119 protein-coding genes (1 of these 119 running past the window's edge) are annotated in these 112425 nt (G+C 58.5%); 38 read left to right on the top strand and 81 right to left on the bottom strand.

What is annotated here, in order from left to right; genetic code table 11:
• The 3 genes in view from I6L46_RS20165 to I6L46_RS20155 are tightly spaced (at most 27 nt apart) and all read right to left on the bottom strand, a layout consistent with a single transcriptional unit that may run on beyond the window.
• Positions 1-692, bottom strand: partial view of a pitrilysin family protein gene (locus I6L46_RS20165; protein WP_216976903.1) — the 5' end (the start) only. Its footprint begins 2122 nt before the window's first position; only the first 692 of its 2814 coding nucleotides appear in the window; it begins with the start codon at positions 690-692; the stop codon falls past the left edge of the window.
• Positions 693-719: 27 nt separating this feature from the next.
• Positions 720-1157 (bottom strand): YqaA family protein, encoded by a 438-nt coding sequence (locus I6L46_RS20160; protein WP_058058683.1) that lies wholly within the window; start codon positions 1155-1157, stop codon positions 720-722.
• Complete coding sequence (locus I6L46_RS20155; protein ID WP_216976901.1) at positions 1154-2131, bottom strand: NADP-dependent oxidoreductase; 978 nt, start codon at positions 2129-2131, stop codon at positions 1154-1156. Before I6L46_RS20155 ends, I6L46_RS20160 begins: the two co-directional genes overlap by 4 nt.
• A gap of 56 nt (positions 2132-2187) precedes the next feature.
• On the opposite strand from I6L46_RS20155, the gene I6L46_RS20150 reads away from it, so the two are divergent.
• A complete protein-coding gene (locus I6L46_RS20150; protein ID WP_005308905.1) occupies positions 2188-2355 on the top strand; it encodes a hypothetical protein in 168 nt (55 codons plus the stop codon).
• A gap of 54 nt (positions 2356-2409) precedes the next feature.
• On the opposite strand, the gene I6L46_RS20145 is transcribed toward I6L46_RS20150, so the two are convergent.
• Positions 2410-3420 carry a Preprotein translocase subunit SecY gene (locus tag I6L46_RS20145; protein WP_216976899.1) on the bottom strand — a complete coding sequence of 337 codons (1011 nt, stop codon included), beginning with the start codon at positions 3418-3420 and terminating at the stop codon, positions 2410-2412.
• A 255-nt stretch (positions 3421-3675) separates the two neighbouring features.
• On the opposite strand from I6L46_RS20145, the gene I6L46_RS20140 reads away from it, so the two are divergent.
• Both I6L46_RS20140 and I6L46_RS20135 read left to right on the top strand, forming a co-directional pair.
• The gene (locus I6L46_RS20140; protein WP_005348982.1) at positions 3676-3972 is read left to right on the top strand and encodes a hypothetical protein; all 297 of its coding nucleotides are present in this window, start codon (positions 3676-3678) and stop codon (positions 3970-3972) included.
• A 19-nt stretch (positions 3973-3991) separates the two neighbouring features.
• Entirely contained in the window at positions 3992-4342 is a 351-nt protein-coding gene (locus I6L46_RS20135; protein WP_160880914.1) for a hypothetical protein, read from the top strand.
• A gap of 49 nt (positions 4343-4391) precedes the next feature.
• On the opposite strand, the gene I6L46_RS20130 is transcribed toward I6L46_RS20135, so the two are convergent.
• The 4 genes from I6L46_RS20130 to rpsF form a co-directional block, all read right to left on the bottom strand.
• The gene (locus I6L46_RS20130; RefSeq protein ID WP_139410280.1) at positions 4392-5132 is read right to left on the bottom strand and encodes a ferredoxin--NADP reductase; all 741 of its coding nucleotides are present in this window, start codon (positions 5130-5132) and stop codon (positions 4392-4394) included.
• Positions 5133-5233: 101 nt separating this feature from the next.
• Positions 5234-5680 (bottom strand): 50S ribosomal protein L9, encoded by a 447-nt coding sequence (rplI, locus tag I6L46_RS20125; RefSeq protein ID WP_005340490.1) that lies wholly within the window; start codon positions 5678-5680, stop codon positions 5234-5236.
• Between the two features lie 52 nt (positions 5681-5732).
• Positions 5733-5963, bottom strand: coding sequence for a 30S ribosomal protein S18 (rpsR, locus tag I6L46_RS20120; RefSeq protein ID WP_005308890.1), 231 nt, complete (start codon positions 5961-5963; stop codon positions 5733-5735).
• A 30-nt stretch (positions 5964-5993) separates the two neighbouring features.
• Positions 5994-6380 (bottom strand): 30S ribosomal protein S6, encoded by a 387-nt coding sequence (gene rpsF / locus I6L46_RS20115; RefSeq protein ID WP_005308887.1) that lies wholly within the window; start codon positions 6378-6380, stop codon positions 5994-5996.
• Between the two features lie 237 nt (positions 6381-6617).
• Between rpsF and I6L46_RS20110 the strand changes: the two genes are divergently transcribed.
• From I6L46_RS20110 to I6L46_RS20100, 3 genes are all read left to right on the top strand, one after another.
• On the top strand, positions 6618-7841 hold the full coding sequence (locus tag I6L46_RS20110; protein ID WP_005358049.1) for an Nramp family divalent metal transporter: 1224 nt from the start codon (positions 6618-6620) through the stop codon (positions 7839-7841).
• Positions 7842-7952: 111 nt separating this feature from the next.
• Positions 7953-8810 (top strand): hypothetical protein, encoded by an 858-nt coding sequence (locus I6L46_RS20105; protein ID WP_216976897.1) that lies wholly within the window; start codon positions 7953-7955, stop codon positions 8808-8810.
• A 164-nt stretch (positions 8811-8974) separates the two neighbouring features.
• The gene (locus tag I6L46_RS20100; RefSeq protein ID WP_005358045.1) at positions 8975-9418 is read left to right on the top strand and encodes a PACE efflux transporter; all 444 of its coding nucleotides are present in this window, start codon (positions 8975-8977) and stop codon (positions 9416-9418) included.
• A 127-nt stretch (positions 9419-9545) separates the two neighbouring features.
• Here the strand turns inward: I6L46_RS20100 and hupA are convergent, their stop codons facing one another.
• Positions 9546-9818, bottom strand: a complete 273-nt coding sequence (hupA, locus tag I6L46_RS20095) for a nucleoid-associated protein HU-alpha (protein ID WP_005340484.1) — start codon at positions 9816-9818, stop codon at positions 9546-9548.
• 337 nt (positions 9819-10155) lie between these two features.
• Here hupA and I6L46_RS20090 point away from each other — a divergent pair, with 337 nt between their 5' ends.
• Both I6L46_RS20090 and I6L46_RS20085 read left to right on the top strand, forming a co-directional pair.
• Positions 10156-10638 carry an Rsd/AlgQ family anti-sigma factor gene (locus tag I6L46_RS20090; protein ID WP_005348975.1) on the top strand — a complete coding sequence of 161 codons (483 nt, stop codon included), beginning with the start codon at positions 10156-10158 and terminating at the stop codon, positions 10636-10638.
• 100 nt (positions 10639-10738) lie between these two features.
• Positions 10739-11119: a PilZ domain-containing protein gene (locus I6L46_RS20085; RefSeq protein ID WP_005340482.1), complete on the top strand. Its 381-nt coding sequence runs from the start codon at positions 10739-10741 to the stop codon at positions 11117-11119.
• Between the two features lie 81 nt (positions 11120-11200).
• On the opposite strand, the gene radA is transcribed toward I6L46_RS20085, so the two are convergent.
• The gene (gene radA / locus I6L46_RS20080; RefSeq protein ID WP_005340481.1) at positions 11201-12568 is read right to left on the bottom strand and encodes a DNA repair protein RadA; all 1368 of its coding nucleotides are present in this window, start codon (positions 12566-12568) and stop codon (positions 11201-11203) included.
• 100 nt (positions 12569-12668) lie between these two features.
• On the opposite strand from radA, the gene I6L46_RS20075 reads away from it, so the two are divergent.
• Positions 12669-15047 carry a PilZ domain-containing protein gene (locus I6L46_RS20075; RefSeq protein WP_058056750.1) on the top strand — a complete coding sequence of 793 codons (2379 nt, stop codon included), beginning with the start codon at positions 12669-12671 and terminating at the stop codon, positions 15045-15047.
• Positions 15048-15101: 54 nt separating this feature from the next.
• Here the strand turns inward: I6L46_RS20075 and I6L46_RS20070 are convergent, their stop codons facing one another.
• Both I6L46_RS20070 and serB read right to left on the bottom strand, forming a co-directional pair.
• On the bottom strand, positions 15102-16007 hold the full coding sequence (locus tag I6L46_RS20070; RefSeq protein ID WP_139461336.1) for an alpha/beta fold hydrolase: 906 nt from the start codon (positions 16005-16007) through the stop codon (positions 15102-15104).
• 29 nt (positions 16008-16036) lie between these two features.
• Complete coding sequence (gene serB, locus I6L46_RS20065) at positions 16037-17047, bottom strand: phosphoserine phosphatase SerB (protein ID WP_216976895.1); 1011 nt, start codon at positions 17045-17047, stop codon at positions 16037-16039.
• Between the two features lie 119 nt (positions 17048-17166).
• Between serB and I6L46_RS20060 the strand changes: the two genes are divergently transcribed.
• Positions 17167-17787, top strand: a complete 621-nt coding sequence (locus tag I6L46_RS20060; RefSeq protein WP_005340472.1) for an AhpA/YtjB family protein — start codon at positions 17167-17169, stop codon at positions 17785-17787.
• 67 nt (positions 17788-17854) lie between these two features.
• Here the strand turns inward: I6L46_RS20060 and deoD are convergent, their stop codons facing one another.
• From deoD to I6L46_RS20025, 7 genes are all read right to left on the bottom strand, one after another.
• Complete coding sequence (gene deoD / locus I6L46_RS20055) at positions 17855-18571, bottom strand: purine-nucleoside phosphorylase (RefSeq protein ID WP_005340471.1); 717 nt, start codon at positions 18569-18571, stop codon at positions 17855-17857.
• Between the two features lie 76 nt (positions 18572-18647).
• On the bottom strand, positions 18648-19856 hold the full coding sequence (locus tag I6L46_RS20050) for a phosphopentomutase (RefSeq protein ID WP_021230981.1): 1209 nt from the start codon (positions 19854-19856) through the stop codon (positions 18648-18650).
• A gap of 14 nt (positions 19857-19870) precedes the next feature.
• Complete coding sequence (gene deoA, locus I6L46_RS20045; protein ID WP_005340469.1) at positions 19871-21202, bottom strand: thymidine phosphorylase; 1332 nt, start codon at positions 21200-21202, stop codon at positions 19871-19873.
• Between the two features lie 109 nt (positions 21203-21311).
• Entirely contained in the window at positions 21312-22085 is a 774-nt protein-coding gene (deoC, locus tag I6L46_RS20040; protein ID WP_005340468.1) for a deoxyribose-phosphate aldolase, read from the bottom strand.
• A gap of 424 nt (positions 22086-22509) precedes the next feature.
• On the bottom strand, positions 22510-22680 hold the full coding sequence (locus I6L46_RS20035; RefSeq protein WP_005340467.1) for a XapX domain-containing protein: 171 nt from the start codon (positions 22678-22680) through the stop codon (positions 22510-22512).
• 125 nt (positions 22681-22805) lie between these two features.
• Positions 22806-24080: a NupC/NupG family nucleoside CNT transporter gene (locus I6L46_RS20030; protein WP_005340466.1), complete on the bottom strand. Its 1275-nt coding sequence runs from the start codon at positions 24078-24080 to the stop codon at positions 22806-22808.
• A 222-nt stretch (positions 24081-24302) separates the two neighbouring features.
• Positions 24303-25076: a TatD family hydrolase gene (locus I6L46_RS20025; RefSeq protein ID WP_216976893.1), complete on the bottom strand. Its 774-nt coding sequence runs from the start codon at positions 25074-25076 to the stop codon at positions 24303-24305.
• Positions 25077-25117: 41 nt separating this feature from the next.
• Here I6L46_RS20025 and I6L46_RS20020 point away from each other — a divergent pair, with 41 nt between their 5' ends.
• Positions 25118-25735: a type II secretion system protein gene (locus tag I6L46_RS20020; RefSeq protein ID WP_302054278.1), complete on the top strand. Its 618-nt coding sequence runs from the start codon at positions 25118-25120 to the stop codon at positions 25733-25735.
• Positions 25736-26060: 325 nt separating this feature from the next.
• On the opposite strand, the gene luxS is transcribed toward I6L46_RS20020, so the two are convergent.
• From luxS to I6L46_RS20000, 4 genes are read right to left on the bottom strand one after another with little or no spacing between them, the layout of a single operon-like run.
• Entirely contained in the window at positions 26061-26570 is a 510-nt protein-coding gene (luxS, locus tag I6L46_RS20015; RefSeq protein ID WP_005340462.1) for an S-ribosylhomocysteine lyase, read from the bottom strand.
• An 18-nt stretch (positions 26571-26588) separates the two neighbouring features.
• Positions 26589-27182 (bottom strand): hypothetical protein, encoded by a 594-nt coding sequence (locus tag I6L46_RS20010; RefSeq protein WP_272951253.1) that lies wholly within the window; start codon positions 27180-27182, stop codon positions 26589-26591.
• 59 nt (positions 27183-27241) lie between these two features.
• Complete coding sequence (gene glnB / locus I6L46_RS20005) at positions 27242-27580, bottom strand: nitrogen regulatory protein P-II (protein WP_005308848.1); 339 nt, start codon at positions 27578-27580, stop codon at positions 27242-27244.
• Positions 27581-27589: 9 nt separating this feature from the next.
• Positions 27590-29212, bottom strand: a complete 1623-nt coding sequence (locus I6L46_RS20000) for an NAD+ synthase (protein WP_042053351.1) — start codon at positions 29210-29212, stop codon at positions 27590-27592.
• Positions 29213-29358: 146 nt separating this feature from the next.
• Here I6L46_RS20000 and I6L46_RS19995 point away from each other — a divergent pair, with 146 nt between their 5' ends.
• Together I6L46_RS19995 and I6L46_RS19990 are read left to right on the top strand one after the other, a co-directional pair.
• Positions 29359-29877 carry a GspH/FimT family pseudopilin gene (locus I6L46_RS19995; protein WP_108612714.1) on the top strand — a complete coding sequence of 173 codons (519 nt, stop codon included), beginning with the start codon at positions 29359-29361 and terminating at the stop codon, positions 29875-29877.
• Between the two features lie 99 nt (positions 29878-29976).
• On the top strand, positions 29977-30504 hold the full coding sequence (locus I6L46_RS19990) for a GspH/FimT family protein (protein WP_042053349.1): 528 nt from the start codon (positions 29977-29979) through the stop codon (positions 30502-30504).
• Between the two features lie 27 nt (positions 30505-30531).
• Here I6L46_RS19990 and tapY2 read toward each other — a convergent pair whose 3' ends face one another.
• The 12 genes from tapY2 to murJ all read right to left on the bottom strand — a co-directional run bounded on the left by tapY2 (position 30532) and on the right by murJ (position 44427).
• The gene (tapY2, locus tag I6L46_RS19985; RefSeq protein WP_042053348.1) at positions 30532-30813 is read right to left on the bottom strand and encodes a type IVa secretion system protein TapY2; all 282 of its coding nucleotides are present in this window, start codon (positions 30811-30813) and stop codon (positions 30532-30534) included.
• Complete coding sequence (locus tag I6L46_RS19980; protein ID WP_216976891.1) at positions 30810-34472, bottom strand: pilus assembly protein; 3663 nt, start codon at positions 34470-34472, stop codon at positions 30810-30812. The genes tapY2 and I6L46_RS19980 overlap by 4 nt, the downstream gene beginning before the upstream one ends.
• Positions 34473-34482: 10 nt before the next feature.
• Positions 34483-34920, bottom strand: a complete 438-nt coding sequence (gene tppD, locus I6L46_RS19975) for a type IVa pilus pseudopilin TppD (RefSeq protein WP_216976889.1) — start codon at positions 34918-34920, stop codon at positions 34483-34485.
• Positions 34917-35912: a PilW family protein gene (locus I6L46_RS19970; protein ID WP_216976887.1), complete on the bottom strand. Its 996-nt coding sequence runs from the start codon at positions 35910-35912 to the stop codon at positions 34917-34919. Before I6L46_RS19970 ends, tppD begins: the two co-directional genes overlap by 4 nt.
• Positions 35909-36475: a type IV pilus modification protein PilV gene (gene pilV, locus I6L46_RS19965; protein ID WP_216976885.1), complete on the bottom strand. Its 567-nt coding sequence runs from the start codon at positions 36473-36475 to the stop codon at positions 35909-35911. Before pilV ends, I6L46_RS19970 begins: the two co-directional genes overlap by 4 nt.
• A 2-nt stretch (positions 36476-36477) precedes the next feature.
• Positions 36478-36882, bottom strand: a complete 405-nt coding sequence (locus I6L46_RS19960; protein ID WP_021230967.1) for a type IV pilin protein — start codon at positions 36880-36882, stop codon at positions 36478-36480.
• Positions 36883-36992: 110 nt separating this feature from the next.
• Positions 36993-37928 carry a 4-hydroxy-3-methylbut-2-enyl diphosphate reductase gene (gene ispH / locus I6L46_RS19955; RefSeq protein ID WP_058057986.1) on the bottom strand — a complete coding sequence of 312 codons (936 nt, stop codon included), beginning with the start codon at positions 37926-37928 and terminating at the stop codon, positions 36993-36995.
• Positions 37928-38380 carry an FKBP-type peptidyl-prolyl cis-trans isomerase gene (gene fkpB / locus I6L46_RS19950; RefSeq protein ID WP_005340448.1) on the bottom strand — a complete coding sequence of 151 codons (453 nt, stop codon included), beginning with the start codon at positions 38378-38380 and terminating at the stop codon, positions 37928-37930. The genes ispH and fkpB overlap by 1 nt, the downstream gene beginning before the upstream one ends.
• Complete coding sequence (lspA, locus tag I6L46_RS19945) at positions 38377-38874, bottom strand: signal peptidase II (protein ID WP_005340447.1); 498 nt, start codon at positions 38872-38874, stop codon at positions 38377-38379. The genes fkpB and lspA overlap by 4 nt, the downstream gene beginning before the upstream one ends.
• The gene (gene ileS / locus I6L46_RS19940) at positions 38874-41735 is read right to left on the bottom strand and encodes an isoleucine--tRNA ligase (RefSeq protein WP_216976883.1); all 2862 of its coding nucleotides are present in this window, start codon (positions 41733-41735) and stop codon (positions 38874-38876) included. The genes lspA and ileS overlap by 1 nt, the downstream gene beginning before the upstream one ends.
• Complete coding sequence (gene ribF / locus I6L46_RS19935; RefSeq protein ID WP_216978076.1) at positions 41735-42709, bottom strand: bifunctional riboflavin kinase/FAD synthetase; 975 nt, start codon at positions 42707-42709, stop codon at positions 41735-41737. Before ribF ends, ileS begins: the two co-directional genes overlap by 1 nt.
• 158 nt (positions 42710-42867) lie before the next feature.
• Positions 42868-44427 carry a murein biosynthesis integral membrane protein MurJ gene (murJ, locus tag I6L46_RS19930; protein ID WP_216976881.1) on the bottom strand — a complete coding sequence of 520 codons (1560 nt, stop codon included), beginning with the start codon at positions 44425-44427 and terminating at the stop codon, positions 42868-42870.
• Between the two features lie 191 nt (positions 44428-44618).
• Here murJ and rpsT point away from each other — a divergent pair, with 191 nt between their 5' ends.
• A complete protein-coding gene (gene rpsT / locus I6L46_RS19925; protein WP_005308808.1) occupies positions 44619-44882 on the top strand; it encodes a 30S ribosomal protein S20 in 264 nt (87 codons plus the stop codon).
• A gap of 49 nt (positions 44883-44931) precedes the next feature.
• On the opposite strand, the gene I6L46_RS19920 is transcribed toward rpsT, so the two are convergent.
• From I6L46_RS19920 to rppH, 8 genes are all read right to left on the bottom strand, one after another.
• Positions 44932-45234 carry a metalloregulator ArsR/SmtB family transcription factor gene (locus I6L46_RS19920; protein WP_013724128.1) on the bottom strand — a complete coding sequence of 101 codons (303 nt, stop codon included), beginning with the start codon at positions 45232-45234 and terminating at the stop codon, positions 44932-44934.
• Positions 45235-45285: 51 nt separating this feature from the next.
• Positions 45286-46218: a transcriptional activator NhaR gene (nhaR, locus tag I6L46_RS19915; RefSeq protein WP_005340434.1), complete on the bottom strand. Its 933-nt coding sequence runs from the start codon at positions 46216-46218 to the stop codon at positions 45286-45288.
• Positions 46205-46612, bottom strand: coding sequence for a hypothetical protein (locus I6L46_RS19910; protein WP_005348920.1), 408 nt, complete (start codon positions 46610-46612; stop codon positions 46205-46207). Before I6L46_RS19910 ends, nhaR begins: the two co-directional genes overlap by 14 nt.
• Positions 46609-47799, bottom strand: a complete 1191-nt coding sequence (gene nhaA / locus I6L46_RS19905) for a Na+/H+ antiporter NhaA (protein ID WP_151286214.1) — start codon at positions 47797-47799, stop codon at positions 46609-46611. The genes I6L46_RS19910 and nhaA overlap by 4 nt, the downstream gene beginning before the upstream one ends.
• 223 nt (positions 47800-48022) lie before the next feature.
• On the bottom strand, positions 48023-48817 hold the full coding sequence (gene thyA / locus I6L46_RS19900) for a thymidylate synthase (protein WP_005340427.1): 795 nt from the start codon (positions 48815-48817) through the stop codon (positions 48023-48025).
• Positions 48817-49641 carry a prolipoprotein diacylglyceryl transferase gene (gene lgt, locus I6L46_RS19895; RefSeq protein ID WP_031227775.1) on the bottom strand — a complete coding sequence of 275 codons (825 nt, stop codon included), beginning with the start codon at positions 49639-49641 and terminating at the stop codon, positions 48817-48819. The genes thyA and lgt overlap by 1 nt, the downstream gene beginning before the upstream one ends.
• Positions 49642-49708: 67 nt before the next feature.
• Positions 49709-51988: a phosphoenolpyruvate--protein phosphotransferase gene (ptsP, locus tag I6L46_RS19890; protein ID WP_157161488.1), complete on the bottom strand. Its 2280-nt coding sequence runs from the start codon at positions 51986-51988 to the stop codon at positions 49709-49711.
• Positions 51989-52002: 14 nt separating this feature from the next.
• Positions 52003-52530, bottom strand: a complete 528-nt coding sequence (rppH, locus tag I6L46_RS19885; RefSeq protein ID WP_005340421.1) for an RNA pyrophosphohydrolase — start codon at positions 52528-52530, stop codon at positions 52003-52005.
• A 733-nt stretch (positions 52531-53263) separates the two neighbouring features.
• Between rppH and mutH the strand changes: the two genes are divergently transcribed.
• Both mutH and I6L46_RS19875 read left to right on the top strand, forming a co-directional pair.
• The gene (gene mutH / locus I6L46_RS19880; RefSeq protein WP_216976879.1) at positions 53264-53938 is read left to right on the top strand and encodes a DNA mismatch repair endonuclease MutH; all 675 of its coding nucleotides are present in this window, start codon (positions 53264-53266) and stop codon (positions 53936-53938) included.
• Between the two features lie 80 nt (positions 53939-54018).
• Positions 54019-54342, top strand: coding sequence for an isoamylase early set domain-containing protein (locus I6L46_RS19875; RefSeq protein ID WP_005348910.1), 324 nt, complete (start codon positions 54019-54021; stop codon positions 54340-54342).
• Positions 54343-54450: 108 nt separating this feature from the next.
• Here the strand turns inward: I6L46_RS19875 and rplS are convergent, their stop codons facing one another.
• From rplS to ffh, 5 genes are all read right to left on the bottom strand, one after another.
• Positions 54451-54798, bottom strand: a complete 348-nt coding sequence (rplS, locus tag I6L46_RS19870) for a 50S ribosomal protein L19 (RefSeq protein ID WP_005313505.1) — start codon at positions 54796-54798, stop codon at positions 54451-54453.
• A gap of 32 nt (positions 54799-54830) precedes the next feature.
• Positions 54831-55580 (bottom strand): tRNA (guanosine(37)-N1)-methyltransferase TrmD, encoded by a 750-nt coding sequence (trmD, locus tag I6L46_RS19865; protein ID WP_005340400.1) that lies wholly within the window; start codon positions 55578-55580, stop codon positions 54831-54833.
• A gap of 34 nt (positions 55581-55614) precedes the next feature.
• On the bottom strand, positions 55615-56136 hold the full coding sequence (gene rimM / locus I6L46_RS19860) for a ribosome maturation factor RimM (protein WP_005340394.1): 522 nt from the start codon (positions 56134-56136) through the stop codon (positions 55615-55617).
• Between the two features lie 24 nt (positions 56137-56160).
• On the bottom strand, positions 56161-56409 hold the full coding sequence (gene rpsP / locus I6L46_RS19855) for a 30S ribosomal protein S16 (protein WP_216976877.1): 249 nt from the start codon (positions 56407-56409) through the stop codon (positions 56161-56163).
• Positions 56410-56586: 177 nt separating this feature from the next.
• Positions 56587-57963: a signal recognition particle protein gene (gene ffh, locus I6L46_RS19850; protein WP_005357987.1), complete on the bottom strand. Its 1377-nt coding sequence runs from the start codon at positions 57961-57963 to the stop codon at positions 56587-56589.
• A gap of 202 nt (positions 57964-58165) precedes the next feature.
• Here ffh and ccsA point away from each other — a divergent pair, with 202 nt between their 5' ends.
• Together ccsA and I6L46_RS19840 are read left to right on the top strand one after the other, a co-directional pair.
• Positions 58166-58954 (top strand): inner membrane protein YpjD, encoded by a 789-nt coding sequence (gene ccsA, locus I6L46_RS19845; protein ID WP_005340390.1) that lies wholly within the window; start codon positions 58166-58168, stop codon positions 58952-58954.
• Positions 58955-58996: 42 nt separating this feature from the next.
• The gene (locus I6L46_RS19840; RefSeq protein ID WP_058058355.1) at positions 58997-60277 is read left to right on the top strand and encodes an HlyC/CorC family transporter; all 1281 of its coding nucleotides are present in this window, start codon (positions 58997-58999) and stop codon (positions 60275-60277) included.
• A 43-nt stretch (positions 60278-60320) separates the two neighbouring features.
• Here I6L46_RS19840 and I6L46_RS19835 read toward each other — a convergent pair whose 3' ends face one another.
• Positions 60321-60788, bottom strand: coding sequence for an Rrf2 family transcriptional regulator (locus I6L46_RS19835; RefSeq protein ID WP_216976874.1), 468 nt, complete (start codon positions 60786-60788; stop codon positions 60321-60323).
• A gap of 111 nt (positions 60789-60899) precedes the next feature.
• Between I6L46_RS19835 and hmpA the strand changes: the two genes are divergently transcribed.
• Positions 60900-62093 (top strand): NO-inducible flavohemoprotein, encoded by a 1194-nt coding sequence (hmpA, locus tag I6L46_RS19830; protein WP_216976872.1) that lies wholly within the window; start codon positions 60900-60902, stop codon positions 62091-62093.
• Positions 62094-62192: 99 nt separating this feature from the next.
• On the opposite strand, the gene I6L46_RS19825 is transcribed toward hmpA, so the two are convergent.
• The 6 genes from I6L46_RS19825 to I6L46_RS19800 form a co-directional block, all read right to left on the bottom strand.
• Positions 62193-62777 carry a tetratricopeptide repeat protein gene (locus I6L46_RS19825; RefSeq protein WP_204481277.1) on the bottom strand — a complete coding sequence of 195 codons (585 nt, stop codon included), beginning with the start codon at positions 62775-62777 and terminating at the stop codon, positions 62193-62195.
• A 395-nt stretch (positions 62778-63172) separates the two neighbouring features.
• Positions 63173-64108, bottom strand: coding sequence for a malate dehydrogenase (gene mdh / locus I6L46_RS19820; RefSeq protein WP_005340384.1), 936 nt, complete (start codon positions 64106-64108; stop codon positions 63173-63175).
• Between the two features lie 221 nt (positions 64109-64329).
• Positions 64330-64992: an arginine ABC transporter permease ArtM gene (gene artM, locus I6L46_RS19815; RefSeq protein WP_005348902.1), complete on the bottom strand. Its 663-nt coding sequence runs from the start codon at positions 64990-64992 to the stop codon at positions 64330-64332.
• Positions 64993-64995: 3 nt separating this feature from the next.
• Positions 64996-65646 (bottom strand): arginine ABC transporter permease ArtQ, encoded by a 651-nt coding sequence (gene artQ / locus I6L46_RS19810; RefSeq protein ID WP_064337352.1) that lies wholly within the window; start codon positions 65644-65646, stop codon positions 64996-64998.
• Between the two features lie 3 nt (positions 65647-65649).
• Complete coding sequence (locus I6L46_RS19805; RefSeq protein WP_019445594.1) at positions 65650-66387, bottom strand: transporter substrate-binding domain-containing protein; 738 nt, start codon at positions 66385-66387, stop codon at positions 65650-65652.
• 24 nt (positions 66388-66411) lie between these two features.
• Positions 66412-67152: an ATP-binding cassette domain-containing protein gene (locus I6L46_RS19800; RefSeq protein ID WP_128816452.1), complete on the bottom strand. Its 741-nt coding sequence runs from the start codon at positions 67150-67152 to the stop codon at positions 66412-66414.
• 201 nt (positions 67153-67353) lie between these two features.
• On the opposite strand from I6L46_RS19800, the gene argR reads away from it, so the two are divergent.
• Positions 67354-67824: a transcriptional regulator ArgR gene (gene argR / locus I6L46_RS19795; protein WP_005340378.1), complete on the top strand. Its 471-nt coding sequence runs from the start codon at positions 67354-67356 to the stop codon at positions 67822-67824.
• Positions 67825-67914: 90 nt separating this feature from the next.
• Here argR and I6L46_RS19790 read toward each other — a convergent pair whose 3' ends face one another.
• The 5 genes from I6L46_RS19790 to glnK form a co-directional block, all read right to left on the bottom strand.
• Positions 67915-68820, bottom strand: a complete 906-nt coding sequence (locus I6L46_RS19790; protein WP_216976871.1) for a Dyp-type peroxidase — start codon at positions 68818-68820, stop codon at positions 67915-67917.
• A 103-nt stretch (positions 68821-68923) separates the two neighbouring features.
• Entirely contained in the window at positions 68924-69958 is a 1035-nt protein-coding gene (locus tag I6L46_RS19785) for an ABC transporter ATP-binding protein (RefSeq protein WP_216976869.1), read from the bottom strand.
• 82 nt (positions 69959-70040) lie between these two features.
• A complete protein-coding gene (locus tag I6L46_RS19780; RefSeq protein WP_216976867.1) occupies positions 70041-71666 on the bottom strand; it encodes an iron ABC transporter permease in 1626 nt (541 codons plus the stop codon).
• Between the two features lie 39 nt (positions 71667-71705).
• Positions 71706-72713 (bottom strand): Fe(3+) ABC transporter substrate-binding protein, encoded by a 1008-nt coding sequence (locus I6L46_RS19775; RefSeq protein WP_005340374.1) that lies wholly within the window; start codon positions 72711-72713, stop codon positions 71706-71708.
• 258 nt (positions 72714-72971) lie between these two features.
• Positions 72972-73310, bottom strand: a complete 339-nt coding sequence (gene glnK, locus I6L46_RS19770; protein ID WP_005341406.1) for a P-II family nitrogen regulator — start codon at positions 73308-73310, stop codon at positions 72972-72974.
• A gap of 201 nt (positions 73311-73511) precedes the next feature.
• On the opposite strand from glnK, the gene arfB reads away from it, so the two are divergent.
• Positions 73512-73928 carry an alternative ribosome rescue aminoacyl-tRNA hydrolase ArfB gene (gene arfB, locus I6L46_RS19765; RefSeq protein ID WP_021230947.1) on the top strand — a complete coding sequence of 139 codons (417 nt, stop codon included), beginning with the start codon at positions 73512-73514 and terminating at the stop codon, positions 73926-73928.
• A gap of 41 nt (positions 73929-73969) precedes the next feature.
• Entirely contained in the window at positions 73970-74461 is a 492-nt protein-coding gene (locus I6L46_RS19760; protein WP_216976865.1) for a methylated-DNA--[protein]-cysteine S-methyltransferase, read from the top strand.
• Between the two features lie 359 nt (positions 74462-74820).
• On the opposite strand, the gene I6L46_RS19755 is transcribed toward I6L46_RS19760, so the two are convergent.
• The 4 genes from I6L46_RS19755 to tapT form a co-directional block, all read right to left on the bottom strand.
• Positions 74821-75246 (bottom strand): hypothetical protein, encoded by a 426-nt coding sequence (locus tag I6L46_RS19755; RefSeq protein WP_005340360.1) that lies wholly within the window; start codon positions 75244-75246, stop codon positions 74821-74823.
• Positions 75247-75440: 194 nt separating this feature from the next.
• Positions 75441-76214: a peroxide stress protein YaaA gene (yaaA, locus tag I6L46_RS19750; RefSeq protein WP_064338818.1), complete on the bottom strand. Its 774-nt coding sequence runs from the start codon at positions 76212-76214 to the stop codon at positions 75441-75443.
• Positions 76215-76261: 47 nt separating this feature from the next.
• Positions 76262-77371, bottom strand: coding sequence for a type IVa pilus ATPase TapU (gene tapU / locus I6L46_RS19745; protein ID WP_005340356.1), 1110 nt, complete (start codon positions 77369-77371; stop codon positions 76262-76264).
• Between the two features lie 28 nt (positions 77372-77399).
• Positions 77400-78434: a type IVa pilus ATPase TapT gene (tapT, locus tag I6L46_RS19740; RefSeq protein WP_005340354.1), complete on the bottom strand. Its 1035-nt coding sequence runs from the start codon at positions 78432-78434 to the stop codon at positions 77400-77402.
• A gap of 39 nt (positions 78435-78473) precedes the next feature.
• On the opposite strand from tapT, the gene I6L46_RS19735 reads away from it, so the two are divergent.
• The 5 genes from I6L46_RS19735 (at position 78474) to I6L46_RS19715 (ending at position 81470) form a co-directional block, all read left to right on the top strand.
• The gene (locus I6L46_RS19735; RefSeq protein ID WP_100654584.1) at positions 78474-79175 is read left to right on the top strand and encodes a YggS family pyridoxal phosphate-dependent enzyme; all 702 of its coding nucleotides are present in this window, start codon (positions 78474-78476) and stop codon (positions 79173-79175) included.
• Positions 79176-79317: 142 nt separating this feature from the next.
• Entirely contained in the window at positions 79318-80142 is an 825-nt protein-coding gene (gene proC / locus I6L46_RS19730) for a pyrroline-5-carboxylate reductase (RefSeq protein WP_216976863.1), read from the top strand.
• 11 nt (positions 80143-80153) lie between these two features.
• Positions 80154-80705, top strand: coding sequence for a YggT family protein (locus I6L46_RS19725; protein ID WP_005341416.1), 552 nt, complete (start codon positions 80154-80156; stop codon positions 80703-80705).
• On the top strand, positions 80705-81007 hold the full coding sequence (gene yggU / locus I6L46_RS19720; protein ID WP_005340341.1) for a DUF167 family protein YggU: 303 nt from the start codon (positions 80705-80707) through the stop codon (positions 81005-81007). The genes I6L46_RS19725 and yggU overlap by 1 nt, the downstream gene beginning before the upstream one ends.
• Positions 81008-81050: 43 nt before the next feature.
• On the top strand, positions 81051-81470 hold the full coding sequence (locus tag I6L46_RS19715; protein WP_005340339.1) for a DUF4426 domain-containing protein: 420 nt from the start codon (positions 81051-81053) through the stop codon (positions 81468-81470).
• Positions 81471-81571: 101 nt separating this feature from the next.
• On the opposite strand, the gene I6L46_RS19710 is transcribed toward I6L46_RS19715, so the two are convergent.
• The 7 genes from I6L46_RS19710 to I6L46_RS19680 all read right to left on the bottom strand — a co-directional run bounded on the left by I6L46_RS19710 (position 81572) and on the right by I6L46_RS19680 (position 88999).
• On the bottom strand, positions 81572-82768 hold the full coding sequence (locus tag I6L46_RS19710) for a NupC/NupG family nucleoside CNT transporter (RefSeq protein WP_005348874.1): 1197 nt from the start codon (positions 82766-82768) through the stop codon (positions 81572-81574).
• 182 nt (positions 82769-82950) lie between these two features.
• Positions 82951-83886, bottom strand: a complete 936-nt coding sequence (locus tag I6L46_RS19705) for a LysR family transcriptional regulator (RefSeq protein WP_216976861.1) — start codon at positions 83884-83886, stop codon at positions 82951-82953.
• Positions 83887-83968: 82 nt separating this feature from the next.
• Complete coding sequence (locus I6L46_RS19700; protein WP_216976859.1) at positions 83969-84505, bottom strand: glutathione peroxidase; 537 nt, start codon at positions 84503-84505, stop codon at positions 83969-83971.
• A 58-nt stretch (positions 84506-84563) separates the two neighbouring features.
• Positions 84564-85127 carry an NnrU family protein gene (locus I6L46_RS19695; RefSeq protein ID WP_216976857.1) on the bottom strand — a complete coding sequence of 188 codons (564 nt, stop codon included), beginning with the start codon at positions 85125-85127 and terminating at the stop codon, positions 84564-84566.
• Positions 85128-85359: 232 nt separating this feature from the next.
• A complete protein-coding gene (locus I6L46_RS19690) occupies positions 85360-86493 on the bottom strand; it encodes a glycerate kinase (protein WP_216976855.1) in 1134 nt (377 codons plus the stop codon).
• 9 nt (positions 86494-86502) lie between these two features.
• Entirely contained in the window at positions 86503-87765 is a 1263-nt protein-coding gene (locus tag I6L46_RS19685) for a GntP family permease (protein WP_005340326.1), read from the bottom strand.
• A gap of 118 nt (positions 87766-87883) precedes the next feature.
• Positions 87884-88999 carry a sugar diacid recognition domain-containing protein gene (locus I6L46_RS19680; protein WP_216976853.1) on the bottom strand — a complete coding sequence of 372 codons (1116 nt, stop codon included), beginning with the start codon at positions 88997-88999 and terminating at the stop codon, positions 87884-87886.
• Positions 89000-89208: 209 nt separating this feature from the next.
• Here I6L46_RS19680 and I6L46_RS19675 point away from each other — a divergent pair, with 209 nt between their 5' ends.
• Together I6L46_RS19675 and I6L46_RS19670 are read left to right on the top strand one after the other, a co-directional pair.
• Positions 89209-89583, top strand: a complete 375-nt coding sequence (locus I6L46_RS19675) for a YacL family protein (protein WP_026034971.1) — start codon at positions 89209-89211, stop codon at positions 89581-89583.
• Positions 89584-89649: 66 nt separating this feature from the next.
• Positions 89650-89946, top strand: coding sequence for a hypothetical protein (locus I6L46_RS19670; RefSeq protein ID WP_201994757.1), 297 nt, complete (start codon positions 89650-89652; stop codon positions 89944-89946).
• Positions 89947-90014: 68 nt separating this feature from the next.
• On the opposite strand, the gene I6L46_RS19665 is transcribed toward I6L46_RS19670, so the two are convergent.
• On the bottom strand, positions 90015-90752 hold the full coding sequence (locus tag I6L46_RS19665; RefSeq protein ID WP_202002978.1) for an ABC transporter substrate-binding protein: 738 nt from the start codon (positions 90750-90752) through the stop codon (positions 90015-90017).
• 120 nt (positions 90753-90872) lie between these two features.
• Here I6L46_RS19665 and I6L46_RS19660 point away from each other — a divergent pair, with 120 nt between their 5' ends.
• The 3 genes from I6L46_RS19660 (at position 90873) to I6L46_RS19650 (ending at position 94005) form a co-directional block, all read left to right on the top strand.
• Positions 90873-91703 (top strand): CPBP family intramembrane glutamic endopeptidase, encoded by an 831-nt coding sequence (locus I6L46_RS19660; protein WP_204382215.1) that lies wholly within the window; start codon positions 90873-90875, stop codon positions 91701-91703.
• 203 nt (positions 91704-91906) lie between these two features.
• Positions 91907-93223, top strand: coding sequence for a sphingomyelin phosphodiesterase (locus tag I6L46_RS19655; RefSeq protein WP_216976850.1), 1317 nt, complete (start codon positions 91907-91909; stop codon positions 93221-93223).
• The gene (locus I6L46_RS19650; RefSeq protein WP_216976848.1) at positions 93220-94005 is read left to right on the top strand and encodes a hypothetical protein; all 786 of its coding nucleotides are present in this window, start codon (positions 93220-93222) and stop codon (positions 94003-94005) included. The genes I6L46_RS19655 and I6L46_RS19650 overlap by 4 nt, the downstream gene beginning before the upstream one ends.
• A 2-nt stretch (positions 94006-94007) precedes the next feature.
• On the opposite strand, the gene I6L46_RS19645 is transcribed toward I6L46_RS19650, so the two are convergent.
• Complete coding sequence (locus tag I6L46_RS19645; RefSeq protein ID WP_216976846.1) at positions 94008-95228, bottom strand: DEAD/DEAH box helicase; 1221 nt, start codon at positions 95226-95228, stop codon at positions 94008-94010.
• Positions 95229-95372: 144 nt separating this feature from the next.
• Between I6L46_RS19645 and I6L46_RS19640 the strand changes: the two genes are divergently transcribed.
• The gene (locus I6L46_RS19640) at positions 95373-96200 is read left to right on the top strand and encodes a transporter substrate-binding domain-containing protein (RefSeq protein WP_136502304.1); all 828 of its coding nucleotides are present in this window, start codon (positions 95373-95375) and stop codon (positions 96198-96200) included.
• A 58-nt stretch (positions 96201-96258) separates the two neighbouring features.
• Here I6L46_RS19640 and tpx read toward each other — a convergent pair whose 3' ends face one another.
• Positions 96259-96759 (bottom strand): thiol peroxidase, encoded by a 501-nt coding sequence (tpx, locus tag I6L46_RS19635; protein WP_216976844.1) that lies wholly within the window; start codon positions 96757-96759, stop codon positions 96259-96261.
• Positions 96760-96943: 184 nt separating this feature from the next.
• Here tpx and I6L46_RS19630 point away from each other — a divergent pair, with 184 nt between their 5' ends.
• Complete coding sequence (locus tag I6L46_RS19630) at positions 96944-99433, top strand: zinc/cadmium/mercury/lead-transporting ATPase (protein ID WP_216976842.1); 2490 nt, start codon at positions 96944-96946, stop codon at positions 99431-99433.
• A gap of 195 nt (positions 99434-99628) precedes the next feature.
• Here I6L46_RS19630 and pulA read toward each other — a convergent pair whose 3' ends face one another.
• On the bottom strand, positions 99629-103693 hold the full coding sequence (gene pulA, locus I6L46_RS19625; protein ID WP_216976840.1) for a pullulanase-type alpha-1,6-glucosidase: 4065 nt from the start codon (positions 103691-103693) through the stop codon (positions 99629-99631).
• A 262-nt stretch (positions 103694-103955) separates the two neighbouring features.
• Here pulA and I6L46_RS19620 point away from each other — a divergent pair, with 262 nt between their 5' ends.
• The gene (locus tag I6L46_RS19620) at positions 103956-104369 is read left to right on the top strand and encodes a hypothetical protein (protein ID WP_005348835.1); all 414 of its coding nucleotides are present in this window, start codon (positions 103956-103958) and stop codon (positions 104367-104369) included.
• Positions 104370-104416: 47 nt separating this feature from the next.
• On the opposite strand, the gene dmeF is transcribed toward I6L46_RS19620, so the two are convergent.
• Positions 104417-105388: a CDF family Co(II)/Ni(II) efflux transporter DmeF gene (gene dmeF, locus I6L46_RS19615; RefSeq protein WP_216976838.1), complete on the bottom strand. Its 972-nt coding sequence runs from the start codon at positions 105386-105388 to the stop codon at positions 104417-104419.
• 71 nt (positions 105389-105459) lie between these two features.
• Between dmeF and I6L46_RS19610 the strand changes: the two genes are divergently transcribed.
• The 3 genes from I6L46_RS19610 to I6L46_RS19600 all read left to right on the top strand — a co-directional run bounded on the left by I6L46_RS19610 (position 105460) and on the right by I6L46_RS19600 (position 108211).
• Positions 105460-105735, top strand: a complete 276-nt coding sequence (locus tag I6L46_RS19610; protein ID WP_005343089.1) for a metal/formaldehyde-sensitive transcriptional repressor — start codon at positions 105460-105462, stop codon at positions 105733-105735.
• Between the two features lie 170 nt (positions 105736-105905).
• Entirely contained in the window at positions 105906-107102 is a 1197-nt protein-coding gene (locus I6L46_RS19605; RefSeq protein ID WP_043820546.1) for an amino acid aminotransferase, read from the top strand.
• 176 nt (positions 107103-107278) lie between these two features.
• Positions 107279-108211 carry a LysR family transcriptional regulator gene (locus I6L46_RS19600; protein WP_201953666.1) on the top strand — a complete coding sequence of 311 codons (933 nt, stop codon included), beginning with the start codon at positions 107279-107281 and terminating at the stop codon, positions 108209-108211.
• Between the two features lie 63 nt (positions 108212-108274).
• On the opposite strand, the gene I6L46_RS19595 is transcribed toward I6L46_RS19600, so the two are convergent.
• The 5 genes from I6L46_RS19595 to I6L46_RS19575 form a co-directional block, all read right to left on the bottom strand.
• The gene (locus I6L46_RS19595; protein WP_005340296.1) at positions 108275-108598 is read right to left on the bottom strand and encodes a DUF1820 family protein; all 324 of its coding nucleotides are present in this window, start codon (positions 108596-108598) and stop codon (positions 108275-108277) included.
• Between the two features lie 138 nt (positions 108599-108736).
• Positions 108737-109624 (bottom strand): YjjW family glycine radical enzyme activase, encoded by an 888-nt coding sequence (locus I6L46_RS19590; RefSeq protein WP_216976837.1) that lies wholly within the window; start codon positions 109622-109624, stop codon positions 108737-108739.
• Between the two features lie 10 nt (positions 109625-109634).
• The gene (locus tag I6L46_RS19585; protein ID WP_216976835.1) at positions 109635-111161 is read right to left on the bottom strand and encodes a YjjI family glycine radical enzyme; all 1527 of its coding nucleotides are present in this window, start codon (positions 111159-111161) and stop codon (positions 109635-109637) included.
• A gap of 122 nt (positions 111162-111283) precedes the next feature.
• Positions 111284-111619, bottom strand: a complete 336-nt coding sequence (locus tag I6L46_RS19580; protein WP_005340292.1) for an AzlD domain-containing protein — start codon at positions 111617-111619, stop codon at positions 111284-111286.
• Between the two features lies 1 nt (position 111620).
• The gene (locus I6L46_RS19575; RefSeq protein WP_216976833.1) at positions 111621-112328 is read right to left on the bottom strand and encodes an AzlC family ABC transporter permease; all 708 of its coding nucleotides are present in this window, start codon (positions 112326-112328) and stop codon (positions 111621-111623) included.
• Positions 112329-112425 lie beyond the last annotated feature (97 nt).

Genomic DNA, 112425 nt, shown 5'->3' with positions numbered 1-112425 from the left:
TCGCCGCCCAGAGTCAGGGTGGCGTTGTTGGGGCCATACCAGCGCAGGAAGAACTGCTTGAGGTCGTTCACATCGACCCGGTCGAGATCTTCCACGTAACCGATAGGCTGCCAGGAGTAGGGGTGAGTACGTGGATAGAGCGCCTCCCCCACCTTCTCGCTCACCAGCCCGTACGGCTGGTTGTCGACCCGCTGGGCCCGCTCGTTCTTGACGGTGGCGCGCTGGATCTCGAACTTCTTCTGGCTCACCGCATCGAGCAGAAAGCCCATTCGATCCGCCTCCAGCCAGAGCACTTTTTCCAGCTGGTTGGCAGGCACAGTCTCGTAGTAGTTGGTGCGGTCCTTGTTGGTGGTGCCATTCATGTCACCACCGGCCTCGTTGATGATCCGCATATGCTCCTGATCACCGACGTGTTTCGAGCCCTGGAACATCATGTGCTCGAAGAAGTGGGCGAAACCGGACTTGCCGACCGTCTCGCGGGATGAACCGACGTGATAGGTCACATCGAGGTGCACCAGCGGATCGGAGCGGTCGGGGGCCAGGATCACGGTCAGGCCGTTGTCCATCTTGTACATCTGGTAGGGGATGGCGAGCTTGCCCTCCTCCTTGCCCTGTTCGGCGATCAGGGTCGGTGCCGCCAGCACCGGCAGGGTGAAGCCCAGCAGAATCGTTAAAGGTATGACTTTGTTCACGGTAACCTCGTGAGTGACAAAAACAGGCTAGAAAATGTGACTGGCCAGTAGAAAAACCAGGGCATAACGGAACAATTTGCCGAGCCCGATCAGAATGAGAGAGCGCCAGAAGGAGAGGCGCAGCCAACCGGCCAACAGACAGAGACCATCACCGACCACCGGCGTCCAGGCAAGCAGCAGACACCAGTGACCATGTTGTTTGAGCCAGCCTAAGGCTTTTTGTTCCCCACGGCCTTGAAAATCTTCCGGTTTTTTCTTGAAGGTGGCGAGCCAGCCGAGCCACCAGGTGGTCATGGAGCCGAGGGTATTGCCCAGCGTCGCCCACAGCAGCAGGCTCGCCATGCTCCACTCTCCCTTGGCCGCCATGGCCCCCAGCAGCACTTCGGAGCTGCCGGGTAGCAGGGTGGCGGAGGTGAATGCGCTTAAAAAGAGCCACCCCAGCCCCATATCCATCATCTCGCTCATCCGGGATAGCCGTCGGCCGCAGACATCCACAGCAGCAGCTTGCCGCGCACATGGCCCCCTTCGATGGCCTGATGGGCCAGCGCCCCCTCGGCCAAGGGGAATTCACCGGCGAGGGTGACCTTCACCTCCCCCTGACGCAGCAGCATCAACATCTGACCCAGCTGTTTCTGGTCAGGGTGAACCAGCATGCCGACCACCTCGATACCCGCCGCAGCCCCAGCATCCTTGATCTGCTGGGCGGTGATGGTGGGAACCGTCACCAAGCGGCCACCCGGCTTGACACAGGCGAGCGCCGCCTTGCCGCTCTCGCCGCCTACCAGATCCAGCACCAGATCGACCTGGCCGACCTCTGCCACCACCCGTGCTGGCCAGTTCGCGTCGTGGTAATCCACCATCCAGCGCGCCCCCAGAGCATGCAGGAAGCCATGGTTGTCCGGGCTTGCGGTAGCCACCACCTCGGCGCCATAGGCGCTGGCAAACTGCACCGCCAGATGGCCGACACCACCGGCACCGGCGAGGATCAAGACCCGCTGACCGCTCTGGAGGCCGCCGTGCTCAAGCAGCCCCTGCCAGGCGGTGAGACCGGCCAGTGGCAGCGCCGCCCCCTGCTGCAGGCTCACTCCGTCGAGCTTGACCAGCTCGCCTTCGCTTGCCACCACAGACTCCCCGTAGCCACCTGCGGTAAGGGGAAAACCGACCATGCCGCACACCCGATCCCCCTCGACCAGCGAGGTCACGCCGGGGCCCACCTTCTCCACCACGCCGGAGATATCATAACCCGGTGTCCAGGGCAGCTTGTCCTTGTTCTGGGCCGCCGCCCAGCCAAGACCGGCGCGAGTTTTGGCATCGATGGGGTTAACCCCCGCAAAGCAGATGCGCACCCGCACTTCGCCATCGGCTGGCACCTTATCGAGGGAAGGGTTGAGCTTGAGTACCGAGGGGTCACCGAATGCGGTAATCTGTAGTTGCGTCATTGCACAATCCATCCTGTTGATTGATCAAGGGTCAACAGAATAACAGCGAGGGCACCATGGCTCGAATGTTTCTTATTCCTCTGTTGCTGGCACTGGGGTGGTGGGCGTTTCTGCTCTACTTCCGCATCCCGCTCAAACAGGGGGCCAAGGGGTTTTACTGGATCATCGGCATCGGTGGCGGACTGGCCGCCTTCCTCAGCCTGATGATGGTGCTGACTCACTGAGTGCAACAGCCACTCGATAACGAAAAAGGCCACCGAGTTTCGGTGGCCTTCTCACTATCCGGGTTGCTGCTCCAGCGCAGGATTGAGGTAGTAGTGGCGATTGCTCCCCTGCCCCAGCACCCCTTGCGACAGCAGATGGTGGAACACCCGATCCACCTCCTCCAGCGAGAGTGACAGCGCCTGCGCCACCGAGCGCTTGCTGCACTTGAGCTCACCGCTCACCAGTGCACCGCGCACCTGCGCCAGCACTTCGGGGGCCGGCTCTGGGGGCATGATGGGCTCGGGCTGCGCCGCCAGCGCCAACGCCTCCTGCGCCTCTCTGCGAGCTTGCTCTTGCTGCCAGCGCCACATCCGGCGAAAGCGGTTCTCCTCGCCGATCAGGCTGACGAAGAAGGCACCGAACACGTCGAGCAGCACCGAGAGGAAGCAGACCAGCAGGAACTGCACCTGACTGATGCTCATCCCCACCCCGTCCGCCAGACTGCTCATCAGCCCCAGCATGGAGGATTGTTCGTTGACCGGCTTGGCATCGCGCTGCTGACGCAGCTCATCCTGCTGCAAGCGCAGCTTGGTGTTGGCGTGCTGCAACGAGGAAACGCCGCTGGAGATGCGCTCCAGCTCGATATATTTGCGGGCCGCCTCCTCGTTGAGCTGGATCTGCCGCTCGATGCTGGCGATCTGCTCGTCAAAACGGGCCAGTTCCCGCTCGTGGCGCGCCTGCTGGTTCAACACCGTATTGGTGGCGCTGTTGATGCCACCGATACTGCCGCCGATGGAGATGGCCGCCAGCACGCTGTAGAACAACAGCGACCAGAAAGCACCACTCAAATCCCGCCGCGCCTTGCGCTCGCCGTACTCGTACCAGACGTAAAACTTGCCCAGCTCGAAGATGATGGCCAAGCCGCCGAACAGCCACTTCATCAGCGGGTTGTCATCGATGGAGAGGAACAGCAGCAGGGAGAAGATAATGGAAGCCAGAATGGCCAACCCGGTGAAACTGTATACCGTCGTCAGAGCAAACCACCCCTTGGGGTAGCGCAATGTAGAGGAGTCCTGTGTGGTCATGATGAAGGGGTGTGCTGTGCAGGAAAAGTTGGCTGCCGATTATAGTCGCCAGACTCGCCCAGAGAAGGGCAAATGACTGAATTCCTTCAGATTGGCAACCAGCTGCCCAGAGTGCGACCAAAACGGACAAATCGGCAGCAGAAAAGCGATACAATCCCTCCCTGACTTGATCATGTAGTGAGATGGGGAACAGTTCCGCCCGGGTTCAGCTCCGGTCTGTACACTCATCCACCGTTGCAATTATCCGAGGCCATCATGAACAGTAAGACCACTTTGCTACTCTCCCTTCTCCTGGTTACCGGCAGCGCCGCAGCGACCCAGCAATATCAAGAGAGCAGTGGCTCCGAATTCTCCGTCGATGAGCTTAAATTCAATCTGGACTGGGATGACAAGCAGTTCGGCTGGACCCAGAACGACTGCCTCGACTTGGGGGTCGGCGAAACCGCCCCGGCCGACTGCAGGGCGGTCAAATTCAATCTGGAAGATGAAGAGAATCGCAACCAGCCACCGCAAACCAACCAGCTCCCAGCCAACTCGCAGAGTGGCCAATAACGACAGGAGTACCCTTGCAATGACCCAAGCCAAACACAACCCCGTTATCCAGCGCGGCGCCCTGCTGCTTTCCCTGCTGATGGCACATGGCATCGCGGTTGCGGCTCCGCCAGGCAAAAATAGCGATGGCATCAAGATCTCCGGTGATGACATCAAGATCAATCTCGACTGGGATGACAAAGAGTACGACTGGTGGCAGGACAACTGTCTGGATCTTGGCATTGGCGACAGCCGGATCAAACTCAACTGCGACAAGATGGATGGCAAGTATCGGGATCACTACAACCGCAGCATCCACAGTGGCAATAATCCCGGACAAGGTCACGACAAACAGAAAGATAAAAACAAGGGCAACGGCAAGAAGAACTGAATGCCCTCTCCTGATGCAACAGGGGCCTGGCGCCCCTGTGCTGATTTTTTTACCAATAATTCTCCGCACTGATATTGCCCGGCGCCCGCCGCAGATTCTTGGCCAACCCCAGCGCCAGCAAGGTCTGCTGGGTCTCTTTCACCATCTCCGGATTGCCGCAGATCAGCACCTGACTCAGCTCGGGTGAAAACTCCAACCCCACTCTAGCCTGCAGCTGACCATTGGCAATCGCCGCCGGGATCCGCCCTGCCATTGCATCGGGCCAAGGCTCGCGGCTGACAAAGGGGACATAGCAAAAACGCTCGCCATATTGCTCGGCAAAGCTGGCAATCAAACCCTGATAGCTCAGCTCTGCGCCTTTACGCACCCCGTGTACCAGCACCAGATTCTCGAAACGGTTGAAGGCCTCACCCTCGGCCAACATGGAGAGGAAGGGGCCGATGGCAGTGCCGGTCGAGAGCAGCCAGAGATCGCGCCCAGCGGGCACCTCATCCAGCGTCAGAAAGCCGGTCGCCTGGGATTGCACCAGCAGGGTATCGCCTGCTTGCAGCGAGCCGAGGGACGGAGTCAGCTCACCGCTCGGGATCTCGACCAGATAGAACTCGTGGTATGGCGCAGAGGGGGGATTGACGAAAGAGTAGGCGCGCTGAATGCGGCGATCGCCCTGCTCGAGGGCCAGCTTGGTGAATTGGCCTGCCTTGTAGGGGGCCAGCTCGGCCGCTACCCGCAGGGAGAACAGGGTGGGTGTCCATTCGATGCGTTCGATGACGCGACCTTCGACCCAAGCCATAGGGATCTCCTCCAGTGGAACAGAGCTTCACTCTACCCCCGGGCCGAAAAATAAAAAACCCGCGCAAAAGCGCGGGTTTTCTCTGCAAAAGCGAATCGCTATTACAGGGCAACAACCTGGATCTGTACGGTTGCTTTAACGTCAGCGTGCAGCTGAACAGCAACTTCGTAGTCACCGGTGTTACGCAGAACGTTGCCCATGCGGACTTCGCTCTTGGCAACGGCTACGCCGGCAGCAGTGATGGCTTCAGCCACGTCACGGGTACCGATGGAACCGAACAGCTTGCCTTCGTCGCCAGACTTGGAAGCGATAACCACGGTAGCCAGTTCGGCCAGCTTGGCAGCACGCTCTTCAGCAGCAGCTTTGTTGGCAGCCAGTTTGGCTTCCAGCTCAGCGCGACGAGCACCGAAAGCTTCGATGTTGGCCTTGGTGGCCATAACAGCTTTGCCTTGCGGGATCAGGTAGTTACGGGCATAACCAGATTTCACGGAAACTTGGTCACCCAGACCGCCCAGTTTGGCGATTTTGTCGAGCAGGATAACTTGCATTACCTTTCCTCTATAAATTTCGTTGAGTTAGGCTTAAGTGCCGGGCCGATTCTTACTTGTTGTGCAGATCGGTGTACGGCAGCAGAGCCAGGTAACGAGCACGCTTGATGGCGCGTGCCAGCTGACGCTGATACTTGGCGCGGGTACCGGTGATACGGCTCGGTACGATCTTGCCAGATTCAGTGATGTAGTTTTTCAGAGTAACGATATCTTTGTAGTCGATCTCGGTAACGTTCTCGGCGGTGAAGCGGCAGAACTTACGACGACGGAAATAACGTGCCATGGCCTTTATCCTCTAGTCAGTGATCCAGAATTACTCTTCGGAAGCAGCTTCAGTAGCTTCTTCGCGGCGCTCGTCGTCACGACGGGTGAAGCGCTCTTCTTTGGCCTTGGCCATCGGAGAAACTTCAGTCACGGCGTGCTTGGTGCGCATGATCATGTTGCGGATAACGGCATCGTTGAAGCGGAAGTTGGTTTCCAGCTCATCGATAACGGCTTGCTCTGCTTCTACGTTCATCAGAACGTAGTGGGCTTTGTGCAGTTTGTCGATCGGGTAAGCCAGCTGACGACGGCCCCAATCTTCCAGGCGATGAATGGTACCACCGGAGGTGGTGATGGCGCCGGTGTAACGCTCGATCATGCCGGGAACTTGCTCGCTCTGGTCCGGATGAACCATGAAGACGATTTCGTAATGACGCATTTTAGCTCCTTACGGATTAATTCAGCCTCCGCCCAGGTGCAGCCAGACCTCGGAGGCAAGGAACATAAAGGTGTTTAGTCGCTGCTTTTCTAGGGCGGCGTATTGTACGAAATCACATCCCTCACTGCAACTGACCGCCTTAAATGTTTTTCCCGATGGAAATCATCAGAAACAACAATTGATAATGATTATCACTTAGATCTATTCTCTCTCCATATCCTTATGGAGGGTGATGCCATGCAACCCGCACTGACGACTACGATTCCAGCCCGCAAATTCAAACTGACCCTGCTCGGGCCTGCCTTTATCGCCGCCATCGGCTATATCGACCCGGGCAATTTCGCCACCAATATTCAGGCGGGCTCTACCTTTGGCTACCAGTTGCTCTGGGTGGTGGTATGGGCCAACTTGATGGCCATGCTGGTGCAAACCCTCTCGGCCAAACTCGGTATCGTCACCGGCAAGAATCTGGCGGAGCACATCCGCGACCGACTGCCAAAACCGGCGGTCTGGGCCTACTGGGTGCAGGCAGAGATCATCGCCATGGCCACCGATCTCGCCGAATTTATCGGCGCCGCAGTCGGTTTCAAGCTGCTGCTTGGCGTGACCTTGCTTGAAGGGGCCTGCATCACCGCCGTGGTGACCTGGGGGATCCTGATGTTGCAATCCCGCGGCCAGAAACCGCTGGAGTTCGTGGTCGGTGGCCTGTTGCTGTTTGTCGCGGCGGCCTACATCGTCGAGCTGATCTTCTCCCGCCCCCATCTGCCCAGCCTGCTGGAAGGGGCTCTCTTCCCTGGTCTGCCCAACAGCGATGCCGTCTATCTGGCCGCCGGTGTGCTCGGTGCAACCGTGATGCCCCACGTTATCTATCTGCACTCGGCACTGACCCAGCACACGCAGGATCAGGGTTCAGTCAGCCAGCGGCTGCACACCACCCGGGTCGATGTGGCGATTGCCATGACTATCGCCGGCTTCGTCAATCTGGCGATGATGGCGATGGCGGCCGCCGCGTTCCACAGCTCGGGCCACCAGCAGGTAGCGGAGCTGGAATCCGCCTACCAGACCCTCACTCCGCTGCTGGGTCAGGCAGCAGCCACCCTGTTTGGCCTCTCGCTGGTCGCCTCCGGCATCAGCTCTACCGTGGTGGGTACCCTGGCCGGGCAAGTAGTAATGCAGGGGTTTGTCCGCTTTACCATCCCGCTCTGGCTGCGTCGCGCCATCACCATGGCTCCCGCCTTCGTAGTGATCGCCATGGGGCTCAACACCACCGAAATTCTGGTGTTGAGTCAGGTGATCCTGAGCTTTGGCATCGCGCTGGCCCTGATCCCGCTGTTGATGCTGACCGGCGATCGGGCGCTGATGGGGCAACATCGCAACCATCCGGTCACACAAGCCATCGGCCGCCTTATCGTTGCGCTGGTGATCGGGCTCAATGCCTATCTGTTGGTCGCCATGATCTAGCGAACCGTCAAACCGAGAGGAGGGGCTCATTAACTCTGGTTAATGAGCCTCTTCGCACTTTGGCGTATGCTGCCGCTTTCTCTTCTCATTTATCGTTGCGGGAGCCTTGCCATGGAACATACCCGAGCCAGCTTCGTACTGGGCCATCATCAGGAGCAGGCCAGCGTGGTCTGCTGCCAGCGCGGTGATACCACACTACTGGTCACCGACCTCACCCCCTTTCATCCCCAGAGCCACCTCTGGCCCGATCAGCCGGGGGATGTGGGCCATGCTCGCTGGGAAGGGGGCGAAGCCGCCATTGGCCCTTGCCGGATGGGGGCCATCAGCCCGGATGGCGAGCTGTTCGTCGATACTGCCATTCCGGTCAAACGGGGCGCTGAGGGGTGGCGTTTCGTGGTGGTCCATCCGCTGACCGGTGACCATGCGCTGACCGTTGGCAGCCAGGTCGAATTGCAAGTGGATAGCGCTGCCCGCCACGCCCTGAGTCTGGGTCATAGTGGCTGCCATCTGGCGGCGCTGGCGCTCAATCGAGTACTCACCCCCTACTGGCGCAAGGAGGTAAGCGAGTGCGATGCACTGGGCCAGCCCGACTTCGATCGTCTTGCTATTCAAAGCTCGCGGGTCGAGCCTTGCGGCTCACGGGAGCAGTACCGCATCGGCAAGAGCCTGCGCAAGAAAGGGGTCAACAGCGAGGCACTGCTGGCAGATCTGGCGCTGATTGAAGAGAAGGTAAACCAGCAGCTGGCCGACTGGATCGCAACCGGGAGCGAGATACGCCGCAGCCGCGCTGGCGAGGCGATCATCGATTCCCGTTACTGGCACTGCATGCTGGAAGGCCAGGAGGTGACCATTCCCTGTGGTGGCACCCATGTTGCCTCGCTCGCCGAGTTGGGGGAGGTCAAGGTAGAGCTCACACAAGTGGAAGAGGGCTTTGCCATGCTGACCCGGGTCACACCAACCGGCGCCTGAGTCGCAGACTTGACCACTCAGGGCTAACGCCCAAATTGGCAATAGAGAAGTATCGCAAATGAGGGGGCATCATCATGCCCCTCAACGCCCGTCATGACGGGCCGATGCTTCTCTTTTAACCACACTCTGATTAGAATGCGCCTCCCACAGGAGGCACATCACCCATGAGTAGTACCCAACTACGCACCACCCCGGATCGACTTCGTTATCTGGTTCTCTACGAAGGCATCGGGCTGGCACTGGTCGCACCGCTGATCAGCCAGCTGTTCGGTCAGGGCGTCGCCGAGGTCGGTTCGCTGGCCATCTTCTTCTCCATCGTCGCCACTGCCTGGACCTACGGCTGGAATCTGTTGTTCGACAAGGGGTTGCTCAAACTGTGCGGACGCACCAACAAGCGACCACTGGACCGCTTCCTGCACGCGTTTGGCTATGAGGCGAGCTTTATGATGCTCTCCCTCCCCTGCGTCATGTTCTGGCTCGATTTGGGAGTGTGGGACGCCCTGATGCTGGATCTCGGTTTCGTTGCCTTCTACCTCGTCTACATCATGGTCTTTACTTGGGCCTATGAGCGGATCTGGCCGCTGCCATCCAACCCGCAAACGGCATAAGGCCTCAGCCGCAACGAGGCTGACAGAAGGAACAGTCAGGAAGGACTAATCGGAAGGATGGGAGAATCCCATAAAAACAATGCCAGTCAGCAAGCTGACTGGCATTGGACAAAACAGACTTTCGGACTTACTTGACGGCGTCTTTCAGAGCCTTGCCAGCCACGAATGAAGGCACGTTGGCAGCAGCAATCTGGATCTCTTTACCAGTTTGCGGGTTACGACCGGTGCGGCCTGCGCGGTGGGTGACCTTGAAGGTGCCAAAACCGACCAGTTGCACAGCATCGCCTTCTTTCAAGCTCTGGGTAATACCATTGATGATCTCTTCCAGAGCCACTTTGGCCTGAGCTTTGCTCAGATCTGCTTTGGCGGCAATCGCATCGACAAGTTGAGCTTTGTTCATAACATTTCCTTTATGATCGGGCATTTAGCGCTGGGTCACTCTATGCAAAAAAAAACGCACAGGCAAAGCCTTTATCGAGCCGAACGCGTCAAACGCTGGGGTTTTCATCAAGATCTGCGGAAATAGTCACATTCCACACGCGAAAAACCGTGAGCAGGCCTGAAACCTGCTAGCACGCAGACACAATCCACTGACTATTTCTTCGCCACTTAACATTATCCCCCCATGGCTATTGACGCTTGCCCAGATTTTCCCTAGTTATAGGTTGTGTCACTGCTCAAACGGCTCGGAATACCGAACAATCGGCCAGCCTTTGCCCCACGGAGGGATAGGGATTATGTTGACGAAACTGGAACAGACCAAGCAGGCGCTGGCAGGCAAGCATAAGGCTATCGACGACTGGCTGGATGCAAGGCAAGCGTTGCTGGTCGGATACATGCAGCTGGCAGGCCTCACTCCGGCGCGGACCAAGCAACGCAGCCTGCCCAAAACAGAAGAGCTGCATCAGTTTTGCGACCGCCTGGTCGACTATGTCAGTGCAGGCCATTTCGAGATCTACCACCACGTCGTCACCGCCTTCGAGCAAGCCAGCGGCGAAACACTGGAGCTGGCCAAGCGCATCTATCCCCATATTCGTAACAGCACTGAATTCGCCCTCGAGTTCAACGATAAATACAGTGATGCCGACGAGGCCCAATTGCTGCTACTGGATGATGATCTCAATGAGTTGGGTCCGGTTCTGGAAGAGCGGTTCAAACAGGAAGATCGCCTGGTCAAGGCGCTTCATGTAGTGGAATCCTTGAGTACCCAGCAAGCCTGAATGCCATTTTCGGAGCAAGTTCAAGATACTGGCAACCAAGGTGGATTACACTCAGAGCAATGACCCTAGCGTCCACACTTATTGCATACAGGAGATGAGCATGTCTGAGCGCCGCCGTTTTGCACGGATCCTCTACTTGACCATGGCAGAACTCACCCAGGGGGAACAGAAGTGGCAGACCCAGCTTGTCGACGTCTCCTTGCAGGGAGCCCTGCTGATCCGCCCCGACGACTGGGAGAGCCGTGACAACAAGGAGTACCAGCTCAGCTTTATCCTGAGCGGTAGCGATATCGAGATCAAAATGCAGGTCGAGCTGACCCACGAAGCCAGCAAGAAGCTGGGGTTCTACTGCCACCACATCGATATCGACAGCGCCACCCACCTCAAGCGGATGATCGAGCTTAACGTCGGTGACGAAGAGCTGCTCCACCGCGAGCTGGAACAACTGCTGAGCGAACATCTGGAACATAGCCAGCCCTGATGGCAGGTTCCAGCCCATAAAAAAGAGCGCCGAGGCGCTCTTTTTCCGTTGTGCTGTTGTCTCGATTGCAATGCTGAGAAATTACAGCGCCTCGAGTGCCTCAGACAGCTTCTTGACCGGCACCACTTCCATCCCTTCGATGGGGTGCTTGGGGGCATTGGCGTGCGGCACGATGGCACGGCGGAAACCGTGCTTGGCCGCCTCCTGCAAACGCTCCTGGCCGGACGGCACCGGGCGAATTTCACCGGAAAGACCCACTTCGCCGAACACCACCAGATCCTTGGGCAGCGCCTGATCCCGGAAGCTGGAGACCATCGCCAGCAGCAGCGCCAGATCCGCACTAGTCTCCTCGACCTTGACCCCGCCAACCACGTTGATGAAGACATCCTGATCCGCCATCTGCAACCCGCCGTGACGGTGCAGCACCGCCAGCAACATGGCGAGCCGGTTGTGATCCATCCCCACCGCCACCCGCCGCGGGTTGGAGAGCTGGGAGTAGTCCACCAGTGCCTGCAACTCCACCAGCAGCGGTCGGGTACCCTCCCAGATCACCATGACGATGGAACCGGGCGCCTGCTCCTGCCCCCGGCTGAGGAAGATGGCGGAGGGGTTGCTCACCTCGCGCATCCCCTGTTCGGTCATGGCAAAGACCCCCAGCTCGTTGACCGCACCGAAGCGGTTCTTGTGGGAACGCAGAGTCCGAAAACGGGAGTCATGGCCACCATCGAGCAGCACAGAGCAGTCGATGCAGTGCTCCAGCACCTTGGGACCAGCCAGACTGCCATCCTTGGTCACATGACCCACCATAAAGATGGCCACATGATTCTGTTTGGCGTAGCGGGTCAGTAGCGCCGCCGCTTCACGCACCTGAGAGACAGAACCGGGGGACGATTGCACATCCGCCACATGCATCACCTGAATGGAGTCGATCACCATGATCTGCGGCTGCTCCTGCTGGGCAATCAGGCAGATCTGCTCGACGCTGGTCTCGGAAAGCATCCGCAGCTTGTCGGTGGGCAGCCCAAGGCGGTTGGCCCGCATCGCGACTTGCTGGAGCGACTCCTCACCAGTGACATAGAGGGTTTTCATCCGTTCAGCAAGACCACACATGGTCTGCAGCAACAGGGTCGACTTGCCCGCCCCTGGGTTGCCGCCGATCAGAATGGCCGAGCCTGGCACCACACCACCACCAAGCACCCGATCCAGCTCCTTGAAACCTGAGGTAAAACGGGGAATTTCGGTGGTGGCAATCTCTGCCAGTGTCTGTACCTGACTGCCGACCGCGCCGGCATAACCGGTGTAACGGGCACTCTTGCCAGCGGGGCTCACCGAGCCGAGGCGCACCTCGGTGATGGTATTCCACTCCTTGCACTCGCTGCATTGACCTTGCCAGCGTGTGAAGTCGGCACCACATTCGGAACAAACATAAGCAGTTTTATTTTTGGCCATTGATAACTCGGGGACAGGATGAATTCCTGCTTGATATACTTGTTTGCGACCGACAGATCAAACCCAGAATCGGAAAAGTGACTTTCCGTGGCAGGAACAAATGGATTCAGAACACCAGCAACATCTGATTGAACAACTCGTCCCCTTGCTGCGGGAGAAAGATTTCGAGGAGATCTTCAACCGCATGACTCAGGAGGAAAACAGCAACAGCCGTTTTCTGATCAAGATGGAGCTCAAGCGCAAGTGCTCCCCCTGCCGCAGGGTCATCGACATGCGCGATGAGCTGGAGGATGAGTGCCTGGTGCATGAGTTCGACGGCATCACTCACTTCATGCCCGCCGATGCGATTGCCCTGTTCCAGTCCCAGTGCTATCTCTACCGCGATATCTATACCCTCGGCGTCTACGAGGCGCTGCAACAGTGGCAAAAACAGCACCACAACGCCCGCGTGGATGGTCAGCTGTCGCCGCCTGCCAGCCCCTTCCGGCAATATGATGTCAACACCATTGCCTTTGCCAGCTACTACGGCCGCCGTCAGGAGCGGATGCACTTCAGCTCGCCGGTGCTGATCAAGTTTCAGGACGGAGAGAAGTTGTTCGCCAAGAGTTCCGATCTCTCGCTGGGTGGCATGAGAGTCTCGGTACCCTATCTGCCTAACTATCACACCGGCGCCCAGGTGGAGGTCTTCTTTACCGGACTGGAGCGGGACACCCCCAATCCGGTGCTGCACCAGCCGGTCGGCTATCAGATCCTCGGCGAAGAGAGCAAAGAGGGGAAATACTGGCTGCGGCTGGTGCGCTCCGGCGAACAGCCAGCCTTTGATGCCTTCCTCAGCGACTTTATCGATGCCAACAAGATCCGCTATCGGGTCAGCGTCGACTATCTGCTCTCCGCCGCCATCATCAAGGGGTATGAGCAGTTCTACCTGCCGCGGATGACCGGCATGCCGCTCTTCTTCGGCACCGGCGACAGCCCCAATCTCGAGATAGCCCTGCGTACGGAAAACAACCAGCACCTGCTGGAGTATTGGCGCGATGAGAAAAACCGCGATGCCCTCGCGGGCCTTTTCAGCGCAGAGCGGATGAAACGGCTCTGCCCGGCCCCCGGCACCACCACCGAGACCATCATCTACTGCTTTACCCACACGGTGCGCAGCCACATCTACTTCTTCTCCGCCACCGCCGAGGAGCTGCGCCAGAGTGGCCTCACCGCCCTCTTCTTCCAAGTGGGCTCACGCCGCCCCAGCTGGCGTGTCTACAAGTTCACGCTGGAGGCATGCGATCTGATCGAGGCGGATGTGGGGCAACTGCAGGGGCAGGACAACCCGCAGTTACAAGACATCCTGCTGCTCGAGCGACTCAAACAGATCGGCTACTGCGGTCTGCTGCAGGAGATCGGCCTGGAGTCACAGCGGGAAGAGTTCCATCAGGAAGGGGTCAGCAACAACGCCAACGAGCTGCAACGCTTTGGTCACGAGCAGGGGGTTGCCCCGTTCGAGATCGAGACTCTGCACTATGTTCAGCTGCGCAAGGAGTCGCGCTACATCCACAAGACCGCGGTCGCCATCCATCACAACGGCAAATCCTGGATCGGCTGGACCCGCGACATCTCGACTCACGGCCTGCAAATCGAGCTGGAAGATGCCTTTATCGGCGAGAAGAACGATGTGGTGACCATCGCCCTGCCCCGCTTGCAGGAGCTCTCCAAGAGCATGGATCTGCAGCGCCTCTCCTACCGGCTGGTCAGCCTCAACATGACCCGCACCGTGCTGCACCTCTGCATCGAAGGGGATTCGGATCGCCATACCGGCCGCCAGTTCTTCAGTCTGCTGATCGAGAGCAACCAGAACAAGCTCAAGGCAGCGCAGGAGCAGCGTCGCTATCGCGGGCTGGCGCGGGCACTGCGCAACATCTACACCCACCACCTGTTCAACTCGCCGGTCTACGTCAACAAGCTGAAAGGCGCGCCCAAACCGGCCTCCATCGGCAAGTCTCTGCAACCGCGCAGTCTGCAGCGGCTGCTGCAAGCCTGTGCCGAGCTGCCGGAGCAGGAGAACCTCTACCCGCTGTTTCAGGGGGAGCTGCTCAAGGAGCTGCTGATGAACCCGTTGCGTGCCATCGAGCGGGAGGACAAACCGAGAGAGGACGAGGTCTATATCGCCAGCATCCAGACCAAGGCCGGCCTGCCCATCTTCAGCAGCCGGCTGGCCAGCAGCTTTGCCAACGTCAAAGAGAAGCGTCAGTTCATCGAGCTGGCGCAGCAACAGGGGGAGTTCTACTCGGTGCTGGTCGGTATCTCCCGTACCGGACGGCCCGACACCAACTTCATCGCCAACGAGCTGGACTACATCGCCAAGTTCGCCATCCACAAGGCACGCAAGCTGGAAGAGGAGCTCTGGAGCGTGGTGGGGGTAGGCGAACTGACCGATACCACCCAGGCCACCCTGTTCCGCTTTGGTATCACGCCGCCGCTGAACTGAAGATCCGGAAACAGACAGAAATGAAACAGGGCGCTCGAGGCGCCCTGTTTTTTGTCATGCCGCCTGCGGGTTGAGCAGCCAATCGAGGATCTGGGGGAAGTGATCCTCCTGCGCCTGCGGAGCGGTCAGCATGTTGATGTGGTCATAATCGAGGCGGTTGCCATTGTCCCGCCCCAATCGGGTGTGACGCGTGGCCGAACCCATCTCGTCGCTGAAGCGGCGCACATCGGTCGGGTGACCCAGCACCTTGTCCGCTTTGGCCGAAATCATCCAGAGCGGTGGCCAGTTGACCCGTGCCGCAGCCTCATCATAGGCAAAACCGTCGTGAGGATCCTGCCAGGGGCCGCACTTGACCCAGGGGATGGTCTCCTGCAGATAGCGCAGCGGCTCGTCGTCAGCACCGATCTTCAGAGTGCGAGCCGCCAGAAAACCACGGCGGCGAGCCAGCCAGGGGGCCAGCCGATTCCAGATCAGATCCACCTTCAGCCAGCGCTCGGGATTGTGCACCGACACACCGCGCTTGGTGCCAAAAAACAGCAGGCTGGCCACCTGATCCGCCAGCTCGGGGAAGCGCACCAGGGTCGAGGCCATGATGACCCCCCCCCAGGAGTGGGCCACCCAATGCACTTTGAAGCCATGATGGCGCTCTGCAATCCAGCGCTGCAGGGCGGGCAGATCCTCGGTGATCAGCTCATGCTGACCGTGCTCTGCCTGCTCGGCTATAGCCGGAGTGCTGAGCCCCCGCCCCCGCAAATCAGCCACATAGACCTGATAGCCGTGACGGGCCAGAAAGCAGGCCAGCCCCTTGCCCGATTCGGTATAGAAGATCCGCCCGTTCTCGATGGCGCCATGCACCATCAGGATCGGCTCGCCATGCACGGCGACCCGGGGTTTGATGTGGCGCACATGCAATTGATGGCTACCACAGGGGATAAACAGAGACTGCTGCAACAATTCCATTTTTTATTGGTTTCCTCCTTGAAACACTGTTAGCGCTTGTCCCAGCGTTGCTCGCTGCAGGCCCGCGCCGCCAGCAGGCAAATCACCCCCTCCAGATCGTGATGATTGAGGGTGGCCGCCGCCTGCGCCCGCACCAGCGGCTTGGCGTGAATGGCAATGCCAAGGCCCGCGACCCCCATCATTTTGAGATCGTTGGCACCATCGCCGATGGCCACGGTCTGGGCGGCAGCAATGCCGTACTCCTGAGCAAGCTGCTGCAACACCTCGGCCTTGACGCTGGCATCGACGATGCGCCCACTCACCTTGCCGGTCAGCTGGCCCCCCTCCACCGCCAGCTCGTTGGCGAAGATGGCATCGAGCCCCAGCTCACGCTGCAACTGGCCAGCAAAACGGGTAAAACCACCGGAGGCGATGGCCACCTTCCAACCCGCCCCTTTGAGGGTATCGACCATCAGCTGCAAGCCCGGCATCCAGGGCATCCATGCCGCCACCTCGTCGAGGATGGCGACCGGCGCCCCTGCCAGCAGGGCCACCCGATTACGCAGACTGTCGGCAAACTCCAGCTTGCCCTGCATCGCCGCGGCCGTCACTGCCGCTACCTGCTCGCCAACCCCGGCAAGCCGGGCAATCTCGTCGATGCACTCGATGCGGATCGCGGTGGAGTCCATGTCCATCACCAGCAGGCCGGGCTCGTTCAGGGTCGGTAGCGCGGGCAGATGGCAGAGATCGATCTCCCACTCACCGCTCTTGAGCTCGGCCACCAGCTCGGCAGAGAAGCGATCGCAGCCAAGCAGCAGCAACGGCACGCCCGCCACCTCGGTGGGAGGATAGAAGGTGGCCGCCAACCCCTGTGCAGCCAACAGTGGCGACAGACGCGCCAGATGGGAGGCACCCAGCCCCTTGCCAAACAGCACCAGCCAGCCGCCCGCCTGCGGGGTCTCTGTCGGTTGCAACGTATCTGCGTGGAGCTGCCAACAAGGTGAGCCTGACAACAACGCGGGCCAATCGGATAACAGAGGGGGGAGCCGGGACAACAACATAAGGGATACGCCTTCCTTGGTGATCAGGGGGTTAACAATGCTGGCCCAGAGTAGCGTATTGCTTTTTGTACAGGCAAGCGCCAAGATCCCGCCACTCCTTGTTACCAGAGGTCTCACGCTTGCAGCGTCATCTTCCCATCAAACGTGTTCTCAGCCTGGGTGCCGGTATCCTGCTCGGATGCTGGGTGCTCGGTGTGCTTATTCATATGCAGGGTGAAAGCCAGGCCTCGCTGCACAGCGAAGCGCGCAACCGGGCGCAGGCGCTGGTCGCCTATGCCGCCCGCGACATGAAACGCTGGATCAAGGAGGAGAAGAGCAGCGAACTGGAGCGGCTGGCGCGGGATCTGGCAGCCGAGCCGGAGATCCTCGATGCCACCCTCTACGATGGACGCGGCATTCCCCTCGCCCAGTCTGAGCAGGCGGTGCCGCTGGAGAGCCTGCTGCCCATCGGCAGCGATAACAAGTCACTGCCGGAGCAGGGCAAGGGGCGGATCCAGTTCGTACAGGAGATCCGGGATGGCGAGCAGACCATCGGCTTCCTGCGCATCACCCTGGAAGAGCAGCAGATGCTGGCAGACAAGGACACCCGGCTCAAGGTGGTGCAGGAGAAACAGCGCCTGATGCTGCTGGTCGCCCTGCTGGCCGGAGTGCTCATCTCCTACGGCGTGCGCCGCAACTACATGCGGGTGCGCAAGCACAAGAAAAAGAGTACGCCCCCCTCGCCACCTCCGGAAAACTGATGGCGCAACCAGAAAGCAGATACAAAAACGGCGGCCAGAAGGCCGCCGTTTCTCATTCGCAAGGGGATTACTTGTCGCCCAGCAGGACGGAATCCAGTGCGATTTCGATCATGTCGTTGAAGGTCAGCTGACGCTCTTCAGAGGTGGTCTGCTCGCCGGTACGGATATGGTCGGAGACGGTGCAGATGGTCAGTGCCTTGGCACCGTACTCTGCGGCTACGCCGTAGATACCGGCGGCTTCCATCTCGACACCCAGGATGCCGTATTTTTCCATGACGTCGAACATGGAGGGGTCCGGAGTGTAGAACAGGTCGGCGGAGAAGATGTTACCGACGCGCACGGCAACGCCCTTGTTCTTGGCGGCCTGCACGGCATTGGCAACCAGGTCGAAGTCGGCGATGGCAGCGAAGTCATGATCCTTGAAGCGCAGACGGTTTACTTTGGAGTCGGTGCAAGCACCCATACCGATCACCACATCACGCAGTTTCACGTCTTCACGCACGGCGCCACAGGAGCCCACACGGATCAGGGTCTTCACACCGTAATCGGTGATCAACTCTTTTGCGTAGATGGAGCAGGACGGGATACCCATGCCGTGACCCATGACGGAGATACGACGGCCCTTGTAGGTACCGGTAAAGCCGAACATGTTGCGCACGTCGCAGATCTGCTCGACGTTCTCCAGGAAAGTTTCAGCGATGTACTTGGCGCGCAGGGGGTCGCCCGGCATCAGCACGGTATCAGCAAAGGCGCCATCTTTCGCATTGATATGAGGAGTTGCCATTCTCTTGATTCCTTCACACTAGGTTGAGTTTTATTGTTTTATAAATTGCCCGCCGCCGAAGTGGCGGGCGGGTAAATTACAGGAAGCTGGTACCGTACGCCAGTTTCGGCAGGCCATGGTAAGCCGCGATGCTCTGGCCGATATCGGCAAAGGTCTCGCGACGACCGACGGAGCCGGCCTTGACCGGCTTGCCGAAGAACAGCACGGGAATGTATTCGCGGGTGTGGTCGGTCCCACCCCAGGTCGGGTCGCAGCCGTGGTCGGCAGTCAGCACCACCACGTCACCATCCTGCAGCAGCTCAAACAGCTCTGGCAGGCGGGAATCGAAATACTCCAGCGCACCGGCATAACCGGCAACGTCACGGCGGTGGCCGTAGGAGGAGTCGAAGTCGACGAAGTTGGTGAAGACGATGGTGTTGTCACCGGCCGCTTTCACCTCTTCCAGCGTGCGATCCCACAACTCGGTCAGACCGGTCCCTTTCACCTGCTTGGTGATGCCCTGTTGGGCATAGATGTCGGCAATCTTGCCGATGGAGACCACCTGACCGCCCGCATCTTTCATGTAATCCAGCACAGTCGGCGCCGGCGGCAGCACTGAGTAGTCGTGACGGTTGCCGGTACGCTTGAAGTTGCCCTTGCCAGTACCTACGAACGGACGCGCAATCACGCGGCCGATGTTGTAGGGCTCCAGCAGCTCGCGCACGATGTGGCACAGTTCATAGAGCTTCTCGAGGCCGTAGGTCTCTTCGTGGCAGGCAATCTGGAACACGGAGTCGGCAGAGGTGTAGAGGATCGGCTTGCCGGTCTTCATGTGCTCTTCGCCCAGATCGTCCAGCACCTGGGTACCGGAAGCGTGGCAGTTACCCAGATATCCCGGCAGACCAGCCTTCTCGACGATGGCGTCCAGCAGCTCCTGCGGGAAGCTGTTGTGGTGATCCTTGAAGTAGCCCCACTCGAACAGCACGGGCACACCGGCGATCTCCCAGTGACCGGACGGGGTGTCCTTGCCGGAGGAGAGCTCCTGAGCAAAGCCGTAGGCACCGACCACCTCGATATCTTTTTTCAGCCCTTCCGGGAAGTAGCCGGAAGCCTGCTCGCAAGCGTGGCCCAGGCCCAGCTTGTTGAGGTTGGGTAGATTGAGGGCGCCACGGCCTTCAATTTCACCTGCCGCACACGCCTTGGCGATATGGCCAAGGGTGTTGGCACCCACATCTCCGAACTTGTCGGCGTCGGCAGCAGCGCCAATACCGAAAGAGTCCATCATCAGAATAAAGGTACGTTTCATGGGTCTTCCCCTTGTTACAAATCGGCCAGGGTGATACGGCGGTACACTTCAGGCAGTGCCTCCGGCCGCTCGCCACCAATCCGGACAGCCGCCTGCACCATGCTGGCAGCCTGAGCATATTGCTCTTCAGTCTGAGCGTGGATCATCGCGATCGGCTTGTCAGCATCGACGCTTTGACCCAGGCGGATAAAGTCGGTCAGACCGACTGCATAATCAAGTTTGTCACCGGCAGCGCGGCGACCGCCGCCCATGGCGACCACAGCCAGACCCAGCTCGCGGGTATCCATGGCGGTCACGAAGCCACTGTTGGCCGCGAAAACCGGGCGCACGATGGCAGCCTTGGGCAGGTAAGCGTCGTAACGCTCCATAAAATCGGCCGGGCCACCGAGACCTGTCACCATGCGACCGAAGATCTCGGCCGCCTTGCCGTTATCCAGCACCGCCTGCAGCTTGGCACGGGCATCGCGCTCGTCGCTGGCCAAGCCTGCAGAGATCAGCATCTCGGCGCACAGCGCCATGGTCACTTCGTGAATCCGCGGGTTACGGTATTCACCGGTCAGGTAGCGCACCGCTTCGCGCACTTCCACCGCGTTACCGGCGCTGGAGGCCAGCACCTGGTTCATATCGGTCAAGAGCGCAGAGGTGCGGCAGCCGGCGCCGTTGGCCACGGCCACAATGCTCTTGGCCAGCTCTTCGGAGGCTTCAAAAGTCGGCATAAAGGCGCCGGAGCCCACTTTCACATCCATCACCAGCGCTTCGAGCCCGGAGGCGAGCTTCTTGGAGAGGATGGAGCCGGTGATCATCGCGACAGATTCGACGGTGGCGGTGATGTCCCGTACTGCATAGATACGCTTGTCAGCGGGGGCGAGATCGCCGGTCTGGCCGATGATGGCGACACCCGCCTCTTTCACCACTTTCAGGAAACGATCGTTGTCGACCGAGGTCTGGTAGCCGGGAATGGCGTCCAGCTTGTCGAGGGTACCACCGGTGTGGCCCAGGCCACGGCCGGAGATCATCGGCACGAAACCGCCGCACGCAGCGACCATCGGGCCAAGCATCAGGGAGACAACGTCCCCCACCCCGCCGGTGGAGTGCTTGTCGACAATCGGGCCACCCAGATTGAGGTGATCCCAGGTCAGCACCATGCCGGAGTCGCGCATGGCGCAGGTCAGGGCAACCCGCTCATCCATGGTCATGTCTTTGAAGTAGACCGCCATCGCCAGCGCCGCAATCTGCCCCTCGCCGATGGTGTTGTTGGTAATGCCCTGAACGAAGAATTGAATTTCTTGGGTACTGAGCGCTTCACCGTTGCGCTTCTTGCGAATAATTTCTTGAGGCAAAAACATCTTTCATTCCCTCCGCCATTGCTGGCGTTACACAAGCCTGAATCCTTGCCCGCACACCGCATGGTGGGGGCTAACAGGGCGGACAGCAGTCCGCCCTCTCATCAACCTATTAGTAACCGCTGGTGTTGGCTGGCTTGTCGCCATGCCCCAGAGTGGCCAGCAGACTAGCCAGCAGGCTGGATGCACCAAAGCGGAAGGTACGGGCGGACACCCAGTCGTTGCCGAGGATCTCTTCGGCCATGGCCAGATACTGACCGGCAACGGCGGCATCTTTCACGCCACCGGCAGGCTTGAAGCCGACTTTCGGATTCTTGGCCTTGATCACTTCCATCATGATCCGCGCCGCTTCCGGGGTCGCATTGACCGGCACCTTGCCGGTGGAGGTCTTGATGAAGTCGGCACCGGCATCGATACAGATTTCGGAAGCACGACGGATCAGCGCCTCTTCTTTCAGCTCGCCGGTTTCGATGATCACTTTCAGCAGCACGTTGGCACCGCAGGCCTCTTTACAGGCTTTGACCAGATCAAAACCGATCTGTTCATTACCGGCCATGAAGGCGCGGTACGGGAACACCACGTCCACTTCGTCAGCACCGTAGGCGACAGCGGCACGGGTCTCGGCCACGGCGATCTCGATGTCGTCGTTGCCGTGCGGGAAGTTGGTCACGGTCGCAATGCGTACGTCGGCAGCGCCGATCTCACGCAGTGTCTTGCGAGCGATAGGGATAAAACGGGGGTAGATGCAGACGGCGGCGGTCAGGCCAGCCGGTGACTTGGCCTTATGGCACAGGTCGATCACCTTCTGATCGGTGTCGTCGTCGTTCAGGGTGGTCAGGTCCATCAGGTTCAGGGCGCGCTGAGCGGCCACTTTCAGATCAGTCATTCTGTTCTCCAAAGTCTCGATTTAATCCAGATAACCGGGCACCACCATACCATCCAGCGATGGATGCACAGGCAGTAATCCCCAGCTATACGGGAATGGAATTACAGTGCGAAGGCACCGGCACTATCGGGATGCTATTCAAAACACCCTGCAGGCACTGCGACTGTAAATAAGGCAAGAGCCCTGTCACTTTCTTACAAAAGTGCGGACTTGGTTCCATGAAGACTTGAGAAAGGCCGACAACATCTGACCCGACTTCCCAATCAATTCCATTTGACCGCCAACACCCGATTTCATCGAGTATTAGTCATTGCCAGCACCCTGCTGGCAACGCCTATTTCAGCCGAGATACCCCCTGTTTGCAAGCCGGATTTGCCAATTTCAGAGGTACCTCACATCTGACAAATCCAGGTCTAAAAAAGCCTTACGAAAAGAAACGGGTCAGGATCCAGGAGTAGGCCAATCCCCCCAGATAGACCCCGACGATCCCCATTACCCCGGATAAAACGGGAGGCGCCGGGATCGGCAATTTGAGGAAAGAAAACAACAAACCAACTATAAAGCCGGCCACCATCGCCAGTAGCACTTCATTCATATAACCTCCGATTTGACTCATTTTATTATTAGTTTAGATAGGAAAACGGTTGTCACCGCTCCATACGCGAACGCCACGGCAGATGCCGTGGCGTTCGTGTTTATACCCTGTCAGTCAGGCGGCGATTACATGCCGGACAGTGCCAGGAAGAAGCCTGCGATAGTGGCAGACATCAGGTTGGACAGAGAGCCAGCCAGTACGGCTTTCAGACCAAAGCGTGCAATGGTGCCGCGGCGGTTCGGCGCCATGGACCCCAGACCACCCAGCAGGATGGCAACAGAGGAGAGGTTGGCAAAACCACACAGTGCGAAGGAGATAATCGCCTTGGTGTGATCGGACATGGCCACACCGTTGATCAGCACTTCGTCTTTCAGGTACGGAGCGAAGTTCAGGTAAGCCACGAACTCGTTCACTACCAGCTTCTGACCGATGAAGGAACCGGCAACCACTGCTTCATTCCAGGGCACACCGATCAGGAAGGCCAGCGGGGAGAAGATCCAGCCCAGCAGCAGTTCCAGAGAGAGTTGCGGATAACCGAACCAGCCACCCACACCGGAGAAGATGCCGTTGATCATGGCAATCAGACCGATGAAGGCCAGCAGCATGGCGCCGACGTTCAGGGCCAGTTGCATACCGGCAGAAGCGCCAGCAGCAGCAGCGTCAATGACGTTGGCAGGCTTGTCATCCAGCTCGGCATCGGCAGAACTTTCGTCGTAGTTCGGGGTCTCGGTTTCGGGAACCAGCAGCTTGGCGAACAGCAGACCACCCGGTGCAGCCATGAAGGAGGCAGCAATCAGGTACTCCATCTTCACGCCCATGGAGGCGTAACCTGCCAGTACGGAACCGGCAACGGAAGCCAGACCACCACACATGACGGCGAACAGCTCGGAGTCAGTCATCTTGGCGATGTAGGGACGAACCACCAGCGGCGCTTCGGTCTGACCGACGAAGATGTTGGCAGTTGCGGAGAGGGATTCGGTGCGGGAAGTACCCAGTACTTTCTGCAGGCCGCCGCCCAGCAACTTGATGACCATCTGCATGATGCCCAGGTAGTAGAGCACTGCAATCAGGGAAGAGAAGAAGATGATGACTGGCAGAACACGGAAGGCAAAGACAAAGCCGCCGCCACCGAACACTTCAAACATCTTGTTGCTGACCAGACCGCCAAACAGGAAGTCGATCCCGTTCTGGCCGTAGCTGATCACGCTGGATACCGCGTCGGACACGCCGACCAGGATATCGCGACCAACCGGAACATAGAGAACAAACGCCCCCAGACCGGCTTGAATTGCGAACGCACCGACAACGGTACGGACGTTGATTGCCTTGCGATTGCTGGAGAACAGCACCGCGATAAGGACGAGCGTCGCCATCCCTACCAGACCCATGAACAAATTCATTATTATCTTCCTCTAGTAGCACCTGGCTTGTTAGCGAGTTGTTATTAAACCCAACTAATCAAGGGGTGCGCATTATACTAATTAAAGTCCGATAAAATAGAATGCTGGTCACATTTTATCGTTATCAAAATGTCCAAGTGTCACAAAATTAGACAGCAAACGATTTTTACGCTCATTTTTTTTCCTGACAACTAAATCAGGTGTTGCGAATTTGTTTCATGGCTATTGGTCGTGATGGAAAATATGTTGGGCAGTTTCAAATAACACCTTGGCAACATCTGCCGATGGTTCATCCCGCAATGTCATCAATATTTCCGCTATTTTCGGCAGAGCTTCCGGTGTATTTCGGGAGCCTTGTACGCCTTGCAACGGCATATCTGGCGAATCGGTTTCCAGCACCAGGGCCTCGAGCGGCATAGCCCGAAATACCTCTCGCGTCTTGTTCGCCCGTTCAAAACTGATTACCCCGCCCACCCCGAGTCGAAAGCCCAGTTGCCAGAAAGCCTCCGCCTGCTGCAACGAACCGCTGAAAGCATGGATCACCCCACCACGAGGCGGCTTGAAGCGGCGCAACAGCTTGGCCACAGTGTCATTGGCGCGCACCGAGTGGATCATCAGGGGGAGCCCGGCATCTGCAGCCAGCCGGATCTGAGCCTCAAACAGCGCAAGCTGCCCCTCCTGCGGCACGTGAGAACGGAGGTCCAGCCCACACTCACCGATAGCCACCAGCCTAGCAGGTTGGCTCATCACCAGCGCTCGCAGCCGTTCCATCACCCTCTCACGCTGCTCACCGGCATACCAGGGATGAATGCCCAGACCATAAAAGAGGCCGTCATGCTGATCTGCCAGTGCCATCACACGAGTCCAGTTATCCTCTGCGATGGCAGGAATGATATACTCCGTCACCCCTAATGCCCGACAACGGGCCAGCAGCGCCTCCCTGTCTTGGTCGAACACCGGAAAGTCGAGATGGCAATGGGTATCTATCAGCTGCATATCACTCACACCTGTTTGCGGTATTTAATGGGTCATTGAACATGATGAACAACAGAAACAACGGCTTTACCCTGATTGAACTGGTGCTGGTGATCATAGTGCTGGGTATCCTGGCCGTCACCGCCCTGCCCCGCTTTATCAATATCAAGGATGATGCCCTGAAAAGCACGGTCTCGGCGACCGCTGGCAGCTTTGCCAGTGCAGTTCAGCTGGCTCATGCTGGCTGGGCGGTGAAAGTGCAGGGGCAAGACCTGGCACTGTATAACTTCAGTGGAATGGGCAATAAAGATTTGGATATCAACCACTATGGCTGGCCGGTTGGAACAGAAGAAGATCCGGCTCTTAAAGAAACTGATGTCATTTTCACCGGAGGCAGTAGTAACCAGATATCCGTCAGCAGCATTAACGACTGCGAACTACTATTCAAGGCCATCCTCGATACAGACCAGACAGTCTCAAAACAATTAGAGGAAAAGGCTGATTATTACTCGCAAATAATTGAAATCCGCAGCCAAGTCGAAAATGGACTAAGCCACGATAACTGCCGCTATATCTTGCGCGATTCGATGGGCCGCTTCCAGACTGGCTCGGAGTATGAAAACGGCCTCGGCTTCGAATACAACAGCGTCACCGGTGTCGTGAGCCGCAATTTTGATTGAACTCGGCCTCTTCTGCACACACACGCTCTTTGCTTGAATCATCATCATAACGAACCGGCGTGCAACAGCGCCGGTTTTCCCGGGTGAGCCCCCACTCCTCGCACCACGCGTCATAACGGGCCAGCCAACGCAGCAATACCCCTTTCATCGTCACACCTCCGCCAACAGGTTCAGGTCAAAAACCATCCTAATCAGAGTCAGCAAGAGGAGCAAGTCATCCCCATAACCGCGATCGGGCTGAATAAAATAGAGCCGGTCAGCATGGCTGACCGGCTCTTTTAACATATCCTGAAAAGGTTATCTGATGAGCGGCAGCTCATCAGCCTCACAGACTCTTCAGCTTCTCTTCCGGCAGGGCCAGCTCGTCGTTGTGGTTGACGCCGATACCGCGCTCCAGCACATGACGGGCGATGGCGTGCGCCTCTTCCAGCGAGTGCATGCTGTAGGTGCCGCACTGATACTCGTTCAGCTCGGGGATCTTGGCCTGATCCTGCACGGTCAGCACGTCGCTCATGGCTGCCTGCCAGGCTGCGCCAACACGGGCTTCGTCCGGCGCGCCGATCAGGCTCATGTAGAAGCCGGTACGGCAACCCATGGGGGAGATATCGATGATCTCCACGCCATTGCCGTTCAGGTGATCACGCATAAAACCGGCGAACAGGTGCTCCAGCGTATGGATACCGCGCTCGGAGAGGATCTCCTGATTCGGTACGCAGAAACGCAGGTCGAACACAGTAATGGTGTCCTTGTTCGGGGTCTGCATGGTCTTGGCCACACGCACCGCTGGCGCTTCCATACGGGTGTGGTCAACGGTAAAACTGTCCAATAACGGCATTTCTGACTCCTGATTTGGTTACCAGAACCAGCCCCCACGGGAGAGCTGATCCTTGCATTGACGGTACTGGGCGCCGTAGCGCTGGGCGCGAGCTTCCACTTTGCGAGAGGTCTTCATCAACCACCCCTTGCTGCGATAGCTGCCACGCCGGTAGCCACCCCACCCTTCGTGATAGTTGAGGTACTGGCCATAGGCATCCCACTTGGAGGTGCCATTTAGCCGCTGGGCCTTGTTAGTGTACCAACCCATAAAATCGATGGCGTCGGCAAAGTCATCGCGGTCACTCCAGCTGTTGCCGGTTTCCCGCTGGTAATCCGCCCAGGTTTCATCTTTGACCTGAGCATAACCATAAGCCGAACTGGCCCGCCCGGTCGGGATGAAGAGGAAATACTGCATCGGCGGCTGGGCATCATGTACGTAAGAGGACTCCTGATACATCATGGCCATCACCACATGGATCGGCGTCCCCCACTTCTCGTTCATCTTGAGCGCGGCCTTGTGCCAGTCAGGCTTCTCGCGAAAGATCTGGCACAGATTCTCCGGCTGAGCCGGTGGACGGGTACTACAGGCGGTCAGGCCCGCCAACAGGCTGGCGACCACAGCAAAACGCATCCACCCCATCAAATGAGGTCGCGCTTCACGCCGCTGGTCAGGTAAAGAGATAGCCAAGGTCAGATCGCGTCTTCGTTCTCTTCGCCGGTACGGATACGAATGACACGCTCCACCTCGCAGACGAAGATCTTGCCATCACCAATCTTGCCAGTACGGGCGGTGTTCTGGATCGCTTCCAGACAGGCATCGAGATCCTCGTCCTGCACCACCAGCTCCACCTTCACTTTCGGCAGGAAGTCGACCATATATTCGGCGCCGCGATAGAGCTCGGTATGGCCCTTCTGGCGGCCGAAGCCTTTGACTTCGGATACGGTCATGCCGTTGATGCCGATCTCGGCCAGGGCCTCGCGCACATCGTCCAGCTTGAACGGTTTGATGATGGCTTCAATCTTCTTCATGGTGACTCCTTACCAGTTCTGTTTGCCGAACCCGGATGTAATGGGGTAACGGCGATCCTTACCAAAATTGCGAGCCGTAATGCGGGGCCCGACCGCCGCCTGACGGCGCTTGTATTCGTTGAGGTCCACGAGGCGGATCACCTTGCGCACCACCGCCTCCTCGAAGCCCTCTGCCACCATGTCGGCGACCGAGGCATCCTCTTCCACGTAACGTTTGAGGATGGCATCGAGGATGTCGTATGGCGGCAGGCTGTCCTGATCCACCTGATCCGGCGCCAATTCTGCCGAAGGGGGGCGGTCGATAACCCGCTGCGGGATCACGTAGTCAACCGAGTTGCGATATTCGCACAGCTTGAAAACCAGCGTCTTGGGCACATCTTTCAGCACGTCGAAACCGCCCGCCATGTCACCGTACAGCGTGGCATAACCGACTGCCATTTCGCTCTTGTTGCCAGTGGTCAGCACGATACGACGACGTTTGTTGGAGAGCGCCATCAGCAGCACGCCGCGGCAGCGGGCCTGCAGGTTCTCTTCGGTCGTATCGCGGGCGGTGCCTTCAAAAAGCGGCGCCAGCTGGGTCATAAATCCTTCGAACATCGGCTCGATGGAGATGATGTTGAACTCAACCCCCATCCGCTCGGCCTGCTCCTTGGCATCTTCCACACTCATCTGTGCTGTGTAGCGGAACGGCATCATCACCGCCTGCACCTTGTCGGCCCCGATGGCATCGGCCGCGATGGCCAGCGTCAGCGCCGAGTCGATCCCACCGGAGAGACCCAGCACAGCGCCGTGGAAGCCGTTCTTGGTAACGTAGTCGCGCACTGCCAGCACCAGCGCCTGATAGGTCTCTGCCAACGGCTCAAGCGGCGCAGCCGGTTCACACTCTTTCACCGGCTGGCCATCAGCAAAACGTACCAGCGCCAGCTCTTCGGCAAACGGGGCCAGCTTGTGAGTCAACTCGCCCTGGCTACTGAACACCTTGGAGCAGCCGTCGAAAATCAGCTCATCCTGACCGCACACCTGATTGAGGTAGACCAGCGGCAGACCGGTCTGATCGCAGCGCTCCGCCATCAGCTCGCGGCGGATCCAGGGTTTCTCCTGATCATAGGGCGACGCATTGATGGTGAGCAGCAGCTCGGCACCCGCCGCCTTGGCGGCCAGCGCCGGGCCCGGCTGCCACAGATCTTCACAGATGAGCAGCCCCAGCTGGTGACCACGGAACGGCACCACGCAGGTCTCGGTTGCCGCGGTGAAGTAGCGCTTCTCATCAAACACGCCGTAGTTGGGCAAGTCCTGCTTGAAGTAACGGGCAATCAGCTTGCCCTGCTCATAGAGTGACGCCGCGTTGTAGAGCGCCTCCCCTTCACGCCAGGGATGCCCCACCAAAATGGCACAGTTGCCCTGCCATTCGGCAACACGAGCCAACGCGGCTTCGACCCGCATCATCAGATCGGCGCGCAGCAGCAGATCTTCCGGTGGATAACCGGTCAGGGCCAGCTCGGAGCAGACGAGCAGATCGGCACCTTGCTGTTCGGCCTGAGCCGCAGCAGCGAGCACTTTGTCAGTGTTATCTTCGATGGCGCCTACCGTCAGATTCAACTGGGCAAGCATCAGAGAGAGGGCTTTTGCCATGGCGATGCATCTTGAATTCGAAAATGATGGGGAATGATAAAGAAAAGGGGGGCAATCTGCCAGTTCAAGACAGGCGTAACCGTGTGACAGCAACCTGCGGGAAGGATAAGCTGTAGATAGTCACGGAACGACAGGCCTTCGCAGATATGAAAAACGCCGGATTTACCCTGATGGAGTTGATGATAGCCATTGCGCTGGGCGTCATTCTGTTGGGGATTGGTATTCCTTCCCTCTCTAACCTGCTTGGCAGCAATAATTTGGCGACCCAGGAAAAAAGCCTTCTCAACCACTTAAACTATGCCAGACAACAGGCTATCTCTAACCAGCAAACGGTTACTCTCTGCCTGACCACTATCAATAATTCTGTAGAAGAGTGCGTTACTGCCAATCAAAATGGAGCGACCCGGCAGATCGCTTTTATCGATACTAATAGCGATCAGAAGCTCAATGGCAGCGAAACAACTCTGACGGCAAGTCCAGAGTTTCCTGCAGAACTGGCCATTTCTGCAGATGCACAGGCGCTGCGCTTCACCCCAGATGGCACCATTACGTCTGACAGCGAGGTCATCTTTTCACTCTGTGTAAGCGGCGAAAAGGGCGTTCAGATTGAAGTTATGCCTGCCGGGCGTGCCCATAGCCAGGCAAGTGGTGCAGTATGTCCATGACCAGCATTAACTACCGCGAAACACACACGAGCACAAAAAGGATCCATTTCAATCCAATAGCTATGCTTAGAGTCTCCTTTGAATAAGGACTCATACGCTATGGCACGAAATGGATTTACCCTGCTTGAGTTTTTGATATCGGCAAGCCTGACAACCATCCTGCTGACATTAGGACTGCCGTCATTGGCAAATCTGCTGACATCTACCGACAGCGACATCTACACAAGAAACCTGCAGGACCACCTGATCTTCGGCCAACGACAAGCCATCACACAGCAGCAACCCGTCACGGCATGTCTTGCCATGCCTGTCAGGAACTCCACAAAAGAAAGCTGCGTACTCGCAAATCAAGCTGGCGCCCAGCGCATGCTTGTCTTTCTCGACATCAATCAGGATCGCCAGTTCGATATTGCAAATGGCGATATCTTGTTATCAGCAACAGAACCCTTTCTTGAAAAACATACCGTGACGGCCAATCGACAATTTGTGCGATTCAGTCCAGATGGCACTGCGATTGGCACCAACATGACACTCCGGTTTTGTATCGACCAGGCACCTCGAGTCGATATCATCGTTTCCCCATCCGGCAGAAGCAGAAGCGAAAAAAAGGGGCTGAGTTGTTCTTAGCCCCTTTACCCTACTCAATAACCAACGTTATCTGGGTTGGATTTCATCTTGTTTTTTTGCATCAGCCAGCGAAAAGGTAGCCGCCAAAGGAACGCACTCGATTACCTCTGTGACAAGATGTACCACCCCATCAATCTCATAACCTTTCTGTTTAAACACCCTGACCAGATTTGCCTTGCTCGTATCAGTTACCGGTTGCTGCAACACCATCTGCACGCCACCTTCCAGAGTGACATAACATTTTATGTCTTCCGTTTGGGCATGAACCAACAAGGGCAAGCTCACACACCAGAGCAGCATGCGTTTCATCCCTGTTCTCCTTCATACAGATAGATTTTCTTGGGAGACATATCCATTTTTGCCTCTTCCGCACCTTGTGAGCATTCTCCTTCACCGGTACAGCGCTCAGGCTCTCCCTTCCCATCATCTTTGAGGATGACCTCCTTGCCCGGAGCACCACCTATAATCCTGATCCGGCCATCATCCCCACCATGAATAACCAGATCATCAGCAACCTTATTTTGCACCTCTACGTAACGCTGAATAACTTCCTGATTGTTGTTATCCAGTACATATTTGAAAGAAGTGCCATAGTGCATATCAATCATATATTGGCGCATGGCACCGATCGATTGAATCGTACATTGTTGGAAGTCCTGTACCTGAGGCAAGAAGGAGGTGAAATAGAGCTTGCCTTGCAACACCAAACCAGCCCCCATTGATTTTTCACCGCTTTCATTGAGCCAGAATTTCCATCCCAACTTGCTGGTCAACGCCTTGGTGGTGTTTACAATCTGCTCTTCATTCAAACCCGTAAAGGGATCGCTGGTCACATCGTAGAGATCGTTCAGTGTGATACTTGATGGCACAGCTGGTTCAGACGTTGCCCCAAACAAGGTTGGATTAACATTGTAGTCACGTAGCATCACATACACATTTTGGGTTGTCGCCTCCGAGGAGGGGCGGTTTCTATCACCACTGCCTATCAATACGGCATCAAACGGACGCTCACTGTAAAGATAATTTGTACCATCATACTTCCAACCTTTATTAATGGTGCGCACCAATACGGGCTGGGTAAAGAAACGGCGATCATCTTCCAGCTTCTTGGTAGTTCCACTTAAATGTGCATTTCCCAAACTGGCAAACTTGATGGCAGTCCATTTGGATTTTTCTGTCCCCTTCATGTCGATGCGCCAGATCTGGCCGCCGGTATCACCCGCATAAACCCGATCAGATACACCATCTCCATCGCTGTCCAGCACAGAAACAGCGCCAGGCATACTATAAACCATGCCTGCAACCTGTTTGTTGGTTGCACTAGCCGCATCCGGGGTAAAGCTGAACAACAGCGTGCCGACCTCAGCATCCACGATATAAATACCCAACCCTTCACTGTCTTCAGCCCCCTGGCCCAAATAGCTCTTGGCCTGATCATAACCTCCAGAGAATATCAGGACTGGCTTATAAGTTTTTTTACCATTGGTTTCTGTGTAATAACCGGGAATAAACGCAACCTCGGGGATCGACCAGGTCTCGCCTAGTTTGCTGAAACCGGCGCTGTTTTTATCCAACCGCCACATCAGCGAAGGGGAGTCCGGATTGGATATATTCAACGCATAATAGGCCTTGCCACCACCCCGCAGCCCAGTGAATAACCACACCTTGTCACCTTGTGACGACTTGATATGACCATCTTTTACTTGCTCATTGACCAGCACTGTCGGCGATGCATCCACACCATAGAGATGCACTGATGAGTCCAGGTTCTCTCGCAGCGCTTTCTGATTCGCGATAAATTGATAGGGCATAACGGCCCAGCTTTCATCAACCGTGGTGCCGCTGTCTTTAAACATATGCAAGAAGCCGGCATTACTTCCCATCACGATGCGCAAGTCAGGTGTACATGTAGTCTGTCCTGTCGACCTTGTACAACCGTAGTTGATCACTAATGGCCGTGAATGCAAAGGGTCACCAAGAATATGCTCCCGATTATCTGTTCTATCACCATCCTGATTCTCATCAAACGCATCAATCCCCTTGGTCCAATTAAGCAGGTCATCCATGCTATCCGCACTATCAAGCTTCATGACAGTGCGTAGCTGCGTCGCCCCGCCTGCCATGCCCTCAAGAATAGACTTGCTAAAGGGAGTTAATGTATTAGTGGAAGGGGGAATAATATAAAGATTGCGATTGGTTTTAGCCGCCAGTATCTCTTGTACCCCACCCTCGGCAACCTTGTTACCATCACTGGTGGATGACCAATAGGTTTTTGCTGATTCAAGAATTGTTCCATCACTGGATATCGCAGGTAAGCCACTCTGATCGACTACATAACCCTTATCTGGATTCAGAACCAGCTTTTTAAGATTTCCCTTCCATCGTGGACCAGAACCAGGCTCAAACATTGCATAATAAATATTATTCAGACTGCGAGTACGGTCAAAGTTATTAGTGGCAATGGCGGGAGAGACCAGCGAGGTATTCATTTTCAAGATAGCTAATAATGATGATTTTAATGCTTCGTTAAGTTGGGTTGCATCGGTTGCCGGATAGTATTTACCCCCACCACGACGAGCGGTCTCTGCCAATAATGCACCGGCCCCCTTAATTGCTTCATCTCCAAAACCCACGGTGAATGTTGTGACTGTTTGTTTGCCAATAGCCGAGGTGTTTACATCATTGTTTTTCATATATCCGGCAAGTGCAGCAAGATAGCTTTTTTCACCAGAAGACCCATAACTAACCAAGCCGCCATAAGCAACCTTATCCTCTGTAGATAACGTGCTGATCAGGTTAGCGACAAGGGAATCTGCTGCTTTATCATTGGTTGGTTCACCATCTGTCATATAGATGATATAACCATTATTGGAGCATTTATCATAGGGGGTTTTATATATACCTGATGTTACTTCAGCATTGCTATCCCGCTTGGGAGTACGATTTACATCATCGTCACCAAAGTACACCCCCAAACCGCCAAAGTATCTATATGATTCATATAGTGTTTCACACAAGGGAGTCCAAGTGTCAGAGCTCAAACTATTTACCTTGTCAATCAAATCCTGCGCACCGCTTTTACCAGAGGTGAGGATGGCATCGTTACCTACAATATTGCGGATTATTCTTCCGCCATTTCTACTGCCTGGTTCATTGCCATCATTGTAGTTAAAAACTGCCAGACCAAAATCGACAGCTGGCGTAGCCAAAACCAGTTCTTTGACTGCATCCTGAGCAACTTTTAATCGAGTTTGTGTTGACACACCTGTACTACCGTAATACCAACGGACATAATTTGCCGTAAATAATGAGATCTGGGTAGAACTACCACTATCAAGAGCATTGGCTACATTTGATGTGTAAAACCAGCTTCCCGTTGTGCGATTTGGCTTGTCAACGGGATAACCATCAACAATATATGTTGAATATGGGCCTGAATATTGATTGTTTGCGTTTTGCTCATCAATATCTTGCTGGCAATCTGCAATTATTATACTGTAAATATCAAAATCATTTAGAGAACGCCAACGCCCCTTTCTATTTCTATCATATATTTCATATCCCCAAACTCGTGACTGAAATCGGCCCACATTATTTAGAGGGCCTTTAGATGTCGCACATGCATTTAAATTCTCACTAAAACGTTTGGTACTGTTGATAGTGGGAACTTTTCCATCAGTGGAGAAATAGATGAAACGATTGCTATTATTAACATCTGGATCATTAGCCAACGATGGATAACTTATCGATGAGTCATAAGGCTCTTTAGCAACTTCGGTTGTATTTTTCATACTCCCCGAGTTATCGAAAATAAAGAGCACCTTAGGGCGAAAGTCCCCCGCCTTGGCAAAGTCATAAATAAACAACTCGGTATCATCTGAATAACCAGTACCTACCGCCAAAGATCCCCCTGATATTCCGCAACACAATACCAGCAAGCTTGTTAATAAACAGTTCCTTATGTTCATAACTGGCTCCCTAATTGGCACTGAGCAAGGGTTGTTCTACCCCGGCAGTAAAGGTCATTTGGCTATTCACCTTGCCATAAGTACTGGATGTGGTGGCTTCAGCATAACGACAAGCTGGTGTTACATTCTGGCTACTGGCTTCAAATTTGCGTTTGCATACACTTTCTGTATTGACTGTCAGGGTTGCAGTTGGAGTTGTAGTGCCTATTGCAGCTGAAACCCCAATAGCCTGTGTAGCAATTTGTGTTGAGAGAGAAGTATCGCTCAATGCAGACTCCAGAGTGCCTTCAACTTCGTGCTCCGCCCGTTGCAAACTGGCACTAGAACCCGCCATCTTCAGACTCATACCACTGGATTGCATTACGACTACCGCAATCAGAGTCAAGGGAACCAGAATAACCAGTGCAACGATCAATGCTACACCCTGGTTTTTTTTAACCAATCTCATGTTCCACCTCGGGTGGTTATTTGTTGATTGCGTAATGCAATACTGCTTTCCAAGAGCAGACGGCGATAACCATCACCACCACCATTAACCGTAATATTACCAAGTTGATAGCTATTGTTATTCTTATAGCGACTTGATTCCCGAGTGGCTCTAATCAGCAAGAAAAGCCTAGCCCCCAATACTCGCCCCTCATTCCAGCGCTGTGTTGTCATTTGGTCCGTTGACATATATCTGTCTATGCGTCCATCAGGGATCAAGGAGTCATCAACACCATACATCAACACCATATGTTCAACCCCTTCAGCCATGGCGCCACCAATAAGAGAAGAACCACCATTGACGGTCAAATAGCGCTTGCGCAAAACAGGAATGCCATCTTCTTGCGACAAGTAATAAATGTAGTGTTGGTATTCCCAGATCTGGCTCTCATTATTGGCACCAAAGAGTGGTCGGGTTTCACCCCCCTTGATGACTCTCGCCTCCTGACTATTGGTTGCCATATAAAAGCGGTTTGTATCCAATCCCTCTGATGCTGGTATAGGACGCCCTACCAGTCGCTTGATACTGATTACATCGGAGTTTGCCACTCGATCGTTGGCATCAATACAAGTAAAACCACTCAATCCTTTGCTTGCGGAGACCCGTGAAACCCAAAGCCCGCGAATTGGCCCAAGAGGTGATGGCAAACTACCGACAGAGCGCTCATCCAGACAATCACTGGCTGATAAAATGGTACTGCCAGTGCTGAGCGACAGTGAGGAGCCAACCTGGGTTGATTGGCCGGTATAGGCGCCAAAAAAACCGGCCCATTTGATATCCTGACTAATCAGCCGAATGGCCAATCGACCATTTTCCTGTAATTCACTTTGATCAAAGGCATCTTCAGAGCTGGAACGAGACATCACAAAAACTGTGAATACCCCCGCCAACAAAAATAGACCGAGCAGCATAGCGACTAGCCACTCTACCAGCGTGAAACCGCGAGAATTCATAAAGTCGTCGTCAGAATAAACTGGCGCCTCGAAAGATTATTTGCTGTCGAGAGTTGACACTCATTGATCAGCGTTGCTGCGGCGGCAGCCCCCCCATCAGATATCTCTTGCTTGCCAGCCCAGAATATCCCGACAGCCAATACATTATTGGCCCGCCGCACCACGCAGCCTATCGGTGAATTCAGGGAGGATGCAGCCCCCGAAACACTGGCCCCAAGCAGGGCTTGTTGCCAGTAGTGAAGGTCGGCATTACGTAAATCTGCAGCACTGCACGCGCTGATTGTGCCATCAGCAGCGGCGCATGTAGGGCGTGGCAAGTTGGCGGCAAGATTGACGGTCACTGCACCGGATGCAGTCCAGCTATCGCGATTTATCCGTACTCGTTCAACCATATCGTTAGCCAACCAACTGGCGATAGTACGCTGACGAGCTTCATAACTGGCAAATTTGGAATGGGTTTGCAAAGCAACCAGACCAAGCAGCCCCAGCGACAGGATGACAGCGGTGATCATCACCTCCAGCAGGCTGAATCCTCTCTCATGTGATGAAACATGAATGGCCATGGTTATTCCCAACAGCTATTGCTAGCTGCACCAGAGGCACTTTTGACACCCAACTGATTAATGGAAAACACCGTGCAATCGGTATCTTTGGCTTGGGCTGTCGTCGAGCCAGCACTGGCTGACAAGGTGTAGGTGTTGCCTGATACGGCAATGGATAATTGATACAGACCATTCTCAGATGCACTACTGATACCAAGAGCAGCAGCAGAGGATGCATACTGATTGAAATCCATAAAATAGGTTTCTTGCCGATTGGCCGCATTCAACAGCATGCTCTTGGCTTCGACACGATGACTGGTCAGCACATATTGCTGATAGGCGGGATAAGCGATGGTGCCAAGAATCGCCACGATGGCGATGACAATCATCAACTCAATAAGAGAAAAGCCACGAAAGTATCCAATCATATCCCATCCTTGGTGACAGACTGCTTCATAAGTTTAACGCCGAGCCTGTCTCTTGAACAAACCCGGCGTCATTATCAACACACTTTATTCTTAAGCCTTCCTGGCTGCACTCAAATTATTCTAAGTTCGGGAGGAACCTCAAAGACTACATTCTCTTCACGGCCAGGATGCTCGGCAACCACCTTGCCACCCAGCTCCCGCAGGCGCGCAATCACGTTTTGCACCAGCACCTCGGGGGCGGATGCGCCAGCAGTGACGCCGATCGCCTTCACGCCTTCCAGCCAGCTCGCCTCGATCATCGACGCATCGTCGATAAGATAGGCCCTGGCGCCCACCTTCTCGGCCAGCTCCCGCAGCCGGTTGGAGTTGGAGGAGTTGCGAGACCCCACCACCAGCATGGCGTCCACCAGCCCCGCCATCTCCCGCACCGCATCCTGACGGTTCTGGGTGGCGTAGCAGATATCGTCCTTGCGCGGCCCCTGGATCTTGGGGAAGTGCTTGCGCAGCGCATCGATGACGTCAGAGGTCTCATCCACGCTCAGAGTGGTCTGGGTGACGAAGCAGAGGTCATCCGGATTCTTCACCTTGAGCTTGGCCACATCTTCCGGCGTCTCCACCAGATACATGCCACCCTCACGGTTCTCGTACTGACCCATGGTGCCGATCACCTCGGGGTGGCCGGCATGACCGATAAGCACGGCTTCGGAGCCCTTGCGGCTGGCGCGATGCACCTCCATATGAACCTTGGTCACCAGCGGACAGGTGGCATCGAATACTTTGAGGGCGCGGGACTTGGCCATCTCGCGCACTGTCTTGGCCACGCCATGGGCAGAGAAGATGACGATGCTGTCATCCGGCACCTCGTCCAGCTCCTCGACGAAGACTGCGCCCGCCTCTTTCAGCTTGTTCACCACATACCGGTTATGCACCACTTCGTGGCGGACATAGATGGGGGCCCCGAACTTCTCCAGCGCGCTCTCGACAATGCTGATGGCGCGATCGACACCGGCGCAAAAACCGCGAGGGTTAGCGAGCAGAATATCCATTAATGCACCTTCTCCTCATCATCAACGCCCAGGATCTCCACCTCGAAGGTGACGGTATGACCGGCCAGCGGATGGTTGAAATCGACCGTCACCGACATTCCTGCTACCGCCCGGATGATGCCCGGCAGCTCGCTGCCATTGGGCTGATCGAACAGGATGATGGTGCCGACTTTTGGCTCCACTTCGGCGCCAAACTTGGCACGGTCGAGATGGTAGATATTGTCGGGATTGGAGAGACCAAAGGCCTCTTCCGGCGCCAGAGTAAAACTCTTGCTCTCCCCTTCGCACAGGCCCAGCAGACACTGCTCGAAGGTGGGGGTCAGGCTGCCATCGCCCATCCGCAGGCGGGCAGGTTTGCCGTGCAGCGCCGTGCTGTCGGCAACCGAGCCATCTTCCAGCTTGATGGAGAAGTGGAACAGCACGCTGCTGTTAGCGGTGATCTGCTGGCTCATGCCTGCTCCTTTTTCTCACCACGGAAACCGTCCAGCACGATCATGGCGGCCCCGATAAAGATAAAGCTGTCGGCCAGATTGAATGCCGGCCAGTGCGCACGCTGCCAGTAGAAGTCGAGGAAATCGACCACATGGCCCAACACCAGTCGATCAAAGACGTTGCCGAGGGCGCCGCCGATGATGAGTGAATAGGCGATACCGCTCCAACGCTGGGTCACCGACTGCTTGCGCAGCCAGTGGATCAGCAATCCACAGATGGCAAAAGCCAGCACCGCGAAGAACCAGCGCTGCCAGCCCCCCTGATCAGCCAGGAAGCTGAATGCGGCGCCCTTGTTGTAGACGTGAACCAGATTGAAGAAGGGGGTGATCTCCACCCCCGGGTAACCAAATGGCAGCAACTTGACCACGGCGAGCTTGCTCGCCTGGTCCAGTACAAAGGCCAGCACTGCCAGCCACAGCCAACGCAGGCCGCTTTTATGTTGAGTCATGTTCATCAGGCAAATTGACGCGTTTCGCCGTCACCCTCAACGTTGGTCACACAGCGACCACAGATCTCTTCGTGACCCGCGATGGTGCCCACATCTTCTACATGGTGCCAGCAGCGGTCGCACTTGGCGGCAGCAGACTGGGCCACGCTCAACCACAGGTCATCACGCTCGGTCGCCACAGAGCCTTCCGGCGCAGTGTCAGCCTCCACAACCTTGGCTTTGGAGGTGAGCAGCACGAAGCGCAGCTCATCAGCCAGGGCGTTCAGGCGTGCAGCCAGCTCCGGCTTGGCGAACAGGGTCAGTTCGGCCTGTAGGGAACCGCCGATACGCTTCTCGCCACGGGCCACTTCCAGCGCCTTGTTCACTTCACCACGCACGGTGAGGATCTCGGCCCAGAAATCGTCGTTGAGAGATTCACCCGCTTCCAGACCGAACAGGCCGTCGTACCACTCCTCGGTGAAGACGAACTCGCCGCGCTCGCCCGGCAGCAGGGCCCAGATTTCATCAGCGGTGAAGCTCATGATCGGCGCCATCCAGCGCACCATGGCCTCGGCAATGTGATAGAGGGCAGTCTGGCAGGAGCGACGGGCCAGGCTGTCAGCCTTGGCGGTGTACTGGCGATCCTTGATGACATCCAGATAGAAGGAGCCCATCTCGATGGAGCAGAACTGCATCAGCTTCTGAGTTACGCCGTGGAAGTTGTACTCGTCGAATGCAGCCATGATCTCGGCCTGTACCGCTTTGGCACGACCCACAGCCCAGCGATCCACCACTACCATGTCGGCAGGTGCCACCATGTCGGTCGCCGGATTGAAGCCGTTCAGGTTGGCCAGCAGGAAGCGGGCAGTATTGCGAATACGACGATAAGCGTCGGCAGAGCGCTTGAGGATCTCGTCGGAGACAGTCATCTCGCCGGTGTAGTCAGTGCTCGCTACCCACAGACGCAGGATGTCGGCACCCAGCTTGTTCATTACGTCTTGCGGGCTGACCACGTTGCCGATGGACTTGGACATCTTGCGACCCTGACCATCCACAGTGAAGCCGTGAGTCAGTACCTGGTTGTAGGGAGCCTTGTCTTTCATGGCCACGCCGATCATCAGGGAGGACATGAACCAGCCACGGTGCTGGTCAGAACCTTCCAGATACATGTCGGCCGGCTTGCCGTTGAACTCGGGACGGGCATCAACCACGGAAGCGTGGGTAGAACCGGAGTCAAACCAGACGTCGAGGGTGTCAGGCACCTTGTCGTACATGTCGGCATCGGCACCCAGCAGCTCCGCCTTGTCCAGATCCCACCATGCCTGAATGCCGGACTGCTCGACACGCTTGGCTACTTCGTGCATCAGGCGCACGGATTCCGGATGCAGTTCCTGGGTCTCTTTATGGACGAACAGAGAGATGGGCACCCCCCAGGTGCGCTGACGGGAGATACACCAGTCAGGACGGTTCTCGACCATCGCCTGAATGCGGTTTTTACCCCAGGCCGGTACCCAGCCGCTCTGGCCTTGCTGGGCAATACCGTCCTTCTCGATGCGCTCGATCTCTTCCAGTGCGCGCTTGCGCAGACCCTTCTGCTCCATGCTGATGAACCACTGTGGAGTAGCACGGAAGATGATAGGGGTCTTATGACGCCAGCAGTGCGGATAGGAGTGGTTGAACACCTTGTGATGCAACAGGGCGCCGCGCTCGGTCAGCACTTCGATCACGGAGGCGTTGGCCTTGAACACATGCTGACCGGCAAACAGTTCGGTATCCGGCAGGTAAACACCGTTGCTGCCAACCGGGTTGGCCACTTCCAGACCGTACTTCTGACCGACCACGAAGTCTTCCTGACCGTGGCCAGGGGCGGTGTGTACAGCGCCGGTACCGGCATCCAGGGTGACGTGGTCACCCAGTACCACCGGCACGTCGAAGCTGTAGAAGGGGTGGTTGAAGCGCAGCAGCTCGAGCGCGGCGCCCTTGGCGTAACCCAGATTGTGGAACTTCTCGATACCGGCGCGATCCATCACATCCTTGACCAGCTCGGCGGCCAGGATCAGACGCTCGGGATGCTCACCTTCAACCTGCACCAGTGCGTAATCCAGGTCGGCGTGCATGGCGATGGCGCGGTTGGCTGGCAGGGTCCACGGAGTGGTGGTCCAGATCACCGCAGAGATCGGGCCCTTGCCGGTGTGGCCTTCGGCGCAGTCAAACTTGGCGGCAACGGTCGCCTCATCAACGGCCTTGAAGCGCACATCGATGGAGGGAGAGTTCTTGTCGTAGTACTCCACTTCGGCTTCAGCCAGCGCGGAGCCGCAATCGGTACACCAGTGCACCGGCTTGGAACCTTTGTGCAGGTGACCGTTTTCAACGATCTTGGCCATGGAGCGGATGATGTTGGCTTCGGTGCCAAAATCCATGGTCAGGTAGGGGTGTTCCCAGTCACCCAGCACACCCAGACGGATGAAGTCGGTCTTCTGCGCTTCGATCTGGGTCTTGGCGTATTTGCGGCACTCGGCGCGGAATTCGGCAGCGGAAACCTTCTCGCCCGGCTTGCCGACCATGCCTTCCACTTTCAGTTCGATAGGCAGACCGTGGCAATCCCAACCCGGCACATAGGGGGAATCAAAACCGGAGAGGCCCTTGGACTTGATGATGATGTCTTTGAGGATCTTGTTGACCGAGTGACCGATGTGAATATTGCCGTTCGCATAGGGGGGGCCATCATGCAGAATGAAAGAAGGCTTGCCCGCTTTGGCGCGGCGAATAGCGCCGTAGAGATCCTGATCGTACCAACGTTTCAGCATGTTGGGTTCGCGCTTGGCCAGATCGCCACGCATCGGAAACTCGGTTTCCGGAAGATTCAGGGTGTGTTTATAGTCGCTCATCAGTCCTGGGTTCCCTTCTTTTCTAAAAGAGTGCTGGGTAAATTGAATTGTGGCAGCCCGAACCAGGCTCGGGCCGCCAGGGCATCTCGTTCGATCTGCTCTTTCAAGGCAGTGAAAGAGGCAAACTTCTGCTCTTCGCGCAGCTTGTGGCGAAGCAGCACCTTGACCTGCTGACCATATAGATCACCAGAAAAATCAAATAGATGTACTTCCAATCTGGCTTGTGTACCGCTCAAGGTCGGCCGTACACCCACATTGGCTACACCGGGGAAGGTCTTGCCGGAACATATCACTTCCACCGCAAACACGCCACCGACCGGGATCACCTGACGCTTGAGGGCCAGATTGGCGGTGGGAAAACCTATGGTGCGCCCCAGCTTGTCGCCGTGGGCCACCCGGCCGCTGATGGTGTAGGGGCGGCCGAGCATCAGCTCCACCTCCGCCATGCGGCCCGCCTTGAGGGCTTCACGCACCAAGGTGCTGCTGACCCGCTGCCGTTCGAGCTGGAAGCTCTGGGTACTGATCACCTCGAAGCCGAAGCGATGGCCCGCCTCCTCCAGCAGGTGGAAGTCCCCTTCCCGCCCCTTGCCGAAGCGAAAATCGTCGCCGACCACCAGATAGCGCACTCCGAGCTTCTCGACCAGCAGCCGCTCGATGAAGGTCGAGGCCGCCTGCTCGGCAAAGCGGTGGCTGAAGCGCACACAGAGCATGCGGTCGATATGCAGCCCCTGCAGCGCTTCGTACTTCTCCCGCAACCGGCTCAGCCGGGCGGGCGCAGCCGTGCCGGCAAACAGCTCCAGCGGCTGCGGCTCAAACAGCATGACGCAGGCGGGCAATCCCAGCTGGGCCGCTTTCTCCTTGAGACGTGCCAATACCGCATGGTGACCCTGATGAACCCCATCAAAGTTGCCAATGGTTAATACACATCCCCGGTGACGGGGCTTGAGATTGTGAATGCCGCGAATAAGCTCCATCAGTGCCTTGTGCGTTGCTGCCATGGAAATCGGCGGATTATATATCAGGCAGCAGGCAGGGTCAGCCCTCATAGCCTGATTTCAACTATCCGGGCCCAATCACGCTCCTTGGCGGCGCCATGAGGCACTATCCCCATGGCGCTGCAGGATCACGACTACTACTGCCCCGATTTAAGGTGACGCGGCCGAATGCCCAGCAGTAGCAACACCACGGCATAGACCGCAGCCCCCAGCGACAGCAGCATGGTCAGCTGCAAACTGGCCTTGCCCATGCTCCATGCACCCCACTGGGCCAGATCCGGCGACAGATAGGCGAGCACGCCTCCCATCAGCACGCTGGCGACCAGCAGCTTGAGGCAGAACACACCGGTATGGCGGGAGGGACGATAGACGCTCTGCTGGTACAACCCCTTGAACAGCAAGGCCGCATTCAGAGTACCCGAGCAGGCGGTCGAGAGCGCCAACCCCACGTAACCGAGCGGGTAGATGAAAATGAGGTTGCAAACCATGTTGGCAATCATCGACATCACCCCGATCCGCACCGGCGTCTTGGTGTCCTGACGGGCATAGTAACCGGGCGCCAGCACCTTGATCAGCATCAGGGAGAGCAGACCGGTAGTGGAGGCCAGCAGGCTCGCGCTCGACATGCTCACTTCATGCAGGCCGAACTCGCCGCGCATGAACAGCACTCGCAAAATGGGCTCGCGCATCACCGCAATGCCTATCATGGCGGGCAGGCCGAGCAGCATTACCATCCGCACCCCCCAATCCATGGTGCGGGAGAAGTCGGCCGGATCGGCATCCACATGCTTCTTCGCCAGCGCAGGCAGGATCACGGTACTGATGGCCACAGCAAACAGACCGAGGGGGAACTCCAGCAGGCGATCAGAGTAGTAGAGATAACTGATGGCACCGGTCGCCAAAAACGAAGCCAGCATGGTGTTGACCAGCAGGTTGATCTGGCTGACCGATACCCCGAACAGGGCGGGGATCATTAGGGTGCGGATCTTCACCACCCCAGGGTGATTCCATCCCCACTTGGGCCATACCAGCATGTTGATTTGGCGCAAAAAGGGATACTGGAACAAAAACTGCACCAAACCGCCCAAAAAGACACCAATCGCCAGCGAGATCTCAGGTTTGTCCATCAGTGGCGCAATCCACCAGGCCGCCGCAATCATGGTGACGTTGAGAAACACCGGCGTAAACGACGAGACCGCAAAGCGGCCGAAGGTATTGAGGATGGCCCCCGCCATGGCGGTAAAGGTGATGAACCAGAGGTAGGGGAAGGTGATTTTGAGCATCAGACTGGCGAGCTCGAACTTCTCGGCCGCGGGGCCACCGTGCAGCCAATCCCAGAACCAGCCCCAGCCAAACAGCGCGGTCAGCACACCCGACCCCAGCACCCCGAGCAGGGTGACCACAGTCACTATCCCCCCCAGCGTGCCCGCAACCGCCGCCAGCAATTCACGCACTTCCCCCTCGTCGCCATTTTTCTTGTACTCCGTCATCACGGGAACAAAGGCCTGGTTGAAGGCACCTTCGGCGAACAGGCGACGCAGAAAGTTGGGAATGCGATTGGCAAAAAAGAAGACGTCGGCGGCCACCCCGGCACCGAGCAGATTTGCGATGACCACATCGCGAACCAAGCCCATTACGCGGGATGCCAGCGTCATTCCGGACACTATCATGCCGGATTTGATCAATTTCTTACTCAAGACGAGGCCTCTGGAACTGTCAGAATGAAAAGAATGCTGCTAGAATCGGCCGACAGTTTAACCGTCTCCCTACTGACACACCACCGGGAGGCGGTGTTTATTTGCACAAATCATTTGACAATATGTGGTTGGAAGGGCATATTTCCGGGCCTTTTCAATACACTCGCTAAGACAGTTTTAGGAGTTTTACCTTGGCTAACATCAAATCTGCTAAGAAGCGCGCTCTTCAGTCAGAAAAACGCCGTCAGCACAACGCCAGCCGTCGTTCCATGACCCGTACCTACCTGAAGAAAGTCATTGCTGCTATCGCCTCTGGCGACAAAGCTGCTGCGACTGCCGCTTTCGCTGTTGCTCAGCCGATCATGGATCGTATGGCGACCAAAGGCCTGATCCACAAGAACAAAGCTGCTCGTCACAAGAGCCGCCTGTCTGCCCAGATCAAAGCTATGGCTTAATCAGCTTCTGCTGATCAAAGCTGAAAAAACCGGCCTTAGTGCCGGTTTTTTATTTATCTGCGCTGCAATAAAGTCGATGCAGCAAACTGATCATTTCACGCACCTCATGGCTGCGCAGCGAATAGTAGACCGTCTGAGCCTCTTTGCGCGTCGTCACCAGCTCATCCCGCCGCAGCAGCGCCAGATGCTGTGACAAGGCCGACTGACTCAATCCCAACCGCTCGTTGAGCTCCCCCACTGACAGTTCGCGCTCCAGCAACTGGCACAGAATAAACAGCCGCCGCTCGTTGGCCAGCGCCTTGAGCAAGGCCACCGCTTTACTCGCATTGGCTTCCATCTCTTCAAGTTGCATCACATCTCTCCTCTACCACTCATCGCCGATGATACGTGGTGACGGGTCGTTTTAAAACGACAGGGTGGCCGGCTGGATGGCGGAGAAGTTCTCCTGGCCGGAAAAGAGAAAGGTAAAATCGCTCTCACAGACCCGCTTCACCGCCGGATGCTGGATCATCCGCTCGGCGAAGATGACGTAATACTCCTCCATCAGATCCTGGGTCTCTCCGATCAGCATCACCCCCTCCCCCTCGAGGATCTCCTCCCGATAGATGGTAGGAGCCATGAAGATGCCCTGATTGAAGAAGCCAAACGCCTTCATCAAAGCGGCATCATCAAACTCGCCAAGAATGCTGGGGGAGACACCCTGCTGCTCGAACCACTGGGTCAGCTGACGCCCCATGGCAGTACGGCGACCGGGGATCAGTAGCTTGCGCTCTTCCAGACAGGCGGGAAAGGGCTTTTCGGGCAGCGGCGCCTTGCAGAAGAAGCTGACGCCACAGCCTCCCAGCCGTTTGGAGAGCAGGCCCGCATGCTGGCTGGAGTCCACCGGACAGTCGGAGAGGATCATGTCGAGCTTGTGCTCGCTCAGCTGCTCCAGCAGCAGTTCATGGGTCGATTCGAAACAGCGCAGATGGATGGAACCATCATTGGGGATGACAGAGAGAAGCACGCGGCTGGCAAGGCGCTTGGAGAGGGCATCGGCGATGCCGACGTCGAACAGGATCTGGCTCTCCTTGCGGTAGTTGACGATATCGAGCATCTCGTAGGAGAGGCTGAACATCTTGTCGGCATAGCGAAACACCAGCTGGCCCAGCTCGGTCGCCTCAAGAGAGCGCCCCTTGCGTTTGAGCAGCTTGCCCCCGAGGCGCTGCTCCAGCAGCTTGATCTGACCGGTGACGGTTTGCGGGGTCAAAAAAAGGGCTTCCGCTGCCTGGGTAACGGAGCCCTTCTTCTGAGTCATCCAGAAATAGTAGAGATGGTTGTAGTTAAGGTGTGACATCCGATGGGGTTCCCGCTTGACGCGGACTCCGGTAGCAGCTGAGTTCAACCGCCAGAATGTCATACATGTCGCTAACCGAGTCAACCTTGTTCGCGCCAAACTGCTCCATCAGACTGGCCTTGAGGCGTGCCTTGTCCGGCATCCGGTCAGCGCAATAACGCTTGTTGGAACGCTTGACCATCTCGCCAGCCCGGCTGCTCAGCGCCCGCTCGGAGAAGGTCTCGCCAAAGCGCGCCTTGGCCTGCTTGTCCCCCAGCAGCAGGGCGCTGTCTACCACCCCGTTGAGATAGGCAGAGCAGTTCGCCGAAGTGGCGTCCTGCTTGCAATCCTCCAGCCCGCCGGCCCATGCCGCGGGGCTCAACAACAGCATCAACAACCCTGTATGCAGCTTCATAGTCCCTCCGTACTCTGTTCCCCTTCACCCTTGGGAAGGGCCATGCGCAAGGCCAGATAGCCGACTACCGCCGCCATGGTGGAGCCCACCAGGATCCCGAGGCGAGAGTAGCTGCCGTAATCCAGCCCACCGTGCTCGAAGGCGAGAGACGCGATAAACATCGACATGGTGAACCCGATGCCACAGAGGATGCTGACCGCAAAAATCTGCTTGAAGTTGACCCCGGGCGGCAACTGGGCGATGCCCAGCTTGACCGACAGCCAGCTGATGGTGAACACCCCGAGCGGCTTGCCGATAAACAGCCCCAGCATGATCCCCATAGGCACCGGACTCAGCAGGGAGGAGAGACCAATCCCTTCCAGCGATACCCCGGCGTTGGCAAAGGCAAACAGCGGCAGGATCAGATAGGCACTCCAGGGGTGCAACTTGTGCTCCAGATACTTGAGCGGCGAGGCGTAACGCTTGCCGTTAAGCGGGACCATAAAACCGACTACCACACCGGCCAGGGTCGCATGAACGCCAGACTTGAGCACCGCAACCCAGAGCACCAGGCCAACCAGCATGTAGAGGCTGATCCTGTCCTCACCACGGCGATTCATCCAAAGCAGGGTGAGGGTTGCCAGAATACCGATGGCCAGCGCCTCCAGCGACAGCTGCTGGGTATAGAAAAGCGCGATGATGATGATAACACCCAAGTCATCCATGATGGCCAGCGCCAACAGGAATACCTTGAGGCTCACCGGCACCCGCTTGCCGAGCAGCGCCATCACCCCGAGGGCAAAGGCGATGTCGGTCGCAGCCGGGATCGCCCAGCCAGCGCGCGCCACTTCATCCGAATAGTTGAAAAAGGCGTAGATCAAGGCCGGAGCCAGCATGCCGCCCACCGCCGCGATGGCCGGGAAGGTCGCCTGAACCCTGGTCGAGAGCGCCCCTTCCAGCATCTCTCGTTTCACTTCCAAGCCAACCAGCAGGAAGAAGATCGCCATGAAGCCATCGTTGATCCAGAGCAGCAGCGGCTTGTTGATGTCGAGGGCCGCAATGCGCACTTGCACCGGGGTGTCGAGAAACGCCTGATACCCGCCAGCCAGCGCGGTATTGGCTAAAATCATTGCCAGCATGGCAGCCATGATCAGAATAATTCCGGAGGCGGCCTCCAGCTTCAGGAACTTTTTGATTACGTCACTCATGGTTAATTTTTCCACAAAATTACTTGAATTTAAGTCTATAGCCTGCAACAACCAATGGAAAATCGTTTCTTGCAGCCAAAAACCTCGGAAAAATCGAAAGCAAAATAGAACTGGCCTACCTAGAACAGATTTTGCCTGCGTCATATTCACAACTAAGTTAGCCAATAATGAGATTTTTAAATGTTTTTATATATAAAAAAAGGCGCCTCATGGCGCCTTTCTGTCAGATGGCGACGGGCGCCTTGATGCCGGGGTGGGGGTCATAACCCTCGATCTCGAAATCCTCGAACTTGTAGTCGAAGATGGAGTCAGGTTTGCGCTTGATCACCAGGGTCGGCAGCGGGCGCGGCTCGCGGGAGAGCTGCAGAGCTGTCTGCTCCATGTGGTTGGAGTAGAGGTGCACATCACCGCCAGTCCAGACGAAGTCACCCACTTCCAGATTGCACTGCTGGGCCATCATGTGGGTCAGCAGGGCGTAGCTGGCGATGTTGAACGGCAAGCCGAGGAACACATCGCAACTGCGCTGGTAGAGCTGGCAGGAGAGCTTGCCGTCCGCCACATAGAACTGGAAGAAGGCGTGGCAGGGAGCCAGCGCCATCTTGTCCAGTTCGCCCACGTTCCAGGCGGATACGATGATGCGGCGCGAATCAGGGTTGTGCTTGATGTCATCCACCGCCTTCTGGATCTGGTCGATGACAGACCCGTCGGCCGCAGGCCAGGAGCGCCACTGCGCGCCGTAAACCGGCCCCAGATCGCCATTCTCGTCGGCCCACTCATCCCAGATGCTGACGCCATTTTCCTTCAGATAGGCGGTATTGGTATCGCCATTGAGGAACCAGAGCAGCTCGTGAATGATGGAGCGCAGGTGGCACTTCTTGGTGGTTACCAGCGGGAACCCCTCCGCCAGATTGAAGCGCATCTGATGGCCGAACAGGGAGACAGTACCGGTGCCGGTACGGTCAGACTTGACGGTCCCCTCATCGAGGATTTTCTGCATCAGGTCGAGATAAGCTCGCATTATTTCGCCTCCTTCACGGCATTACCGAACAACTGCGGACGCTTGTAGGCGGCCCAGATCATCAGGGCTCCGGCGATAATCATCGGGGTGGAGAGGATCTGGCCCATGCTGATCTCCTGGAAGTAGAGACCGAGCTGGCTGTCCGGTTGGCGCACAAACTCCACCAGGAAGCGGAACAGGCCGTAGAACAGCAGGAACATGCCGGAGATGGCACCGCGCGGCGGATTCTTGCGCCAGAACAGGTTGAGGATGATGAACAGCACCACCCCTTCCAGTGCGAACTGGTAGAGCTGGGAGGGATGACGCGGCTCGGGGCCGGCCTCCGGGAAGATGATGGCCCAGGGCACATCGGTGACCCGGCCCCACAGCTCGCCGTTGAGGAAGTTGCCGATCCGGCCGACGCCGAGACCAAACGGAATGAGCGGTGCCACAAAGTCGGCCACGGTGAAGAAGTGGCGCTTGGTCTTGTGGGCAAACCAGATCATCGCGGTGATCACCCCGATCAGACCACCGTGGAACGACATACCGCCGGTCCAGATCTTGAACAGGTAGGTGGGATCCGCGAGGAAGAGATCGAAGTTGTAGAACAGCACGTAACCGACACGGCCACCGAGGATCACCCCGAGGAAACCGTAAAACAGCAGATCCGACACTTCGTTGCGGGTCCAGCCGCTGTTCGGTGCATCGGCGCGACGGCCAGCCAGCCACATGGCAAAAGCGAAACCGAACAGGTACATGAGACCATACCAGCGTACCGATAGTGGTCCCAAACTGAATGCTACGGGATCAATCTGCGAGAAAACCCAATATCCATCGTGCTGCATATGCGGCCCCAGTCAAAATAAAAGCCGCATTTTCCGATCATTCGTCAGCAGGGACAAGGCATGATTATCAATCACTCTGTTTCGATTTATGACCGGCTCGCAGCAAACCGCCCAAACCATGCTCCTCCAGATAGCGGGCAAACAGGCCGCGCAGTACATGGGGGTTGTCATGTTTGAGGCCATCGGCCATCAGTTCGGTCAACTCGCTCAGGGTGGATTGACGCAGCACGTACTTAATCCGGGCGATGTTGTGGGTGTTCATACTGAAGCGGCGATAGCCCATGGCCAGCAGCAGCAATACACCGACCGGATCACCTGCCAGCTCGCCACACACCGACACCGGCTTCTGGTAGCGGTGGGAGGCATCAACCAGCTGTTGCAGGGCGCGGATCACCGCAGGATGGAAGGCATCGTAGATATTGGCAACCCGGGAATTGTTGCGATCTACCGCCAGCAGGTACTGGGTCAGGTCATTGCTGCCCACCGACCAGAAGTCGATGAGCGGCGCCATCTCCGGCAAGATAAAGAGGGCTGAGGGCACCTCGATCATCACCCCGAGGCTGGGGTAGCGGATCACCGCATCGCGGCTCGCCGCCTCTTCCGACACCTCTCGCCACGCCTGATCCAGCAGACGACGGGAGGCTTTGATTTCGCTGACGCTGCTGATCATCGGCAGCATGATGGCCAGATTGTCCAGCCCTTCACTAGCCCTCAGCATCGCTTTGAGCTGCACCAGAAACAGTTCGGGGTGATCCAGGGTGATCCGGATCCCCCGCCAGCCAAGGAAGGGGTTTTCCTCGACGATGGGGAAATAGGGTAACGGCTTGTCGCCGCCCACATCCAGCGTCCGCATGCAGACCGGCCGGTTGCGGTAGGTCTCCAGAATGCCGCGATAGCGGGCAGTTTGTTCCCACTCCGAGGGGAAGCTCTCCTGCAGCATAAAGGGGATCTCGGTGCGATAGAGACCGACCCCGTCCGCCAGCTGATTGAGGGAGATCTCGGTATCGGCGCTGAGACCGGCGTTGAGCAGCAGGGAGACCTTGGTGCCGTCGGCCGTCTCGGATGGCAGGTTGTCGGCACTGCGCACCAGGGTATCGAGTGCCCGCTCTTCATTGAGCAACTGACGATACTCGGTCAGGATCACCTGATTGGGTTCGATGAAGAGATCGCCGCTGTAGCCATCGACGACCAGCATGCGACCGCCGATGTCGCCAAGAGGCAGATCCACCCCCATGATGGCGGCAACCCCCATGGCACGGGCCAGAATAGCCGCGTGGGAGTTGGTCCCCCCCTTGAGCGATACCACCCCGGTCAGATACTCGCGAGGTACTTCTGCCAGAATGGTGGCGGTCACCTCATCGGCAACCAGCACCACCGGCTCACCGATGGAGATATGTTCCGGTTCATTCTGCACCAGTCGGCTGATCAGCCGCTGGGCAATATCCTTCACGTCGGTGGAGCGCTCCTGCAGGTAGGGATCCTTCATCCCCTTGAACTGCTCGATCAAGCGATCGCTGATCAGCTTGACCGCAGATACCGCAGTCCAGTGCTCCTTGCTCACCTTGTTGCGAATGGGCTTGATATAGCCTGGATCGTTCAGCAGATGGAGGTAGATATCGAAAATCGCCACCGAATCCTGGCTGTAGCTCTCGCGAAAACGCAGCGCCAGACTCTCCAAGTCGTGACGCACTTCCTCAACCGCCAGCTCCAGCCGCGCCAGCTGGCTGGCATGGTCTTCATCCTTGCGCGGGGTAATGGACGAGAGCGCCTTGCGGGGCCGCCACACCCAGGCCTTAGCCATGGCAATGCCGCTGGCACCGGCAATACCGCGCAGCGGCTTGCTCCAGTCGGTCTTCTGCAACCACCCCTTGGCTTGCGCCTGAGCGATCCGCGCCGCCAGCTGGGCCGCCAGGGTGACCATGAAGGACTCTTCCCCCTCATCAAAGCGGCGGCTCTCCTTCTGCTGCACCACCAGAATGCCGACCACCTGACGCTGATGCATGATGGGTGCGCCTAGGAAGGAGCGAAATGCCTCTTCGGCCACATCGGGCAGGAATTTGAAACTGGGATGCGCGGGGGCATCAGCCAGGTTGATCAGCTCTTCCCGCTGACCCACCAGACCGACGATGCCCTGCTCGTAGGGCAGGGTCACCTTGCCGACTGCGGACGGGGCCAAGCCGTCGGTAGCCGCCAGGCGATAGCGGCGCACCTCGGGTTCCGAGACATAGACGGAGCAGCAGTCCACTGCCATGGCGTGCCGGGTCTGGCTCACCAATGCTTGCAAGGCCTGCTCGAGGGTATTGGCCTCGGCCATGCTCTCGACGATACGTCTCAGTTCCGTTAACAACTAATCTGTGCTCCTTAACGGGCGCGATTGCGTCGCCCATCCTTCTTGTTGACCTGCACTGCCGGCACTGGCATCGCCAGCGGGGCAAACTCTTTCATGACCCGGCGGTAAACCTCCCGCTTGAATGAGACGACCTGACGCACCGGGTACCAGAAGCTGACCCAACGCCAGTCGTCAAATTCGGGATGGCCATGACAGCCGAACTGGATCCGCGACTCCTTGCCCGAATTCAGCTGTAACAGGAACCATTTTTGTTTTTGGCCAATACAGACCGGTGAACTGTCCCAGCGGACAAGACGTTTGGGTAAACGGTACTTTAGCCAGTTACGACTGGTGGCCATGATGGTCACATCTTCGGGCTTGAGGCCAATCTCCTCATACAGCTCGCGATACATGGCCTGCTCTGGCGTTTCACCATCATCAACCCCCCCCTGCGGAAACTGCCAGGAGTGCTGCCCATAGCGTTTAGCCCACAACACTTGTCCTTCACGGTTACAGATCACGATACCGACATTGGGACGAAATCCGTCGCCATCAATCACGTGATCACCTTATAAAGGCTGAATCTATAAGGAGATTGTTCCACATTCACTCCGTGGCAGCAAACAAGGAGTGAATCCCCTGTTTCATGAATAACTTTCAATTTCAAACATACTTATAAACAAATACAAGGATCCGCGCCCCCAAGTTGCCCACCCAGGCTGTGCATAAAGCTGTTAGCAAACGGGTATATACAGTACTTTTTAACTGTACGCGAAAAGTGCCCCTCCGTATCACCACGTGACATAAAATATAAAAAATCATTATTTTTTATAAACTTGAGATAAAACAACTGGATCTAGATCCATGTTCCCCCAAGAGCCAGATCCATGATCCGGATTGTGAACAAGTTCAACTGCTCAAAGATCCACCGAGGCGAAATTATCCACAGGAGTGGCACAATATCTACCCCGTTTAGCCTGTAAAAATGGGGTGGCATTCACAATTTTTTGTAACATATCAGCGACTCCACCCACTTTCATCCACTTATCCAAGATTTCTGTGGATAACTGTGTGTAACATCATGCACAAACCCTTGGACAACTATTTAGAGGTCAAACCAGACCTGGCTTACTGCTCGATAAAACAGACAAAATCCTTTAAAATCATAATGATGAACTGATAGCCCCCAAATTCTCTGCATTTGATCTTATCCACTCAGGATCGGTTATAAAAACAGCGATCCTTCTCGGGATCCTCCCCTGTTAGAATATGGCGAGCAAGATGGAGCCAACTATGCCAAGCAATCCCCAATCCGAGCAGGAGTTATTGAGCCGCGCCTATTCCATGGCCGGCTTCACGCTGGCGCAGCTGGCCGCCGAGGCTGGCGTTGCGGTGCCCAAAGACCTGCGCCGTGACAAGGGGTGGGTCGGTCAGTTGATCGAGCTGCAACTGGGGGCCAGCGCAGGGAGCAAGCCGGAGCAGGACTTCCCGGAGCTGGGGATCGAACTCAAGACGATCCCCGTGGATCCTCAAGGCAAACCGCTGGAGACCACCTTCGTCTGCGTCGCCCCGCTGATCGGCGTCAGCGGCCAGCGCTGGGAGGAGTCCAACGTGCGCAACAAGCTCTCCCGAGTGCTCTGGATCCCGGTGGAAGGCAGTCGGGAGATCCCGGTTGGCGAGCGGCGGGTCGGCATGCCGCTGATGTGGAGCCCGAATGAAGAGGAAGATCGGCTACTGCGTCAGGACTGGGAGGAGCTAATGGACATGATAGTGCTGGGAGAAGTGGAGCAGATCAGCGCACGCCACGGCCAGGTGATGCAACTGCGGCCCAAGGCGGCCAACAACAAGGCGCTGACTCGCGCCATCGGCCGCGATGGTCAACCCATCATGACCCTGCCGCGCGGCTTCTATCTCAAGATCGACTTCACCCACAGTCTACTACAACGCTATTTTGCCTTGCCGACTTGATCTGCCTTATCAACATCTTTGTCATATGGTGGTATAAAAATAGACAGGAGCCATTTTTAACTCACAGACAAGGAGGCGTCATGCCACTGATCAAACAGTTTTTGAAGTCCAAGCCCGAGGTCAAGGTGACCTTTGCCGTAGAGAAAGAGGCGGCTGCAGGGGCAGAACAGGTGATGCTGATCGGCGAGTTCACCCAGTGGCAACCGGTCGAGCTGAAACGCATGAAGAGCGGCGAGTTCAAAGCCACCCTCAATCTGCCGACCGACGGCCCGGGCTACTTTGAATATTGCTACCAGCTCATCACACCGGCAGGGGAAACCCTCTACGAGAATGACTGGGCAGCGGATGACTATGTGCCAGGCCCCTTCGGGCGAGACAACTCGGTAGTTCGGGTCATCCAGTAACGGCAACCAGAGAGCCAATAGACGGATACAAAAAAGGCTCGCCATTGGCGAGCCTTTTCACTACCTGTCGAGCTATTTACCGACATACCGACACCAATTCGAATCGAATTAGTTGAGCTTCTCTTTGATACGAGCAGCTTTGCCGGACAGGTTGCGCAGGTAGTACAGTTTAGCGCGGCGAACATCACCACGACGCTTCAGTTCTACACTGTGGATCAGCGGAGAGTGAGTCTGGAATACACGCTCAACACCTTCGCCGTTGGAGATCTTGCGAACGGTGAAAGCAGAGTGCAGACCGCGGTTACGCTTGGCAATAACGATGCCTTCGAAAGCCTGCAGACGCTCTTTACCACCTTCTTTAACACGAACTTGAACACGTACAGTGTCGCCCTGGGCAAAAGCCGGGATGTCGGTACGCAGTTGCTCTTGTTCAAGCTGCTGAATAATCTTGCTCATTGTCTTTCCTTACCTAGGATAAACTGAAAACTCTACTTAACGCTGTCACGCACTTCGCGGACATACTCGGCAAGAAGTGATTCTTGCTCGTCAGTCAGAGCTAGGTTGTTAATAAGTTCCGGCCTTCTTTGCCAGGTTCGTCCGAGCGACTGCTTGAGACGCCAGCGTCGAATCACTTCGTGATTGCCGCTTGTCAGCGCCTCGGGCACCGCCAATCCATCCAACACCTCCGGCCGAGTGTAGTGGGGATGATCCAGCAAGCCATCCGTAAAGGAGTCTTGCTCGGCACTGGCCTGATCGCCCAAAACCCCCGGGACCAGACGCGAAACCGCATCGATCAGGGTCATGGCAGGCAACTCGCCACCACTTAACACGTAATCCCCGATAGACCACTCTTCGTCGACTTCGGTTTGTATCACGCGTTCATCGATACCTTCGTATCGACCGGCTACCAGAATCAGTTTCTGATTCGTCGCCAACTCGGTTACGCCCGCTTGAGTCAGCTTGCGTCCCTGAGGAGAGAGATAGATGACTTTCGCCCCGTCTCCCGCCGCTTGCTTGGCTGCATGAATCGCGTCACGCAGCGGCTGAACCATCATTAACATGCCGGGCCCACCACCATAAGGACGATCATCGACCGTACGGTGTTTGTCGTGGGTAAACTCCCGGGGGTTCCAGCACTCAATCTGCAGCAGGCCACTCTTGACGGCCCGACCCGTTACCCCGTGCTCGGTAATGGCTCGGAACATTTCAGGGAAGAGGCTAATGACCCCAATCCACATAAGAAACCTCCGGCACCCGTGTTAGCGCGGGAAACTAGAAACCAGGATCCCAATCAACTTCGATTGTTCGAGCAGTCAGATCAATATTCTTGATCACCTGCTCTTCCAGGAACGGAATCAACCGCTCCTTTGCACCAAAGGCATCTTTTACATTGGCCTCAACCACCAACACATCGTTGGAGCCGGTTTCCATCAATTCGGTCACCTTGCCCAGGTCGTATCCCTTGGTGGTCACCACGGAGCAACCAATCAGGTCACGCCAGTAGAACTCACCTTCAGGCAACGCAGGCAACAGATCGGCGGGTACGCCAATCTCGACATTGGTCAATGCCAGGGCATCTTCGCGCACATCGATACCATCGAGTTTGCAGATCAGACCCTTATTGTGACGTTTCCAGGATGAAACCCGAATTTCACGCCACGCCCCGTTCTGATTAATCAGCCAGGGGTTGTAATCGAAAATCGCTTCGGCAACATCGGTGAAGGAGTTCACTTTAAGCCAGCCCTTGATGCCATAAACGGTACCCAGGGTGCCCAGAACTACAGGTTTTTCCACCTTAACTCCTTACCGTTGGGCTGATTAAGCAGCTTTTTTAGCGTCTTTGATCAGCTTGGCAACGCGCTCAGAAACAGCGGCACCAGTAGCAACCCAATGCTCGATACGAGCCAGGTCCAGGTTCAGCTTTTCAGCTTGACCAGCAGCAACCGGGTTGAAGAAACCAACGCGCTCGATGAAGCGACCGTCACGGGCGCAACGGCTGTCAGAAACTACTACCTGGTAGAACGGACGCTTTTTCGCGCCACCACGTTGTAAACGAATGGTTACCATATCGTCCTCATTAACATCTAATGAACAAGGCCCGCAAACACGCGGACCCTAGCTTAAAATAAGCCGCGTAATTCTACTTGGATTCGTAATAATTGCAACCAAGCCAGCCACTTTTTGCGCAGAGCGGCAATGAAAAGGGGCCTGCCGCAGCAGACCCCCATCAACACGCAGGCCGGATCAGAACGGGCCGCGACCGCCACCGAAACCGGGGGGCATCATGTTCTTCATCTGGCTCATCATCTTGCGCATGCCGCCTTTACCGGACATTTTCTTCATCATGCGCTGCATCTCGGTGAACTGCTTGAGCAGCTTGTTCACGTCCTGCACCTGCATGCCGGAACCTGCGGCGATACGGCGTTTACGGGACCCCTTGATGAGATCGGGATGGGCGCGCTCCTTGGGCGTCATGGAGCTGATGATCGCCTCCATTCGCACAGTGAGCTTGTCATCCATCTGATCTTTAACGTTATCCGGCAGCCCGGACATGCCGGGCAGCTTGTCGAGCATCCCCATCATGCCGCCCATGTTGCGCATCTGGGCCAGCTGCTCGCGGAAATCTTCCAGATCGAAACCCTTGCCACTCTTGACCTTGCTGGCCAACTTGGCCGCTTTCTCTTTATCGACGTTGCGCTCGACCTCTTCGATAAGAGAGAGCACATCGCCCATACCGAGGATGCGGGAGGCGAGACGATCCGGGTGGAACGGCTCCAGCGCATCGGTCTTCTCACCCATACCGATAAACTTGACCGGCTTGCCGGTGATGTGGCGCACCGACAGGGCGGCACCACCACGGGCGTCACCATCCGCCTTGGTGAGGATCACACCGGTAAGCGGCAGCGCTTCGTTGAACGCCTTGGCGGTGTTGGCGGCATCCTGACCGGTCATGGCATCGACCACGAACAGGGTCTCGACCGGCTTGATGGTGGCATGCAGATCCTGGATCTCGGCCATCATCTCGCTATCAACGTGCAGACGACCGGCAGTATCGACGATCACCACGTCATAGAATTTCTTGCGCGCCTGATCGATGGCGGCGGTGGCGATATCGACCGGCTTCTGGCTGGCATCGCTTGGGAAGAAGTCGACACCGATGTCATTGGCCAAGGTTTCCAGCTGTTTGATCGCCGCCGGACGATAGACGTCGGCACTGACTACCAGCACCTTCTTCTTGCTACGCTCTTTGAGCAGCTTGGCCAGTTTGCCAACCGTGGTGGTCTTACCGGCCCCCTGCAGACCGGCCATCAGGATGATCGCAGGCGGCTGGGCAGCCAGGTTGAGCTGTTCGTTGGCCTCCCCCATTACGGTGACCAGTTCACCGTGCACAATCTTGATGAATGCCTGGCCCGGGCTCAGGGATTTGGCCACTTCCTGCCCTACTGCGCGCTCTTTGACACGCGCGACGAAATCACGCACGACCGGCAGGGCGACATCCGCCTCGAGCAGCGCCATGCGGACTTCACGCAGGGTTTCCTTGATATTGTCTTCGGTCAGGCGACCACGGCCACTGACATTGCGCAAGGTGCGCGAGAGTCGTTCAGTCAAATTCTCAAACATGACGGATTCCGGTTCTTGGCGTAATAAATTGGGGGCATTATAACCCAGAGCGGGCGCGAGGACGATTATTCACCGCACCGCAGCAGCAGGGACCTTCTCCCTATATATGGGCAGATCGGCCGTTGCACAACTGGCGAGCACTTCTCGTGCAAGGTATACTGCCCCTCTTACCCTCAAAAGCTTGTGCAACAACGACCTGGTTATGATCGTAATCTCTGTTCTGGCCCTGGCGTTTTATCTGCTGGCCATCATCGCCTCCCTGCATCTGTTACTGAGCGCCAAGCCGGTGGGACAGCGCTCCCTGTTTGCCTGTATCGGATTGGCCCTGATCGCCCACGCCAGCGCCCTCGGTTCAGAGGTATTGCAGAGTTACGGCCAGAACCTGAGCATGCTCAACGTTGCCTCGCTGGTCAGCCTCATCATCAGCTGCTTCATGACCTGCGTAACCCGCCGCTTCAACGGCTGGATCCTGCTACCGGTGGTCTACAGCTTCTCGGCCCTGCTGCTGGCTGCCAGCGCCTTGATCCCGGGTCGCTACATAACCCATCTGGAGGCCCATCCCCAGCTGTTGCTGCACATCGGCCTCGCCCTGATGGCCTACTCGGTATTGATGATCGCCTGTCTGTTTGCGCTGCAGCTCGCCTGTCTGGACAAGCAGCTTAAATCTCGAAAAATCAGCAACTTGCCAGCCATGCCGCCACTGATGACGGTGGAGAAACGACTGTTTCAGTTGATCTCTGCAGGGGTGCTGCTGCTGACACTCTCCATCGCCTCCGGCCTCTTCTTCCTCGAAGATATGTTCGCCCAGGGCAAGTCTCACAAGGCAGTGCTCTCCATCCTGGCATGGTGTGTCTACGTGTTGCTGCTGTGGGGTCATCACACCTATGGCTGGCGCGGCCGCAAAGTCATCACGCTCAGTCTCATCGGCAGCTTCATCCTGACTCTTGCCTACTTTGGCAGTCGCTTCGTCAAAGAAGTGCTGTTGAGCTGACACCTATACTCTTTTAGCCATACCATCCAACAGGAGCCCTTTTTGGACAGCATCTCAACGAGTACATTACTGATTGTTCTCGTTATCTTGATCCTTCTTTCCGCCTTTTTCTCCAGTTCCGAAACCGGCCTGATGTCCATCAACCGCTACAAACTGCGGCATCTGGCACAGACCAAACACAAAGCCGCACGTCGCGTAGAGCAACTGCTCGCCCGCCCCGATCGCCTGCTGGGGCTGATCCTGATCGGCAACAATCTGGTCAATATCCTCGCCTCCGCCATCGCCACCATCGTCTGTATCCGGCTGTTTGGTGATCTCGGGGTCGCCATTGCCACCTTCGGCCTGACCCTGGTGGTACTGGTATTCGGTGAAGTGACCCCCAAGACCCTGGCCGCCATGTTTCCGGAGAAGATCGCCTATCCCGCCTCCTGGATCCTCAAGGGGCTGATGGTGCCGCTCTCACCGCTGGTCTGGCTGATCAACGGCATCACCAGCGGCCTGCTCAAGATGCTGAAGATCAATCCCAACAAGGATGACTCCCTCAACACCGAGGAGCTGCGCACCATCGTCAATGAGGCGGGTAACCTGATCCCCCAGCGTCATCAGGAGATGCTGCTGAGTATTCTGGATCTCGACAAGATGCTGGTCGAGGACATCATGGTGCCACGCAGCGATATCTACGCCATCGACATCAACGATGACTGGAAGAGCATCCAGCGCCAGCTGGCCCACTGCGCTCACACCAAGATCCTGCTCTATCGCGACAATATCGACGACGTTGTCGGATTTTTACACGCGCGCGATGCCCTGCGACTGGTAGCCAGGGATCAGTTCAATAAATCGAGCCTGTTGCGGGAAGTAGACGAGATCTACTTCATTCCGGAAGGAACGCCGCTCAACGTGCAGCTGGCCAAATTCCAGCGCAACAAGGAGCGAATTGGCCTGATCGTCGACGAATACGGCGATATTCAGGGGCTAATCACTCTGGACGACATTCTGGAAGAGATCGTCGGCGACTTCACCACCTCCATGACGCCTGCACCGAGCGACGAGATCCATCCCCAGTCAGATGGTTCTTATCTGGTCGAAGGCTCAGCCAATATTCGTGAGCTGAACAAGGAGATGAACTGGCACCTGCCCATCGACGGCCCGCGTACCCTCAACGGTCTGATCCTCGAATATCTGGAAGAGATCCCCCAGCCCAACATCGGGATCCGGCTGGCCGGTTATCCTATCGAGATCCTCGATGTGGAGAACAACATGGTCAAGATGGCGCGGATCATGCCAGCATCGTATCGGGCGGAGTCGGATTCGCAAGATTGAAAAAGGGCTGCCAGTGGCAGCCCTTTTCTATTGCTCATCGTCACTATTCATCTTCATCATCCGGCTCCAGCACCAGCGTCGGGATCAACTCGCCAAACACCCTCTGTAGCTCGTCACGGTTGGCCAGCAGGTCTTGCAGCGTATAGCTGTCCATCACCGCCAGAAACGCATCCATCGCCTCTTTCAGCGCACTCTTGAGCAGACAGACAGAGACGATGTGGCAAGTGGGTGAGCCGCAGTCAATGCCGTCCAGATTGCCTTCCAGCGCCCTGATAACCTGCCCGATATTGATGGTGGCGGGATCGCAAGCCATACGAATACCGCCATTCTTGCCCCGCTGGGATTGCAGATAGCCCAGCTTCACCAACTGATTGACCACCTTCACCATGTGGTTGCGGGAAACGCCATACAGGGCCGATACCTTGGCAACGCTCGACAACTCCCCTTCCGGCAGGGTGGCAAGATAGAGCAGGGCTCTCAATCCAAAATCTGTATAACTGGTTAGTCTCATAAAACCTGATTAGCGCGATGCGAAAAGTGGAGTATTGATTCAAATCAAATAAACATCTAGGATGCCACTTATTAAATGACATTTTATATGTTCAATTAGAACGAGGCCCCTATGCTAGATCAAACCACCGTTGCCGTCATCAAAAGCACCATTCCGCTGCTCGAATCGGCAGGCCCTGCCCTCACCCAGCACTTCTACCAGCGGATGTTCAGCCATAACCCGGAGCTGAAAGATATCTTCAACCTGGCCCACCAACGCAGTGGCGGCCAGCCGCTGGCCCTGTTCAATGCAGTCGCCGCGTATGCCAAGAATATCGACAATCTGGGGGCTCTCGCCGGTGCAGTCGAGCGGATTGCGCACAAACATACCGGATTCCTGATCCAGCCGGAACAATATCACATTGTAGGTAGTCATCTCTTGGCCACGCTCAAAGAATTGGGCGGAAGTGCGGTCACCGACGAGGTGCTGGAGGCATGGGGCAAGGCGTATGGCGTGCTGGCCGACATCTTCATCGGCCGCGAGCAGGAGATCTATCAGGAGAAGGCCAATCAGGATGGCGGCTGGCAAGGTACCCGCACCTTCATCATCAAGGAGAAGCGAGCCGAGAGCGACCTCATCACCTCCTTCCTGCTGGCGCCGGAAGATGGCAAGCCGGTACTGACCTTCAAACCGGGCCAATACCTCAGCATCAAGCTGGTTCACCCCGAGCTGGAATATCAGGAAATCCGCCAATACTCCCTCTCCGATGCCCCCAACGGGCAGGATTACCGCATCAGCGTCAAGCGTGAGCCGCAGGGTCAGGTCTCCAACCTGCTGCACGATCACCTGCAGGCGGGTGACAAGATCGAGGTGATGCCCCCTACCGGCGATTTCTACCTGAAAGCCGACAGCCAGACCCCGGTGGTACTGCTCTCAGCCGGTGTCGGCGTAACGCCGATGATGAGCATGCTCAACCAGCTGCTGGAAAGTACTCATCAGGCCGAGATCACCTGGCTGCACGCCTGCGAACAGGGCGCTGTACACGCCTTCCGGGAGGATATTCAGCAAAAATCCCGCCAGCATCCCAACTTGCTGAGCCGGGTCTGGTATCGGGAGCCGGAGGCCAGCGATGTACAGGGTGAAGATTACGACCTGGCCGGCACCATGGATCTGACTGCCGTGAAGGAGCGCATCACGCCAGAGGCCCACTACTACTTCTGTGGCCCTGTCGGCTTCATGCAGGAGATCAAGCGGCAGCTGCTGGCGGCTGGGGTGCCAGCGGGGCAGCTCCATTACGAAGTTTTTGGCCCCCACCAAGATCTCTAAGGCGCAGGCAGCCATATAACAGAGGGAGGTTCCGGCCTGTCATGGCACGGCGGCTGGAACCGGACCCACAGGTGCAGATCTGTGGGTCATTTTTTTGGATCAGTGCATCGCCTTGGCGCGGGCCACCACGTTGGCCGGCATCCGGTTGCCAAGACGGCTGAGCAGACTCGCCGCCTTCTGGTGCAGCACCTTGTCACCGATGACGGAACCATGGAGCCAGCGATAGGCATCCTCATAATCGAGCGGACTACCCATCCCCTGCAGCAGCATTTCGACCCACTCGATGCGAGCCCGCAGAAAACCGAGGCTGGCCGCCTCGCGCATCAGGGTCTCGGCTCGCACCAAATCCTTCTGCACCAAAGTTCCTTTCCAGTAGTAGCGGCCCAACTGCTCCAGCGCCGGAGCCAACCCCTGATTGGCCGCCTCCCACATATATTGCACCCCGAGCTCGGCATTGGGTTTGGTACAGACACCCCACGCCAGCATATCCCCCCAGAGGAATTGATAGGCCGGGATCTTCATCACCGAGGCACGCGCTTCGATATCCTGAGTCAGCTGACAGCGATCCTGCTTCACCTGAGTGAGGTGGCGCCCCTGCTCAATCCAGTTGAGCAGCTCGTCCTGACGATAGAGCGGCACCGCCTGCAACTCGCCTGCGGCCAGAGGTGCGGGAGGCGCAACCACAGCAGCAGGTTCCACCGGTTTTGGCAGCGGCGCGGCCCCCTCGCCACTGCTGGCAACGGGCGTGACCGGCTCGGCCGGGAGCAAGACGGGGGCTGCCTCAGAGGTCGCAGGCGTAGCAGCAGAGACAGGCGCCGTTGCCACCGCAGCACTGCTTGCGGTCGGTACCGATGCACTTGCTGCAGGGGCATCGCTCGATACGGCAGCCGATACCGCCTCGGCACCATAGAGGGGCGCGGTGAATGCACCGACAAGAACGAGAAGGGTAAGGGGTTTCATCATAAGGATCTCCTGCTGCACTCTGTTATCGGCACCAAGCCCCATCCCCTTAGCCTGCCGGGCGGATCTCATCAATACGAAAGGGAGCCGAAGCTCCCTTGTTGGCACGGTTGACCCGCTTACTTGACGAAATCGACACCCAGCTGGATATCGGCTTTCAGGGTAGCCAGCATGCCTTCCATCGCTTCCTGCTCGAAGGCGCTCAGCTTGCCGTAATCCAGTACGGTTTCGACGCCGTTCTTGCCCAGCAGTACCGGCTGTGCGAAGAAGGTGGCGTGCTCGCCGTTGCCTTCAACGTAGGCGCACTCGACAACGTTGGCTTCGCCCTGCAGACCCTTGATAAGGGAGAGACCAAAACGGCACGCCGCCTGACCCATGGAGAGAGTGGCAGAACCGCCACCGGCCTTGGCTTCAACCACTTCGGTACCGGCATTCTGGATGCGCTTGGTCATGGCAGCCACTTCTTCAGCGGTGAAGGAGGCGCCTTCAATCTGGGAGAGCAGCGGCAGAATGGTGACGCCACTGTGACCACCGATCACATTGACGCGAACCTTGTCGATGTTCAACCCTTTGGCAGCGGCCACGAAGGTCTCGGCGCGGATCACGTCCAGGGTGGTGACACCGAACAGGCGACGCTTGTCATAGACACCGGCTTTCTTCAGCACTTCAGCGGCGATAGCCACAGTGGTGTTGACCGGGTTGGTGATGATGCCGATCAGTGCTTTCGGGCAAGTGGCCGCGCACTTCTCGACCAGATTTTTGACGATACCGGCGTTGATGTTGAACAGGTCGGAGCGATCCATCCCCGGCTTGCGTGCCACACCGGCGGAGATCAGCACCACATCGGCCCCAACCAGCGCAGGAGTCGGATCTTCACCGCAGAAGCCCTTGATGGCGACGTCGGTAGGAATATGACTGAGGTCAACGGCCACACCCGGGGTAACCGGGGCGATGTCATACAGGCTCAGCTCGGAGCCAGCCGGCAGACGGTTTTTCAACAGCAGAGCGAGGGCTTGACCGATGCCACCAGCGGCACCCAGAACGGCAACTTTCATGATCAACTCCATGTTTAAGCGTAGGTTTAAGGTTGTTTGTTGTTGTGCGCCCAACCTTAATGGATCCCCCCATAAAAAACAATCTGATAACAGTTGCAGTCACGGGTTCTGTGAGCCACGAAACACGCGGGAGCAAAAATTGGAGGGAAATACAAAAAGTTGGAGGAGAAGCACAGTTTTTCTGCACTTCCCATTACCATAAAGAGGTAGATTTGAAGGTCTCATGATTGGAATGCCAGCGCCCGTTTTTCACACCAGCGAAAACCAATTGTTAACAATCCGTTCATCGCCAGATAAAGCCCGCCAGCCACCCCGAACACCGCCAGGGTATCGTAGGTCTGAGCGTTCAACCCCTGCGCCAGCCCCATGATGTCCATGATGGTGATGGTACTGGCGAGGGAGCTCCCCTTGAGCACCAGGATCACCTCGTTGGAGTAGGCAGGCACCAGATGACGGGCGGCGTGGCGCACCTTCATCCACAAGGTCTGGCGGCCATTAAAACCAAGCGCACGACACGCCTCCACCTCACCGGCCGGGATGGCATCGAGCGCCCCCTTGAACAACCGGGTGGAATAGGCCGCCGTGTTGAGGCCCAGCGCCAGCACGGCGCAGAACCAGGGCTGCTTGAGCAGCGGCCAAAGCGGGCTGGCTTTCAGCCACTCGAACTGGCCCGGCCCGTAGTAAATCAGGAAGATCTGAATAAGCAGCGGCGTACCGGTAAAGAGCAGCACCCACAGCTGCACCAGCTGGGTCGCCACCGGCAGGCGCAGCTCCAGCACCCAGGTCATCAGGGCTGCCAACACAATCCCCAGCAGCAGGCTGAACAGGGTCAGCTCCAGCGTGGTGACCAGACCGCCCAGCAACGTAACGAGATACTCTTGCATCAGTTAGCCTCCGTAGCGGCGAGTGTAGCGGGCAGCCAGCCCGAGGCCATATTCACTCACCAGACTGATGGCCAGATAGATGAGGGCGGCGGCGGCATACCAGGTGAAAGGCTCATAGGTACTGGCCGAAGCCATCTGCGCCTGACGCATCATCTCGTTCACCCCGATAAGCGACACCAACGCGGTATCTTTCAGCAATACCAGCCACTGGTTGCCGAGGCCCGGCAGGGCGTGACGCCACGCCTGCGGCAACACGATGCGAAAGAAGATGTGGCTCTTGCTCAAACCCAGCGCCAGCGCCGCCAGCCGTTGACCTGAAGGCACCGCATTGAGCGCCGCCCGCAGGGTCTGGGTCGCATAGCTGGCGAACAGCAGGGAGAGCGCCAGCACGCCACAGGCGAACGGGCTGAACTCCACATACTCGCCAGTGAGGAGGAACAGCACCTGGGTCGAGCCGAAGTAGATGAACAGCACCACCAGCAACTCGGGCAGGCCACGGATCAGCGTGGTCAGGGTGGCCACCGGCCAGACCAATGCACGCTGCTTGCTGAGCTCGGCGGCACTGAACGCCAGTGCCAATACCATGCCCCCGACCAGTGATGCCAAGGCCAGCCCGAGGGTCATCCAGGCTGCATCCAACAACAGGCTCAACATGGCTTACTGCGCGAAGTATTTGTCGAAGATTTTCTGATAGGTGCCGTTGGCCTTGATCTCGGCCAGCCCCTTGTTCAGCTGGGTCAGCAGCTCCTGATTGCCCTTGGCGACCGCGATGCCAAAGCCGGTACCGAAGTACTTGGCATCGGTCACCGGCGCCCCCACCACCGCATACTCCTTGTGTTGCTTCAGCCAGTCGGCTGCGACAGCTGTATCAGCAAACACACCGTCGGTACGGCCATTCATCATGTCGAGGAAGGCGCTCTGGTAGCTGGCGTACGGCACGGTCAGCAGGCCCTTGCTCACCCAGTTATCCACCAGATAGGACTGGTGAGAGGTACCGTTCTGCACACCGACTGTCTTGTCGACCATCTCTTCCGGCCCCTTGAAGGCCCCTTTCTTGGCGACGAATACTGCCGAGTTCTCGTAATAGATGTCAGAGAAATCGACCTGCGCGGAGCGCTCCGGGGTCACGTCCATGGCGGCGATGGCTGCATCATAGCGACGGAATTTCAGGCTGGGGATCAGGCTGTCAAAGGCCTGGTTATGGAAGCTGCACTCCAGCTTGGCCTGCTCGCAGATGGCGCGCGCCAGATCGATGTCAAAACCCTGAAACTCGTTCTTGTCATCCAGGTATTCGAACGGTGCGTAGGTGGCCTCGGTGGCGAACTTGATCTCTTTGGCCATGACGGAGGTACTCAACAGGCCCATGGCAGCAACCAACAACAGACTCTTTTTCATGACAGCTTCCTTATCGATTCAATATCAATGCATCAAGAATTCGGCAAACCGGCTGGTTTGCGGGGATTGGAAAATGGCGGCGGTGCCGGATTCGATGATCCGCCCCTTCTCCAGATAAATCACCTGGCTGGCCACCTTGCGGGCAAAGTCGACCTCGTGGGTCACCACCACCTGGGTAATGCCGGTCTGGCTCAGGTTGCGGATGATCTCGGCCACCTCTTTGGTGATCTCGGGATCGAGGGCGGCAGTCGGCTCGTCAAACAGCAACACTTCCGGGTCCATCATCAGGGTACGGGCAATGGCCACCCGCTGCTGCTGACCGCCGGAGAGACGTGCCGGCCAGGCATCGCGCTTGTCGGCCAGTTGCAGCTGGGCCAGCAGGAAGGTCCCCTTCTCGATGGCGGCCTCCTTGCTCATGCCGAGCACCTTGACCGGCGCTTCAATCAGATTCTCTATCACAGTGAGATGTGGCCAGAGATTGTACTGCTGGAACACCATCCCCACCTTGCGACGCAGCAGTTGGGACTGGCGGTTGAATTCGGCAGCAGAGAGGGAGTTCGGGAAAGAAAATTCACTTTCACCAATCCGCAGAACACCCGCATCCGGGGTATCCAGCAGGTTCATCATCCGTAGCAGGGAACTCTTGCCAGCACCGCTCGGGCCCAGCAACACCAAGGTTTCACCGGGGGATGTCCGAAAGCTGACCTGTTGCAGAACCGGCACCTTGTGCCAGGACTTCTCGATACCTATTAATTCAATACCCATACAGCCCAATTGAATAAGTTTTCAAAATTTCATCCCGATTCTATCCCTAATAAAGGTTGATGCAAGCCATTTTTGAATCAATATGCAGAACAAGCGCCGCTTCCTTGCAAAAAACGGCATATGAATGCAAAATGGCCCCGCTGTTCGTATCTGCCGCCTGTATCGCACAGGCCGCCACACCTCCTCATTCGTGAGACCAAGATGAAACACAACGACAAGCAAGAAAAACTGGCCAAGGCCTTTAAAGCCTTGCTGAAAGAAGAGCGCTTTGGCTCCCAGGCAGAAATCGTCACCGCCCTGCAAGAGCTGGGCTTCGAGAACATCAACCAGTCCAAGGTATCGCGCATGCTGAGCCGCTTCGGCGCCGTTCGCACTCGCAATGCCAAGATGGAGATGGTCTACTGCCTGCCGGTGGAACTGGGCGTGCCCACCACCTCCAGCCCGCTCAAGAATCTGGTACTGGACGTCGATCACAACGGCGCACTGGTGGTGATCCACACCAGCCCGGGCGCAGCCCAGCTGATCGCCCGCCTGCTCGACTCCCTCGGCAAGGCAGAGGGGATCCTCGGCACCATCGCCGGTGATGACACCATCTTCATCACCCCGACCAGCGATACCGATATCGAAGAGCTCTATCTCTCCGCCCTCGAGCTGTTCGAACAGACCCCGTAATGGTGGCCACCGCCTCATCGCGGTCATGCCAGAACGAAAAATCCCGGCCAAGGCCGGGATTTTTGTTTTCTGCAGCTTCGTCAGGCGGGCTTATTTGCCCTGCGCCATCAGAAAACCCTCCGATGGGGCGAAGAAAGCCGCGCCGGTCACTGCCCTGGTGAAGCGCAGCAGGTGGTCGAAGTGGCTACCCTCCCCCTTGTACATGCTGGCCAGCATGGCGTTGAAGTGCTGCGGTGTGCGGCAGCAGGAGATGAAGTAGAGCCCCTGCTCGGTCATGGTGCCCCAGGGCATGCTCTGGCGCAGGATCTCCATGGACTCTCCCTTCGGAGTCTTGAGATTGACCCGCTTGATGTGGGCGGTCAGCGGTTTGGCGGCAGACTCATACTCGATATTGTCGGGCTTGGTACGACCGATAATGTCTTCCTGCTCTTTTTGCGCAAGCTTCTCCCAGTCGCTCATGGCGTGGACCCAGCGCTGGACGTGAATGTAGGAGCCACCAGCAAACTCGCCATCAGCCAGCAGCGCCACTTCGGCACGGTGTTCATCCTGCGGGTTCTCGGTGCCATCGACGAAACCGGTCAGGTCACGGCAATCCAGATTGCGGAAACCGCGCACCTCTTCGGCCAGCTCGACCAGTCCGGCCAGCAGTGCCATCACTCGGTGACCGGCGTGGTGCAGCACATCCACCCGATCGGCGCGCAGCTGAATAAAGAGATCAAACGGGGTGTTGGGGGCCTCCTGACCGTTGGCGGATTGCGCCATAAAGCTGCGGAACTGAGGCGGACGGGCGGCAGGGTAGAGACCATCCCAGGCATCGGCGCCGACGGCGACCAGACCGCTGAAACTGGCATCAGGGAAATCGGCGGCGACCACCTGCCACAAGGCGGGCAGTTTGGCCAGACTGCCGACCAGCTCGGCGGCATCGCCGGTGCGATTGAACATCAGATAGAGGGCGTGCAGATTCGGCTCTGCGCAGATCCCGGCTTGGGCTTTCATATATCTCTCCCCTGAGTAGGCGTTAGCGTTACGGGCTATTTGCGTTGCGCGATTATAAACCAGAGTGGATCCAGTTCTTTGATTTCACGACGATATCACGCGTTCAGGGCAAAGGGTCAAACAACACCAGCCCATGGGGTGCAACCTTGATCCGTGCCCGCATCCCATCAAGGGGCTCGCCAATGCTTGCCTCCAGCTGCAGATCGCCACACTCGAACAGCACCCGGCAGTGGTGGCCGAGGAACTGCTGCTCCACCACCTTGAGCTCGCCATCTGCGGCGCTCTCCAGCAACAACTGCTGGGGTCTGAGCATCAGCTGCAACTGCTCGCCCACCGCCCGGCCATGAGGCTCGCTGCCACAGATGACCCCGAGCGCCGTCTGCACACAGTGGCTGTCCACCACCTCGGCGGCCATATAGTTGACCCCGCCGAGAAACTCCGCCACGAAACGGTTTTGCGGGCGGCGATAGAGCTGCTCCGGCTGACCCACCTGCTCGATATGACCGGCGCGAAACAGCGCCAGCCGATCGGCGAAGGCGAACGCCTCCTCCTTGCTGTGGCTGACGAAGATGGCGCCGATCCCCTGCTGCTTGAGCAAGGCGCGGATCTCGAGGATCAACTTCATCCGCACCTGGGTGTCGATGTTGGAGAAGGGTTCATCCAGCAGCATCAGCCGCGGCTTGCACACCAGCGCCCTGGCGATGGCTACCCGCTGCTGCTGGCCGCCGGAGAGCTGGTGCGGATAGCGCTCCCCCAGCCCCTGCAGATTGACCAGCGCCAGCGCCTCGTCCACCTGCTGCTGGCGGGCACTGCGGTCGAGTTTGGTCAGACCGAAGCCGACGTTGTCGGCCACCGTCAGGTGGGGAAAGAGGGCGTAATCCTGAAAGATCATCCCGATATTGCGCACCTCGGGCGGCACGCTGGCACCGGGCCCGTCGAGCAGGGTATCGCCGAGGCGAATCGAGCCCTCAGCCAACGGTAGCAGCCCTGCGATGGCCTTGAGCAGCGTGGTCTTGCCGCAGCCACTGGCTCCCAGCAGGCAGACGATCTCGTTGTCTGCCACCGTCAGGGAGAGCTGCTCCAGCACATTGCGGCCGTTGTAACGGCAGCTGACATTTTCAACCTGCAAACAGGACAAGGCTGACTTCCTCTCGTTTCTGGCGGCGCACTGCCTTTCGGTTCAGCACACCGCATGCAATTTCATTGACCGACGCGGCGACTCAGTGGCCCGAACTGTCCAGAGTGCGGTTGACCCAGATCAGCGGCCACAGCCCCACCAGCACGATGACGATGGCCCCCAGCGCGCCGCGCTCCAGCATCTCATCCGAGACAAACTGATAGACGTGGGTCGCCAGGGTATCGAAGTTGAACGGCCGCAGCAGCAGGGCGGCGGGCAGCTCCTTCATGGATTCGATGAATACCAGCATGGCACCGGCAAACAAACCCCGGCGCACCAGCGGCAGATGGACCCGCCGCAGCATGCCGCCATCCCCCAGCCCCAAGGAGCGGGCTGCCATGTCGAGACTGGGGGAGATCTTGCCCATACTGCTCTCCACCGAGCCGATGGCGATGGCCACGAAGCGCACCAGATAGCCGAACACGATGGCGGTGATGGTACCGGTCAGCAGCAAGCCCGGCCCCTGACGCCCGAGCCACTCGGCCAGATCGTTGATGGCAAAGTCGAGCGCGGTGAGCGGCACCAGCACCCCGATGGCGAGCACGGTACCCGGCATGGCGTAGCCCATGGCGGCTATGCGCAGGGGCAACAAACTCTTTATCCCGCCATCGAGGCGACGGAAGAAGCCGAGCAGCAGGGCGATGCCCATCGCCAGCAGAGCGGTCAGCGCCGAGATAGCCAAGCTGTTGCCGGCAAAGCGGACAAACTCCGGCGTCCACGACAACTCGAAGTAACGCACCCCGTAATCGAGCAGGATGACGAATGGCAGGCCAAAACCGGCCAGCACCAGCCCCCAGCACCAGAGACAGGCCAACCAACGGCCAATCCCCTTGAGCGGATAGCGCAGCGGCTGCTCATGGCCCATGGACTTCTGGAACACCTGCTGCCGACTGCGCGATCGGCGCTCCAGCGCGATCAGCAGCACCACCGCCAGCAGCATCAGGCAGGAGAGTTTGGCCGCGGTGGCCAGACTGCCATAGCCAAGCCAGGTGTCGTAGACCGCCGTGGTCAGGGTGTTGATGGCAAAGAAGTGGACGGTGGCAAAATCAGCCAACGTCTCCATGGCCACCAGCGATACCGCCACCATGATGGCGGGGCGCGCCAGCGGCAGACTGAGACGACGAAAGCTCTGCCACGGGGTACAGCCGAGCAGGCGGCTGGAGTGGATCAGGCTGACTGACTGCTCGAGAAAAGAGGCGCGGGTCAGCAGATAGACATAGGGGAACAGCACCAGCGCCAGCACCCAGGCGGCGCCGCCAAGGGAGCGAATGGCCGGAAACCAGTAATCGACCGGACTGTTCCAGCCAAAGAGTGTTCGCAACCCAGCTTGTAGCGGGCCCGAGTAGTCGAGCAGGTCGGTATAGACGTAGGCGACGATATAGGAGGGCATGGCCATTGGCAGCATCAAAGCCCACTGCAGGGCGCGCCGCCCCGGTACCTGACACATGGCCACCAGCCAGGCGGTAGGCACGCCAAACAGCAAGCTGAGCAATACTACGCCGACCACCAGCCCCAGGGTATTGCCCAGATAATCGAGCAGCACGGTATCGGCGAGGTGGCGAAACAGCTCCCCCTCAGCCGAGAAGGCAGAGAAAAGCAGGGCTATAACCGGTAAACCCAGCAGCAGGGCGATGGCCCAGCTGCCGGTCATCCATCCAAAATTTTTCATGAGACCACAGATGTTGATGGGGCCGTTGGCCCCATCTGATTACAAGTCGAACTTCACTTCATCCAGCAACTGCAAGGCGTCCTTGCGGTGCTTGGCGTAATCGCTGACCGGTAGTGCGTCAGACTTGAAACTGCCCCAGGACTTGACCATGGCGGAAGGCTCGACTCCGGCCTTGACCGGATATTCGGCGTTCACATCCGCATACATGTGCTGGGCGGTGTCACCAGCCAGAAACTCCATCAGCTTCTGGGCCTCGGCCTTGTTCTTGGCATACTTGGTCATGGCCACGCCACTCACGTTGACGTGGGCACCGCGGTCAGCCTGGTTCGGGAAGTTGATATAGACCGCATCCGCCCAGGACTTCTGCGCCGGATCTTTCAACATGGCGCCCAGATAGTAGCTGTTGCCGAGTGACACGTCACAGATACCATCCTTGATCGCCTTGACCTGATCCCGGTCGTTGCCCTGCGGCTTGCGCGCCAGGTTGGCCTTGACCCCTTCCAGCCAGGTTTTGGTCTCGGCCATGCCGTGATGGGCAATCATGGAGGAGACCAGCGCCACATTGTACTCATGCTTGCCGCTGCGGGTGCAGATTTTTCCTTTGAATTCCGGTTTGGCCAGATCTTCGTAGCTGATGGTGTCGAGCTTGCCGAGGCGATCCTTGCTGGAGTAGATGGCGCGAACCCGGGTGGTCAGGGCGAACCAGCGATTCTCCGGATCACGATAGATGGCGGGGATGTTCTCCTGCAGGATCTTGCTGTCTACCGGCTGCACCAGCCCCTTGTCCACCAGATCGGTCAGACGGCTGATATCGACGGTCAGCATCAGGTCGGCCGGAGAGAGCTTGCCTTCCCGCTCCAGACGCTCGTTCAATCCCTCTTTGGCGAACACCACGTTCACCTTGATGCCAGATTCCTTCTCGAACTGCTGGATGATGGGCTTGATCAGCTCATCCTGCCGGTTGGAGTAGACATTCACTTCCCCGGCCGCCAATGCCGACTGAGCTGCCAACGCAGAGAAAGCCAGTGCCAACATCTTCATTTTCATCATCCATTCCTTGATTAGCTATACAGAGTGATAACGATTTCCGTTTGCATTCTGCATACATCTTATAAGCGGATCAAGAAAGCTCGCCGTCGCCACATCACATATTTAATCGCCCATAAATGAAAAGGGCCGGATGGAATCCCATTCGGCCTCTTCTGAGCAAAACGTTATGTTGATCAGGCTTCAATAAGCGCTCACTCCATCGGGATTCCCCTAGGTCGGGAGGTCAACAGATCTGTACGTCACGGATACGGTTCATCACAGCGCCTCGTCGTCACTCTCGCCGGTGCGGATGCGCACCGCTTGCAGCAAGTCGTAGACAAAAATCTTGCCGTCGCCGATCTTGCCGGTATAGGCCGCCTTGCAGATCGCCTCGATTACCCCTTCCACGTTATCATCGGCGGTAGCAATCTCCAGCTTCACCTTGGGCAGGAAGTCGACCTGATACTCGGCTCCCCGGTATAATTCGGTGTGTCCCTTTTGGCGGCCAAATCCCTTGACCTCGGACACGGTCAGCCCTTCCACCCCCAGGTTGGCAATAGCCTCGCGGACATCGTCCAACTTGAACGGTTTGATAATCGCACTAATCAGCTTCATCTGGTTGCTCCCAATCCATGGTGTGTCATGAATCGGGTTTCAATTCTTATGCCAAGTATTTTTATTGTTTTATTTCATATAGATAGAGTTTAATGCCTGCGCCATTCGTCAGGCACATCCCCATAACCGGCCAGCACGCCCCATAATGAGGCACCATGCTGCAGCGGTCAGCGGGTATGCACCAAACAAGAGCAAAACAGCATGTTAGTTATCTCCAACAGCGTCACGATTCCCTGGCATGAGCTGCAATTTCAGACCATGCGGGCACAGGGCAACGGCGGACAGCACGTCAACAAGACCGACTCCGCCGTCTGGTTGCGCTTCGATTACCGCAACTCTCCCAGCCTGACGCCCCTCTACAAGGAGGGTCTCGACAAGCTGAGCGATAGCCGGGTACACGATGGCTTTATCCTGATCCGGGTCGAGAGCCATCGCAGCCAGGACATGAATCGCAAGGAGGCGATGAGCCGTCTGGTGGAGTTGCTGAAGAAAGCAGCCTGGCGCCCCAAGGCTCGCCATGCCACCAAGCCGACCCGCAGCTCCCAGCGCAAACGGGTCGATGCCAAAAAGCGCAAGGGGGATATCAAGTCCGCCCGCGGCAAGCCGGTTCTGGACTGAGCCAGCCCCCACCCACCCCAGCCCCCAAAGGATGTCAGCCGATGAGATACAGTTTTTGCGACAGCGCCCGCGGCCCCCTGCTGGTCGCCATCGATCAGGATGGCCTGCGCCACGTGGAGTTCATGCACGGAGAGCGGCCCGTCATGCCGCAAACTGACTGGCAAAGGGATGACAAGGCGCTGGCCCCCTATCTTACCCAGTTCACCGCCTATTTCGCCGGAAAGTTGCAGCAGTTCGATCTGCCCATGGCAGCGAAGGGCACTCCGTTTCAGCAAACGGTATGGAACGCTTTGTGTGATATCCCCTATGGCGAGACCGTGAGCTATCTCGAGATTGCCCAGGCTATCGGCAATCCCAAGGCAGTGCGGGCAGTAGGCGCTGCCAATGGCCACAATCCGCTGAGCATCATAGTACCCTGCCATCGGGTGATCGGACGCAGCGGCGATCTGACCGGCTATGCTGGCGGCATTCCCATCAAGCGCTGGTTGCTGGCTCTGGAACAGGCAGGCACAGCATTCGAGCTGGCCCCATGACACGATGACCACCCCGGAGAGGGACGGGGCAATATCGCAACCAGAATGAAAAGGCTTTCAGCCAGTGCCACGCTTTGCTGACAAGATGAACAGAAAATGAAGAATCGCCTCAGAACTACTTCAGATTGAGCTTGGCATGATGGCTCCATACTTGAATGGCAAGGCTCATTCGCTGATTCAAGTAGCACCCATGTGACGCTTCCAATCTGTCTTTTTCCCCGCGCCTCCTCTGAGGCGCTTTTTTTGTGCCAACACAACAGGCCACCACCCAGGTTGAGTGGCCTGAGCGCCACAAAATCTGCCACCGCCCAAAAACCAAGAGGCGAAGGATCATCCTTCGCCTCTGACGTAACAACTGGCTACTCGCTCTGGGGCAGGAATTGCAGCTCCGGCGCCGAGGAGGTCAGCACATCGGCGCAATAATCCCAGGTCGAGATGCGATAGTGCTGCAGATCTTCATCCAGATGCAGGCCGTCCGACTCCTGATGGAACCAGCTGGCAAAACGGGATGGGGTGATGAGCTGGATCTGCTCTTCGATAGCGTGACTATCCTTCCCCTCGGCCAGATCGCAATCTTCGATAACACGCAGGGCGTAGATATGGCGAAAATAGACCCGGCAGAGGATTTGCGGGGGCAGATCGATGCTGCGCGCCCGCCCCAGCATGATGGTCAGAGAGTCGCTCCAGAGATCCTGATGCAGCTCGGCCACAACCAGACCGGGCGGTAGCTGGCGGGACGGAGCCCAAGGGACGGCAACCTGCCGAATGGCATTTTTCTGTTCCATATTCACCTCACGACGACTCGCTCCCTGTCTTGAGTCTATCTGAACCACATAGTCCCGGCGAAGGCAATCGATGGACAATAAAAACGGCAATAAAAAAGCCGACGTATCAAACGTCGGCGAATAAAAAGTGCTTACAACAGAGGATTCACATATTCAGACCCGCGGGTCGAAAGATTGGTTCCCTCTTTTTGTAATTAATTTTCGGCGCGTTTAAACATCAGGGTATTGGCGTCCGACTCTTCCGGCACAAAGTAGTAGCCCTCGGCGTTGAAACCGGTCAGCTGCTCCACCTCGGTCAGACGGTGCTTGATGATGTGGCGAGCCATCATGCCGCGCGCCTTCTTGGCGTAGAAGCTGATGATCTTGAACTGGCCGTTCTTCTCATCCTTGAACACCGGTGTGACAATCCGCCCTTTCAGGCTCTTGGGGCGTACCGACTTGAAATACTCGTCGGAGGCCAGATTGATCAGCACCTCATCCCCCTGGGCTGCCAGCGCGTCGTTGAGGTGGTGAGTGATCACCTCGCCCCAGAACTGGTAAAGATCCTTGCCGCGACTATTATCGAGCCTGGTCCCCATCTCCAGCCGGTAGGGCATCATCAGGTCGAGGGGACGCAACACGCCATAGAGGCCTGAGAGCATCCGCAGGTGTGCCTGAGCGAAGTCAAAATCGGCCTCGCTGAAATCCTCCACCGCCAAACCGGTGTAGACATCCCCCTTGAAGGCCAGCAGCGCCTGACGGGCATTGGCGGGGGTGAAATCTGGCTGCCACTCGGCAAACCGAGCGGCATTGAGACCGGCCAGCTTGTCGCTGATCTTCATCAGAGTGGCGATCTGGTCAGGGCTCAGTTGGCGGGCCCGGCTAATCAGTTCGGCGGAGTGATCCAGCAGCTCGGGTTGGGTGAAACGGGGTGTCACCAGCGGTGACTCGTAATCCAGCGTCTTGGCCGGGGAAACCACAATCAGCATAACGTTCCTTTATGGCGAGGGGCCGAACGGCAGAGCGGCCCCATGATTCATTCATCCAGTGTCACATTGTCCAGCGTGCCGGTGCCAAGCCGTTCGCGACCGGAGAGCTTGATCAGCAGTCGCAGGTCGTTGGCCGAGTCGGCGTGGGCGAGTGCCTCACTGTAGCCAATCTGGCCGGCGCAGAACAGGCTGAAGAGCGCTTGATCGAAGGTCTGCATACCCAGCTCGGTGGATTTGGTCATCACCTCCTTGAGGCGATGCATCTCTCCCTTGCGGATAATGTCAGTGATGAGCGGGGTATTGAGCAGGATCTCGAACGCAGCGCAGCGCCGCTTGCCATCCATACTCGGCACCAGCTGCTGGGCGACGATGGCCTTGAGGTTGAAAGAGAGATCGAACAGGAACTGGCGGTGTTTGTCTTGCGGCACCAGATGGAGGATGCGATCCAGCGCCTGGTTGGCATTGTTGGCATGCAAAGTGGCGAGACAAAGGTGTCCCGTCTCGGCGAACTGCAGGGCAAACTCCATGGTCTCCTGACTTCGGATTTCGCCGATCAGGATCACGTCCGGCGCCTGACGCAGTGAGCTTTTTAGCGCCACATCGAACGACTCGGTGTCGATCCCCACCTCTCGCTGGGTCACCAGACTACGACCATGCTGATGGACGAACTCCACCGGATCTTCCACCGTCAGAATGTGACCATCGGCATGCTGGTTGCGATAGCCAATCATCGCCGCCTGGGTGGTCGATTTGCCCGCCCCGGTGGCGCCGACAAACAGCACCAGCCCCCGCTTGGCCATCGCCACCTCTTGCAGGATCTTGGGTAGCTGCAGATCTTCAAAGGTGGGAATGCGGGTCTCGATACGCCGCACCACCATGCCGGGCAGCTCCTGCTGCCAGAAGGCGCTGACCCGAAAACGACCAAGCGCCTCGCGATAGATCGCGTAGTTGGCCTCCTTGGTGCGGATATAGCGCTCGAAGTGATCGCTGCTGAGGGTATCCCTGACCAGCGTCAGCGCCCCCTTCTTGTCGAGCGCCTCCCCACCCAGCGACACCAGATGGCCATTCACCTTGAGGGTGGGCGGCGAGCCCACCGTCACAAACAGATCCGATCCCTTTCGCTCGACCAGCTCGCTCAGCAGATCATCCAGATTCATCATCTATCCCTCCCTGGGTGCGAGTCTCTTAAATGCTGTTGGGATCGACGGCCTTGGCCTTGGCATCAAGGGATGCCACCACGCCGCGGCTCACCAGCTGCTTGAGGCTCTGATCCATGGTCTGCATGCCGTGGGTCATCCCGGTCTGGATCACCGAGTAGAGCTGGGCAATCTTGTCCTCCCGAATGAGGTTACGCACCGCCGGAATGCCCATCATGATCTCGTGAGCCGCCACCCGGCCACCGCCAATGCGCTTGAGCAGGGTCTGGGAGATGACCGCCCGCAGGGATTCGGAGAGCATGGAGCGTACCATGTCCTTCTCCGCACCAGGGAAGACGTCGATGATACGGTCGATGGTCTTGGCCGCCGACGAGGTGTGCAGAGTGCCAAACACCAAGTGGCCGGTTTCGGCGGCAGTCATGGCCAGACGAATGGTCTCAAGGTCGCGCATCTCGCCCACCAGAATGATGTCCGGGTCTTCCCGCAGGGCCGAGCGCAGGGCGTTGCTGAAGCTCTTGGTATCACGGTGTACTTCCCGCTGGTTCACCAGGCAGCGCTTGTTCTCGTGGACGAATTCGATGGGGTCCTCGATGGTGAGGATGTGGTGATGGAAGTTCTCGTTGATGTAGTTGACCATGGCCGCCAGGGTGGTCGACTTACCGGAACCGGTCGGGCCGGTCACCAACACCAGACCCCGCGGGAACTCGGCAATCTTGCGGAAGATCTCCGGCGCATCGAGATCTTCGAGGCTCAGCACAGTGCTGGGGATGGTACGAAATACCGCGCCCGAACCGCGCGCCTGCTGGAAGGCGTTGACCCGGAAACGGGCCAGATTGGGCACCTCGAACGAGAAATCGACCTCGAAGTTCTCCTCCAGCTCCTTGCGCTGATGGTCGTTCATGATGTCGTAAATGAGGGCATGCACTTCCCGGTGTTCCAGGGCGGGCAAATTGATCTTGCGAACCTCACCATCAACCCTGATCATCGGGGGAACCCCGGCCGAGAGGTGTAGATCCGAGGCTTTATGCTTTACACTGAAAGCCAATAACTCTGTGATATCCATAGACTTGTCATTCTCCCATCACAAGATCACTAACGAAATATGAACCAGATTGCCCAGCACCTGTTTCAGGTAAAGGAACGTATTGCCCAGGCCGCCGAACGGGCTAGCCGTAACCTGCAGCAGATCCGCCTGCTGGCCGTGAGCAAGACCAAGCCGGTCGAGGCCATCATGGCCGCCCATGCCGCAGGTCAGCGCTGCTTTGGCGAATCCTACGCTCAGGAAGCAGCGGCCAAGATCGATACCTTGCGCCAGCAGCCGGAATATAGCGACATAGAGTGGCACTTTATCGGCCCTTTGCAATCGAACAAATCTAAACTGGTCGCCGAACGGTTCGACTGGGTGCAGAGCGTGGATCGGGACAAGCTGATCGACCGCCTCAACAACCAGCGCCCAACTACAATGGCACCGCTAAATGTTTGTCTGCAAATCAATATTAGCGGAGAGAGCAGCAAATCCGGAACGTCGGAACAAGAGATTTTCCGCCTTGCCGAGCAGGTCTCTCAAAGTGAGCGACTGGTGCTGCGGGGACTGATGGCCATTCCAGAGCACACCAGTGACGAGCGCGTACTGGCCGCCCAAATGACCCGCATGCAGACTCTGTTCACCGAGCTTGCGCGACAATACCCCACGGTGGATACCCTCTCGATGGGCATGACCGAGGATCTTGAACTGGCGATAGCCCACGGCAGCACCATGGTGCGGGTCGGCACCGCCATCTTCGGCGCCCGTGACTACTCATAGGCAAGGCCAGCGGATAACCCATACGTCCGCCTCTTGCCGCGACTTCATCAACAGGAGCGTTTGATGGAACACCGAATTCTGGCGTCTGGTGGTGCAGGCAGCACCCACCCCGCCGCGACCCCATGTGCAACAGGAGCATCTGATGCAGCATAGAACGCTGGCCTTTATCGGCGCGGGCAACATGAGCCGAAGCATCATCGCCGGACTGGTCAAGGCGGGTTATCCCGCTGGGCAGATCACTGCTGCCAACCCCAGTCTACCCAAGCTGGAAGCGCTGGCGAGCGAACATGGCATTCGCATCACCCAGAGTAATGCCGAGGCGGCCCGCGACGCCGAAGTGATCGTGCTGGCGGTCAAGCCGCAGTTGATGGCCGGCATGCTGGCAGCACTGGTTGAAGAGCTGGGATCCCTTGAGGGCAAGCTGCTCATCTCCATCGCGGCTGGCATCAAGGTGGCGCGCCTTGGCGAGATGGCCGGTGGCCATGACCGCATCATACGCACCATGCCCAATACCCCTGCCCTGCTGGGTCTGGGCATGACCGGTCTCTATGCACCCGAACATATTGCCGCCGCGGATCGCGACTTTGCCGAGCTGATGATGCAGGCGGTCGGCAAGACCCTCTGGGTGGAGCAGGAGTCCGGCATCAACGGCGTCATCGCTGCTGCGGGCAGTGCTCCGGCCTACTTCTTCCTCTTTATGCAGGCGATCGCCGAAGAGGCGGAGGCGATGGGTTTCTCGCCCGATCAGGCACGCCTGCTGGTGCAGCAGACCGCGCTGGGCGCAGCCGCCATGGTGGAGCAAAACCCGGAGCTGGCGCTGCAGACCCTGCGTGAACAGGTGACCAGCAAGGGCGGCACCACAGCCGAAGCCATCAAGACATTCCAGCAGCAGGGGCTGATGCCGCTGACTGCGCAAGCCATGCAGGCGGCCGTTGCTCGCGCCACCGAAATGGAAACCCTCTTCTAACAGGAGCCCAGATGAACACTGCTTACTTTCTGATTAACACCGTTTTCGATCTCTACCTGATGGTGATCCTGCTGCGCGTCTGGCTGCAGTGGGCCCGTGCCGACTTCTACAACCCGATGAGCCAGATGGTGGTCAAGCTGACCAATCCGCTGGTGATCCCGCTGCGCCGCGTTATCCCGGGCTTTGGCGGCATAGACCTCGCCTCCGTGGTGCTGGCGCTGGCCATCGCCTTCGCCAAGCTGGCCCTGCTCAAGAGCATGAACGTACTGCTGGCGGACTGGCTCAGCATCAGCCTGTTCGCCGCGCTGACTGTGCTGAAGAAAGCGGGCTCGATGATCTTCTGGGTACTGCTGATCCGCGCCATCCTGAGCTGGGTCAGCCAGGGCCGCAACCCCATCGAATACGTGATGCATCAGCTGACCGAGCCCTTTCTCGCCCCTATCCGCCGCGTACTGCCGGCACTGGGCGGGCTGGATCTCTCGGTGCTGGTCGCCTTTATCGGCCTGCAAGCCATCAACTACCTGCTGGGTGACCTGTTCGGCCAGCTGTGGTGGATGATTTGATGCCAGCCGTCCTGCAACAAGGGGATGAACTGGTACTGCATCTGGTGATCCAGCCCAAGGCGAGTCGGGATCAGATCATCGGATTGCATGGCGAAGAGCTGAAAGTGGCCATCACGGCGCCGCCCGTCGATGGCCAAGCCAACAGCCATCTGATCAAGTTTCTGGCCAAGCAGTTCAAGGTGGCCAAGGGACAGATCACCATAGTGCGGGGCGAGCTTGGACGGCACAAAACCGTCGCCATCGACAGCCCCAAACAGTTGCCGCAAGAAGTGAGTGCGCTGCTGAATGACACGCAAGGCTGAATGAATCGGCCTGCGCCAACCGTAGATATGAGAGGGATGACAGATGAAAACAGCCTGGATGAGTGGCCTGCTGGCACTGCTGATGACCCTGCCGCTCAAGGCAGAACAGATGAAGGAGCTGGGCCCCTGGCTGGTGCACTACAACGCCTTCAACTCCAGCTTCCTTACACCAGAGGTCGCCAAGGCGTATGGACTGGAGCGCAGCCGCTACAACGCCATCATCAATATCGCGGTACAGGACAAGCAGAAAGTGGCGCAAGCCGTGGGGATCACCGGTGAGGCCAAGAACCTGACCGGCACCATCCGCACCCTGAACTTTCAGGAGGTAAAAGAGGGGGATGCCATCTACTATCTGGCAACCCTCCCCTACCGCAACGAAGACACCTATCAGTTCACCCTGAAGATCATGGGCGGTGGGCAGCAACAGAACCTCAGCTTCCAGCAGACCTTCTACGTCGACTGAGCAGCAACAAGAAGCCCCGACCAAGGTCGGGGCTTCATTTTATCCATATGACAAGGGCGCCATCAGGGCGCCCTTGTTGCATCTATTCCGTGCCGCAGCGGTTACAGGGCAAGGAACAGACCGGCCAGACAGGCACTCATCAGGTTCGCCAGCACGCCGGAGAGAATGGCGCGCATGCCGTAACGGGCGATGAAGGATTTGCGCTCCGGCACCATGGAGCCCAGACCGCCGATCAGGATCGCCATGGAGGAGATGTTGGCAAAGCCGCACAGGGCGAAGGTCACGATGGCCTTGCTCGACTCGCTCAGAGTCTGATCCTGCACCAGACCGATAAAGGCGACGAACTCGTTGACCACGATCTTGGTGCCGATCAGGGCGCCAGCGGCTTGCGCCTGATCCCAGGGCACACCGATCAGCCAGGAGACGGGGGCAAACAGCCAGCCCAGAATGATCTGGAAGCTCAGATCCAGCCCTACCAGACCGCCAGCCCAGCCGAGCAGACCATTGAGCATGGCGATCACGCCAACGAAGGCCAGCAGGGTGGCACCGACCGCTACCGCAATATTGAGGCCAGACATGGCGCCATCGGCCGCCGCTTCAATCACGTTGGTGGCGCGGGGGATCTCCACATCCTGATGGTGATCGACCTCTTCAGCTCCCGGCGGCACCAGGATTTTGGCCATCGCCAGACCGGCAGGGGCCGACATGAAGGCCGCAGCGATCAGGTATTTCAGCTCAACCCCGAGGCTGGCATAGCCCACCAGAGTGCCACCGGCGACGGAGGCGAGACCACAGCTCATCACAGCGAAGAACTGAGAGTCGGACATCTTGGAGAGGTAGGGTTTGACCACCAGCGGCGCTTCCACCATGCCAACGAAGATGTTGGCGGTCGCGGAGAGGCTCTCGGCACGGCCGGTGCCCAGCAGCTTCTGCAAGCCACCACCCAGCAGGGCGATCACCCGCGGCATGATACCGATGTGGTAGAGGATGGCGATCACCGCGGAGAAGAAGATGATGACCGGCAACACGTTGAAGGCAAAGATGAAGCCCAGCTTGAACTTGGCCAGATCACCGAACAGGAAAGCGATCCCCTCCTGACCATAACCGATCACGCTGCTTACGCTCTCGCTGACCCCGTTCAGCACATGCTGACCGGCAGGCAGCCAGAGCACCAGACCGGCAAACATGATTTGCAGGCAGAGGGCAAGGCCAACTGTTCGCAGCGGGATACGACGACGATTATCAGAGCAGATGACGGCAAGCGCCAGGATACTCAGGATGCCGAGCAGGGCAATCATAGGGACTCCATCAGGTGGGGCAAAAGATGGGCGCGGATTCTGCGCCTCTCACCCCGTCACTGCAAGTCCGCTTGGTTACAACCCTGTTAGAAAAAACGTTTGCACGATATCGGTTGCGCCAACTGGCTGATTTGGTTCGGTTTTAGTATCAGGAGAAATCGAGAGTTCTTAAATGGAAACAATCATTCCTCACCGCCGGACAATTTCCCCCCGAGCCAAGGGACAAGTCGCTGCTCCCAATAGGGTTCGGGGCCAAAGCGGGCCTTGAGGAAATCGATGAAGAGGCGGATCTTGGGATCCAGATGTTCGCGCCGGGCATAAACGGCGTGTACCGCCATCTGCTGGTTTGGTCGCCACCCTGGCAGCACAGGGATCAGCTTGCCGCTCTGTAACTCCTTGTCCAGCAAGTAGTTGGCGATATAGGCGATGCCGAGCCCGGCCAGTGCCGCATCCCGCACCGCCTCCGCCATATCCACCCGATAGTTGCCCGCCACCTGCACCGTCTGACGCTCCTTGCCCTGGCGAAACGACCACTGGTGATAGCGTCGCTCCCGACTCTGGTAAGTGATGCAATTGTGTTGGACCAGATCCTTGGGATGAAGCGGCGTGCCATGGCTCAGCAGGTAATCCGGCGAAGCCGCCACCACGAAGCCAATGTCGGCCAGCCGCTGCCCCACCAGCCCTTCCGGCTTGTCCTCATAGGTGGTGAGCCAAAGATCCAGCCCCTCGTCCACCAGATTGGTTCTGTGGTCGAACAGCGAGACCTCCAGCTCCAGCTCGGGATAGCGATCCTGAAACGCCTTGAGATGAGGAATGACGTGCAGACGACCAAATGATTGGCCCACCCCGAGATGGAGCACCCCACTCACCTTGCCGCGCCGCTCGGCGATCATGGAGTCCGCCTCCTGCGCCACCGCCACCAGCGCATGACAGTGACGGGCATACTCCTGACCCAGCTCGGTCAGGACGAAGCGGCGGGTGGTGCGCTGGACCAGCTGGGCGCCAAGGGTGGTCTCCAGCAGCGCAAGCTGCTTGCTGATATGGGATTTGGAGACCCCGAGACGACGGGCGGCGGCAGAGATCCCCTGCTCGCGCACCAGCGCATCGAAGATCACCATTTGAGGAAGACGTTGCAGCACAAGATAACCGGATTGAGTGGCGGGAGCCCATTATTCCAGAGCCGCCCGCCAAGGGGTAGGGTCAGCGCCCCAGCGCCCGGGTGATCTGCAGTTTGAGGGGGTCGTCAGCCGGATTCTGGTTGGCACCGTAGCTGGCGATCAGCTTGCCATCGCGCCCCACCAGATACTTGTGGAAGTTCCAGTTCGGCTCATCCCCATCAGCGGCCGCCGCCAGCCCCTTGAACAGTGGCACTGCATCGGAGCCCCGCACCGCCACTCGATTGAACATCGGGAAGGTGACGCCATAGTCGCGGCGACACACCTCGGCGGTCTTGGTCTCGTTGCCCGCCTCCTGCCAGAAGTCGTTGGAGGGGAAACCTAGAATAATCAATCCCTTATCCTTGTAGCTCTGGTAGAGCTGCTCCAGATCGCGGAACTGGCCGCTGTAGCCGCAATAGGAGGCGGTATTGACCACCAGCACCACCTTGCCCTCGGTCAGCTGACAGAGGTTGTGGCGCTGGGCATTGTTGAGTTCCCGCATCTCCACATTGAAATAATCTGGGCACGCCGCAGAGGCCGCGCCAGCCCCCAATAACAGCAACAGAGTGAACCATTTCATCGCCAAGACTCCTTTTGTTTTGTCCATCATACGCGGTTACCAGAGCCGCAGTTCACTCTCAATGCAATGGAATGCCGGTCAGCCAGCCGTGGCCCCAGAACACCAGCAGCGCGGTGGCAGCCAGGCCCGCCCCGACGCTGATGCCGGTGCCCGTCCAGTTGGCCGCCGGACGGGGATATCGCTGCCAGTCCCGCACCGAAATCCAGACCATGCTCACCAGCGCCCAGAGCCCGATGCCGCCAAACAACACCAGAGAGCGCGCCTCGCTGTTGACCAGCAGATGAGCCACCGCCCAGAGCAGGGTACCGAGCAGTTGGGGATGCACCAGCCAGCGCCGCAGATGGTTGGGCCCCTGGCCGGAGAAGAAGAGGATCAGCGCAAAGGGCATCATCACCGTCATGGTCATCGGCCCCCACTCCGGCAGGAAATAGAGCGGCAGCGAGCTGGCCGAGCGCCAACCGGCGATGATGCAGGCGATGGCGACAAACAACAACAGGGAGAAGAGCCCCTTGTAGCGATTCTCCCCCAGCCGCTCGCGCAGCCGCGCCCGATGGGCCACCGCAAAACAGGGGTAGAGATGGATCAGGGTAAACAGCGCAACCCCCAGGGTCAGCAGGAACATGAGTCTCTCCTTGTACTTGGTACGACCACTATGCCGTAAAGGGAGATGTGCGCCTATCAAAACCGCGCTGACCCATGGAAGCAAAAGTGTGGCAAGACAAAGGAGCAGAAAGAAAAGAGCCGATCACGATGGATCGGCAAATAAGTGCCAGGGCAGTCAGACATCTCGCGAGATGGGAGATGCCCCAAACGGGGATATTGAGTGGCCGATGGCGCGCATCGGCCGAACCGGATCAGCCCTTGAGCTGATAGAGCGCCGCTACGTTGCGCGCAGTGAGCTGAATGTTGGTGCTGGCGCTTTCCAGCGCTTCCGGCAGGGACATGGCGCGGTTGACCACGGCGAACACCGCATCCAGCCCGTGATCATGTACCACACCGCAATCGTCGGTCAGGCAACCGGAGATACCGATCACCGGCTTGCCGAACTGCTTGGCGCAGCGTGCGACACCGATTGGCGTCTTGCCATGGATGGTCTGGCTGTCGATGCGCCCTTCGCCGGTGATGACCAGATCCGCATCGGCCACTTCATCGGCCAGTTTCAGGGCTTCGATGACGATCTGGATTCCGGGCTTGAGCTCGGCACCAAGCAGACCGACCAGCGCGGCACCCATGCCACCGGCGGCACCCGCCCCCGGAATATCCTTCACCTGCTTGCCAAGGGCCTGCTCAATGCAATCGGCATAACGGGAGAGGTTAGCATCGAGCTGTGCCACCATCTCGGGGGTCGCCCCCTTTTGCGGGCCAAACACCGCAGAGGCGCCTTTCGGGCCACAGAGCGGGTTGTTCACATCACACGCCACCTCGATAACCAGCTCATCCAGACGCGGATCCAGACTGCTCAGATCGATGGTCGCGAGCTCACTGAGACCTGCGCCACCCAGAGCAATAGGCGCACCATCCGCTTTGAGCAACTTGCCGCCGAGCGCCTGGATCATGCCGGCACCGCCGTCATTGGTGGCGCTGCCGCCGATACCGAGGATGAGGTGCTTCACCCCCATCTCCAGCGCAGCCAGGATCAGCTCGCCGGTGCCGAAGCTGGAGGTGAGCAGCGGATTGCGCTGCTCGGGAGCGACCAGATGGATGCCGGAAGCGGCGGCCATCTCGATGACGGCACGCTCGCCATCACCCAGCAGACCGACAAAACCCTGTACCTTGTTGCCAAGGGGCGCGGTCACTTCGACCGGCAGGATGCGGCCACCGGTGGCATCAACCAGCGATTGCACCGTACCTTCACCGCCATCGGCCATCGGCAATTTGACGTAAGTGGCGTTCGGCAGCACCTGCTTGAAACCGGCCTCGATGGCATCAGCCACCGCCATGGCGCTCAGACTCTCCTTGAATGAATCGGGGGCAATAACAATTTTCATATCAATTCCTTAGGCGAGGCCAAACACGCCAAACATCAGGGTGGAGACAGTGGCAATGGTCAGACCGACTGCGGTTTCGTATGGGATAAGTTTCAGGCGCTCACCCACCCCCATGTGGACGCTGCCACCGGTGGCATGGAAGAAGGAGCCGTGGGGCATGTGGTCAAACACGGTGGCACCGGCATGGATCATGGCCGCTCCGGCCAGACTGCTGATGCCAAGTTCAATCAGGGTGGAGCTGAATACGTTGGAGGCCACCACGGTACCGGCGGTGGTCGAGGCGGTTGCCAGCGACATCAGGGCACCGGAGATGGGCGCCAGCAGGTAAGAAGGCAGACCGGAGGCGGTCAGGCCGCTGATCAGCACATCTTTCAGGCCGGAGTTGGCGATGATGCCCGCCAGGGTACCGGTACCCAGCAGCATGATGGCAACCGGCGCCATGCGGGCGAGGCCGGAGACCGCAAACTGGTTCACCTTGCTGAATTTACCCATCATCAGGGCACCAACCAGACCACCGAGGGGCAGTGCAATCAGCGGATCCACCACGATACCGGCGACCGGCCGCAGAGCCAGCAGCAGGATGGCGACCAGCGGCGCGCTGATGGCGGCGGCAAAGCCCGGCAACTTGGCACCGGCAAAGCTCACCACTTCATCAGCAGCAACCTTGCTGCCCTTGTTGTTAAGACGCTTGGCCAACCAGTAGGCCATCACCAGACCGAACAGACCCGGGATGATGCCCGCCGCCATCACCGAAGTGAGGGGCAGATGGAAGGCGTCAGCCGCGGCAATGGCGTTGGGATTGGGGGACATCACGTTGCCCGCCTTGCCGCCGCCGATCATCGCCAGCAGAATGGCCGCCTTGGAGAGGTCGGCACGGCGGGCGATGGCCAGCGCGATGGGGGCGACCGTGATAACGGCCACATCCACGAATACGCCGACTGCAGTCAGGATCAGAGTCGCCAGCGCCAGTGCCAGCAGGGCGCGGGTTTCACCAAGTTTCTTGACGATGGTCTCGGCGATGGTAGTGGCCGCGCCCGATTCGATCAGTACGCCCGCCAGCACACCGGCCGCCAGGATCCGCATCACCGCAGTGGTGATCCCCTGGGCACCGCCGATCATCAGGGCGACGGTCTGGGTCAGATCGGCACCGCCAATCAGGCCACCGGCCAAAGCTCCCACGATCATGCCGTAAGCGGGCGGCACCTTTTTCAAAATGAGGATGATGGCGATGGAGAGCGCCGCGATGGCGCCAAGGGCAGTAACCGGGATCATGACGGACACCTTCAATGGGAGTGAATGGCCGCCATTATGGAGATCTGCAATCAGAATGCTTTGGCTGAATAGCCAAAAATAACGTCATGTAAAAGTGGTTTTTTGTCTAAAATTACAATCACAAGTCGAGATTAAGGCCGAGATAGAGCAAAAATTTGTCGTCTAACTTGTTGAAATTCAACCCGGTTATCTGCTCTATTCGCCCCAGCCGATAGCGCAGGGTATTGGGGTGAATGAACAGCGCTTCGGCACAGCGATGCAGATCACAATCCTGCAAGAAATAGTGGCGCAGGGTCTTCTGCAGCGCCCCTTTGCCATCTTCCCGGGCCAGTTTCTGCAGCGGTGTGCGCAGCTGATCCGCTTGCCAGGAGTCCGCCAGACTGCCCAGCAGCACCGGCAAACGGTAGTCCTCAAAGAAGTAGACCTGTTTGCGCGGCGCCTGCCGCATGCCACGGCGCAATGTATCCCGCGCCGTCTGGTAAGAGCGCGCCAGCCCGTCGATCCCGGCGAAGTAATCGCCCACCGCGATATGCAACTTGAAGTGGGGAATGCGCGCCAGCAACTGCTTGATCCGGCTGCGCTCCTGCGCCGATTGCCAGACGCCATCACTCAATTGTGCCGGTTTGAGCACCACTATCTCGTCGAGCCCGTTGATGGCGACCAGATTGTCCCGCTCCGGATTTTCCAGCTGATGAACCAGCTCCCGCAGACGCGCCGGATCCGCTTCCTCCAGCACCAGCACGGCCACCACCCGAGGCTGGGCCAACTCCAGCCCGAGAAAACGGGCCGCCTGCTGCAATTGATCGACTCGTCCCTCGCCCCGAATGAGCTGCAACACCAGCTCCTCCTTGTGGCGCTTGTCCCACTGCAACTGCTCGGTAAGCGCCGCCTGCTCCAGGATCAGTTCTGCGGTCATTCGCACCAGCTCGGCGTAAGCACGAACGATGTCCGGATCGCCGGAGATGCCGATCACTCCGATCAGCTCCCCCTGATAGGAGATGGGTAAATTGATGCCGGGTCGCACCCCTTTGAGCTGCAAGGCTGTCGCTTCGCTTATCTCCACCACCCGGTTTTCGGTGAGCGCCAGCACGGCCCCTTCGTGGCGCTGATGGATCCGTTCCGGATTGCCGGACGCAATGATGAGGCCGTGTTCGTCCATCACGTTGACCGAAAAGGAGAGGATCTTCATCGCCCGTGCGACGATCTGGCGGGCAAGGTTATCGTTTAGCTGCATAACATCTCCGGACAAGGGGCTGATCTGGCGGCGCCACCATGGGGCGATTCAGAGCACATGGGCGCAAAGATGCCACATCATCAAGACAAGCGAGAGGGGGATCGCTAGAATAGGCCACTTTACCCGATGTGTGCCCCGCCATGGAGCAGGAATTGCGTGCTTGCACCCGCTTGCCCGTGCTGGCCCATCCCTCCGATCTGGACTGTGCTATGGATTATGAATTTCGCCGCGACCCGTTTGGTGGCTATCGCGCCCGGTTCTCCATGGGCCATGAAGCCATCGGTCAGTGGCTGATCGACGAGGTTGGCAAGGATGAGGAGAAGCTCGACGAGCTCTTCTCCATCATTGATCAGCTCTCCAACCGCACCCGAGTCGAATACCGGCTCAACGGCGGTGACTACTCCCTGCTGCTGACCCATGAAGAGGCGGAGGTGAAAGCCAACGCCCTCAATATCGAGCTGGGTGAGGATCTTGACGATCTCGCCTACTACGATGATGAACAGCTGGCCATGTGCGGGCTGGAAGATTTTGCCCAGGTGCTCACCTCCTGGCGCGCCTTTATCCGTAACGAGGATATGGGCTGATTGACCCAATGTCGGATTACTATGTCGGGCAAACGTGCCCTTTTGCCTAACTCAACAGGATTGACTATGTCTATTTACGATTTTGATGACGAACTGCCGGAAGAAGAAGAACAGGAATCCACCAAGAAAGCGGCTGCACCTGCCAAGAAGAAAGGCAAGCAGGTGATGAACACTCAGGTCAACCTGAGCCCGCGCGATGCCAGCCGCCTGAACGGCATGCACGTTGAAGCGATCGCCACACTGGACGACGTCAGCCTGCCGAAGAACGTCATCTTCAAGGCTGGCCTGATCGCTCTGGGCGAACTGGAAGCCAGCAAGCGCGCCGATATCATCGCCCGCGTGATCGCAGAATCAGGCCGCTAATCGCCCCTGAAGGCATAAAAGAAAGCCGGAGCCACTGCTCCGGCTTTTTGTTTTCCGCCCAGGTACTCTCAACGGCAATCGATCCCCTTTCCGGCTCGGGAGACCAGTTGGTCATAGCGACCATCGGCACGGGCGGCAGCTAGGGCATGATTGAAGCGCTCAAGCAGGTTGGCGGCCTCCGGATACTGCCGTGAAATGATCAGGTAAAAAGTGTCGCTCTGACGAAAGTGGGGCAATGCCTGCAGATGGCAGGGGTCGCCAAACAGCTGACGGCTGGCATCCCGGGTCACCGTCTCGTTCATCGGCAGCAGATCGATCCGTTTGCGATCCAGCAGTTGCAGACACTGTGCCAGGGTCTTGGGGCGCTGCAGATCCAGCCCGAAACGCTTGATCACCCCGTCGGCATGGCTGGTGCTCCACCCCAGCGGAATGCAGACTCGCAACCCTTGCCAGCGACCCGCCTCGATCGCCTCGCTGCCGCGATAGGTGAACCAGGAGAGGCGGTCAATATGCAGGGGTGCGCTGTAGTAAAATACACTGGCGCGCTCGGCAGTCCAGGCGTAGGGGAAGGTGGCGGCCACCAGGCCATTACGGGTCAAGTGATAGCCCCGCGGCCAGGGCAGATAATCAACCTGGATCTCTCGGTAACCGGCCTCTTTGAGCAGAGTGGTCACCAACCGGGTGCTCTCGCCTCCACCGGGCAACGCCTTGCCGGTATAGGGGGTGAACTCACCGGTCACCAGCAGCAAGGGTGCGGCCTGCAGCCAGACACACCAACAACACAACAACCACAGACAGTGCTTCATCAGCTGCTCTCCCTTTACCCTGTTGATGAGTATAGAGAAGGGATCCGACCACCTCCTGCGCGGTTGTCCTGCTGACGCCCACTTGTTAAGGTTGCCGCCTGCCTCGATCAAGGAGATCCAATGTTACCCCTTCCCGACTCATTTATCTGGGGCGCGCTGGCACTGGCCGTGCTGCTTGCCCTCTTCCGCCAGCGTCTTCCCGCCTTGGCCCTGCTGGGACTCTCCCTGCTGCTGGCACTGTGGCTTGACCGAATGACACTACCCGCCCTGCTGGTCTCGGTCGCAGGATTACTGCTGGCATGGCGTACGCCAACCCTCCCCGCCCGCTGGGCGATGGTGGCCCGAGTGGTGCTGATCCTCTGGGCGATTGCGCTGACCCTGCACCTGATCCCCGGCTTCAACAATCTCAAGGTGCTGGGTCAGGCGCTGGCAGGCCCCGCCAGCGTGCCGTTCAACATGTATCTGAACCTCGACAAACCGCTGCTGCTCTTTGGCTTGCTGCTGGCCTGCCCGATGCTGCTGGGCAAGGGGGGCGCCATCCGCTGGCGCCCGCTGGCCCTGTTACTGCTGCCGCTGGGTGCCCTGCTGGTCATCGCCTGGCAACTGGGGGCACTGAAACCGGAAGTGGGTCTGCCCCACTGGTGGTGGCTGTTTGCACTCAACAATCTGCTGTTCACCTGTGTGGCGGAAGAGGCGCTGTTTCGCGGCGCGATCCAGCAGGGGCTGACCGAGCGTTACCGCCCCTGGATTGGCATCGTCGTGGCTGCGCTACTGTTCGGAGCTATTCACCTGCCCGGTGGCCCACTGCTGGCGCTGTTTGCGACCCTGGCAGGCTGCTGCTACGGCCTGGCATTCCAGCTCAGCGGGCGACTCTCCGTGGCCATCCTGATCCACTTCGCCTTCAACTTCGCCCATCTGGCCCTCTTCACCTACCCGCTGGCCCACCGCTAACTCCTGAAGTGAAGGCGCCCGACACGGGCGCCTTCCCTCGCTCTTCCCTCTCTCTTTAAGCGTGCTGCCTCGCTCGCTTTACAGCTCCACAAAGCTCCAAACAAAACCAATTCATTTACTTGTAACCAAAATGTAAACACACTGACCTCTGCATTCGCCATAACAGTCACTTTCCATTGCCCTGCAACCAAAAGGATCCTGTGATGCAGAAAACCCTCAGTTATGCCGCCCTGCTGCTGGTCAGCCAGTTCCCGCAACTGGCACTGGCCGATACCGATGTCTATCTCACCAACAACAGTCCTGAACCGCTCCAGATCGACATCCGTCAAAGCGGCAGCGGCCAGCTGCAACCCGGCAGTCAGTGGAGCCAGCACCGCACCGAGCTGGGCCCATGGGAGAGCGCCATGGTACTCAGCTTCAATCGCTATGAGGGGGTAAAGGCGGGCAAGAGCTATCTGTTCGAAACCCGCGTGACCACAGCGGGTGGCGACGTCTATCGGCTCAACCAGCTGATGGAGGGAACCTGGTGGAACACCACCTTGCAGCACGGTGGCGAGACGCCGACCAGCGCATCCGGCTGGCAAAACGATAGGGAGATCCATCGCGTTGCGGGGCCACAAGAGCTGGCCTTTGCCGCCAAGTTCACCGGCCGCTACGACGATCTGCACTATATGATCACGCCCCCCCAAAAACGGGAGCAACCGGAACCGGCAGAAAATAGGCTCAAGGTGGCCAGCTACAACGTCTGGGCGCTGCCTGTGATCGCCTCCAGCATCGGCGAGCGGTTGACCTTGCTGCCTGATTATCTCAAGGGCTATGACGCCCTGCTGCTGCAAGAGGTATTCGATGGCCGCCGCGAGGGCTTTTTGCAGGCGCTGGCGAAAGAGTACCCCTACCAGACCAAGGTACTCGACAAGCCCGGGGTCAACATTCATGACGGCGGCGTGGTGATCGTCAGCCGCTATCCCATAGTGCGGGAGGCCCAGCTGGTATATCCCCAATGCACCGGCACTGACTGCTTCGCCGACAAGGGGGTGATGTACGCCGAGGTGATCAAGGGGGGCAAGGCGTGGCACCTGTTCGCCACCCACACCGCCAGCTTCGACACCGACGAGGCGCGCAAGTTGCGCCAGATCCAGTTCGGTCAGATCCGCTCTCTGGCAGCCAGCCTCAAGATCCCCGCCAGCGACACCGTCATCTACGGCGGTGACTTCAACGTCAACAAACGCAAGTTTGCCGATGACTACGCCAACATGCTGGCCAATCTGAACGCCCATGAACCCGCCTATGGCGGCTATACCGAAGCCACCTTCGACCCCAGGATCAACCCCTATGCCGGTGGCCCGCTCTCCGGTGGCGCCAACGTCGAGTATCTGGACTATCTGGTAGTGAGTCGGGAGTACGGCAGCGCCAGCCACAACCTCAACACGGTCTGGCTCCCGCGCAGCAGCGATGGCAGCCTCTGGCCCGCCAGCAACCTCTCAGACCACTTCCCGGTCAAGGGAGAGATCAGCCGATGACTAGCCGTTACGGGATACTGGCGCTGGCTATCCTGACCCTTTTGCTGGTGAATCTGGGCTGGCAGGAAGAGCAGCCCCCAATATCGCCAGAACGGTCGACGACGCCTTCTCCGGCCGATGTGCAGTTGCCAGCAGAACCGGGGAGCCCGCCTCCCCGCATACCAAAAGCTGAGGGGATGGATGGCAAAAGCAAAGAAGTGCCCAGCAGCTGGCAGGCGATGCCGGATGAACTGATCAACCAGCTTGCCAGCGAGATCAGCGACAGCGAGTTGCCGCTGGCGCAGCGTGTGAGCAATCTGGAAGCAACAGAGGCCGGGTGGCTGAGCGAGGGGGAGAGTCTGATCCGGTTACAGGGGCGCTATGCCCTGGCGCTGGATCAGTTGGCGCAAGAAAACGAGCAGTTACCGCTGGCCGAGCGACTGGATGCTCTCAGCCGCTTGCAGGATAGGTGGGCAGCAGATCACCCGGATCTGGCGGTGGATCTGTTCAACCCGGATGCCCGCCTGCAGCAAGCTCGTCAGCTTTGGGGAGATGAGGATCTGGCCACCCTGGCCCGCCACTTCCTCCCCGCAGAGAAGGCTGAAGCCACGCTGGCGTTTGCCGAGGCGCGCCAGCAGCAGCTCGATCAACGCAGCCGCTACCAGCGAGAGCTGGCCGAGCTGGAGCAGCAACTGGCGATCAACCAACAGCAGATGGATCCTGCGCTGTGGCAACAGCACAAAGAGGAGGTGTTGAGCCAGTGGCGTCGTGACTTCTTCGCGCGGGAGCAAGGCAAACCCTGAGGTCAGCGCTTGCCCTTGAACTGCTTGACGCTGCGCTTGGCCTGAGTACGGCGATTGGCCTGCTTGTCACGCGGGGGGCGCTTGCCCTCCCCGCTGGCAGGCTGGTCGGTAACCGGGAATCCAGCCAGATCGCCCAACGGCAGCTCGCGGCCGGTCAGGGTGCGAATGGCTTGCAGCATGTCACTCTCGCCATGACAAACCAGCGAGATGGCCAGCCCCTCGCGGCCAGCCCGAGCGGTACGACCGATGCGGTGTACGTAGACAGGGGCGCTGGCGGGCAAGTCCAGATTGATCACCACCGGCAGCGCCTCCACATGGATACCGCGCGCCATCAGGTCGGTGGCCACCAGCACCCGAATTTTGCCCTCTTTGAAATCGCCGAGCGCCTGCTCGCGTACCGCCTGCTCTTTTTCGCCATGGAGGGCAGCCACCGTAATGCCCGCCTTGGCCAGCTTTCTGGCAACCCCATCGGCATCATCCCGCGCACTGATAAAGACCAGCACCTGCGGCCACGCCAGCTCCTTGAGCAAGCTGATGAGCGCCGGGACCTTGCTGCTCTTGTTGACCAGATAGAGCCGCTCTTCGATCTCGTTCACCACGCTGTTGAGGGGGTTGGCCTCGATACGGGTTGGCTCGCGCAGCAAGCCGTTGGCCAGCGTCTCCAGCTCGGCAGGCAAGGTGGCGGAGAAGAGCAGGGTCTGGCGATCCGCCGGAATAAAGCCGAGCAGCGCCTTGATGTCGGGAGCAAAGCCCATCTCCAGCAGGCGGTCCGCCTCATCCAGCACCAGTAGTTGCAAACCATCCAGCCCCAGCAACTGTTGGGTCAGCAGATCCCGCAACCGCCCCGGCGTGGCGACCAGCAGCTGTGGCCCCTGCGCCAGTTCGGTCTGTTGCCGCTCCTGCGCAACGCCCCCACACAACGTCACGATACGCAGCCCCAGCGCCTCGGCACCCTCTTTAAGCGCAATAGTGACCTGAATCGCCAGCTCGCGGGTCGGCACCAGCACCAGACCCTGCACCTGGCTGGAGGCGGCATCGAGCCGTTGCAGCAGCGGCAAGCCAAACGCCAGAGTCTTGCCGCTGCCGGTCTGGGCCAGCGCCAGCAGATCCTGCCCCGCCAGCGCCGCCGGAATGGCAAGCTGCTGGATGCGGGTCGGCGTCTGCAAGGTGGCGGGCAAAGAGGCAAGCAGAGCGGGATGGAGGGCAAGTTCGCTAAAGGTCATGGCGCTACGTCAACAAAGAAGTGGGAGGCGAAGTCTAGTGAGCGGGGGCCGAGAAGTAAAACCATATCCATGATGGCCTGGCCGAGGGGCGCTGGCGACGGGCTGACTACACTTTAGCTGACCCATCACCAAGAGAGACCCGCCATGACCAGACACATCCCCCTTCTGCTGCTCGTGGTCACCCTGCTCGGCAGCGCCACCCTCGGCCTGTCGCAGACGCCGGAGAACGACGCCGCCCCCGAGCAGCCTAAACCGGTGCGCATCCTCAATGCCCACCTTGGCGAGCTGCCGGGGCTGATCAATGCCGACAAGACAGGCCCCTTTGTCGATCTGGTACACGCCATCGATGATCTCTACCCCGATGTGACCATCAAGATCACCATCTACCCCATCGCCCGTGCCATGGCTGGGGTGATCTCCGGCAAGGCTGACCTGGGGCTGCCCGCCATCCGCAACCTCAAGGATATCGATATGCTGGCTTATCGTTTCAGTACCCGCAGTTTTGGCAAGGTTGCCCATGTCATCTACAGCAATACCAGTTATCCAGTCACCACGGATATGGCCTACGGCATAGTGCCCACCAAACGGGATCTGCTGATCGAGGCGGTTCCCGACTATATGCCCTTCCCGGTGCAGCGCTCGATGAGTATCGAGCAGTCACTGCGCAAGCTCTCACGCGGCCGTATCGACGCCTTTGTCTGGGCGCAAGAGGAGGCTGACCTGATGCTCAAGCAGCTGGGGCTGACCAATATCAGGCGAGAATTTTTCGGGGATTTCGAGGATGTCTTCATCATCCAGAAAGGGGCTGCTGGTGATGAGATGGACGAATTTCTCCGCCAAGCCATTGATCAGCTGGCTGCCACCGGCAAACTGGCCGAGATCTACGAGAAGATCCACCGCCCCTATGTGGAGTGGCAACCCTCCCCAACCGCCAAGGCTGAACCGGCGACCACCCCGCCAGCTACGCCCTGAACGGACAATTCCCGCATAAAAAATCCCGCCGAAGCGGGATTTTTTATGGCTTGCAGCCTTACAGCACGGCCAGCGCCGCAGCGTAGTTCGGCTCGTCGGCCACTTCGGCGACCAGCTCGCTGTGCAGCACCTTGTTGTCAGCATCCAGCACCACGATGGCGCGAGCGGTCAGCCCTACCAGCGGGCCGGAAGAGAAGGCAACACCGTAATCTTCCATGAAGGCCGCACCGCGCAGGGTGGAGAGGGTCACTACCTTGTCCAGACCTTCGGCGCCGCAGAAGCGGGACTGGGCGAACGGCAGATCGGCGGAGATGCACAGTACAACTGTGTTATCCAGCGCGCTGGCCTGCTCGTTGAACTTGCGCACAGAGGTCGCGCAGGTCGGGGTATCGACGCTCGGGAAGATGTTCAGGATTTTGCGCTGACCGGCAAAGCTTGCCAGGGTCACGTCGGAGAGATCCTTGGCCACCAGGGAGAAGGGCTTGGCTTGCTCACCGGCGACCGGGAAGTGACCAGCGACGGAAACCGGGTTGCCTTGCAGAGTGACTGAGTTGCTCATGTGTTATGTCCTTTATTGGTGTAGTAAAAATCCGGGTGATCAGTATAGGGGCGGCGGGACCAGACAAACACCCGCGAAGACAAGGGATATAAAGGGGTTGACCTTGGACTTAACACCAAGGTTTAGACTCCTTCTCAGTAATCAGGGATCTCGCAGGGGCGGGATCCATCAAGAGGGACTCATCATGAGCAAATCCTGCTGCAATCATCAGCACGCAGCCCCCATCAAGGCCGTCAGCAAGGCGGCCCCCGGCCAGAGTGAACATCACCACGATAGCCACTGCTGCGACAACACCACGCCCGTCAGTTGCTGTTCAACCCAGACGCCTCATGAGCACACATCCCGTGACGGCAATGAATCCCCCGGGGATGAAGAGCCTCCCCGAGGAAGCTGTCACGCTCAAGCGTGCTGCAGCGCCCCCTTATCGCCAGCTCACGATCATAAGCATGAGCATGAGCATGAGCATGAGCATGAGCATGAGCATGAGCATGAGCATGAGCACGATATGCCCCCTGCCGACCCGCTGGTTGCGCCGGTGCAAGGCAACAGCCGCCACAGCTGGCAGGTATTGGGGATGGATTGCCCCAGCTGCGCCCGCAAGATCGAGACCGCCGTCAGCCGGGTGAGCGGCGTGCAGCAGGCGCGCGTGTTGTTTGCCACCGAGAAGCTGGTGGTGGATCTGGCCCCCGGCCTCTCCCCCGATCCCGTCACCGCCGCCGTGCTGGCCGCCGGTTTCCAGCTCAAGGGGGAAAGTGCTGACAAGCAGGCAGCTGGCCGTAAGCAAGCTTCACAACAGCCCCTGCAAGGCAATCTATTCGGTAACTTTTTGGGCAAATATTGGCAACCCCTGTCACTGGCGGGTCTGATGCTGGTTGCCGCCCTGCTGCCGAGCGAGTTTGGTCAGCCGCTCTTTACCCTGGCGACCCTCTGGGGGCTGTGGCCCATCTCCCGCAAGGCGTGGGCACTGACCAAAAGCGGCTCTCCTTTCGCCATCGAGACCCTGATGACGGTCGCCGCCGTGGGGGCCCTGTTCCTAGGCGAAACCGCCGAAGCGGCCATGGTGTTGCTGCTGTTCATGTTAGGCGAGCATCTGGAGGCCTACGCCGCCGGACGTGCCCGGGCCGGAGTGACCGCCCTGATGGCGCTGGTGCCTGACAAGGCGCTGCGCATCCGTACCACTGCCGAGGGCGAGGTGCGGGAAGAGGTCGCTGCCGATGAGCTGCGTCCCGGCGACATTATCGAAATCGCTCCGGGTACCCGCTTGCCTGCCGACGCCCGCCTGCTCGATGAATTCGGTGCGTTTGACGAGAGCGCCCTGACCGGTGAATCCATTCCGGTGGAGCGTCGCCAGGGTGACAAGGTGCCGGCCGGCAGTCTGGCGGCGGATCGGGTGCTGCGTCTTGAAGTCGTCTCCGAGCCCGGCAACAACGCCATCGACCGCATTCTGCACCTCATCGAGGAGGCCGAAAGCCAGCGCGCCCCCATCGAGCGCTTTATCGACCGCTTCAGCCGCTGGTATACCCCGGCCATGATGCTGGTCGCCCTGCTGGTGGTGCTGGTGCCGACCCTTGCCTTCGGCCAGAGCTGGGACGAGTGGATCTATCGCGGACTGGCTCTGCTGCTGATCGGCTGTCCCTGCGCGCTGGTTATCTCCACCCCGGCAGCGGTTACCTCGGCGCTGGCCGCCGCCACCCGTCAGGGGGCCCTGATCAAGGGGGGTGCTGCGCTGGAGCGACTGGCCCATATCGACACCGTCGCCTTTGACAAGACTGGCACCCTGACGCTGGGCAAGCCGCAGCTGACCGAGCTGGTCAGCCTCAATGGCCAGCCGGAAACCGAACTGCTGGCGCTGGCGGCTGCCATCGAGCAGGGCTCCCACCACCCGCTGGCCCGCGCCGTGGTCGCCAACGCGACCAAACAGGGACTCTCGCTGGCGGAGGCCCGCGACCTGCGCGCTCTGCCGGGCATGGGGGTTGAGGGACGCATCAACGGTGAACTGTGGCAACTGCTGGCACCGAGCCGGGTGGCAGCCCTGAATATGGAACAGCAAACCCGGATTGCTTCGCTGGAGCAGCAGGGCAAGACCGTTGTGGTGCTCTGCCAGAGCAGCGATGCTCAGGCGTTGCCGGTTGCCCTGCTGGCGCTGCGGGATCAGATCCGGCCCGAAGCGGCGGCCGCACTACAAGAACTCCATCAGCTCGGGCTCAAAAGCATCATGTTGACCGGTGACAACCCCAACGCCGCCGAGGCGATCGCCGCCGAGCTGGGCATGGGCTGGCGCGCCGGCCTGTTGCCGGAGGGAAAGGTCGATGAGATTGCCAAACTCGCCAGCTCGCAGAAAGTCGCGATGATCGGTGATGGCATCAACGATTCCCCTGCCATGAAGCGGGCCAGTATCGGCATCGCCATGGGCGGCGGCACCGATGTGGCGCTGGAGACCGCCGATGCGGCGCTGACCCACAACCAGCTCGGCGGTATTGCCGCGATGATCCGGCTGTCGCGGGCGGCACTGGCCAATATTCACCAGAATATCGCGCTGGCACTGGGACTGAAGGCCATCTTTCTGGTCACCAGCCTGCTCGGCATCACCGGCCTGTGGATTGCGGTGCTGGCCGATACCGGCGCCACCGCGCTGGTGACCGCCAACGCCTTGCGGCTGCTGCGCAAGCGTTAAGCCAGCCAAAAGCCGTCCCCCAACCGGGACGGCTTTTCATTTTCCTCTCATTTTTCTCACGGCTCCCCGTAAAAGAAAAAGCGCGCCTGCCGGTCGGCAGTCGCGCTTTGCTTACTCTCTCGGAGTTATCCCACCCTTGGCGAGGTGGAATTCAACCCGGGGGCGCCGAGCCATCCCCCGGACTCAATGGCTTGCTTACTTGACGCTGCACTCCTGAATGACGGCAGTACCCGCCTTGACGCCAGCCGGGTCAACCTTCACCAGCACACTCCACAGCCCCTGCGGCAGGGTGATGCTGTTATTGGCACTGCCACCCTTGGAGAAGGCGAACGAATAGCCGGTTTCAGCGTTCACCGCGCCGCCACCGTTGAGCAGGTACTCTTTGCTCCAGTCCTCGTTGGCGACCTTGAACTCGGTGCTGCCTGTGTAGTTGAAGGCTGCCTGATAGATGGCGAGATCGCCGTCCATTCCCTTGTAGCTCAACTGGTACTGGGGCTGAGCGGCCCAGCCGGAGAGCTCACCCTTGACGAACAGGTTGTAGCCGAGCGGATTGCCCGCCACCGTGTCCAGTACCTTGCAGCTCTGCACCGGCTCGGTGAAGCTGACGCTCAGGGTCGGTTTGTCCTTGTTCATGGCGGTAAACACGAACTTGTAGCTGCCCGCCTTGGCCAGATCGACACCGATATTGCCGGTTTCTCCCCCCTTGCAAAGGGTCAGCGGAGTGCCGACCACCAGCTTGTCACCAGCGTTGCAGCTGCCGTAGTTAATGCTCCAGCCAGAGTCCGCCACCTTCAATTCGGTGTTACCAAGCTGCTCCGCCGTCACTTCTGCGCTGAACTCGTACATGAAGTTACTGGTAAATGTCAGCGGATTCTTGTCGCCAAAACTGGGGTCCAAGAAGCCCTTCAGATAAACGGCGGTGTTGCCAAACGGTGGCAGGGTGCTCAGGTCGGTCTTCTTGCTGACCGGCAGGCCCGCGCCCTGTGCACCAGACTGCGGCTTGACGAACACGGCGGCAGACCAAGCCCCCAGCGTCAGCTGGCCGTTATCATAGGCGGCGCCGCTAGCGATGCTGTCGACTGCGCGATGCTTGCTGCTTAGCACCATACCGCTCAGATCGATCGGCTGATCGTTGCCGTCACGGAAGTCGCCGATGCTCTGGCTCTGGTTGCTGGCGTTGATCATCACCACCAGACCGTCGATGGCCGGATCCAGATCCGTCCCGGCACTGACGCCATCATCCACCGTCATGACGATAAGGCCGGGCACCTGATCCGGGCCGGTATTGCGAAAATCAACCCGCTTGATCACCTCGGCGCCACTGCCCAGACGCAACAGACGGGAAGAGTTGCGCAGCTCCGCCAGCTCCTGATAGAAGCTCACCATCTGCGCCATCTCGGCCGAGCCCGGCTTGGCATGCTTGCCGAGCACCTGCTCGATCAGCGGATAGTTGTCGCCATCCTTGTCCTTGCGCGGCAACCCCTTGTCGAAGTTGTTGTCGCCCAGGGTGTAGTCGACCTTATTGTACCAGTCGCCCGAGTCGTAGCTGTCCCGCTCCATGGATTTGGAACGCAGCAGCTCGACACCGGCGTGGGTGAAGGGAATGCCCTGACCCAGCATGGCTGTCGCCAGCGATACCCCCTGCATCCGCACCAGATCGGCTCCGGCAGGCGCCTTGTAGATCAGGTTGTCGAACAGGGTCTGGTTGTCGTGCTTGTCGACATAGTTCTGCACTTCCACCGGATCCTGGGCATAACCGGCAGGCTGACCGTTGTAGTCGATCTCGGCGCCTTTCTTCGGCATGCCATCCTTGTCGGTCAGCACGAACTCCTTGAGGTTGCCCGCCATGCCGAGCCGCACCAGATCGGACTGGTGCAAGGCCGTCGCCAGATCCACCTTGCTCATTTCGTTAGGATCGACGAAGGCACCGTTGCCAAAACCCTGGGTCTTGCGAATGGTATCGCCGCCGTCGAACGGACTGCCGCCGCGCACCGCATCGCGCAAGCGATCCGAGAAGGAGCCGATACCGGTACCGCCCAGATGCTTCTGGGTAGCCTGCACGAAGCGCTTGTCATCCTGCACTTCGCCGAAGTTCCACCCCTCGCCGTAGAAGTACATCTCGGGATTGACCTTCTTCACCGCGGCCAGCGCCTGCACCATCTGATCTTTCGGATGGTGGCCCATCAGGTCGAAGCGGAAGGCGTCGATCTTGTAGTCGCGCGCCCAGGTGACCAGAGAGTCATCCATCAGCTTGGCGAACATGGCGTGCTCCGGCGCCGTGTTGGAGCAACAGGTGGAGTTCTCCACCGAGCCGGTCTCCGGATTGAGGCGCTGATAGTACCAGGGCACTATCTTGTCGAGCACCGACTTGGGGCCGAGCCCGGATTCGTTGGTGTGGTTGTAGACCACGTCCATCACCACGTTCATGCCGATGTTCTGCTTGATGGCCTTGACCATCTCTCGGAACTCCAGAATACGTTTGGTGCCCTCGGCGTTGGTGGCGTAGGAGCCTTCCGGCGTGGTGTAGTGGTAGGGATCATAACCCCAGTTGAAGGAGTCGACGCCGCGCAGATAGCCGGAAAGCTCCTGCACCTGCGGATTATCCTTGCTGTCGCCCCCTTGCAGGTCGGCCAGCACATCTCCCACGGTCTGACCGCCACCGCAATAGCCGCCAAACTTCGAGTTTTTCACATCCGGATTGACCTGACAGAGCTTGCTGAAGTCATCGCCGAGATTGGCCACCTTGGCCGGATCCTCATTGACGGTGGCGATATCGAACACCGGCAGCAGGTGCAGGTGGCTGACGCCGCTTTTTGCCAGCGCTTTCAGATGGTTGACCGGTACAGAGTCGGGCTGGGTCAGGCCGACAAACTTGCCGCGCTTATCTTCATCGGTGGAGGCATCGTTGCCGGTCAGGTCGCGAACATGGGCCTCATAGATGGTGATATCGGCGGGGTTCTGCTGGCTGTGGGGCGCCTTGAGGCTATCCCACCCTTCCGGTTTCAGGGCCGGATCGTCGAGATCCACTACCTGACTGAACTCGGAGTTCATCGCCAGACTCAGGGAGTAGGGATCGGTCACCTCGTAGTGCTCGACCTTGCGGCTCAGCGGGTGGTAGACCTCCATGTCGTAGCGGTAGAACTGGCCGATCAGCTCGCTGCCCCCTTCGTAACTCCAGCTGCCGCTGGCGCTGTCGAAGGTCATGGCCACTTCACCACTCTTCTGGTGGCTGGCGTTGTAGAGGGCCAGCTTGACCGACTTGGCGGTCGGCGCCCAGAGGCGGAAGGTCACCCGGTTGCCCTCCACCACGGCGCCATAGCTGAGCTTGGTCGCCTCGGGAGCATAGAGCGCATCGAGGGCGCCAGCGCTCTGCACCAGAGTAGCTCCTTGCAGGATACCGTCGGCATCGGTGCCGATAGCCACCAGTTCCCCCTTGAGCAGGGGCTTGAGATCTTTACCGGCAGGCAGGGCAAAGGCGGCGGCATCCTTGAGGTGCGGATATTTGGCCTGCTGCTCGGCAGTCAGACTGGTCGCGGTCAGGCTGATATAGGGGAAATCGAACACCCCATCGGCATTGGCCTTGATGGTGCCCGAGTCGGTGTAATAGAGGCGAACGTGGGGCTTATCCTTGCCCCCTTGCCAGATCAGGGTATTGCCATCGATCAGATGGGCACTGGCCCCCGCCACGCCGAAGGCCGCGGTAAAGGCTTCGGCACGGCTGCCAAACAGATCCTTCTTGCCCGCGACGATGGCCACGGTGCGATCCGGGTGCTCACTGAAGATCACCTTCATATCGCTGCCGGTCAGGTTGGCCAGATCGCCATTGCGAGCGATAAAGTTGATGCACCCTTCCACCTTGCTGAGCGGTACGACCCAGGCCGGACCAAAGTTGTCGGCAGTGGCAGGTGTCTTGCTCTTGTCATCCCACCCGCTGTTCAGGCCGCTATCTGCCGTTGCATTGCAGGCATCGTTATTCCAAAGATGCAGGCTGTGGCTGTCAAACGGTGTCTTGGCACTCTTGGCTGCCGCCTGGGTATCCACCAGCGCAATGACCACCTGATTCTCCCCGGCAACCAGCAACTCTTTCGGGGGATCCATCTTGGGCAGACGGGCGACAGGCCCATCGATGACTTCAGGTGTAGGCGGTGTAGGGGGGACGGGGTTCACACCGGAGGCATCAGAGCTGTTGTCATTACAGCCAGACAAAAGCGCGAGCAGTGAGGCTGTTACCAGCGCCACTTTGGTCTTTTTCATATCCATATTTTTATAATTCCCGCTGTAGTTAGTCTCGATAGTCGAGCACCCGGTCATTGCCAGGCGGTGCCATATTAATCAGCGGCAATCGATTCAAATGTGAGCGGAAGGGCAAAAAAACCATCCAGTTTCAACAAGATAACGTTTTCAGACTGAAACTTCGATCCGGCTCACAGACCTCGCAGCCATTTGGCCTCATATCTGGAAAACGGCAGTCACGGGGTCAGAAAAGCAATGTCTGATCAAGTGGATAGACAAGGAGTAAACAATGAAGCGGATTGAAGAGCAGGCAAGACGACTCGATCAGGAGTATCAGGCGATCGGGCAGCTATTCGACCAGTTCTGCCAGCAGGCTGGCACCCTGGCCGAGCAGTATCACTTCTTCAACTGGCCCGATTATGAAGACTCGCCCCCGCTGAGCCGCGCCTTCACCTTGCTGGGGGAACCCCGCGAACTGCGGCTGCGCTGTCAGCCCGGTGAGCGCTCCGCCCTCAATGGCCTGATCCAGGTGGTCTCGGAGGATGGCACCATAGATGCCAGCCTCGGGTTTCGCGCCGATGGCCAGCTGCTGCTGGAGTCGGGCAAGCTGCTGGACAACCCGCCCGGACTGCTGCTCAAGCTGCTGCTCGGTGCTGTGTGGCAACACAAGCCCCAGGATGAGATCACCGGGCAGCCGCACTGACATCAGAGTGCCAACGGCACTGAAACCAAGGGGGCCAACGGCCCCCGTTATTTATCCTGTTCGCTGGCGATCTCGATGGTCACATGCACCAGCTCTTCATGGATCGCCAGCCGCTCGCGGATCTGCTGCGCCGGTAGCGGATTGACCATCAGCAAAGAGAGCACGCAGGCATACTGCTGCTGCCCTACCCGCCAGACGTGCAGATCACGAATATCAGTTCCCGGCAGTTCGGCGATGACCTCGCGGATCTCCGCCACCAGCGGGGTATCCATCTCGGCATCCAGCAGCACCCGACCGGAGTCGCGCAACAGACCCCAGGCCCATACCGCGACCAGTCCGGCACCGACTATGCCCATCAGCGGGTCGAGCCAGTCAGCGCCCCAAAGCATGCCCCCCACCAGCGCCAGAATCGCCAGCACGGAAGTGGCCGCATCCGCCAGCACGTGGATATAGGCGGCACGCAGGTTGAGATCCTGATGGCCGTGGTGATCGTCATGGTCATGATGATGAGCGTGGTCGTGATGCCCATGATGGTGGTCATGCCCATGGCCGTGGTGATGATGGCCGTGATCATCCTTGAGCAGCCAGGCACAGGCCAGATTCACCAGCAGCCCCACCAGCGCGATGGCGATCGCCTGTTGATAGTGGATCGGGCTGGGATCGAGCAGCCTGAACACCGACTCGAACAGCATCAGCCCGGCCACCCCCACCAGCAGGAGAGCGCTGGTGAAGCCACCCAGCACCTCGATCTTCCAGGTGCCGAAGCTGAATCTGTGGTCGCGGGCAAAGTGGCGGGCGGCGCGGTAGGCCAGCACCGAGAGGCCGAGCGCCAGCGCGTGGGAACTCATGTGCCAGCCATCGGCCAGCAGCGCCATGGAGTTGTAGAACCAGCCGCCGCCGATCTCCGCCACCATCATGATGACGGTCAGCAGCACGGCCCAGCGAGTCTTCTGTTCGGCCAGCGGATTCCCTTCGTGGACGACGGGTTGGTGGCAGTGGGATGAGGCAAGGGATGACATGGATTTCTCCTGAGGACGACAATGCAATATACTATACCCCAGTATAGTTTTATTGATCGAGAGGATCCTGCATGTCACACACCATTCACGGTAAAAAGAAGCTGCTGGCACGGGTACGTCGCATCAAGGGACAGGCCGGTGCGCTGGAGCACGCGCTGGAGCAGGAGAGCGACTGCGCCGCCATTTTGCAGCAGATCGCGGCCATTCGCGGTGCCGTCAACGGCCTGATGCTGGAGGTGCTGGAAGGGCACATGCGTGAGCATCTGGGTGCCGAAGAGGCGACCCCGGCCGAGCGGCTGGAAGATCTGGATCAAGTAGTGCGGGTATTGCGATCCTATCTGAAGTAGGACCGGTGAATGAGGCTGCGGGCGACCCCGCATCATTCCGTTTACGGCTGTGTGGCGTCTGCCCGCCAGCCCCCGTCCCTTTCGGGCTTGAGCCACCGCCAGCTTTGCGCCATGATGTCCAGCCCGGCTGACCGCCGGTTTTACTGGACAGTCAATTTCAAGGATCCCCCATGTTTGAACACGTCGATGCCTATGCTGGCGACCCCATCCTGACGCTAGTCGAGACCTTCCACAAAGACACCCGCGAGCAGAAGGTGAACCTGGGGATCGGCCTCTATTACGACGAGCAGGGGCGCATTCCGCTGCTGCCGTCGGTGCAGCAAGCCGAAGCCCAGCGCGCGGCCGCCCCTGCCCCGCGCCCCTACCAGCCGATGGAAGGCGCCGCCAACTACCGCACCGCAGTGCAACACCTGCTGTTTGGTGCCGACCATGAAGCGGTCAAGGCGGGACGTATCGCCACCATCCAGACCATCGGCGGCTCCGGCGCGCTGAAGATCGGCGCCGATCTGCTCAAGCGCTACTTCCCGACCTCCGAGGTGTGGGTCAGCAATCCCACCTGGGATAACCACAAGGCGATGTTCGAAGGCGCCGGCATCAAGGTGCACGACTACCCCTACTACGATGCGGCCACTGGCGGCGTGCAGTTTGATGCGATGATCGACTGCCTGAGTACCCTGCCGGCCAAGAGCATCGTGCTGCTGCACCCCTGCTGCCACAACCCGACCGGGGTGGATCTCTCCCGTGCCCAGTGGGATCGGGTGATCGCGCTGGTGGTCGAGAAGAACCTGATCCCCTTTATGGATATCGCCTATCAGGGCTTCGGCGACGGGCTGGAAGAGGATGCCTACGCCATTCGCGCCATGGTGGCCGCCGGCGTAAGCTTCTTCGTCAGCAACTCCTTTTCCAAGAACCTCTCCTTCTACGGCGAGCGGTGCGGCGGCCTGTCGGTCATCTGCCAGGATGCCGAAGAAGCCAGCCGCGTACTGGGTCAGATGAAGGCCACCGTGCGTCGCAACTACTCAAGCCCGCCCACCCACGGTGGCCAGATCACCGCGGCTGTGATGAGCCAGCCCGAGCTGCACGCCATGTGGGTCGACGAAGTGACCGAGATGCGCACCCGCATCAAGGCGATGCGCCAGAAGCTGTTCGAGGTGTTGAGCGCCAAGGTGCCGGGCCGCGATTTCAGCTACTTCATCAACCAGCGCGGCATGTTCAGCTACACCGGCTTCACGCCGGAGCAGGTAGATCGCCTGCGCGAAGAGTTCGCCGTCTATCTGGTGCGCTCCGGTCGCATGTGCGTGGCGGGCCTCAATAGCCGCAACGTCGACTATGTGGCTGACGCCATGGCCGCGGTGCTCAAGGGCTAATCCGCATCAGCCCCGCTTTGGCGGGGCTTTTTTTGTCTGTTGCGTTCGCGGTCACCTCTTGATGGATCTGCTCACCCTCCCCCTGCTGTGAGAGAATGCCAGCAGGTCACGCTGTATCGTACTGATTCAGAGCCTGTCTTTTCATCCGCTTATCTTTATCCACTTCAGGAGCCACTATGGATCTGATCGCTCTCTCTAGGTTGGGAGGTCGCCATCTGGTCACCCTGCACCTGTTGCTCGACAACCAGAGCGTCACCCGCACCGCCGAGCGGCTCTGCACCACGCCTTCCACCGTCAGCAAGACCCTCAACCAGCTGCGGGATCTGCTGGGGGATCAACTGCTCTACCGCCAGGGCAACCAGCTGCTGCTCACCCCCATGGCCGAGCGACTGGCGCCCACCCTGCACCGGCTGTTGGGGGAGCTGAACGGCCTCACTCGCCAGAATGCCTTCAACCCGCAGCAGTGGCAGGGCACATTGCGGCTGGGATTGCGCGAGAGCGTGATGACCTGGCCGGTGGGCCCCATTCTGGGTCAGCTGATGAAAGAGGTGCCGGGCATGGTGCCGGAGATCTGGAACAAGGATGAGCAGGGGCTGGAGGCGCTGGCAGCGGGCAAACTCGACTTCGTGATCCTGCCCCATGACCAGAGCCAGCCATTGCCGCGCCAGCCCGGGCTGGTGTGGGAGACCCTGCGGGAAGAAAAACTGGTCTGCCTGCTGCGCAAAGACCACCCCGCGCTGGCCAAACCCTGGGATCTCGATGCCTACCTGAGCTGGCGCCATATCGCCATCCGGGATCAGGAGCTGGCCAACCCCTTCTTCGAGCAGAGCCTGGCCCAGCAGCAGGTGCGTCGCCAGATTGGCGCCACCCTGCCCGATTTTGCCAGCGCGGCGGCCCTGCTGCCCCAAACCGATCTGATCCTCACCACCATCGGTGGCTGGGCGGCCTGCATGGCCAGTCAGCCGGATCTGGTGATGCGTCCGGCACCGTTCGATTACGGCAAGGTGAGTCACAGCCTGGTCTGGTATGGCCCGGCCGGTGATGGCTCGGCCCGCCACTGGTTCCGCCAGCGGATCCTGCAACTGGGTCGCGAATTGATTGAGCCCTGAGCCGGATGACAGCGAGAAGAAATTGATGTTTCACCGCGGCGAAACATCAACGGCAAGTAGGGACTAGGGACGTTTGGTATAGATGGGGCTGGGGAAGGAGGCGACGTTGCTGCCCAGATCCGTGATGCGGGCAGCCCCCTGCTTTTTCACCTGATCGATGCGCAGCACCTGATGCATGGGAATAAGAGTCTGGCGCACATCGGCAAATTCGCTCTTGAGCTTCTCGTGACTGGGATCGACGATAAGCGCCGTATGGTTGTCCCAGACAAAGTCGGCAATCTCGATAAAACCGAACAGCTGGCCCTGATTGACTTCGCGCACATACACTTCGTAGCGCTCGCTGTGGCAAATAAACTGAACCCGATATAACGCCTTGCTTTCACTCATGATTATCTGTCATTGAGGGGTAAGAAGATGGCCATTATTCTAGCCGCCGTTCTCGCCCCCTCCAATAGACAGAAATCACAGTTGCAGCCTTTCCATGCCACACCTCACGCCATGACGGTCACCGGATGACGCAGCCACTCAACCCATCAAGGCAGGCAGTGAGACCGGCCCCAATCCCGCTGCGCGCAAGCGGCTGGCCAGCTGTTCCAGCTCGGTTTGGTGAGCCTCTGGCCATTGCGCCGCCTCACCCCGCACCCCGTGATGACGAAAGCCGTTGAGGCGAATGGGCACAGGCCCAAGCTGCTGCAAGAAGGCGGCAAGATCCTCGTCCAGCTCACCACTCGCATCCAGAAAATCGCTCTTGCCCGGCACATGGAGCAGCCGCAGTTCGGTCAGCTTGCCGTGGCGTGCCAGCAGTTGCAGCGAAGCCAACACCCGCTCGCGGCCATAGCCGGTCAGGGTGTGATGCACCGAGTCACGCCACCCCTTGAGGTCGATCATGGCACCGTCGAGCACCGGCAATAGCCGCTGCCAGCCGCTTTCGGCCAACGAACCGTTGCTGTCGAGCAGGCAAGTGAGATAGGCCAGATCCGGTGCGCCCTTGATGGCGGCAAACAACGCAACCACGAAGGGGAGCTGGGTGGTCGCCTCACCACCGGAGACGGTAATCCCGCTGAGCAAGGGGCCGTAGCGGCGCAGCAGGGCCAGTACGTCGTCCACCGTCATGGTGGCAGTCTTGGGATTGGCACTGCGCGGGCAGACATCCAGACAGGCGTCGCAATCGGTGCAGAGCGCCGTCTGCCATTGTACCTTGCCTTCGCTCAAGGTGAGGGCGCCGCTCGGGCAGACCGCAAGGCAGTCACCGCAATCGTCGCACAGCCCTATGGTGTGCGGATTGTGGCAGCCGGGGCAACGAAAGTTGCACCCTTGCAGAAACAGCACCAGCCGGTTGCCCGGCCCATCGACACAGGAAAACGGCAGCACCCTACTTACCAAGGCGCTGCGTGTTGGCAAGACATCAGCCATCGGTGCGAACTCAATACTCGCCGATGGTCGATTCGTGGGCGACCACTCGCGGAGCCCGCTGACGAATGGCGGTCACTTCACTCGCCTCGGCACCGAGACAGGTGGTCTGCAACCGCGAGCCTTCTTCTGCAAAACGAGCTACGTCGCTCTTGCGGATCATGTAGCCGGTCACCCGCACCAGATCGCTGTCGGCCACGTTGGCGGTGAACTCGCGCATACCGATGGCAAGTGCCCCCTTGCAGAGCTGCAACAGCGCCTGCGGGTTCTGGCGGATGGTGGGATCCAGCGTCAGGATCTCGCTGATCCCCGAATGGTAATAAGTGTGGTGCGGCGCCAGCGCCAGCACATGGCTGGTCGGATCCGGCTCATGCCCGTAGGGAATGCGCACCCCGGGGGTAACAGCCACATCGATGCTGAGGCCACCTTGCGAATGCAACAGCGCACGGCCACCCCAAGCATGGGTCTGCGGGGTCGTGGTCACATAGGCGGAGAGCTGGGCCGAGATGCGATAGCCAAGCTGGTTCGCCTCCTCGCCATGGCCGTAGCGATCCGGCAGATTCTCTTTATCCATCAGGATATTGACCGCTTCCGCCATGCCGTAGATGCCGAACATGGGGACAAAGCGATCCTCATCCAGCAGCCCCTCTTTCACCAGGAAGCTGTCGAAGAAACCGGACTCATCGTGAAGGAAGGCGGCCCGCGCTTCGATCAGCTGAGAGGCCAAGCGGCAGTAGTGGGGCAGCAGGCAGCCGAGGAAGTCGTCGATCCCCTGACACTGCTCGGCGACCCGCTTGAGGGAGATGCGCACCAGGGTATTGGCGCCACCCGCCTGCGGCAGGGCGTTGTAGCAGCTGACGATGCCAAAACCACGCTGGTCAAAGGTATCGCGATGGATCGGGTAGTTGGCAATGTGCGGCTTGCTGCACTCGGCGATGTTCTTCACCGCCTGCAGCAGCAGGCTGTCCGGGGTCTGCTCCGGATCGTGGAAAAAGGTGAGGTTTGGCGCCACCTGCTTGAGCTCGTTGTCGATGCGCAGGATCAGGCGGCAGATGCGGTTGTCATCCGGCCCGATGTTGACGTGCATGAAGGCGTCCGGCAGCACCCGATCCAGATAGACCCAGAACCCCTTCAGCTTGCGATAGAGGGTCTCGTCATCCAGTTCGCCGACAAACGGCAACAGCAGATGGTCGAGCCGCCCCAGCCAGACCGGCATGCCGGTGACGGAGGGGACATGGTGATAGAGGATGCGCAGGGCGTTGAGCGCCTCGTCGAAATCCTGCGGCACCGCCAGCTCCAGCCAGGCAGAGCCCTGAGTCAGGAATTTTTCATAGTCCGGCAGCACATAACGCGGCTTGTAGGGGGCATGCCCTTCGAACATGTCGCAGATAAATCCCTGTTCCATCGCCTCGGCGACTGCGGCAGGCAGGTCGGGGTAGGGCAACGCATTCTCGGCGGCCAGCGCCAGTGCGTGGCTCTTCTGGGCGGCGGAGAGATGGGGATCGCGCACGATACGCTGACAGGTTTCGATCAAAGACATGGGACACTCCTTCACGGACAGAGCCCATATCCTCACCATTTGCAGGCTTTTTTTGAAGTGACATTCATGACATGACGGATGTCGAATAATGACATCCATTACACAAGATCACGGCTTGCGCTTCACCAAGGCAAGAGCTCGGCTATGCCTCCCAGCCAGCGCAGCAGGAAGAAGCCCCCCATTCCGCCCACCACCACAACCAGAGTCGGCAGCCGCAACAGGGTCAAGAGCATCACCCACAGGGTGGCGGTCAGGTAGTCAGGATCCCAGTCAAGACCTATCCCCGGCTCGTAGCTAAAGACGATGGGCAACCAGATTGCAGTCAGCACCGACTGGGCCGAAAAGCCGAGAAACGCCCCCATCTCGGCACCCGGCTGATATCGGGTCAACCGAGAAAAGAAGGCGAAGCGGTTGAAAAAGGTGATCAGGGCCAGCAGGCCAATCATCAGCCAGCTCACGCTACCTCCTCATCCGGTGCAGCACATAGCCCACCACCATGCCAGCCAGAGCCGAGACGATGATGTGGATCTCCGCCAGCAGCGGCTTGGTAAGCAACGCTGTGCCGCCGCTCACCAGAGTGGCCGCAACCATGGGCAAGTTTTTCATGGCGGGAATGGTCATGGCGATGAAGGTGGCCGCGATGGCAAAATCCAGCCCCATGCTGTCCAGTCCATCGATGTACTGACCGGCTGCGATGCCGAGCAGGGTCGCCAGATTCCAGAACAGATAGAAGACGAATCCCGCGATGAGCGCGTAGGCCGGATCGAAGTGGCCGCTGCGCTCCCGGTCTTTCAGCGCCACAGCGAACATCTCATCAGTCAGGAAAAAAGCAAGGCTGGCACGCCAGCGCAGGGAGAGCGGCAATACGTCACGGCGGAAGGTGAAGCCGTATAGCAGATGCTGGGAAGTGATCACAATGGTGGAGCTCATGATGGGCAGCAGGGGCGTGCCCGCCCCGAACAGGGTCGTGGCCGAGAGCTGGGCGGCTCCGGCGTAGACCAGCAACGACATCAGCTGAGCCTGAAGCGGACTCAGCCCTGCCTGCAACGCCAAAGCGCCACACAGGATCCCCCAGGGGATCACCGAAATGGAGAGCGGGAGCATATCCAGTGTGGCACGCCACCAGAGCATCCCCGTTCGCTCGGGCACGCTCGTTACTGACATCATGTGATCTTCCTTGTCACAGCCAAAGCGAGCCGAAACAACTAGCACGGGACAGCAAGCGCTGTCACGTCATCACTGGCAGGAAATAAAACGCCCGCGG

The organism is Aeromonas sp. FDAARGOS 1416 (assembly GCF_019048085.1).
GTDB classification, from domain to species: domain Bacteria; phylum Pseudomonadota; class Gammaproteobacteria; order Enterobacterales; family Aeromonadaceae; genus Aeromonas; species Aeromonas veronii.
Note: the sequence above shows the minus strand (reverse complement) of the source record. Positions and strands in the feature narration are given on the sequence as shown.

Excerpts from the sequence above, each read along its gene's own strand:
- lgt (WP_031227775.1), bottom strand. The coding sequence starts at position 49,641 with ATGCAGCACGATGGATATTGGGTTTTCTCGCAGATTGATCCCGTAGCA.
- I6L46_RS19675 (WP_026034971.1), top strand. The coding sequence starts at position 89,209 with ATGGATTATGAATTTCGCCGCGACCCGTTTGGTGGCTATCGCGCCCGG.
- pulA (WP_216976840.1), bottom strand. The coding sequence starts at position 103,693 with ATGGATATGAAAAAGACCAAAGTGGCGCTGGTAACAGCCTCACTGCTC.
- hupA (WP_005340484.1), bottom strand. The coding sequence starts at position 9,818 with ATGAACAAAGCTCAACTTGTCGATGCGATTGCCGCCAAAGCAGATCTG.
- tapU (WP_005340356.1), bottom strand. The coding sequence starts at position 77,371 with ATGAATCTGGATGATCTGCTGAGCGAGCTGGTCGAGCGAAAGGGATCG.
- I6L46_RS19590 (WP_216976837.1), bottom strand. The coding sequence starts at position 109,624 with ATGGCTGATGTCTTGCCAACACGCAGCGCCTTGGTAAGTAGGGTGCTG.
- arfB (WP_021230947.1), top strand. The coding sequence starts at position 73,512 with ATGTTAGTTATCTCCAACAGCGTCACGATTCCCTGGCATGAGCTGCAA.
- I6L46_RS19665 (WP_202002978.1), bottom strand. The coding sequence starts at position 90,752 with ATGAAGCACTGTCTGTGGTTGTTGTGTTGTTGGTGTGTCTGGCTGCAG.
- I6L46_RS19685 (WP_005340326.1), bottom strand. The coding sequence starts at position 87,765 with ATGATCCCGGTTACTGCCCTTGGCGCCATCGCGGCGCTCTCCATCGCC.
- deoA (WP_005340469.1), bottom strand. The coding sequence starts at position 21,202 with ATGTTTTTGCCTCAAGAAATTATTCGCAAGAAGCGCAACGGTGAAGCG.
- glnB (WP_005308848.1), bottom strand. The coding sequence starts at position 27,580 with ATGAAGAAGATTGAAGCCATCATCAAACCGTTCAAGCTGGACGATGTG.
- I6L46_RS19995 (WP_108612714.1), top strand. The coding sequence starts at position 29,359 with ATGAAAAACGCCGGATTTACCCTGATGGAGTTGATGATAGCCATTGCG.
- artQ (WP_064337352.1), bottom strand. The coding sequence starts at position 65,646 with ATGTTGAGCCTGTTGTTGGATGCAGCCTGGATGACCCTCGGGCTGGCC.
- I6L46_RS19875 (WP_005348910.1), top strand. The coding sequence starts at position 54,019 with ATGCCACTGATCAAACAGTTTTTGAAGTCCAAGCCCGAGGTCAAGGTG.
- I6L46_RS20050 (WP_021230981.1), bottom strand. The coding sequence starts at position 19,856 with ATGAAACGTACCTTTATTCTGATGATGGACTCTTTCGGTATTGGCGCT.
- I6L46_RS19725 (WP_005341416.1), top strand. The coding sequence starts at position 80,154 with ATGAACACTGCTTACTTTCTGATTAACACCGTTTTCGATCTCTACCTG.
- thyA (WP_005340427.1), bottom strand. The coding sequence starts at position 48,817 with ATGCGAGCTTATCTCGACCTGATGCAGAAAATCCTCGATGAGGGGACC.
- I6L46_RS20020 (WP_302054278.1), top strand. The coding sequence starts at position 25,118 with ATGATGAACAACAGAAACAACGGCTTTACCCTGATTGAACTGGTGCTG.
- luxS (WP_005340462.1), bottom strand. The coding sequence starts at position 26,570 with ATGCCGTTATTGGACAGTTTTACCGTTGACCACACCCGTATGGAAGCG.
- I6L46_RS19790 (WP_216976871.1), bottom strand. The coding sequence starts at position 68,820 with ATGAAAGCCCAAGCCGGGATCTGCGCAGAGCCGAATCTGCACGCCCTC.
- rplS (WP_005313505.1), bottom strand. The coding sequence starts at position 54,798 with ATGAGCAAGATTATTCAGCAGCTTGAACAAGAGCAACTGCGTACCGAC.
- I6L46_RS19680 (WP_216976853.1), bottom strand. The coding sequence starts at position 88,999 with ATGCAGCTAAACGATAACCTTGCCCGCCAGATCGTCGCACGGGCGATG.
- rplI (WP_005340490.1), bottom strand. The coding sequence starts at position 5,680 with ATGCAAGTTATCCTGCTCGACAAAATCGCCAAACTGGGCGGTCTGGGT.
- I6L46_RS20090 (WP_005348975.1), top strand. The coding sequence starts at position 10,156 with ATGTTGACGAAACTGGAACAGACCAAGCAGGCGCTGGCAGGCAAGCAT.
- I6L46_RS20145 (WP_216976899.1), bottom strand. The coding sequence starts at position 3,420 with ATGACCACACAGGACTCCTCTACATTGCGCTACCCCAAGGGGTGGTTT.
- argR (WP_005340378.1), top strand. The coding sequence starts at position 67,354 with ATGAAACACAACGACAAGCAAGAAAAACTGGCCAAGGCCTTTAAAGCC.
- I6L46_RS19645 (WP_216976846.1), bottom strand. The coding sequence starts at position 95,228 with ATGACCTTTAGCGAACTTGCCCTCCATCCCGCTCTGCTTGCCTCTTTG.
- I6L46_RS19755 (WP_005340360.1), bottom strand. The coding sequence starts at position 75,246 with ATGGAACAGAAAAATGCCATTCGGCAGGTTGCCGTCCCTTGGGCTCCG.
- I6L46_RS19735 (WP_100654584.1), top strand. The coding sequence starts at position 78,474 with ATGAACCAGATTGCCCAGCACCTGTTTCAGGTAAAGGAACGTATTGCC.
- I6L46_RS20155 (WP_216976901.1), bottom strand. The coding sequence starts at position 2,131 with ATGACGCAACTACAGATTACCGCATTCGGTGACCCCTCGGTACTCAAG.
- nhaR (WP_005340434.1), bottom strand. The coding sequence starts at position 46,218 with ATGTCACACCTTAACTACAACCATCTCTACTATTTCTGGATGACTCAG.
- I6L46_RS20105 (WP_216976897.1), top strand. The coding sequence starts at position 7,953 with ATGGAACATACCCGAGCCAGCTTCGTACTGGGCCATCATCAGGAGCAG.
- fkpB (WP_005340448.1), bottom strand. The coding sequence starts at position 38,380 with ATGAGCCAGCAGATCACCGCTAACAGCAGCGTGCTGTTCCACTTCTCC.
- I6L46_RS20085 (WP_005340482.1), top strand. The coding sequence starts at position 10,739 with ATGTCTGAGCGCCGCCGTTTTGCACGGATCCTCTACTTGACCATGGCA.
- yaaA (WP_064338818.1), bottom strand. The coding sequence starts at position 76,214 with ATGCTGATTGTGGTTTCCCCGGCCAAGACGCTGGATTACGAGTCACCG.
- ffh (WP_005357987.1), bottom strand. The coding sequence starts at position 57,963 with ATGTTTGAGAATTTGACTGAACGACTCTCGCGCACCTTGCGCAATGTC.
- I6L46_RS19690 (WP_216976855.1), bottom strand. The coding sequence starts at position 86,493 with ATGAAAATTGTTATTGCCCCCGATTCATTCAAGGAGAGTCTGAGCGCC.
- I6L46_RS19695 (WP_216976857.1), bottom strand. The coding sequence starts at position 85,127 with ATGTTCCTGCTGACCCTGGGGGTTGCGCTGTTTACCCTGATCCATCTC.
- ccsA (WP_005340390.1), top strand. The coding sequence starts at position 58,166 with ATGATCGTAATCTCTGTTCTGGCCCTGGCGTTTTATCTGCTGGCCATC.
- I6L46_RS19910 (WP_005348920.1), bottom strand. The coding sequence starts at position 46,612 with ATGAAGCTGCATACAGGGTTGTTGATGCTGTTGTTGAGCCCCGCGGCA.
- I6L46_RS19970 (WP_216976887.1), bottom strand. The coding sequence starts at position 35,912 with ATGAATTCTCGCGGTTTCACGCTGGTAGAGTGGCTAGTCGCTATGCTG.
- lspA (WP_005340447.1), bottom strand. The coding sequence starts at position 38,874 with ATGAACATGACTCAACATAAAAGCGGCCTGCGTTGGCTGTGGCTGGCA.
- I6L46_RS19630 (WP_216976842.1), top strand. The coding sequence starts at position 96,944 with ATGAGCAAATCCTGCTGCAATCATCAGCACGCAGCCCCCATCAAGGCC.
- artM (WP_005348902.1), bottom strand. The coding sequence starts at position 64,992 with ATGCAAGAGTATCTCGTTACGTTGCTGGGCGGTCTGGTCACCACGCTG.
- tapY2 (WP_042053348.1), bottom strand. The coding sequence starts at position 30,813 with ATGAAACGCATGCTGCTCTGGTGTGTGAGCTTGCCCTTGTTGGTTCAT.
- I6L46_RS20160 (WP_058058683.1), bottom strand. The coding sequence starts at position 1,157 with ATGAGCGAGATGATGGATATGGGGCTGGGGTGGCTCTTTTTAAGCGCA.
- I6L46_RS19805 (WP_019445594.1), bottom strand. The coding sequence starts at position 66,387 with ATGAAAAAGAGTCTGTTGTTGGTTGCTGCCATGGGCCTGTTGAGTACC.
- I6L46_RS19655 (WP_216976850.1), top strand. The coding sequence starts at position 91,907 with ATGCAGAAAACCCTCAGTTATGCCGCCCTGCTGCTGGTCAGCCAGTTC.
- I6L46_RS19715 (WP_005340339.1), top strand. The coding sequence starts at position 81,051 with ATGAAAACAGCCTGGATGAGTGGCCTGCTGGCACTGCTGATGACCCTG.
- ispH (WP_058057986.1), bottom strand. The coding sequence starts at position 37,928 with ATGGATATTCTGCTCGCTAACCCTCGCGGTTTTTGCGCCGGTGTCGAT.
- I6L46_RS19575 (WP_216976833.1), bottom strand. The coding sequence starts at position 112,328 with ATGATGTCAGTAACGAGCGTGCCCGAGCGAACGGGGATGCTCTGGTGG.
- I6L46_RS19640 (WP_136502304.1), top strand. The coding sequence starts at position 95,373 with ATGACCAGACACATCCCCCTTCTGCTGCTCGTGGTCACCCTGCTCGGC.
- mutH (WP_216976879.1), top strand. The coding sequence starts at position 53,264 with ATGCCAAGCAATCCCCAATCCGAGCAGGAGTTATTGAGCCGCGCCTAT.
- I6L46_RS19650 (WP_216976848.1), top strand. The coding sequence starts at position 93,220 with ATGACTAGCCGTTACGGGATACTGGCGCTGGCTATCCTGACCCTTTTG.
- I6L46_RS20140 (WP_005348982.1), top strand. The coding sequence starts at position 3,676 with ATGAACAGTAAGACCACTTTGCTACTCTCCCTTCTCCTGGTTACCGGC.
- yggU (WP_005340341.1), top strand. The coding sequence starts at position 80,705 with ATGCCAGCCGTCCTGCAACAAGGGGATGAACTGGTACTGCATCTGGTG.
- I6L46_RS19620 (WP_005348835.1), top strand. The coding sequence starts at position 103,956 with ATGAAGCGGATTGAAGAGCAGGCAAGACGACTCGATCAGGAGTATCAG.
- mdh (WP_005340384.1), bottom strand. The coding sequence starts at position 64,108 with ATGAAAGTTGCCGTTCTGGGTGCCGCTGGTGGCATCGGTCAAGCCCTC.
- I6L46_RS20025 (WP_216976893.1), bottom strand. The coding sequence starts at position 25,076 with ATGCAGCTGATAGATACCCATTGCCATCTCGACTTTCCGGTGTTCGAC.
- I6L46_RS20130 (WP_139410280.1), bottom strand. The coding sequence starts at position 5,132 with ATGGCTTGGGTCGAAGGTCGCGTCATCGAACGCATCGAATGGACACCC.
- I6L46_RS20110 (WP_005358049.1), top strand. The coding sequence starts at position 6,618 with ATGCAACCCGCACTGACGACTACGATTCCAGCCCGCAAATTCAAACTG.
- I6L46_RS19960 (WP_021230967.1), bottom strand. The coding sequence starts at position 36,882 with ATGATTGGATACTTTCGTGGCTTTTCTCTTATTGAGTTGATGATTGTC.
- ribF (WP_216978076.1), bottom strand. The coding sequence starts at position 42,709 with ATGGAGCTTATTCGCGGCATTCACAATCTCAAGCCCCGTCACCGGGGA.
- I6L46_RS20135 (WP_160880914.1), top strand. The coding sequence starts at position 3,992 with ATGACCCAAGCCAAACACAACCCCGTTATCCAGCGCGGCGCCCTGCTG.
- I6L46_RS19990 (WP_042053349.1), top strand. The coding sequence starts at position 29,977 with ATGGCACGAAATGGATTTACCCTGCTTGAGTTTTTGATATCGGCAAGC.
- I6L46_RS19800 (WP_128816452.1), bottom strand. The coding sequence starts at position 67,152 with ATGGGTATTGAATTAATAGGTATCGAGAAGTCCTGGCACAAGGTGCCG.
- I6L46_RS19775 (WP_005340374.1), bottom strand. The coding sequence starts at position 72,713 with ATGAAAATGAAGATGTTGGCACTGGCTTTCTCTGCGTTGGCAGCTCAG.
- I6L46_RS19710 (WP_005348874.1), bottom strand. The coding sequence starts at position 82,768 with ATGATTGCCCTGCTCGGCATCCTGAGTATCCTGGCGCTTGCCGTCATC.
- glnK (WP_005341406.1), bottom strand. The coding sequence starts at position 73,310 with ATGAAGCTGATTAGTGCGATTATCAAACCGTTCAAGTTGGACGATGTC.
- I6L46_RS20075 (WP_058056750.1), top strand. The coding sequence starts at position 12,669 with ATGGATTCAGAACACCAGCAACATCTGATTGAACAACTCGTCCCCTTG.
- nhaA (WP_151286214.1), bottom strand. The coding sequence starts at position 47,799 with ATGAGTGACGTAATCAAAAAGTTCCTGAAGCTGGAGGCCGCCTCCGGA.
- I6L46_RS19760 (WP_216976865.1), top strand. The coding sequence starts at position 73,970 with ATGAGATACAGTTTTTGCGACAGCGCCCGCGGCCCCCTGCTGGTCGCC.
- pilV (WP_216976885.1), bottom strand. The coding sequence starts at position 36,475 with ATGGCCATTCATGTTTCATCACATGAGAGAGGATTCAGCCTGCTGGAG.
- I6L46_RS19780 (WP_216976867.1), bottom strand. The coding sequence starts at position 71,666 with ATGAAAAATTTTGGATGGATGACCGGCAGCTGGGCCATCGCCCTGCTG.
- I6L46_RS19980 (WP_216976891.1), bottom strand. The coding sequence starts at position 34,472 with ATGAACATAAGGAACTGTTTATTAACAAGCTTGCTGGTATTGTGTTGC.
- tppD (WP_216976889.1), bottom strand. The coding sequence starts at position 34,920 with ATGAGATTGGTTAAAAAAAACCAGGGTGTAGCATTGATCGTTGCACTG.
- hmpA (WP_216976872.1), top strand. The coding sequence starts at position 60,900 with ATGCTAGATCAAACCACCGTTGCCGTCATCAAAAGCACCATTCCGCTG.
- I6L46_RS20100 (WP_005358045.1), top strand. The coding sequence starts at position 8,975 with ATGAGTAGTACCCAACTACGCACCACCCCGGATCGACTTCGTTATCTG.
- I6L46_RS20000 (WP_042053351.1), bottom strand. The coding sequence starts at position 29,212 with ATGGCAAAAGCCCTCTCTCTGATGCTTGCCCAGTTGAATCTGACGGTA.
- I6L46_RS19835 (WP_216976874.1), bottom strand. The coding sequence starts at position 60,788 with ATGAGACTAACCAGTTATACAGATTTTGGATTGAGAGCCCTGCTCTAT.
- I6L46_RS20030 (WP_005340466.1), bottom strand. The coding sequence starts at position 24,080 with ATGAATTTGTTCATGGGTCTGGTAGGGATGGCGACGCTCGTCCTTATC.
- I6L46_RS19595 (WP_005340296.1), bottom strand. The coding sequence starts at position 108,598 with ATGAGTGAAAGCAAGGCGTTATATCGGGTTCAGTTTATTTGCCACAGC.
- I6L46_RS19585 (WP_216976835.1), bottom strand. The coding sequence starts at position 111,161 with ATGTCTTTGATCGAAACCTGTCAGCGTATCGTGCGCGATCCCCATCTC.
- tapT (WP_005340354.1), bottom strand. The coding sequence starts at position 78,434 with ATGGATATCACAGAGTTATTGGCTTTCAGTGTAAAGCATAAAGCCTCG.
- rpsR (WP_005308890.1), bottom strand. The coding sequence starts at position 5,963 with ATGGCACGTTATTTCCGTCGTCGTAAGTTCTGCCGCTTCACCGCCGAG.
- ileS (WP_216976883.1), bottom strand. The coding sequence starts at position 41,735 with ATGAGCGACTATAAACACACCCTGAATCTTCCGGAAACCGAGTTTCCG.
- deoC (WP_005340468.1), bottom strand. The coding sequence starts at position 22,085 with ATGACTGATCTGAAAGTGGCCGCTCAGCGCGCCCTGAACCTGATGGAC.
- I6L46_RS19670 (WP_201994757.1), top strand. The coding sequence starts at position 89,650 with ATGTCTATTTACGATTTTGATGACGAACTGCCGGAAGAAGAAGAACAG.
- I6L46_RS19610 (WP_005343089.1), top strand. The coding sequence starts at position 105,460 with ATGTCACACACCATTCACGGTAAAAAGAAGCTGCTGGCACGGGTACGT.
- radA (WP_005340481.1), bottom strand. The coding sequence starts at position 12,568 with ATGGCCAAAAATAAAACTGCTTATGTTTGTTCCGAATGTGGTGCCGAC.
- I6L46_RS19920 (WP_013724128.1), bottom strand. The coding sequence starts at position 45,234 with ATGCAACTTGAAGAGATGGAAGCCAATGCGAGTAAAGCGGTGGCCTTG.
- I6L46_RS20010 (WP_272951253.1), bottom strand. The coding sequence starts at position 27,182 with ATGCGTTTTGCTGTGGTCGCCAGCCTGTTGGCGGGCCTGACCGCCTGT.
- rpsP (WP_216976877.1), bottom strand. The coding sequence starts at position 56,409 with ATGGTAACCATTCGTTTACAACGTGGTGGCGCGAAAAAGCGTCCGTTC.
- I6L46_RS20035 (WP_005340467.1), bottom strand. The coding sequence starts at position 22,680 with ATGAATGAAGTGCTACTGGCGATGGTGGCCGGCTTTATAGTTGGTTTG.
- I6L46_RS19605 (WP_043820546.1), top strand. The coding sequence starts at position 105,906 with ATGTTTGAACACGTCGATGCCTATGCTGGCGACCCCATCCTGACGCTA.
- tpx (WP_216976844.1), bottom strand. The coding sequence starts at position 96,759 with ATGAGCAACTCAGTCACTCTGCAAGGCAACCCGGTTTCCGTCGCTGGT.
- dmeF (WP_216976838.1), bottom strand. The coding sequence starts at position 105,388 with ATGTCATCCCTTGCCTCATCCCACTGCCACCAACCCGTCGTCCACGAA.
- trmD (WP_005340400.1), bottom strand. The coding sequence starts at position 55,580 with ATGTGGATTGGGGTCATTAGCCTCTTCCCTGAAATGTTCCGAGCCATT.
- I6L46_RS19660 (WP_204382215.1), top strand. The coding sequence starts at position 90,873 with ATGTTACCCCTTCCCGACTCATTTATCTGGGGCGCGCTGGCACTGGCC.
- I6L46_RS19600 (WP_201953666.1), top strand. The coding sequence starts at position 107,279 with ATGGATCTGATCGCTCTCTCTAGGTTGGGAGGTCGCCATCTGGTCACC.
- I6L46_RS19705 (WP_216976861.1), bottom strand. The coding sequence starts at position 83,886 with ATGGTGATCTTCGATGCGCTGGTGCGCGAGCAGGGGATCTCTGCCGCC.
- proC (WP_216976863.1), top strand. The coding sequence starts at position 79,318 with ATGCAGCATAGAACGCTGGCCTTTATCGGCGCGGGCAACATGAGCCGA.
- I6L46_RS20150 (WP_005308905.1), top strand. The coding sequence starts at position 2,188 with ATGGCTCGAATGTTTCTTATTCCTCTGTTGCTGGCACTGGGGTGGTGG.
- deoD (WP_005340471.1), bottom strand. The coding sequence starts at position 18,571 with ATGGCAACTCCTCATATCAATGCGAAAGATGGCGCCTTTGCTGATACC.
- serB (WP_216976895.1), bottom strand. The coding sequence starts at position 17,047 with ATGTTGTTGTCCCGGCTCCCCCCTCTGTTATCCGATTGGCCCGCGTTG.
- I6L46_RS19700 (WP_216976859.1), bottom strand. The coding sequence starts at position 84,505 with ATGAAATGGTTCACTCTGTTGCTGTTATTGGGGGCTGGCGCGGCCTCT.
- I6L46_RS20070 (WP_139461336.1), bottom strand. The coding sequence starts at position 16,007 with ATGGAATTGTTGCAGCAGTCTCTGTTTATCCCCTGTGGTAGCCATCAA.
- rpsF (WP_005308887.1), bottom strand. The coding sequence starts at position 6,380 with ATGCGTCATTACGAAATCGTCTTCATGGTTCATCCGGACCAGAGCGAG.